This is a genomic window from Providencia sp. PROV003, assembly GCF_045040775.1.
Lineage (GTDB): Bacteria > Pseudomonadota > Gammaproteobacteria > Enterobacterales > Enterobacteriaceae > Providencia > Providencia huashanensis.
The window spans coordinates 2306860-2422202 of record NZ_CP096369.1 but is presented as its reverse complement, the minus strand read 5'-3'; the positions used below and the strand labels follow the sequence as shown (position 1 = coordinate 2422202).

At 40.0% G+C, this 115343-nt stretch carries 101 protein-coding genes, 1 other RNA gene and 3 pseudogenes (2 of these 105 only partly in view); 54 read left to right on the top strand and 51 right to left on the bottom strand.

Going from position 1 to position 115343, the window contains the following annotated elements; all coding sequences use genetic code 11:
* The 4 genes from M1F14_RS10980 to M1F14_RS10965 all read left to right on the top strand — a co-directional run.
* Window positions 1–434, top strand: partial view of a tagaturonate reductase gene (locus M1F14_RS10980; RefSeq protein ID WP_048607853.1) — the 3' end only. Its footprint begins 1021 nt before the window's first position; the window shows 434 of its 1455 coding nt (coding positions 1022–1455); its start codon lies beyond the left edge, outside the window; it ends in the stop codon at window positions 432–434.
* A 31-nt stretch (window positions 435–465) separates the two neighbouring features.
* A complete protein-coding gene (locus M1F14_RS10975; protein ID WP_071548209.1) occupies window positions 466–1470 on the top strand; it encodes a C4-dicarboxylate TRAP transporter substrate-binding protein in 1005 nt (334 codons plus the stop codon).
* Window positions 1471–1546: 76 nt separating this feature from the next.
* Window positions 1547–2026 (top strand): TRAP transporter small permease, encoded by a 480-nt coding sequence (locus M1F14_RS10970; RefSeq protein ID WP_048607855.1) that lies wholly within the window; start codon window positions 1547–1549, stop codon window positions 2024–2026.
* A complete protein-coding gene (locus M1F14_RS10965; protein ID WP_042844653.1) occupies window positions 2017–3294 on the top strand; it encodes a TRAP transporter large permease in 1278 nt (425 codons plus the stop codon). Before M1F14_RS10970 ends, M1F14_RS10965 begins: the two co-directional genes overlap by 10 nt.
* A 153-nt stretch (window positions 3295–3447) precedes the next feature.
* Here M1F14_RS10965 and M1F14_RS10960 read toward each other — a convergent pair whose 3' ends face one another.
* Both M1F14_RS10960 and glyA read right to left on the bottom strand, forming a co-directional pair.
* Entirely contained in the window at window positions 3448–4599 is a 1152-nt protein-coding gene (locus M1F14_RS10960) for a 3-phenylpropionate MFS transporter (RefSeq protein WP_042844654.1), read from the bottom strand.
* Window positions 4600–4680: 81 nt separating this feature from the next.
* A complete protein-coding gene (glyA, locus tag M1F14_RS10955) occupies window positions 4681–5934 on the bottom strand; it encodes a serine hydroxymethyltransferase (protein WP_105881182.1) in 1254 nt (417 codons plus the stop codon).
* Window positions 5935–6397: 463 nt separating this feature from the next.
* On the opposite strand from glyA, the gene hmpA reads away from it, so the two are divergent.
* Window positions 6398–7597, top strand: a complete 1200-nt coding sequence (hmpA, locus tag M1F14_RS10950; RefSeq protein WP_042844659.1) for an NO-inducible flavohemoprotein — start codon at window positions 6398–6400, stop codon at window positions 7595–7597.
* A 194-nt stretch (window positions 7598–7791) separates the two neighbouring features.
* Here hmpA and glnB read toward each other — a convergent pair whose 3' ends face one another.
* The 5 genes from glnB to M1F14_RS10925 form a co-directional block, all read right to left on the bottom strand.
* Window positions 7792–8130 carry a nitrogen regulatory protein P-II gene (gene glnB / locus M1F14_RS10945; RefSeq protein WP_004912721.1) on the bottom strand — a complete coding sequence of 113 codons (339 nt, stop codon included), beginning with the start codon at window positions 8128–8130 and terminating at the stop codon, window positions 7792–7794.
* Between the two features lie 12 nt (window positions 8131–8142).
* The gene (locus tag M1F14_RS10940) at window positions 8143–9765 is read right to left on the bottom strand and encodes an NAD+ synthase (protein WP_181468614.1); all 1623 of its coding nucleotides are present in this window, start codon (window positions 9763–9765) and stop codon (window positions 8143–8145) included.
* Between the two features lie 88 nt (window positions 9766–9853).
* Complete coding sequence (gene glrR, locus M1F14_RS10935; RefSeq protein WP_042844663.1) at window positions 9854–11194, bottom strand: two-component system response regulator GlrR; 1341 nt, start codon at window positions 11192–11194, stop codon at window positions 9854–9856.
* Window positions 11181–11936 carry a two-component system QseEF-associated lipoprotein QseG gene (gene qseG / locus M1F14_RS10930; RefSeq protein ID WP_071548855.1) on the bottom strand — a complete coding sequence of 252 codons (756 nt, stop codon included), beginning with the start codon at window positions 11934–11936 and terminating at the stop codon, window positions 11181–11183. The genes glrR and qseG overlap by 14 nt, the downstream gene beginning before the upstream one ends.
* Window positions 11937–12019: 83 nt before the next feature.
* Window positions 12020–13459: a HAMP domain-containing sensor histidine kinase gene (locus M1F14_RS10925; RefSeq protein ID WP_042844664.1), complete on the bottom strand. Its 1440-nt coding sequence runs from the start codon at window positions 13457–13459 to the stop codon at window positions 12020–12022.
* 1056 nt (window positions 13460–14515) lie between these two features.
* Here M1F14_RS10925 and M1F14_RS10920 point away from each other — a divergent pair.
* From M1F14_RS10920 to fbpC, 7 genes are all read left to right on the top strand, one after another.
* A complete protein-coding gene (locus tag M1F14_RS10920; protein WP_042844666.1) occupies window positions 14516–15547 on the top strand; it encodes a methyltransferase in 1032 nt (343 codons plus the stop codon).
* Between the two features lie 222 nt (window positions 15548–15769).
* Complete coding sequence (locus tag M1F14_RS10915; protein ID WP_042844669.1) at window positions 15770–16396, top strand: response regulator transcription factor; 627 nt, start codon at window positions 15770–15772, stop codon at window positions 16394–16396.
* A gap of 6 nt (window positions 16397–16402) precedes the next feature.
* Complete coding sequence (locus M1F14_RS10910; protein WP_181469342.1) at window positions 16403–17929, top strand: MASE1 domain-containing protein; 1527 nt, start codon at window positions 16403–16405, stop codon at window positions 17927–17929.
* A gap of 105 nt (window positions 17930–18034) precedes the next feature.
* Window positions 18035–19360 (top strand): MFS transporter family glucose-6-phosphate receptor UhpC, encoded by a 1326-nt coding sequence (gene uhpC, locus M1F14_RS10905; RefSeq protein ID WP_181468615.1) that lies wholly within the window; start codon window positions 18035–18037, stop codon window positions 19358–19360.
* Between the two features lie 14 nt (window positions 19361–19374).
* Window positions 19375–20400, top strand: a complete 1026-nt coding sequence (locus M1F14_RS10900; protein WP_181468616.1) for an ABC transporter substrate-binding protein — start codon at window positions 19375–19377, stop codon at window positions 20398–20400.
* 137 nt (window positions 20401–20537) lie between these two features.
* A complete protein-coding gene (locus tag M1F14_RS10895) occupies window positions 20538–22616 on the top strand; it encodes an iron ABC transporter permease (RefSeq protein ID WP_042844677.1) in 2079 nt (692 codons plus the stop codon).
* 16 nt (window positions 22617–22632) lie between these two features.
* On the top strand, window positions 22633–23673 hold the full coding sequence (fbpC, locus tag M1F14_RS10890) for a ferric ABC transporter ATP-binding protein (protein ID WP_042844680.1): 1041 nt from the start codon (window positions 22633–22635) through the stop codon (window positions 23671–23673).
* A gap of 232 nt (window positions 23674–23905) precedes the next feature.
* On the opposite strand, the gene M1F14_RS10885 is transcribed toward fbpC, so the two are convergent.
* The 6 genes from M1F14_RS10885 to ulaR form a co-directional block, all read right to left on the bottom strand.
* Window positions 23906–24778 (bottom strand): DMT family transporter, encoded by an 873-nt coding sequence (locus M1F14_RS10885; protein WP_181468617.1) that lies wholly within the window; start codon window positions 24776–24778, stop codon window positions 23906–23908.
* A complete protein-coding gene (locus tag M1F14_RS10880) occupies window positions 24765–25436 on the bottom strand; it encodes a 2OG-Fe(II) oxygenase family protein (RefSeq protein WP_048607861.1) in 672 nt (223 codons plus the stop codon). Before M1F14_RS10880 ends, M1F14_RS10885 begins: the two co-directional genes overlap by 14 nt.
* Entirely contained in the window at window positions 25423–26166 is a 744-nt protein-coding gene (locus tag M1F14_RS10875; RefSeq protein ID WP_225832970.1) for a ThiF family adenylyltransferase, read from the bottom strand. The genes M1F14_RS10880 and M1F14_RS10875 overlap by 14 nt, the downstream gene beginning before the upstream one ends.
* 3 nt (window positions 26167–26169) lie before the next feature.
* Window positions 26170–26274, bottom strand: coding sequence for a pantocin A family RiPP (locus tag M1F14_RS10870; protein ID WP_071548218.1), 105 nt, complete (start codon window positions 26272–26274; stop codon window positions 26170–26172).
* Between the two features lie 236 nt (window positions 26275–26510).
* Complete coding sequence (ulaG, locus tag M1F14_RS10865; RefSeq protein WP_181468618.1) at window positions 26511–27578, bottom strand: L-ascorbate 6-phosphate lactonase; 1068 nt, start codon at window positions 27576–27578, stop codon at window positions 26511–26513.
* 113 nt (window positions 27579–27691) lie between these two features.
* Complete coding sequence (gene ulaR, locus M1F14_RS10860; RefSeq protein WP_042844690.1) at window positions 27692–28447, bottom strand: HTH-type transcriptional regulator UlaR; 756 nt, start codon at window positions 28445–28447, stop codon at window positions 27692–27694.
* A 391-nt stretch (window positions 28448–28838) separates the two neighbouring features.
* On the opposite strand from ulaR, the gene M1F14_RS10855 reads away from it, so the two are divergent.
* From M1F14_RS10855 to M1F14_RS10840, 4 genes are read left to right on the top strand one after another with little or no spacing between them, the layout of a single operon-like run.
* Window positions 28839–30599, top strand: a complete 1761-nt coding sequence (locus M1F14_RS10855) for a PTS ascorbate-specific subunit IIBC (protein WP_042844692.1) — start codon at window positions 28839–28841, stop codon at window positions 30597–30599.
* A 56-nt stretch (window positions 30600–30655) separates the two neighbouring features.
* Window positions 30656–31123 carry a PTS sugar transporter subunit IIA gene (locus tag M1F14_RS10850; protein ID WP_042844695.1) on the top strand — a complete coding sequence of 156 codons (468 nt, stop codon included), beginning with the start codon at window positions 30656–30658 and terminating at the stop codon, window positions 31121–31123.
* 50 nt (window positions 31124–31173) lie between these two features.
* Window positions 31174–32004 carry a Cof-type HAD-IIB family hydrolase gene (locus M1F14_RS10845; protein ID WP_048607865.1) on the top strand — a complete coding sequence of 277 codons (831 nt, stop codon included), beginning with the start codon at window positions 31174–31176 and terminating at the stop codon, window positions 32002–32004.
* Window positions 32001–32648 carry a 3-keto-L-gulonate-6-phosphate decarboxylase UlaD gene (locus M1F14_RS10840; RefSeq protein ID WP_048607868.1) on the top strand — a complete coding sequence of 216 codons (648 nt, stop codon included), beginning with the start codon at window positions 32001–32003 and terminating at the stop codon, window positions 32646–32648. Before M1F14_RS10845 ends, M1F14_RS10840 begins: the two co-directional genes overlap by 4 nt.
* A 76-nt stretch (window positions 32649–32724) precedes the next feature.
* Here M1F14_RS10840 and purL read toward each other — a convergent pair whose 3' ends face one another.
* Window positions 32725–36612 (bottom strand): phosphoribosylformylglycinamidine synthase, encoded by a 3888-nt coding sequence (gene purL / locus M1F14_RS10835; RefSeq protein WP_048607870.1) that lies wholly within the window; start codon window positions 36610–36612, stop codon window positions 32725–32727.
* A 270-nt stretch (window positions 36613–36882) separates the two neighbouring features.
* Between purL and mltF the strand changes: the two genes are divergently transcribed.
* The gene (gene mltF, locus M1F14_RS10830) at window positions 36883–38547 is read left to right on the top strand and encodes a membrane-bound lytic murein transglycosylase MltF (protein WP_072065756.1); all 1665 of its coding nucleotides are present in this window, start codon (window positions 36883–36885) and stop codon (window positions 38545–38547) included.
* Between the two features lie 41 nt (window positions 38548–38588).
* Here the strand turns inward: mltF and tadA are convergent, their stop codons facing one another.
* From tadA to M1F14_RS10815, 3 genes are all read right to left on the bottom strand, one after another.
* Window positions 38589–39080: a tRNA adenosine(34) deaminase TadA gene (tadA, locus tag M1F14_RS10825; protein WP_042844704.1), complete on the bottom strand. Its 492-nt coding sequence runs from the start codon at window positions 39078–39080 to the stop codon at window positions 38589–38591.
* Between the two features lie 93 nt (window positions 39081–39173).
* Window positions 39174–39821, bottom strand: coding sequence for a leucine efflux protein LeuE (gene leuE, locus M1F14_RS10820; protein WP_042844705.1), 648 nt, complete (start codon window positions 39819–39821; stop codon window positions 39174–39176).
* A 315-nt stretch (window positions 39822–40136) separates the two neighbouring features.
* On the bottom strand, window positions 40137–40484 hold the full coding sequence (locus tag M1F14_RS10815; RefSeq protein ID WP_042844706.1) for a hypothetical protein: 348 nt from the start codon (window positions 40482–40484) through the stop codon (window positions 40137–40139).
* Between the two features lie 177 nt (window positions 40485–40661).
* Here M1F14_RS10815 and M1F14_RS10810 point away from each other — a divergent pair, with 177 nt between their 5' ends.
* The gene (locus M1F14_RS10810; protein ID WP_042844707.1) at window positions 40662–40940 is read left to right on the top strand and encodes a hypothetical protein; all 279 of its coding nucleotides are present in this window, start codon (window positions 40662–40664) and stop codon (window positions 40938–40940) included.
* 633 nt (window positions 40941–41573) lie between these two features.
* Complete coding sequence (locus M1F14_RS10805; protein WP_042844708.1) at window positions 41574–41834, top strand: YfhL family 4Fe-4S dicluster ferredoxin; 261 nt, start codon at window positions 41574–41576, stop codon at window positions 41832–41834.
* 83 nt (window positions 41835–41917) lie between these two features.
* Here M1F14_RS10805 and acpS read toward each other — a convergent pair whose 3' ends face one another.
* The 11 genes from acpS to rpoE all read right to left on the bottom strand — a co-directional run bounded on the left by acpS (window position 41918) and on the right by rpoE (window position 51814).
* Entirely contained in the window at window positions 41918–42304 is a 387-nt protein-coding gene (gene acpS, locus M1F14_RS10800) for a holo-ACP synthase (protein WP_042844709.1), read from the bottom strand.
* Complete coding sequence (pdxJ, locus tag M1F14_RS10795; protein ID WP_042844710.1) at window positions 42304–43035, bottom strand: pyridoxine 5'-phosphate synthase; 732 nt, start codon at window positions 43033–43035, stop codon at window positions 42304–42306. The genes acpS and pdxJ overlap by 1 nt, the downstream gene beginning before the upstream one ends.
* A 291-nt stretch (window positions 43036–43326) precedes the next feature.
* Window positions 43327–44055 carry a DNA repair protein RecO gene (gene recO / locus M1F14_RS10790; RefSeq protein ID WP_129466143.1) on the bottom strand — a complete coding sequence of 243 codons (729 nt, stop codon included), beginning with the start codon at window positions 44053–44055 and terminating at the stop codon, window positions 43327–43329.
* Window positions 44056–44066: 11 nt separating this feature from the next.
* The gene (gene era, locus M1F14_RS10785) at window positions 44067–44975 is read right to left on the bottom strand and encodes a GTPase Era (protein WP_042844713.1); all 909 of its coding nucleotides are present in this window, start codon (window positions 44973–44975) and stop codon (window positions 44067–44069) included.
* Window positions 44972–45652, bottom strand: coding sequence for a ribonuclease III (rnc, locus tag M1F14_RS10780; protein WP_042844714.1), 681 nt, complete (start codon window positions 45650–45652; stop codon window positions 44972–44974). Before rnc ends, era begins: the two co-directional genes overlap by 4 nt.
* 302 nt (window positions 45653–45954) lie before the next feature.
* Window positions 45955–46920 carry a signal peptidase I gene (gene lepB, locus M1F14_RS10775; RefSeq protein ID WP_042844715.1) on the bottom strand — a complete coding sequence of 322 codons (966 nt, stop codon included), beginning with the start codon at window positions 46918–46920 and terminating at the stop codon, window positions 45955–45957.
* Window positions 46921–46937: 17 nt separating this feature from the next.
* On the bottom strand, window positions 46938–48734 hold the full coding sequence (gene lepA, locus M1F14_RS10770) for a translation elongation factor 4 (protein ID WP_042845371.1): 1797 nt from the start codon (window positions 48732–48734) through the stop codon (window positions 46938–46940).
* 394 nt (window positions 48735–49128) lie between these two features.
* A complete protein-coding gene (gene rseC, locus M1F14_RS10765) occupies window positions 49129–49593 on the bottom strand; it encodes a SoxR-reducing system protein RseC (protein ID WP_042844716.1) in 465 nt (154 codons plus the stop codon).
* Between the two features lie 3 nt (window positions 49594–49596).
* Window positions 49597–50547, bottom strand: coding sequence for a sigma-E factor regulatory protein RseB (rseB, locus tag M1F14_RS10760; RefSeq protein ID WP_042844718.1), 951 nt, complete (start codon window positions 50545–50547; stop codon window positions 49597–49599).
* Window positions 50547–51176 carry an anti-sigma-E factor RseA gene (gene rseA / locus M1F14_RS10755; RefSeq protein ID WP_042844719.1) on the bottom strand — a complete coding sequence of 210 codons (630 nt, stop codon included), beginning with the start codon at window positions 51174–51176 and terminating at the stop codon, window positions 50547–50549. Before rseA ends, rseB begins: the two co-directional genes overlap by 1 nt.
* A 59-nt stretch (window positions 51177–51235) precedes the next feature.
* Complete coding sequence (rpoE, locus tag M1F14_RS10750; protein ID WP_042844720.1) at window positions 51236–51814, bottom strand: RNA polymerase sigma factor RpoE; 579 nt, start codon at window positions 51812–51814, stop codon at window positions 51236–51238.
* A gap of 395 nt (window positions 51815–52209) precedes the next feature.
* Between rpoE and nadB the strand changes: the two genes are divergently transcribed.
* Entirely contained in the window at window positions 52210–53805 is a 1596-nt protein-coding gene (gene nadB, locus M1F14_RS10745) for an L-aspartate oxidase (RefSeq protein WP_042844726.1), read from the top strand.
* Between the two features lie 59 nt (window positions 53806–53864).
* On the opposite strand, the gene M1F14_RS10740 is transcribed toward nadB, so the two are convergent.
* On the bottom strand, window positions 53865–54599 hold the full coding sequence (locus M1F14_RS10740) for a tRNA1(Val) (adenine(37)-N6)-methyltransferase (RefSeq protein WP_042844728.1): 735 nt from the start codon (window positions 54597–54599) through the stop codon (window positions 53865–53867).
* Between the two features lie 157 nt (window positions 54600–54756).
* Between M1F14_RS10740 and M1F14_RS10735 the strand changes: the two genes are divergently transcribed.
* The 4 genes from M1F14_RS10735 (at window position 54757) to srmB (ending at window position 59401) form a co-directional block, all read left to right on the top strand.
* On the top strand, window positions 54757–55488 hold the full coding sequence (locus M1F14_RS10735; RefSeq protein WP_042844731.1) for an IclR family transcriptional regulator: 732 nt from the start codon (window positions 54757–54759) through the stop codon (window positions 55486–55488).
* Between the two features lie 2 nt (window positions 55489–55490).
* Entirely contained in the window at window positions 55491–56408 is a 918-nt protein-coding gene (gene hutG / locus M1F14_RS10730) for a formimidoylglutamase (protein ID WP_042844733.1), read from the top strand.
* Window positions 56409–56680: 272 nt separating this feature from the next.
* Window positions 56681–57886, top strand: coding sequence for a sodium/glutamate symporter (gene gltS / locus M1F14_RS10725; protein ID WP_042844735.1), 1206 nt, complete (start codon window positions 56681–56683; stop codon window positions 57884–57886).
* 183 nt (window positions 57887–58069) lie between these two features.
* Window positions 58070–59401 (top strand): ATP-dependent RNA helicase SrmB, encoded by a 1332-nt coding sequence (srmB, locus tag M1F14_RS10720; protein WP_042844736.1) that lies wholly within the window; start codon window positions 58070–58072, stop codon window positions 59399–59401.
* A 29-nt stretch (window positions 59402–59430) separates the two neighbouring features.
* Here the strand turns inward: srmB and M1F14_RS10715 are convergent, their stop codons facing one another.
* Together M1F14_RS10715 and grcA are read right to left on the bottom strand one after the other, a co-directional pair.
* Complete coding sequence (locus tag M1F14_RS10715; RefSeq protein WP_042844738.1) at window positions 59431–60876, bottom strand: ankyrin repeat domain-containing protein; 1446 nt, start codon at window positions 60874–60876, stop codon at window positions 59431–59433.
* Between the two features lie 158 nt (window positions 60877–61034).
* Window positions 61035–61418 (bottom strand): autonomous glycyl radical cofactor GrcA, encoded by a 384-nt coding sequence (grcA, locus tag M1F14_RS10710; RefSeq protein ID WP_042844740.1) that lies wholly within the window; start codon window positions 61416–61418, stop codon window positions 61035–61037.
* A gap of 380 nt (window positions 61419–61798) precedes the next feature.
* On the opposite strand from grcA, the gene ung reads away from it, so the two are divergent.
* Window positions 61799–62479, top strand: a complete 681-nt coding sequence (gene ung, locus M1F14_RS10705; RefSeq protein WP_048607890.1) for a uracil-DNA glycosylase — start codon at window positions 61799–61801, stop codon at window positions 62477–62479.
* A gap of 119 nt (window positions 62480–62598) precedes the next feature.
* Here the strand turns inward: ung and grpE are convergent, their stop codons facing one another.
* A complete protein-coding gene (gene grpE / locus M1F14_RS10700) occupies window positions 62599–63192 on the bottom strand; it encodes a nucleotide exchange factor GrpE (protein ID WP_042844743.1) in 594 nt (197 codons plus the stop codon).
* A gap of 101 nt (window positions 63193–63293) precedes the next feature.
* On the opposite strand from grpE, the gene nadK reads away from it, so the two are divergent.
* The 3 genes from nadK (at window position 63294) to bamE (ending at window position 66445) form a co-directional block, all read left to right on the top strand.
* Window positions 63294–64193 (top strand): NAD(+) kinase, encoded by a 900-nt coding sequence (nadK, locus tag M1F14_RS10695; protein WP_042845373.1) that lies wholly within the window; start codon window positions 63294–63296, stop codon window positions 64191–64193.
* 85 nt (window positions 64194–64278) lie between these two features.
* Window positions 64279–65940, top strand: coding sequence for a DNA repair protein RecN (recN, locus tag M1F14_RS10690; RefSeq protein WP_181468619.1), 1662 nt, complete (start codon window positions 64279–64281; stop codon window positions 65938–65940).
* 112 nt (window positions 65941–66052) lie between these two features.
* Window positions 66053–66445: an outer membrane protein assembly factor BamE gene (bamE, locus tag M1F14_RS10685; protein ID WP_042844747.1), complete on the top strand. Its 393-nt coding sequence runs from the start codon at window positions 66053–66055 to the stop codon at window positions 66443–66445.
* Window positions 66446–66626: 181 nt separating this feature from the next.
* Here the strand turns inward: bamE and M1F14_RS10680 are convergent, their stop codons facing one another.
* Both M1F14_RS10680 and M1F14_RS10675 read right to left on the bottom strand, forming a co-directional pair.
* The gene (locus tag M1F14_RS10680) at window positions 66627–66932 is read right to left on the bottom strand and encodes an RnfH family protein (protein WP_208292020.1); all 306 of its coding nucleotides are present in this window, start codon (window positions 66930–66932) and stop codon (window positions 66627–66629) included.
* Complete coding sequence (locus tag M1F14_RS10675; protein WP_197679461.1) at window positions 66916–67350, bottom strand: type II toxin-antitoxin system RatA family toxin; 435 nt, start codon at window positions 67348–67350, stop codon at window positions 66916–66918. Before M1F14_RS10675 ends, M1F14_RS10680 begins: the two co-directional genes overlap by 17 nt.
* Before the next feature lie 153 nt (window positions 67351–67503).
* Here M1F14_RS10675 and smpB point away from each other — a divergent pair, with 153 nt between their 5' ends.
* The 4 genes from smpB to M1F14_RS10655 all read left to right on the top strand — a co-directional run bounded on the left by smpB (window position 67504) and on the right by M1F14_RS10655 (window position 71871).
* Window positions 67504–67986 (top strand): SsrA-binding protein SmpB, encoded by a 483-nt coding sequence (gene smpB / locus M1F14_RS10670; RefSeq protein WP_181468620.1) that lies wholly within the window; start codon window positions 67504–67506, stop codon window positions 67984–67986.
* 48 nt (window positions 67987–68034) lie between these two features.
* Window positions 68035–68398, top strand: a transfer-messenger RNA (tmRNA) gene (gene ssrA / locus M1F14_RS10665).
* Window positions 68399–68562: 164 nt separating this feature from the next.
* Window positions 68563–69771 (top strand): integrase domain-containing protein, encoded by a 1209-nt coding sequence (locus M1F14_RS10660; protein WP_181468621.1) that lies wholly within the window; start codon window positions 68563–68565, stop codon window positions 69769–69771.
* A gap of 45 nt (window positions 69772–69816) precedes the next feature.
* The gene (locus M1F14_RS10655) at window positions 69817–71871 is read left to right on the top strand and encodes a DUF4238 domain-containing protein (RefSeq protein ID WP_181468622.1); all 2055 of its coding nucleotides are present in this window, start codon (window positions 69817–69819) and stop codon (window positions 71869–71871) included.
* A 101-nt stretch (window positions 71872–71972) separates the two neighbouring features.
* On the opposite strand, the gene M1F14_RS10650 is transcribed toward M1F14_RS10655, so the two are convergent.
* The 9 genes from M1F14_RS10650 to M1F14_RS10610 form a co-directional block, all read right to left on the bottom strand.
* Window positions 71973–73598, bottom strand: coding sequence for a DUF927 domain-containing protein (locus M1F14_RS10650; RefSeq protein ID WP_181468623.1), 1626 nt, complete (start codon window positions 73596–73598; stop codon window positions 71973–71975).
* 176 nt (window positions 73599–73774) lie between these two features.
* Window positions 73775–74536 carry a hypothetical protein gene (locus tag M1F14_RS10645; protein WP_181468624.1) on the bottom strand — a complete coding sequence of 254 codons (762 nt, stop codon included), beginning with the start codon at window positions 74534–74536 and terminating at the stop codon, window positions 73775–73777.
* Between the two features lie 74 nt (window positions 74537–74610).
* The gene (locus M1F14_RS10640) at window positions 74611–74799 is read right to left on the bottom strand and encodes an AlpA family phage regulatory protein (RefSeq protein ID WP_181468625.1); all 189 of its coding nucleotides are present in this window, start codon (window positions 74797–74799) and stop codon (window positions 74611–74613) included.
* 99 nt (window positions 74800–74898) lie between these two features.
* On the bottom strand, window positions 74899–75576 hold the full coding sequence (locus M1F14_RS10635) for a hypothetical protein (protein WP_181468626.1): 678 nt from the start codon (window positions 75574–75576) through the stop codon (window positions 74899–74901).
* Window positions 75577–75678: 102 nt separating this feature from the next.
* The gene (locus tag M1F14_RS10630; RefSeq protein ID WP_181468627.1) at window positions 75679–76194 is read right to left on the bottom strand and encodes a hypothetical protein; all 516 of its coding nucleotides are present in this window, start codon (window positions 76192–76194) and stop codon (window positions 75679–75681) included.
* A 70-nt stretch (window positions 76195–76264) separates the two neighbouring features.
* Entirely contained in the window at window positions 76265–76699 is a 435-nt protein-coding gene (locus tag M1F14_RS10625) for a DUF2787 family protein (RefSeq protein WP_181468628.1), read from the bottom strand.
* 279 nt (window positions 76700–76978) lie between these two features.
* A complete protein-coding gene (locus tag M1F14_RS10620) occupies window positions 76979–77296 on the bottom strand; it encodes a hypothetical protein (RefSeq protein WP_181468629.1) in 318 nt (105 codons plus the stop codon).
* 9 nt (window positions 77297–77305) lie between these two features.
* Window positions 77306–77647, bottom strand: a complete 342-nt coding sequence (locus tag M1F14_RS10615; protein WP_181468630.1) for a hypothetical protein — start codon at window positions 77645–77647, stop codon at window positions 77306–77308.
* Between the two features lie 107 nt (window positions 77648–77754).
* Entirely contained in the window at window positions 77755–78030 is a 276-nt protein-coding gene (locus M1F14_RS10610) for a helix-turn-helix transcriptional regulator (RefSeq protein WP_181468631.1), read from the bottom strand.
* Between the two features lie 137 nt (window positions 78031–78167).
* On the opposite strand from M1F14_RS10610, the gene M1F14_RS10605 reads away from it, so the two are divergent.
* The 4 genes from M1F14_RS10605 (at window position 78168) to M1F14_RS10590 (ending at window position 81657) form a co-directional block, all read left to right on the top strand.
* Window positions 78168–78584, top strand: a complete 417-nt coding sequence (locus tag M1F14_RS10605) for a hypothetical protein (RefSeq protein ID WP_181468632.1) — start codon at window positions 78168–78170, stop codon at window positions 78582–78584.
* Between the two features lie 61 nt (window positions 78585–78645).
* Window positions 78646–79410 carry a DNA translocase FtsK gene (locus tag M1F14_RS10600; RefSeq protein ID WP_232370489.1) on the top strand — a complete coding sequence of 255 codons (765 nt, stop codon included), beginning with the start codon at window positions 78646–78648 and terminating at the stop codon, window positions 79408–79410.
* A gap of 154 nt (window positions 79411–79564) precedes the next feature.
* Complete coding sequence (locus M1F14_RS10595) at window positions 79565–80482, top strand: hypothetical protein (protein WP_181468633.1); 918 nt, start codon at window positions 79565–79567, stop codon at window positions 80480–80482.
* A gap of 17 nt (window positions 80483–80499) precedes the next feature.
* A complete protein-coding gene (locus M1F14_RS10590) occupies window positions 80500–81657 on the top strand; it encodes a DUF3800 domain-containing protein (protein ID WP_181468634.1) in 1158 nt (385 codons plus the stop codon).
* Window positions 81658–81765: 108 nt separating this feature from the next.
* On the opposite strand, the gene M1F14_RS10585 is transcribed toward M1F14_RS10590, so the two are convergent.
* Both M1F14_RS10585 and M1F14_RS10580 read right to left on the bottom strand, forming a co-directional pair.
* Window positions 81766–83142, bottom strand: a complete 1377-nt coding sequence (locus M1F14_RS10585) for a UvrD-helicase domain-containing protein (protein ID WP_181468635.1) — start codon at window positions 83140–83142, stop codon at window positions 81766–81768.
* Window positions 83139–84839: an ATP-dependent endonuclease gene (locus M1F14_RS10580; protein ID WP_181468636.1), complete on the bottom strand. Its 1701-nt coding sequence runs from the start codon at window positions 84837–84839 to the stop codon at window positions 83139–83141. Before M1F14_RS10580 ends, M1F14_RS10585 begins: the two co-directional genes overlap by 4 nt.
* A gap of 351 nt (window positions 84840–85190) precedes the next feature.
* Here M1F14_RS10580 and M1F14_RS10575 point away from each other — a divergent pair.
* The 3 genes and pseudogenes from M1F14_RS10575 to M1F14_RS10565 form a co-directional block, all read left to right on the top strand.
* Window positions 85191–85682, top strand: a pseudogene (locus tag M1F14_RS10575) (integrase arm-type DNA-binding domain-containing protein); the annotation flags it as partial.
* A gap of 219 nt (window positions 85683–85901) precedes the next feature.
* The gene (locus M1F14_RS10570; RefSeq protein ID WP_181468637.1) at window positions 85902–89516 is read left to right on the top strand and encodes a DEAD/DEAH box helicase; all 3615 of its coding nucleotides are present in this window, start codon (window positions 85902–85904) and stop codon (window positions 89514–89516) included.
* A gap of 256 nt (window positions 89517–89772) precedes the next feature.
* Window positions 89773–90390, top strand: coding sequence for a DUF1963 domain-containing protein (locus M1F14_RS10565; protein WP_181468638.1), 618 nt, complete (start codon window positions 89773–89775; stop codon window positions 90388–90390).
* Window positions 90391–90425: 35 nt separating this feature from the next.
* Here M1F14_RS10565 and M1F14_RS10560 read toward each other — a convergent pair whose 3' ends face one another.
* Complete coding sequence (locus tag M1F14_RS10560; protein ID WP_232370490.1) at window positions 90426–90668, bottom strand: hypothetical protein; 243 nt, start codon at window positions 90666–90668, stop codon at window positions 90426–90428.
* A gap of 513 nt (window positions 90669–91181) precedes the next feature.
* Here M1F14_RS10560 and M1F14_RS10555 point away from each other — a divergent pair.
* Window positions 91182–91361, top strand: a complete 180-nt coding sequence (locus M1F14_RS10555; protein WP_232370491.1) for a hypothetical protein — start codon at window positions 91182–91184, stop codon at window positions 91359–91361.
* Between the two features lie 405 nt (window positions 91362–91766).
* On the opposite strand, the gene M1F14_RS10550 is transcribed toward M1F14_RS10555, so the two are convergent.
* A complete protein-coding gene (locus tag M1F14_RS10550; protein ID WP_181468639.1) occupies window positions 91767–91964 on the bottom strand; it encodes a hypothetical protein in 198 nt (65 codons plus the stop codon).
* A gap of 61 nt (window positions 91965–92025) precedes the next feature.
* Here M1F14_RS10550 and M1F14_RS10545 point away from each other — a divergent pair, with 61 nt between their 5' ends.
* Window positions 92026–92514, top strand: a complete 489-nt coding sequence (locus tag M1F14_RS10545) for an inovirus Gp2 family protein (protein WP_181469344.1) — start codon at window positions 92026–92028, stop codon at window positions 92512–92514.
* Between the two features lie 49 nt (window positions 92515–92563).
* Here the strand turns inward: M1F14_RS10545 and M1F14_RS10540 are convergent, their stop codons facing one another.
* Both M1F14_RS10540 and M1F14_RS10535 read right to left on the bottom strand, forming a co-directional pair.
* Complete coding sequence (locus M1F14_RS10540; RefSeq protein WP_232370540.1) at window positions 92564–93994, bottom strand: DNA translocase FtsK; 1431 nt, start codon at window positions 93992–93994, stop codon at window positions 92564–92566.
* A gap of 45 nt (window positions 93995–94039) precedes the next feature.
* Window positions 94040–94972: a hypothetical protein gene (locus M1F14_RS10535; RefSeq protein ID WP_181468641.1), complete on the bottom strand. Its 933-nt coding sequence runs from the start codon at window positions 94970–94972 to the stop codon at window positions 94040–94042.
* A 615-nt stretch (window positions 94973–95587) separates the two neighbouring features.
* Between M1F14_RS10535 and M1F14_RS10530 the strand changes: the two genes are divergently transcribed.
* The 9 genes from M1F14_RS10530 to M1F14_RS10490 all read left to right on the top strand — a co-directional run bounded on the left by M1F14_RS10530 (window position 95588) and on the right by M1F14_RS10490 (window position 111115).
* Window positions 95588–97228 carry a ShlB/FhaC/HecB family hemolysin secretion/activation protein gene (locus M1F14_RS10530; RefSeq protein ID WP_232370541.1) on the top strand — a complete coding sequence of 547 codons (1641 nt, stop codon included), beginning with the start codon at window positions 95588–95590 and terminating at the stop codon, window positions 97226–97228.
* A 78-nt stretch (window positions 97229–97306) separates the two neighbouring features.
* A complete protein-coding gene (locus M1F14_RS10525) occupies window positions 97307–104644 on the top strand; it encodes a filamentous hemagglutinin N-terminal domain-containing protein (protein ID WP_181468643.1) in 7338 nt (2445 codons plus the stop codon).
* Window positions 104577–106964, top strand: a complete 2388-nt coding sequence (locus M1F14_RS10520; RefSeq protein ID WP_232370492.1) for a hemagglutinin repeat-containing protein — start codon at window positions 104577–104579, stop codon at window positions 106962–106964. The genes M1F14_RS10525 and M1F14_RS10520 overlap by 68 nt, the downstream gene beginning before the upstream one ends.
* Complete coding sequence (locus M1F14_RS10515) at window positions 106964–107413, top strand: hypothetical protein (protein ID WP_042844927.1); 450 nt, start codon at window positions 106964–106966, stop codon at window positions 107411–107413. The genes M1F14_RS10520 and M1F14_RS10515 overlap by 1 nt, the downstream gene beginning before the upstream one ends.
* Window positions 107414–107663: 250 nt before the next feature.
* Window positions 107664–108149, top strand: a complete 486-nt coding sequence (locus M1F14_RS10510; protein ID WP_164561162.1) for a hypothetical protein — start codon at window positions 107664–107666, stop codon at window positions 108147–108149.
* A gap of 167 nt (window positions 108150–108316) precedes the next feature.
* On the top strand, window positions 108317–109363 hold the full coding sequence (locus M1F14_RS10505; RefSeq protein ID WP_232370493.1) for an EndoU domain-containing protein: 1047 nt from the start codon (window positions 108317–108319) through the stop codon (window positions 109361–109363).
* Window positions 109360–109854 carry a hypothetical protein gene (locus tag M1F14_RS10500; RefSeq protein ID WP_181468645.1) on the top strand — a complete coding sequence of 165 codons (495 nt, stop codon included), beginning with the start codon at window positions 109360–109362 and terminating at the stop codon, window positions 109852–109854. The genes M1F14_RS10505 and M1F14_RS10500 overlap by 4 nt, the downstream gene beginning before the upstream one ends.
* A gap of 238 nt (window positions 109855–110092) precedes the next feature.
* The gene (locus M1F14_RS10495; RefSeq protein WP_181468646.1) at window positions 110093–110839 is read left to right on the top strand and encodes a hypothetical protein; all 747 of its coding nucleotides are present in this window, start codon (window positions 110093–110095) and stop codon (window positions 110837–110839) included.
* Window positions 110840–110857: 18 nt separating this feature from the next.
* Entirely contained in the window at window positions 110858–111115 is a 258-nt protein-coding gene (locus M1F14_RS10490) for a MafI family immunity protein (protein ID WP_004248486.1), read from the top strand.
* Between the two features lie 17 nt (window positions 111116–111132).
* Here the strand turns inward: M1F14_RS10490 and M1F14_RS10485 are convergent, their stop codons facing one another.
* Window positions 111133–111228 (bottom strand): hypothetical protein, encoded by a 96-nt coding sequence (locus M1F14_RS10485; RefSeq protein WP_229597616.1) that lies wholly within the window; start codon window positions 111226–111228, stop codon window positions 111133–111135.
* Between the two features lie 154 nt (window positions 111229–111382).
* Here M1F14_RS10485 and M1F14_RS10480 point away from each other — a divergent pair, with 154 nt between their 5' ends.
* Complete coding sequence (locus M1F14_RS10480) at window positions 111383–112693, top strand: VENN motif pre-toxin domain-containing protein (RefSeq protein WP_181468647.1); 1311 nt, start codon at window positions 111383–111385, stop codon at window positions 112691–112693.
* Window positions 112690–113169, top strand: coding sequence for a hypothetical protein (locus M1F14_RS10475; RefSeq protein WP_042844886.1), 480 nt, complete (start codon window positions 112690–112692; stop codon window positions 113167–113169). Before M1F14_RS10480 ends, M1F14_RS10475 begins: the two co-directional genes overlap by 4 nt.
* Window positions 113170–113474: 305 nt before the next feature.
* Here M1F14_RS10475 and M1F14_RS10470 read toward each other — a convergent pair.
* Window positions 113475–113588, bottom strand: a pseudogene (locus M1F14_RS10470) (RstR family transcriptional regulator); the annotation flags it as partial.
* Window positions 113589–113720: 132 nt separating this feature from the next.
* Here M1F14_RS10470 and M1F14_RS10465 point away from each other — a divergent pair.
* Window positions 113721–115007, top strand: coding sequence for a hypothetical protein (locus tag M1F14_RS10465; protein WP_181468648.1), 1287 nt, complete (start codon window positions 113721–113723; stop codon window positions 115005–115007).
* Between the two features lie 112 nt (window positions 115008–115119).
* Window positions 115120–115343 (top strand): annotated as a pseudogene (locus M1F14_RS10460) (GTPase family protein) (it continues 694 nt past the right edge of the window).

Sequence of the window (115343 nt, the reverse complement as noted above, 5' to 3'; positions counted from 1 at the left end):
CCGCAGTTATCGACCGTTTTAACAACCCATTTATAGAGCATGAATTACTCTCTATCGCTCTTAATTCATTAACCAAGTTTAAAACTCGGCTATTACCTCAATTAATCTCTTATTCTAACCAATACAATCAAATCCCTTATTGCATTGCATTCTCACTCGCGGCATTGATTGTTTTTTATCGCGGGCAGTTTAATCAATTATCAATCCCATTGAATGATGATGATTATTTGCTCAAACGTTTTAAAGAATGGGATAGCCTCTATGATTCGGATACAAGGCAGTTAACCCAAAATGTCTTAGCAATGTCTGATTTATGGGGCTTAAATCTCAATGAAATTCCACAATTACAGGAAGATGTTTGCCAAAAAATAAATGCTATTCTGCATAATGGCACTGAATCCACTTTACGTGAAAGATATAAAAAAACTATTTAAAACAATAAATCCCCCTACAGGAGATACTTTTATGAAACTGAGCACATTGAACGGGAAGAAAATTCTTAGCTTAACACTCAGCACTATGATTTTAATGGGCAGTATGGCTGGTTCAGCTTTTGCTGATGCTAAATATAAATTAAAAGTTGCCTACGAAAATAATCCAGGCGAACCTTTTGACTTAGCAATCCATGAATGGGCAAAAAAATTCAATGAAAAAACAAATGGTGAAGGTGAATTAATCCCTTACCCAAGTTCACAATTAGGTTCTAAGAAAGATGTCATAGAACAAATGAAATTAGGTAGCCCATTAATTACTCTCGCTGATGGCGCTTTCTTCTCTGACTATGTCCCTGACTACGGTATTATGTTTGGTCCTTATTTAGGCCTTTCCTATCAAGATATTTTTAAATTAAATGCTTCACCTTGGTATGGCAATTTAGAACAGCAGTTGGATAAAAAAGGCCTGCATGTTGTATCTAAAGATTGGTTATATGGGTCACGTCATATTCTCGCGAATAAAATGATAAAAACGCCGGATGACTTAAAAGGTTTAAAAATCCGTGTACCAAATAATAAAATCCAAATTAAAGGCTTAGAAGCGATGGGAGCAACTCCAACACCATTACCTTTAGCTGAAGTTTATACCGCACTTAACCTTAAAATTATTGACGGTGCAGAAAACCCAATTCCTGTTTTATATGGCCAAAAACACCATGAAGCAGCGAAATTTCTTATCCTAACGGGCCATGTAGAAAACGTCACTAACTTAGTCATGGGAAGCAAAACCTACAGTAAATTACCTGAAAATATTCAACAAGCTTTGGTTGAATCAGGAAATGAAGCTGGCCAATATTTAACTGAATTAGTTCTAAAAGAAGAAAAAGAAATTATTGAAAAAATGAAGAATGAAGGGGTTACCGTCGTTGAAGTTGACCGTGAGCTTTTCAAAGAAAAATCTAAGCCATTCTATAATGAATTCCCAGAGTGGTCTGCAAATTTATACCAGCAAACACAAGATATTATTAATAATTAACCATCATGATTGGCGGTATATTCCGCCAGTCTTTTCACAATAATAAGGTTAGCTATTATTCTTGCAAGGATCTTCTATGTTTAAATTTCTGGGGAAATTAAGTGATATTGTATCATCACTCGCCGTCGCAGCGATTGTGATGATCACTATTCTTGCTGTGTTCATGCGTTGGCTTCTTAATGACCCTTTAATGTGGAGTGAAGAAGTTTTAATTATTTGCTACATCTGGCTTGTCATGATCGGTGCCGCTTCGGCCGCAGGTAAAAGAATGCATGTCAGTATTGATGCCATCACCTCTTTATTTCCTGAAAAAATACAGTTAGTTATCGCAGTATTCACCCATATTATGGCTATCATTGCTTTATCAATTTTCGGTTACCTTGGATACGAACTGTCTATTATTGCAGAAGATAAGATAACCCCAATTATTGGTGTTTCTTATTATTACATCGACCTCTCTGTTCCTATTGGTGCATCCATCATGGTGTTATTTTCAATTCAACATTTGTTGGAAGATATGAGCAAATTAATTAAAGGGGATAAACCATGTCAGTAGTTATCGCCTGTATTGTATTAATTTTCTGTTTTTTAATTAACGTCCCTATATTCTTAAGTGTATTAATCGCTTTACTCACTTATTTCTTTTCTGTTGGTGATATTTCTCCATTAATCGCCGTACAGAGAATTATTGGTGCAGGGGAAAACGTAACCTTACTAGCTATTCCTTTTTTTATTTTATTAGGAAATTTATTAAATTACACTGGAATAACCAGTCGAATGCTAAAATTCACTGGCACTTTATCCGGCCACTACCCTGGAGGTCTTGCTCAATCAAACGTATTGTTAAGCACCATGATGGGTGGGCTATCAGCATCTAACCTTGCAGACTGTGCAATGCTGTCTAAAATGCTAGTGCCTGAAATGACGAAATTAGGCTATGGAAGGAGTTTTTCTGCTGCTGTGACAGCCGCTGGTTCACTCATAACCCCAATTATTCCCCCTGGGATAGCCCTTATTATTTATGGGTTTGTTGCTGACGTTTCCATTGGCAAAATGTTTATGGCTGCAATTATTCCTGGCCTTATGTGCTGCCTTGCCTTAATGGTTACTATTTATTTGATTGCCAAGAGACGTGGCTATAAACCAGCAAGAGAAAAAGGACCAACTTGGTCAGAGGTATACCAAACCGGTAAAGGCGCAATGTCAGCTTTCTTGTTGGTTCTTGTGATCATTGGTGGAATTAGGTTTGGTATTTTTACCCCAACAGAAGCTGGTGCAATTGCTGTACTTTATGTCATCGTTATTGGTACCTTCTTTTATCGCGAAATGAAGTTAAAAGATATCGCCGCTTCGTTTCTCGAAACAGCTCGTTCAACCGCGAGTATTATGCTAATCATCATGACATGTTCCGCATTAGCATGGGTATTGACGAATGAGCAAGTAGCACAAGATGTCGCGCGAATGATGACCAATTTTTCTGACAATCCTTATGTATTTTTAATGATAGTCAATGCGGTTCTGTTAATTCTAGGCATGTTCATTGAAGGTAATGCCGCGATTATTGTGCTCGTTCCTCTATTAATGCCAACGGTGAAATTACTCGGTATCGACCCAATCCACTTTGGTATTGTGATGATATTGAATTTGGCTATTGGTTGTTTAACGCCACCAATGGGAACAGTGATGTTTGTCGCGACGTCTATCACAGGTGTGCGTATTGCTGACTTTATTCGTGAAGTATTACCGTTATTCTTCGCATTAATTGTTGTTTTATTACTAGTGACATTTATGCCTGTATTTACAACATTCTTACCAAGCTTATAAAAATAATACTAACTTTAGATGGCAAGTAGCTCAGAAAGCTACTTGCCCATTTTAATTAAGTGTTTTTATTTAAATTAATATAAATGAAATGCAGCAAGAATACGCATATTCACTTCACTACTTGACAACAGACTCCCTCGTAACTATTCACCATTACGGCTGAGCAACAATTTTGGGTCGAATAAATATGGCAGGAATAGCAAGAAGAGCCATTAAATAGAAAACCACACCATGATGGGCTGGAACGCGCTCATAAATATAACCAACAATAATTGTAAGCACAGCTAACCCACCACCGGTGGCTAGGGCAGAATACACCCCTTGTAACGGAATGATTTCATTTTCTTTACGCGCACTAATAAAACGCATCGCGGCTAAATGGCAAACCGTAAAGGTACCACTGTGCAGTATTTGTATAATGATTAATACTGGTAAACTGGTAAATGCCCCCATTAAGCCCCAGCGAATCACCCCACAAAATGCAGATAAGAGTAATAGATTACGAGCACTCCAACGCCTAAATAAACGGTGGCTCAACATAAAAACTATCACTTCTGCGACAACACCCAGTGACCACAAATTACCTATTACTAAATCTGAATAGCCCGCTTCTTTCCAAAATAGGGACGCAAACCCATAATAAGCTGCATGTGCACCTTGCAGCAGCGTTACGCAAACTAAAAACTTCACGATGTTCTTATCTGCAATTAATTGCTTAAAGGAAAGCTTATCATCGCCCTCTACTTTGGCAGCTCCAGTCGGCATGATAGCGGGTTTTAACATTGACCCTAGCAATAATGCTAAGCAACTTATAATCAAAGCAACCATAATGGACTGATGACCCCAGACTCCCGCCAAATAGCCCATTAAAGATGAGCCGATAATAAATGCGATAGAGCCCCAAACACGGATTTTGCCATAATCGAATGAAAATTGTTTTTGCCAAGTGCCAGCCAACGAATCCCCTAATGGAACCATTGGTGCAAAGAACAAGTTAAACCCTATCATCACAAATAATAACCATGCCCAATGGGAACCAAAAGCAAAACCAACAGAGAAAATTAATGAGAGACCTGCTAGCAGTCGTAGTGCCATGATGAGTTTTGAGGGCTCTTTAACGGAAGGAGTAATAAACATTGCACCTAGGAAGCGAGCTGTTAGCCCGACACCGAGTAAAACCCCTATCATTTCTGCATCAATACCCTCGCCCTGTAGCCACACAGACCAAAATGGTAAAAAAATACTATACGCAAAAAAATAGGTAAAATAGTCAATAGCTAACCAACGTGTTGATGGAATGACCATCACCCCTCCCTTTTTTCAATGCAAAAAACCCGCTCATACAAACATGTAGAAGCGGGTTTAGGTAATTAAATATTGTTTATATTATGCGTAAACCGGGTATTTTTTGCAGATTGTTAATACTTTTTGTTTCACGCTTTCAATGGTCGCTTCGTCATTGAGGTTGTCTAGAATATCACACATCCAGCCAGCTAGCTCACCTGCTTCCGCTTCTTTAAAACCACGACGTGTAATTGCTGGAGAACCAATACGTACACCAGACGTTACGAATGGGCTTTTCGGATCGTTTGGTACGCTGTTTTTGTTAACAGTGATATTAGCGCGGCCAAGAGCTGCATCAGCATCTTTACCAGTAATACCTTTATCAACTAAATCAACTAAGAATAAGTGGTTTTCAGTTCCACCAGACACAACTTTATAGCCACGTTTTTGGAAAACGTCGACCATGGCTTTCGCATTTTTCGCCACTTGCTGCTGGTAAACTTTGAACTCTGGCTCCATAGCTTCTTTCAACGCAACCGCTTTACCTGCAATCACATGCATTAAAGGGCCACCTTGAGAACCTGGGAATACCGCAGAGTTGATTTTTTTGTACATCTCTTCGTCGCCACCTTTAGCAAGGATCAAACCACCGCGAGGGCCTGCTAAAGTTTTATGGGTCGTTGTTGTGACAACATGAGCGTGAGGAACTGGGTTTGGATAAACACCAGCTGCAATAAGACCTGCAACGTGAGCCATATCAACAAACAGATAAGCACCAATGCTATCTGCAATTTCACGCATTTTAGCCCAATCAACCACACCTGAATATGCAGAGAAACCGCCGATAATCATTTTAGGTTGATGTTTTACTGCTTGTGCTTTGATATCGTCGTAGTCAATTTTACCGCTCTCATCAATACCATAAGGAACGATATTATATAACTTACCCGAGAAATTAACTGGCGAACCATGCGTCAAATGCCCACCGTGTGCAAGGTTCATACCTAACACTGTATCGCCCGGTTGTAATAAAGCCATGTAAACAGCAGCGTTTGCTTGTGAACCAGAATGCGGCTGTACGTTTGCGTAATCAGCGCCAAATAATTCTTTTGCACGGTCAATCGCTAATTGCTCAACGACGTCAACGTACTCACAACCGCCGTAATAGCGTTTACCTGGGTAGCCTTCTGCATATTTATTGGTTAGCTGAGAACCTTGAGCCTGCATGACTCGTGGACTGGTATAGTTTTCAGAAGCAATTAATTCAATGTGTTCTTCTTGACGTTGTACTTCTTGCTCCATTGCTTCCCATAGTTTTGGATCATAGTCTGCAATATTCATTTCACGCTTTAACATTCGCTTCTCCTGCCTCAGCAATTCAATAGGTTGAAAATCGATTCATCGCAATAACACACAGTGTAAACTCTTTTTCTCTGTTGAGATAGCCCTAAAGAAAAAATATACGCAAACGATTGCATTAATTTTTTTCACTTCATTTGCTTCTTAAGGCTTCACTATAAAATAGCCCAAATTTTATTTTTTGACGCAGAGATCGCTGAATTTGCAAGCCCCTTCTCATTATGTGTTTATTTCAGTCATATTTTCCACGTTTGAGTATTTACTTGTTACCTTAAATATTATAAGTTGTATTTAAAATACATGTTTATAAATAAACTTTGTGTCTCTCAAATAAAAGTACGTTTATTACGGTGAAATAACGCTATCTAAATGAAAATATGCAATATATTTTCAAGTAGCTGAAAAATACATCATCGCGATGAACACTAAGGGAACATGAAAATAATTCAGGAGCACCTGTATGTTAGATAGCCAAACCATTGCCATTGTTAAATCAACTATCCCTGCCATTGCTGAGACAGGCCCCAAACTTACCGCCCATTTTTATGACAGAATGTTTAAACAACATCCTGAACTAAAAGATATTTTCAATATGACTCACCAAATGAATGGTGACCAACGCGAAGCCCTATTCAATGCTATTTGCGCTTATGCCGTCCATATTGAAACACCTGAAGCACTGGTTTCTGCCGTGGAAAAAATCGCACAAAAACACGTGAGTTTAAATATCAAACCGGAGCACTACCCAATTGTTGGGGAAAACTTACTGGCAGCTATCGATGAATTACTTAACCCAGGTCAAGAAGTGCTTGATGCATGGGGAAGAGCTTATGGTGTATTAGCGGATATTTTCATTGGTCGTGAAGCCGCAATTTACCAAGAAAACTCAGATAAAACGGGGGGATGGGAAGGCCTACGGGAATTTAAACTAAAACAAAAACAGCCACAAAGTGATGTCATCACCAGTTTTGAATTTGTCCCTGTCGATGGCAAACCCGTCGCAAATTACCGCGCAGGGCAATATATTACAATCTATGTAAATAGTGATGATTTTGAAAACCAAGAAATTCGCCAATATTCATTAACTACTGCACCTAATGGTCATAGCTATCGTATCGCCGTAAAACGCGAAGACCAAGGCGCTGTTTCTAATTTCTTACACCAGCAATTAAATGAAGGTGATAGCGTATTATTGGCCCCTCCTTGTGGTGATTTCTTTATCGATGTTGATAACCAAACCCCTGTCACGTTAATTTCTGCGGGTGTAGGTTTAACCCCGATGTTGAGTATGCTTAACCACCTCACAGAACAAGGGCACGATGCACAAGTTAATTGGTTACATGCGGCTGAAAATGGGGCTGTTCATGCTTTTAGCCATGAAATACAACAACTGATGGCAAAACAAAAAGCGGGGCAATCTGCCATTTGGTTTAATCAACCTCGTACAACTGATCGGGCTGGCTTTGATTATCAATTCCAAGGTTTAATGGACTTAGAGCAAGTTCGTGAATGGATTGAGCAACCAAACATGCAGTTTTACTTCTGCGGCCCAGTCGGTTTTATGCAACATGTTGGTAAACAGTTAGTTTCAATGGGGGTTGATGCCAATGCTATTCACTATGAATGTTTTGGCCCACATAAGGTTCTGCCACTCAACTAATTGATAAAAAAATGCTCTTCTCGTGAGAAGAGCATTTCTTGAGATGCATTAACGCATTAAAATTGCTTTAATCACGTTTTAAAGCTCAAGCGGCTTAGTTTTCTCGCAATTTAGCGGTAACGGGTTCATCTAACAAATACACTGTTTTAATCCCATTCCTGTGTATTTTCCGTTACCGCTTTTTCCTTCTATGTTTAAATCGCTTCTTCGTCCTGTTCACCCGTACGGATGCGGATCACCCGGGCAACGTCATAAACAAAGATTTTACCATCACCAATTTTACCGGTTTGCGCGGTTTGCATAATGGTTTCGACACAGTTTTCGACTATATCGTCCGGAACTACAATTTCAATTTTTACTTTAGGGAGGAAATCGACCATATATTCTGCACCGCGATACAGCTCGGTATGCCCTTTTTGGCGACCAAAGCCTTTCACTTCAGTAACAGTCATCCCAGTTATTCCTACTTCAGCCAGAGCTTCACGAACATCATCAAGTTTAAATGGCTTTATAATTGCATCAATTTTTTTCATAAATAGTCCCTGTTATGACCAGTTTTTACGGCCAAAACCTGAGGTGATCGGATAACGGCGATCTTTCCCAAAATTACGCATGGTAATACGCGGCCCAATAGGAGCTTGACGGCGTTTATATTCGTTAATATCAACAAGGCGTACAACTTTACGCACCATGTCTTTATCAAAACCTAACTTAATTAAATCATTAACGGAGAGATCTTTTTCGACATAACCTTCAAGTATCGCATCCAAAACGTCATAAGGCGGTAGGCTGTCTTGGTCTAACTGGCCTGGAGCAAGTTCCGCAGAAGGAGGCCTATCAATGACACGTTGAGGGATAGCTGGCGATATTGTATTACGATATTTAGCTAACTCAAAGACGAGGGTTTTAGGCACATCTTTTAATACATCAAATCCCCCAGCCATATCGCCATATAATGTTGAATAGCCCACGGCCGATTCACTTTTGTTACTTGTGGTCAACACTAAACGACGGCGTTTATTAGAGATTGCCATTAGAATAACAGCTCGGCAACGTGCTTGTAGGTTTTCTTCTGTTGTATCAGCTGCTGTACCTTCAAACATAGGTGCTAATTGTGCCATGAATGCATCAAACATTGGCTCAATAGAAACAATATCAAATTCAACTCCGAGCAGCTCAGCTTGTTCTTTGGCATCATGGATGCTCATTTCAGAAGTATAGCGGAAAGGCATCATCACTGCCTGTACATGCTCTTTACCTATTGCATCTACGGCAATAGCAACAGTCAGCCCTGAGTCTATCCCCCCAGACAACCCTAAAATGGCACCGTTAAAGCCATTTTTAGTGATGTAATCACGTGTTGCCAATACCAACGCTTGGTAAACTTGAGCCACTGAGTTCGTTTCTTCTTGAGCCCCACCATCAGTCACCAATACCAAATCTTCAAAATGGACTGTCGCTACTTGTTCTTCAAACTCAGCCAACTGGTATACTTGTTTACCTTTATTCGCCAATACCTTAGAACCGCCATCGAATACTAGTTCATCTTGACCACCGACTTGATTGAGATAGACGATAGGCATATTAGTACGTTGGCAATGATCGACCAGCAAGTCACTACGAATATGTTCTTTGTGAATATCATAAGGTGAAGCATTTATCGTGAGTAATAACTCAGCACCGGCGCCTTTAACGGCATCCACTGGCTCGTCATACCAAATATCTTCACAAATCAATAACCCAATGCGATAACCTTTAAACTCGACTACGCAGGTTTTTTCATCAGCCGTGAAATAACGAGGCTCATCAAATACACCATAATTTGGCAGTTCTTGTTTAAAATAACGTGCGTGTAATTTGCCTTGGTAAAAAAATGATAACGCATTATAGATTTCATCGTTTTCATACCATGGGTGACCGACGATAATTGCTGTAGCAGAACTGGCTTTTTGTAGGCGTTCAAGTTGTGCGAGGCAACGGTCTTCAAAATCACCACGGAAAATCAAATCCTCCGGAGGATACCCAGTCAGTGATAACTCTGAAAACATAACGATATCAGTGTGACCTGCTTGTTCTTTTACAACTTGCAGCATGCGTTCACAATTGCCTTCAATATCACCGACTAGCCAGTTAAGTTGTGCTAGCGAAATGTTAAGCTTACGGCTCATAAGGTGTTTTTTCTCCCGAAGCATGAATATGGATTGCTCTATTGCACATAATTTGTTCGATAAAATTCATGCGGTCAATAATTTTCATTTATTCTTTAAAATCATTGGCTTCTAAATCATGACGACCAAGTAATTTATAAAATTCTGTACGATTTCTCCCTGCCATTCTAGCAGCTTGAGTCACATTCCCCTTCGTCATTTGTAATAACTTACGCAAGTAATTTAGTTCAAACTGATTACGCGCTTCAACAAAAGTCGGGAGGGCCGTATTTTCCCCTTGCAGAGCCTGACTGACAAGCGCTTCACTAATAACAGGAGACGTGGTGAGTGCAACACATTGTTCAATGACGTTGACTAGCTGACGCACATTTCCTGGCCAACTCGCGGTAATAAGGCATTTCATCGCATCACTGGAAAAACTGCGTACAAACGGTTTATGGCGAGATGCTGACTCACGTAATAAATGATTAGCTAATAATGGGATATCTTCAGAGCGTTCATTCAACGCAGGAATACGTAGATTAACTACATTCAAGCGGTAATAAAGGTCTTCTCTAAACTCATTTTTTTCCATCGCTTTCGGTAAGTCACGATGAGTGGCAGATAAAATTCGTACATCAATATCTAAATCACGGTTACTTCCTAAGGGGCGTACTTTGCGCTCTTGCAACACTCGCAATAATTTGACTTGCAATGGCATTGGCATATCACCAATTTCATCCAAAAATAAGGTCCCACCACTAGCAGCGAAAAATAACCCCTCACGATTACTCACCGCGCCTGTAAATGCACCTTTAGCATGGCCAAAAAGTTCAGACTCTAATAATTGCTCAGGTAATGCGCCACAGTTAATCGCAATAAATGGCTTACGAGCACGAGGGCTTGCTTTATGGATTGCTTGAGCCAATACTTCTTTACCTGTACCACTTTGCCCATTAATTAATACGCTTACATCTGACTGAGCAACCATATGGGCTTGCTCTAGTAAACGGATCATTAAAGGGCTGCGAGTCACAATACCAGAGCTCCATTCCTCATCACTTATTGGGGTTGATGAAAGCGCAAGAGCTTCGTCGATGGCTTTATATAGTGCATCTTTATCAACGGGTTTAGTTAAGAAACTAAATACCCCTCGTTGTGTAGCCGCAACAGCATCAGGAATAGAGCCGTGTGCCGTTAATATAATAACGGGCATATTCGGATGGGCTTTTTGAATTTCATCAAATAACGCCATGCCATCCATTTCATCCATTCGTAAATCGCTGATCACTAAATCTAATTTTTCTTTTTGTAATATTTTTAGTGCTTCAGGCCCGCTTTCTGCCGTAATGACTTTAAAACCTTCACTACTTAAACGCATTCCGAGTAGTTTAAGTAGACTTGGGTCGTCATCCACTAACAGTAAATTTGCCGATTTACGGTTTGTCATTAGGTTCATTCTCCGATGAAGGCTGTTCTACAGATGAGCCCGATGTGTTACTTGGCTGCTGGCTCTCTGAAGATGTAGGTTTTTCCCCTTCTACTGCATTCTCGACTTCTTTTTCTGTTTCATTAGTACTTTTTTTGCGTGAAGAAAGTTGGCGTTCAATATCCGTTAAGTTTTCTAATTTTCGCGCAGTCGTGTTCAACTCAAAAGCCAGCTTGGCATTGTCTTCCTTTAGGCGGTCGAGTTTACTGTCCATTTCTTGCTGCAAACGCTTATAACGCGAACCTGCATCAGAAAGGTTAATAATTTGCACTTGTTGTTCACGCCATAGCTGCAATAAGGGGCGTACCCCTGTTGGAAAACTCAAACTATAGGTATTAATGCTATCAAGCATTTTTCGCCTTTCAGCAATGCTGGGGTCTGCTGAATTTAATAAGATATTTTGTTGAAATGCCGTCGACCAATCCGTCACCGTTATTTGATTAGCATCAGTTCGAGCCTGAGTCATATCAACCCTATCAGCACAATCCATCATACGTAACCAAAACAAGGCGTTTTCACGAGCTGCTAGCTGGTCATTATCCCAAATAGTTTCACAAGATGCATAGCGATAGTCAGTCACTTTAACTTCAGGTACAACAACTTGTGACAGTGTTTCAAGGGGGGATTGCCCATCTTTCGTAACACAACCTGTTAAAAAAAGGCCAAATAAAACCACCCCAATATGTGTAGTTGTACGTCTCATCACGTAACTAACCACCTGCTTTTGTTTATTAAACGCGACTTTATTACAAAGTACGGTTAAAAGTTCTGTAGACCGATTTACCATTATTCATTCTCTGCTGTTAGAGGCAGTTCAATTCTAAAACAAACATCTGCTGATTTATGAGGCACCAAGGAGAGCTCTCCCCCCATTTGTTTGATGCAATCCTGTGCAATACTTAGCCCTAATCCACTTCCTTTAACAGCACCTTTTCTTTGTAATGAACCTTGATAAAAAGGCTCAAATATCATGCTTTTTTCAGAATCTGGGATTGGAGTACCTGTATTAGCAACTTCAATCAGAAGTTTATTGTCTATCCTACGACTAGAAACCCAAATATTACCTGATTCGCTGCCATAGTGCACCGCATTGGAGTAGATATTATCGATTACACGCCCAAGAAGTGTCGGTTCTGCTAAGCAACTTTCAACTTTTAGACGCACGTCCGTTTTAATATTTTTCGCTCTCGCCGGTAAATTATGTGCATTTACAATATCGTCAATCAGCTTTTGCAAATCGACTAATTGTGCTTCAGGTGGGTTATCTACCAATTTGCGATTATAATCAAGAAGTTGTTCAATAAGTTGCTGAAGGTGCTTACTGCTATGATCTAAGATTTCGACAACTTCCCTTTGGGAGACCGTTAATGGCCCAGCAACCTCATCCGCAAGAAGTTCTGTTCCCTCACGCATACTGGCTAAAGGCGTTTTTAATTCATGTGAAATATGACGCAAAAATTCATGGCGTTGAGATTCAAGCCATGCCAAACGTTCGCTCAACCAGATGATCCGCTGAGCAATAGTACGCAGCTCTCGAGGGCCTTTAAAGCGTTCTATATTGCTCGCCAAGGTTCGACCAGTACCGAGGCGGTTAATCATTCGCTCAATAACCTTCACCGGACCAATAATCATCCTTGTGAATAAAGTGACCAGTAATGCGCTCAATAAAAAGAGGATTAAACTTTGCCAACCAAATAATTGCCCTTTATTGGCAATTGCTTTTTGTAATTGCTCTCCACGACTAAAAATCACATTTCTTGTTTCTTGAATTAAAAGTGCATTTTCAGCGGAAAATTGTTCCAATGCTTGAACAACTTTCTGGGTTGGTTCGTTATTTTCACAAGTAACTGCTTTAAGTTGCCCTAATATTTTAGACAGGTTAGAGGTATCTGAGTCTTTCGGTAAAATCGTCTTTTGGCGCTCAAGCATCTGTTCATAGTCAACAAATTGCTTTTGATACTGTGTCTGTAGTGTCGCATCTTGTAAAACACAATATTGCCGATAACTACGCTCCATTTCCAAGGCGAGACTACTCATGACCTCACTGCGCCTTGCGTCAAGCAATGTGGTCTTATTGATATCGGCTGCTTGATTACTCAGTTGCTCTAAGCTTTGGTAAGCCTGATAAGCTAACACTAAGAGTGGTAATAATACCAACCAGAATGCCATAACAACCAATTGGCGCAAGGAGCGCGGGAAAAAACGCCATTTACTCAATGCATTCATCTCATACTCATTAAACGTTTTTTAATGGTAACAGAACTCTTTGTAGGACGGGTAGTTGAATCACAATTCTGTATACCGCAATGTTGAAATCAGACTAAGTGTATAATGTGATAGCAATCAACATGCCAACCTCTCTAAATAAAGGTCGAGGCTTTTTAGCCACGCATATCTATTGATAAATAAATAGCAAAAGCGCATTTCAACAACCAATCACTTAAGATGATCTTTGGGGAAACTACACTGAGATAGCAACGCAGCGGTTCGAAAGATTGGGGGAGATAAACAGGAAGGCGGGATAGAGTATTGGACTCTACCCCGCCAGCGATGGATTACTTCTTTTATATGACTATGTCTTTACAATAAAGATAATCATATAGGTGGTGCCTCACTCAACGTGTCGCCCTGTGTTTGATAAGGCCCGAAGGCGAGTATCTGTGCTGTTGGACGGTAGGCACCTTACTTTGGCGTCATTCTTGCTTTATGTGGTATGTACCCAACTAATTATGGACCTACATAATAAATTGAATGAGCAACTGAGTATTATTATGCACAAGCCATGCCAACTTTTCAAGAAAACACTCATCACTTTGAATAATAACAAAAAATATATTCAATCATTCTTTTGCGGGATTTAAGTACACAAAAATAGTGTTCTCCATTCATCGTATTGTCGCTAATTTAAGACACTCTAGCACCAAAAATAAAATAACCTTAAATATCAAGAAGATAAATGTCTCCATTTGGCGACAGCGGCAATACTGGTTTGTCGTTAATTTTACACACCCCGTATTAGAGGGGGAAAAACCTAGTTAACCCTATTGATATTTCAGTTAAGTTACATTAAATATATTTATATTTTATGTGTGAAATAAAATATTAACTCTAATTTGACAATCCATAACAAAGCAGATAATCAAAAAAATAATTACTTATAATACATTAAGATAAGAAATTCTCGCATTTTCTTTTTATATGGTTTGCTTTTTCCGCAAAGTAATACAATACTTAAAAAGAACAAATCAATTGACCTTTTTTTAAACAATAATAGGATGTCAAATGAAAGACTCTTCAACGGTAACTAACAAACCAGATGACCTCAGTGCTGGCGTATACGTTTTACAGCAAACAATTGGTTTCATGTTTCAAGCTGCATTACGTGCAGCTGCAAAACTTAATTTAGCTGAACACTTAGAGAGTGGCCCCAAAACGTCAGAGCAGCTAGCACAAGAACTCGGTTGCAGAGAAAGAACAATTCGCCAAATACTGCGCCTGCTTGCCAGCCACCGGATTTTTACCTCTCTAGGTGACTCGCGTTTTGCCTTAAACCCTGAAGCCGAATTTCTAAAGGCTGATCATCCATTTTCATTACGCCAAGCGATACTCATGGTAACAGACCAAACATTTTGGATGCCGTCTTATCAATTAAGTGATATCGCATTAAAAAAACCGGTATTTGAAGATTTATTTGGCGGTAGTTTCTTTGAATATTGGGAAAAAAATGCCAACTTACCCGACAACTTCCATAATGGTATGTCATCATTTTCAGCGATAGAAAATAACTCTGTAGTTAGGCATTATGATTTCAATGAAAATATTGTTGTAGCTGATATTGCGGGTGGCTTTGGTGGTTTACTTCTCGAAGTACTGAAAAACAACCCAACAGTTCAAGGTATTCTATTTGATAGGGAACATGTTTTAGAAAATAATATCTTACACTTATTAGAAGATGACTCTCGTTGGGAAACTTGCCCCGGTTCTTTCTTTGAAAAATGCCCAGAAGCCGATATATTTTTACTTAAGTATATCAGCCATGACTGGCCAGATGACAAAGTTGTTGAGATCCTAAAAACTATCCGCCGTGCCATGAAGCAATCATCTAAATTACTCTTGATCGATTGTGTTATTGGTGATGATGACAAACCCTATTTTGGCAAAGAATTGGATTTACTCTGTATCAACCTTTCCGCGGATGGCGGCGGGCATACAAAAGCAGAGTTTGAAGCGCTATTTGCCAAGTCTGGGTTAAAACTTAACCGAATCATCGACACGGATACCCACGTTTATATCATTGAAGTATTGCCTGTTTAATCATCTAAGTAAGGGCTAACTCTTCAGGTAATAAAGCATTAAGCCTTAGTTTTATTACCTTGTACGATTAAGTCATTGCCTATTGTGGGCTCGCCTTCCCTACTCCTTTTATACTCTGCTTTTCTGATGAATATCAGAATTCTAAATGATGTTTATAGATTATCCTTTCCCATCTTGATATAAGACTGAGTAACACACTACACATTAAAATAATAAAGCCAAATGATAAAAATCGCCTTAATTGATGACCATATTGTTGTACGGTCTGGGTTCGCTCAATTGCTTACCTTAGAAAGTGATATTTCAGTGGTTGGGCAATATGCAAATGCCCAAGAAGCTTGGCCAAACCTAATTAACCTTGATATAGATGTGGCCATTATGGACATTTCTATGCCTGATGAAAACGGCTTGCAATTACTCACGCGTCTACGCCAGAAAAAGCCCGACTTCCGTACAATTATTTTAAGTATTTATGACACGCCGGCTTTTGTTCAAAGTGCGTTAGATGCGGGGGCTAGCGCTTATTTAACGAAACGCTGCGGACCAGAAGAATTAGTCCAAGCTGTTCGTTCTGTCCATCAGGGAGGTTGCTACCTATGTTCAGATGCCATGAGAGCTTTACGCCATTCACCGCAGCAACAAAAAGGAATTCAAGAGCTTACCCCTCGTGAACGCGAAGTATTTGATTTATTAGTATCAGGGTTAAGCGTTAAGGTCATAGCTGAACAACTCGAATTGAGCCATAAAACTGTTCATGTGCACCGTGCTAATGTACTCGGTAAATTACAGTGTGAAAATACCATCGATCTGGTTCATTATGCATTAGAACACAACCTGATTTCTCGATAATTTATGATGAATAAAAGCCTGCGATTAACACTGCAATCCACATTTCTACTTTTTACCTATTCATTATTGTGGGTTGGGTTGTGGATCATCGGTTTTTATTTGAGCCAAAATAGTTTTCAAGCAACATTATTTCTTCCTCAAGGGTTAAGACTCGCTTTAATGATCATCCTTTGGCGACGCTATTGGCCAACACTGCTACTCAGTGAAGGAATACTCAATCTTTGGCTATCAGAAGAACAATTACTGTTTCAACCTATTTTATTACTCTCTCCATTGCTCAGCCTTGGAGTCGCTTTTATTATTCAAGATATCTGGTGGCGATACACTTTATATTGGCAACGTTTATTACTGTTGCTCGCCGGTGTGGCTGCAAATAGCATTCTGCATGCGTTATTATTTGGTTGGTTATCCCCCTATTCCGTTAGCCAGTTATTTTTAACGTCATTTACTGGCGGAATTTTGCTATCCCCATTTGTTTACCTAATTTATGAATATCTACACGAACAGCACTACCAAATGTTACTTGACTATGGGACTCCTGATAAGCAATTACGTACTTCATTGATTGTCTGGTGCTTTTTGTTTTGTGTTGTCGGTTTAAGCGCTCAAGTCTTTTTTGCGCCTGAAATAGAGCGTTTAATTGTCCTACTGGTATTTATTCCTAATGTTTTTATGGCCTATCGCTATGGCTGGCAAGGTGGAGTACTTTCCGCTCTATTAGGGAGTTTAATTATTACTTTTGCTCGGCAATTCCACGGTGCCTTCGCTGATTTAGAAGAACTAGAGATGTTCTTAAGTACCCAAGCCCTTATTGGTATTGGATTAGGGATTGCCATTAGCCGTCAAAAACAACTTGCTAGCAATTTACAACGTTACCGCCAACGTTTAGAACAAGAGCTAAAAGCTCGTCGTGATTTAATGCGCCAATTAGTCCATACCGAAGAAGATATTAAAAAAGCGATTGCCCGTGAGTTACACGATGAAATTGGCCAAAATATTACCGCCATCCAAATTCAATCAATGTTAGTCAAAAAAACTGCCGCTGATCCACTTGGGCAGCAAGCAGCGAGCCAAATTAATGAACTCGCGCAGCAAATTCACCAGTCTACACGGCAATTGTTGCGCCAGTTACGCCCGCCCGTGCTAGAAGAAATGTCCTTGGAAAAAGCGCTTAAACACTTAATTGCTGAGTTTTCCTTCCCTGAAAGGAATATTCAATGCCATTTTCATTACGGTTTACAAGAAACACCAATAAACGAAACGGTTTTATTTACACTATATCGGCTAGTCCAAGAGTTACTTAACAATATCAGTAAGCATGCGAAAGCCACTCAAATCCATATATCACTTGAACAAGTAAATGACCAGATCCAGCTTATTGTTGATGATAATGGCGTTGGTATTCCTTTTAGTAAACGAACCAGCGGCTTTGGTTTACGTGGTATTGAAGAACGAGTCAGAGCCTTAGGCGGTGATTGGACGTTAACTACCCAAAATGGAACGAAAATAAGTGTTAACTTGCCCACATTTTGAGATAAAACATCGCAAAACTAGGAATTATTCCTACCCCTCTAATACCTTCTCTCATCCTTTTTGTTAAAAACTTGATTACATTTGCCAAACAAGAGAAACAACACCATGACAGGTAATGACACGTTGAGTCTGGATAACACTTATCATTTTTGGCGTCGCCGCTTAATGCTATCAATGATTATTGGTTATGCCACTTTTTACCTTACACGAAAAAGCTTTAATTTCGTGATGCCAGTTATGCAAAGTGAATTGTTTCTCGATAAAAGCGATATCGGCTGGATAGCCACTGCGTTTTACCTTACCTACGGTATTTCAAAGTTTTTATCGGGTATTTTTCACGATATTACAGGATATCGCTGGTTTATGGGGGCAGGCCTAGTGATGACTGGGTTGCTAAATATCGTATTCGCCTATTGCTTATCGTTCCCTGCTTTATTAGTGGTGTGGACATTAAATGGTTTTTTCCAAGGTTGGGGATGGCCTCCTTGCGCACGTATCTTAACCCATTGGTATTCACGCAATGAACGTGGCTTTTGGTGGGGGTTATGGAATATCTCGATTAACCTTGGTGGAATGCTGCTGCCTTTATTGACAGCGCTATTAGCCACCCAATATAGCTGGCAGATGGCTTTAATTGTTCCTGGGGTAATTGGCGTGGTTGTTGGTTTATGGCTATGTAGTCAGTTACGAGGAACACCACAAGAAGAGCATCTTCCTAGCGTGGGCCAATGGCGAAAAGATGTGCTGGAATTACGCCAAGAGCGTTTGTCTCCGCCAATGCCAATGCTCTTGATTTTAAAAGAGAGCATCGTTTTTAACCGCATGATTTGGTTATTAGGTTTCTCTTATATCTTAGTTTATTTGATCCGTATGGCAATAAATGATTGGGGAAACCTATGGTTAACGGAAACACACGGTACCAACTTACTGAGTGCTAACGCAACATTATCGTTATTTGAATTAGGTGGCTTATTAGGGGCACTTTGTTCTGGCTGGGGTTCAGACCTTTTGTTTCGCGGCCAACGCGCCCCCATGATTTTACTGTTTTCATTGGGCCTGTGTGTTTCAGTCAGCGCCTTATGGTTAACGCCAATTCATCATTATGCATTATTGGCTGTATGTTTTTTTGCTATCGGCTTTTTTGTTTTTGGACCACAAATGTTAATCGGTCTAGCTGCAACAGAATATTGTCATAAAAAAGCAGCTGGAGCGGTAACAGGCTATCTTGGCTTGTACGCCTATTTAGGTGCCGCAATTGCTGGATGGCCACTCTCTCAGGTCATTGCACGTTATGGTTGGTCAGGGATGTTTACCTTGCTCGCCAGTGCAGCGGCTCTGATGGGGCTACTGCTAATGCCTCTTTTGATTGCCAATGTCAGCAAACGGGAGCACTTAGCAGGCACTGTTTCACCCTCTGATAATAAAACCTGAAAAAAGGACTGACAATGAAACTGAAAACTCTCTCTACGCTTATCGCTGCGGGTTTGTCACTTGCAGCAATCACTGCAAATGCCGCAGGCCGTCTGGTGGTTTACTGTAGCGCAACTAATGCCATGTGCGAAACAGAAACCCAAGCTTTCGCGAAAAAATACGATGTCAAAACCACATTTGTTCGTAACGGTTCTGGCAGTACTTTAGCTAAAATTGAAGCAGAAAAACGCAATCCACAAGCTGATGTATGGTATGGCGGTACATTAGACCCTCATTCACAGGCGGGGGAAATGGATTTACTCGAACCCTATAAATCGCCAAAATTATCTGAAATCATGCCTCAGTTCCAAGACCCTGCGAAACGTAAAGGGAACTATTCTTCCGCGGTTTACATTGGTATTTTAGGCTTTGGCGTAAATAAAGACCGCTTAAAAGAAAAAGGTTTACCTATCCCAACTTGCTGGAAAGACCTGACTAAACCTGAATATAAAGGCGAAATTCAAATTGCTGACCCACAAAGCTCAGGGACAGCTTATACCGCACTGGCCACTTTTGACCAGCTATGGGGAAATGAACAAGCTTTTGATTATCTGAAAAAACTGAATGCGAATATTTCACAATACACCAAGTCAGGGATTGCACCGGCACGTAATGCGGCTCGAGGTGAGTCTGCTATTGGTATCGGGTTCTTACATGATTATTCATTAGAAGTCGAAAATGGCGCACCATTAGAGCTTATTGCACCTTGTGAAGGTACAGGCTATGAAATTGGCGGTATCAGTATCCTTAAAAATGCGCGCAATATGGATAACGCCAAACTATTCGTTGATTTTGTCCTCTCTAAAGAAGCGCAAGAACTTAGTTGGAAAGAAGGTAAATCTTACCAGATTTTAACCAATACCACTGCGGAGTCTTCCCCAATTTCATTAAAACTCAATGACTTAAACCTAATTAACTATGATATGGATAAATACGGGGATGCAGATGTCCGTAAAAATCTGATCAATAAATGGGTTACTGAAGTAAAAATGAGCAAATAACAATTTGGTGCGGCGTTAATACGCCGCATTGAGCACTTACTTAACTAAAATAAAAATTAATTTAATTAAGCTCAAAATAGTTTGTGTCATGGCTAAACACCCTGCTTACACAAAATATAATGAGCTTAGGGGGATCTATGTCTCAAACCCTAACACTGACACCGCCTAAAAAGCGAGATAGCACCTTTTTCTGGTTGTTATTAGCTTGGATTGGTTTTGCTTTGCTACCTTCTTGGAGCCTTGATTATGGCTTACTTGATTCTACGCAAGATGAAATCCTTGCCGCGTATGGTTGGAGCAGCTTAAACATTAGTTGGCTTTGGTATTTATTGCCTTCTATTTTATTTATTCGCCCGTTAACACCTGCGGATCGCTATCATAAAACTCGCCATTATTTGGATATTGGCATTGCAGTAGCAACGGTTGCTGTAGTCATTTTGACCTCTTATCTTGAAGGAAAAGGCTTAGGCTACTCTTCGATAGTGTTATTTATCGCCCTTGGCATGGTGATGACTCTCGCACTAACACGCCTTGAATGGCTTGGTGGCGACCAGTTTGTTATTGGTTCACTCATCACTGTTGTCACCCTGATTGCGCTGTTTATTGTTTTTCCGAGCGTGGCTATTTTTATTCCCATGTTCACCGATGGTAATGGCGATTTTGCTCCCTTTGCGTTTGTAGCGATTTTGACACAATCACATATTGTTCAAGTCATTATTAACTCAATCTTTTTATCATTGGCGGTTGGTGCTGGCTGTACCTTCTTTGGTTTAATTTTAGCTATTTACACCACTCGTATTGCGAAACGCTCCGCAATTATTGGCCGTATTTTCTCAATATTACCCATCGTAACTCCGCCATTCGTTGTCGGTTTGGGTGTTACGTTGATGATGGGGCGTTCTGGGTATATCACCGAATTTCTCGCGGCCTATATGGGGTTAGAAAATACCAACTGGTTATACGGTTTTACTGGTATTTGGCTAGCTCAAGTCCTCGCCTTTACCCCTATGTCATTTATGATTTTGGATGGGGCAATTAAAACTATTCATCCATCATTAGAAGAAGCTTCGTATACCTTACGAGCTAACCGCTACCAAACCTTTTTTAATGTGTTTATGCCATTACTGAAACCTGCACTGGCTAACGCATTCTTAATTGTCATCGTTCAGTCATTAGCCGATTTTAGTAACCCATTAGTGTTAGGCGGTAACTTCGATGTTCTAGCAACACAAATTTATTTTTATATCACAGGTTCTCAGCTCGATTATCAAGCAGCAAGTACCTTGGGTGCATCACTATTAGTTTTCTCACTATTAGTGTTCTGCGTTCAATATATGTGGATAGGTAAGCGTTCCTATGTCACTGTTTCGGGCAAATCGTATCGCGGTGATGTACAACCATTACCTGTGTCATTAATTGCTACTGTAACTACCTTCTTAGCTATTTGGGTTGCCTTTAACGTATTGTTATACGGTAGTATTTTCTATGGTAGCTTCACGGTAAACTGGGGCGTTGATTACACATTAACCTTCGATAACTTTATTAAGTTATTCGGTCAAGGTATGAGTGACGGCGCATGGCCATCCTTATTAGATACTCTTCTGTACGCGGGTATTGCTGCACCAATCACCGCCATACTCGGCTTGTTAATTGCTTATATCGTCGTTCGCCAAGATTTTCGTGGTAAAAAAACCATCGAATTTACCACCATGCTGTGCTTTGCCGTACCGGGAACAGTGGCTGGTGTGTCATACATTTTAGCCTTTAATGACTCGCCATTTTACTTAACTGGTACCGCAGCTATCGTCATTATATCGATGACCATGCGTAATGTTCCGGTCGGTATCCGTGCCGGTATTGCGGGCTTAGGGCAAATTGATAAATCGTTAGATGAAGCCTCACTCAGCTTACGGGCAGGCTCCATGCGCACCATTTTCTTTATCCTGTTGCCATTACTGCGCCCTGCGATTTTATCGGCTTTGATTTATAGCTTCGTGCGAGCGATCACGACAGTAAGTGCCATTGTATTCTTGGTAACCCCCGATACTCGCGTAGCAACTGCCTACATTCTTAATCGTGTTGAGGATGGTGAATACGGCGTGGCAATTGCTTATGGTTCAATACTGATTGTCGTCATGTTGGCCATTATTTTCTTATTTGACTATTTAATTGGCGAAGCCCGTGTTTCACGTTCCAAAGCCAAAAATGCACAGTAATCATGGAGTAACTGACATGACACAACATAATTTTGTTGAATTAAAAAATGTGACTAAACGCTTTGGTACCAATACGGTCATCGACGATTTAAGTCTTTCTATTCCACAAGGTAGTATGGTGACCTTATTAGGTCCCTCTGGCTGTGGTAAAACCACGGTATTACGTTTAGTCGCAGGGTTAGAAAAACCCACAGAAGGACGGATGTTTATAGATGGTGAGGATGTTACCGATCGTTCAATCCAACAACGTGATATTTGTATGGTTTTCCAATCATATGCCCTATTCCCTCATATGTCGTTAGGGGACAACGTCGGTTATGGTTTGAAAATGTTAGGCTTACCTAAAGCTGAAATCAGAAAACGTGTTGACGAAGCACTAGAATTGGTTGATTTAGCTGGCTTTGCTGACCGTTTTGTTGACCAAATTTCTGGTGGCCAGCAACAGCGTGTTGCTTTAGCTCGTGCATTGATCCTCAAACCTAAAGTGTTGTTATTTGATGAGCCATTAAGTAACTTAGATGCCAATTTACGCCGTAGCATGCGTGAAAAAATCCGTGAATTACAGCAACAGTTTAACATCACCTCGTTATACGTGACCCATGACCAAAGTGAAGCCTTCGCCGTTTCCGATATGGTTTTGGTGATGAACAAAGGGAAAATCATGCAATTAGGTTCTCCACAAGAACTATACCGTCAGCCTGCCTCAAGGTTTATGGCCAGCTTTATGGGAGATGCGAATATTTTCCCTGCCACACTGACTCATGATTCAGTAAATATTTTTAATTATCACTTACCTCGCCCAGCACAACTAGCAACGGATAATACGGAAATCACTGTCGGTGTACGCCCTGAAGCTATCACGCTTAGCTTACAAGGTGACGATAGCCAACGCTGTACTGTCACTCATGTGGCTTATATGGGGCCTCAATATGAGGTCACTGTTGATTGGCATGGTCAATCCATGTTGTTGCAAATTAATGCCACACAATTGCAGCCAACAGTAGGGGAAAACCTTTATTTACAGATCCACCCCTATGGCATGTTTATTCTTGAGTAATGTTCCACTCTTTAAATAATGCTTAATGTGGTTAGGCAACAGGTAAGTGAAATACCAGAGTAAAGTACAAGGAAGTAACCACGTTAAGGAGCATTAAAGACTAGCTTAGCTAACAACAGAATAACTTGGCATTTGTGAATAACTCGTCGCCCCTCCGCCCTTTAGGGTGGAGGAGTACGCAGCACCGATAGGAAGTTTAATCACTAAAAGCATGTAAGCCGTTATTTGAATATCAAACTTTATTTTTTTCTAAAAAAATAATTAACATACTTAAAAGAATAAATAACATACCGATTATCATTGAAATTGTCATAGACTCATCTAAAAGATAAGATGAGATCATGACACTAATGATTGGTGAAATAAGAATTGAGTATGATGACAGTTTAACACCGCCGTGCCCTATCATGTAATACCAAAGAATATAAACAATCACCCCATTAGCCAGCCCCATATAGATAATTGGAATATATACAGTCCAAAGAAATTCAGGATGTATATTACTCAATATGTTTACATCAACATCTAAAAATGGCATTAACAATACAAGAAAAATCAATGAGACTATATTTTGGTAAAATACTTTTGAAGTTAGGTTTATTTTTAAGACGATTTTTTCAGATAAAATGGTTCCTATCGCCCACATGAGTGCACTTAATAGAGTTATCGCTTCGCCAATGCTTATGCCAGATGGCGCTATAAATATAAAAATACCACTAATACATAATAAAGACACAATTATTGAACGAAATTCAATATGTTTATTCATTATGCCCAGCAAGAGTGTTGCCATTACTGGCATTGTATAAACAAGTACAGACGCCTTTACCGCTTCAGTATGCTTTAACGCCAAACTATTTAATATAGGAACCAAAAAAACATTCAAAAAACCAAGTGGGATACTTTTTAAAAAGCATTGAATATTAAACCGATATCGACCAATAATGAAAAATACAAAACACAAAAAAACAACTGAAATAACTAATGAATAGATTCTAAAACCCCAAACACCTACTTGGTCAATTGCCAGTTTTGATATTGGAAATGCACTCCCCCATATTAATGACATTAAAGTAGCACAAAGAAGCACTTTAATCTTTTTCATTATACCTCACAACTAATGCCATTCTTTTGCTTATTTTATTAGATGTTACTGTAGAAACAAAATGTGGGATTTTTCTTTTTTTTGTGTCAAAAATTAAAATGTTTAGATATGATGGGATAAATGTTTCTAAAATTTCTTTTTTTTCGTTATCTAATATCATCGTTAACCCTCCATAGTTCGCTTCCCATTCCTTTGTTAAGTTAATCACGATGCCTATACCATCATCGGAGTCACAATGTGTAGTTAAAAAATCATTTTTATCAAACTTGCTTAAATATATGTTTGATATCATGTTTACTTTCTTTCCAGTTATACTCCATAAAAAATCTTTAAATTTAACATCATCAACAACCGCAATTAAATCAACTAAAATTATTTTAATTTCATCAAAGCATATTCTTCTAAATGAAAATGAAAACTCGCCATTATCTCTATCCTCAAATGCTATTGTTTTTTCATAATTGATACTCTCTATATCAGTGTCAGAAAGATAAAAATCGCTTACCCCTCGCCTATTTTTTATAATAAAACTCCATTTATCCTCTTCAATATTATTAATTAAATTTAAATTAACTTCAAATTCAGGAAAAAAATCTTTTATTGAAAAACTAGTATACCCATTACTTAAAAATTCTTTGTTATGCTTACTTATCCCCATTAAACAGATTCTCCTCTGAAAAACTCAAGTCCCTAAGTGAGATTGTAACTTTCCTTCCTTCCAATGAGATAGCATCATATTTAGTAATAACTTTAATTACTTGGTCAACCACTAACCCTGACATTACAGCTAGTGATGGTGAGCTTTGCCAAGCATTAACAGTTCTCACCCCATTTAAAAACTGTTGCTTCATTCTTGCTTCTTGAAACTCTTTCACTGTCGGGTCATCACTATAGAATGTTTTTTTAATTTGATGTTTAACATCAAAGTATGTTTTCCCTATTTGATTATTTAAATAAATAGGTCCTATGGATATTTCATGTGGGTCCCCACCAAGTTCAATGATAGGTATCGATTTATCAATAGCAACTTTGTGTATTACCTCCTCTACCGTATTTTTTTTGTAGTAGCCTAAACTTGCCCATGCAAGTAAAATCATATCAACATTATTAAGTAAATCATTAATTCTATTTTCATTTGGCGTTAAAAATTCAAAAAACTTTTCTATTTTAGTGTGTTTATTATGCTTATATATCCCATTTTCAGCTGAGTCAACTTTTCTTTTTCCGATATCCTCCTCTGTATATAAGACTTGTCTATTTAGGTTTGATAATTCGACAATATCACCATCAACAATCCTTAACGTTCCAACCCCCATTAATGCAAGTTGTAATGAGCACCATGTTCCCCATCCACCCATTCCCAGCACTAAAACTCTGCTTTTTTTCAATCTTTACGACTCTAATATAACTTCTTCATCTTCATTATACATCGCAATTTCTTCGCTAATTGAAGATATACGCTCAGTTAAATCATGTAATATTATTTCATTTTCCATATTTTCACCTAGAATAAATGTAATTTTAATTAAATATTATCCACATTGATAACATTAAGATTAAAAATGATTAAATTAAGACAGTCAATATCAATAGAGAAACAAAAAAACTAACCATATAACAATAAAAAATACTGATAATTCATATTATTTAAATATATGCATGCTATTTTAAACCTCATAAAAAAACCAGCGATTAAGTCTCCTTAAACGCTGGTTTTTAATAGCAGGATTAATTATAAGAATGCTTTATATGGCAGTTCAGGTTCATTTTTAAAAATATCATTAAAGCCACGGAAATGCTGATAATGCATGCGGTCTTTATCTGTTGGGTAAGTATACTTGCCACCTACCTGCCAGAAAAACGGCGCAAATTTGTATTGTAAACGCTCTTTTTTCATATTCCATAAAACTTCTATTTCACGTGGGTCATTTTGGAAGTTGGCCCAAATATCATGGTGGAATGGAATAACTCGCTCGCAATCAAGTGACTCCGCAGCACGCAAAATATCAGATGAAGTCATTTTGTCCGTGACTCCACGGGGGTTCTCTCCAAAAGAAAGCAATGCCACGTCAATATTATAACGGTTACCATGTGCTGCGTAATAATTTGAATAGTGAGAATCACCTGAGTGATAAATAGAACCACCTGTTGTTTCAATTAAATAATTCACCGCACGGTAATCCATACCATCTAGGATTTCTTTATCATAAGAAGACACGCCTTGCGGTAGCGTAACCAGTGCTGTACGGTCGAAAGAATCGAGTACACGAATTTTCATGTCTCCGACTTCAATCACATCCCCCACCTTTGCCACAACACAACGCTCTGTAGGAACGCCCCATTTGGTCCATAAATCAACACAAGCTTGCGGGCCAATAAATTTAACGTGTTCACCGCAATTTTGTAATACTGCGGCTGCGACATTGACATCAATATGGTCGGCATGGTCATGGGAGGCTAATACCGCATCAATTTGTTTAATTGCAAATGGGTCGAGAGGAAAAATAGAGGTTCTTAGGTTAGGCTGTAATGCTTCTACCCCTCCCATGCGCATCATTTGGTGTTGCTTATTCATCAACGGATTTTTCTGCGTTTTTTTACCTGTCCCACACCAAAAATCGATAGAAATATTGGTATTACCTGCACTTTTCAGCCAAATTCCTGTACAGCCTAACCACCACATTGAGAATGTATTTGGCTCAACAACCGTTTTTTCAATTTCTTCATTCAACCAAGTTCCCCACTCAGGAAACGTACTTAAAATCCAAGATTCACGTGTGATTTCATTTACTTTACTCATAGTATTAATACCTTTTTCCAGAATTTTGAATGTAGGGAGCTTGGCGCCTTAATAGAGCATTAAGGCACTTAGCAAGATAGGATTAAATTCAATAAACCAAATATATGAAGGAATTAGACCAGTATGACCCGTGTTCCCTGTGCTTCAATGGCTTTAATAACTTCAGGGTTAGCGTTTTTTCCAGTAATTAAAACATCAATTTTATTTGCTGGGCAAAAGAGCATTCCTGTTCGATGCCCCACCTTAGAACTGTCAACCACCACCACGAGCTTATCGATTTGGTCAAGCATCTGTTGTTCAGCCACCGCCGTTAACATATCCGCTTTATACAAGCCAGCCTCTGTTAAGCCTTTGCCCGATGTAAACATCCAGTTACCTGCATAACCCATTAAGCTGTTCAGAGCTGGGTTTAAAAAAATATTTTGTGCCTTGTTGTACTGGCCACCAATTAAAATAACATCGTCGTGGTCTTGGTCTATTAAATAGCTTGCTAGCGGAAAATAATTGGTCACTATCTGTACGTTTTTCCCGCACAATTGCTGCCCAAGAAGGAACGCTGTTGAACCGCAGTTAATTACCGCGCTCTCACCGGGTAAACAGATTTCTGCCGCCTTAACCGCTATTTGTGATTTTTCCTCGTAGTGGTCGGTACTGTTAATATTTAACGGTGTCCACTTACGCTTTTTATTTTCAATTCTTTCTGCACCATTACGGACTTTTCGTAACTTACCTTGCTCATCTAACTTAGAAATATCGCGACGAGCCGTTGCAGGAGACACATTAAAGTGATCGGTAATATGAGAAACGTTGATCACCCTATTTGTTTCTAATAAAGACAATATTTCATTGTGTCTTTGCACTTCATTCATAACTATCGTCCTGTTAATAAGTAATCACCCTATGATTAAGCTTGATTACTTGTGATTGGTTTTGATTCTATTTATCTCGCTATTAGTTGTCAACCTTTGTCGCAACAAAAAACAAATATTTACCATGAATAAAAAAAGAACACTGATTTTATTGATATTTTTAAATTTTACGTGATCAAGTCGCCATTTATTTATTTTTTTGCTGGTAAAAAAACAGACAAATGCAAACAATCATAAAAGATCAGACGGTGATTACATATGATTACTTTTGGTTTTTTAACGACATTTTATAGGTTTAAAATGATTATATCGCAAGAACACCAGATACGATCAATATGATTAATCTCTACCCCATATAAATTACAAAAACAATTTGATTAGAGGTAAAAATATGGATTTTTTATACGACGCTTTCTATATTTTTTACAGCCAGGTAATGACAAAAGCGCCTCTATTATTAGGCTTAGTCACTTTTATTGGTTACTGGCTTTTGAAGCGTGACGGTACCACAATTCTTAAAGGAACAATCAAAACCATTGTCGGCTTTATGTTAGTCAGTGTTGGTGCCAGTACTCTGGTCTCCAGCTTCAAACCCGTGATTGAAAAAATGTCTGAATATCATGGCCTCACCGGTTCAGTCATTGACCCTTATACCTCCATGATGGCCACTATGGAAACCATGGGGGATGACTATTCATGGGTGGGTTATACGGTATTGTTAGCACTTGCACTTAACATCCTGCTGGTACTCTTTCGCCGTATTACCGGTATCCGCACCATCATGCTGACGGGACATATCATGTTCCAGCAAGCAGGGTTGATTGCTGTTTTCTATTTTGTACTTGGCGCAAGTATGTGGGAAACCATTATCTACTCTGCAGTTTTAATGGCGTTATATTGGGGGATTTCCTCCAATATTATGTTTAAACCTACGCAGGAAGTCACTGGTGGGGCTGGTTTCTCAATTGGCCACCAGCAACAATTTGCCTCATGGATAGCCACTAAAGTCGCACCAAAATTAGGAGATAAAAAAGACAGCGTAGATAATTTAAACTTACCAAAATGGTTACACATCTTCCACGATAGTATTTCTGCAACAGCGATTGTGATGACCTTATTCTTTGGGGTTATCCTGATTTCCTTCGGCATTCCAAATTTACAGTCAATGGCAGGCACGACACACTGGACCATCTATATTATTGAGACTGGGCTAAAATTTGCGGTAGCCATTCAAATTATTGTAACCGGCGTACGTATGTTTGTGGCTGAATTATCGGAAGCTTTTAAAGGTATTTCAGAACGAGTGATCCCAAATGCAGTGCTCGCGATTGACTGTGCGGCTATCTACGCCTTTTCACCAAATGCAATGGTATTTGGCTTTATGTGGGGGGCAATTGGCCAATTTGTTGCCGTACTCGGTATGCTGGCATTTAGCTCCCCTATTATGATTATCCCAGGCTTTATCCCGATGTTTTTCTCAAACGCCACTATCGGTATTTTCGCTAACCACTTTGGGGGCTGGAAAGCCGTGATGAAAGTATGTTTTGTCATGGGAGTCATAGAAATATTAGGCTCGGCATGGGCGATTGATTTGATTAACCGCCAAGGCACTGATTTCAGCGGCTGGATGGGTATGGCCGACTGGGCATTAGCCTTCCCTGTTATTATGCAAGGGTTATCATTTTCAAAAATGTTTTTCTTTGTTGTCGTGGCGTTAGCCGTTGTCTATATGTATTTTGCGGCTAAAAAACTACGCGCAGAGGAAGATGCACAAGCCGCTTTAGGGCCTATTACTGAGCTAGAAGAAACTGAAGAACCACCCGAAGCTACATTTGAAAACCCCAGTGTTAAACCCGTTAGGATTTTAGCCGTTTGCGGTAATGGACAAGGTTCATCAATGATGATGAAAATGAAAATTGGTCAATACCTTGAGAAAAAAGGCATTCCCCATGTAATGGACTCCTGCGCAGTATCTGACTATAAGTCAAAATTAACGGCAACAGATATTATCGTTTCTTCAAAACACCTAAGTGCTGAGATGGACCCAGGTGAAGGCAAGTTTGTTTTAGGCGTACAAAATATGCTCAATCCACATTCGTTTGGTGATGAACTGCTCAGTATTATTCATACTAATTTTCTAGCAAATAAATAGCATCACTGAGGAATTATGACCTTAAATGTTCATTTAATATTAAAAGGAAGACAATGATGGGGTTTAAACAGTCATTAATTGATAATAATTCAATCCAGCTACAAGCATCCGCAACCAACTGGCGTGATGCCATTAAAATCGGTACGGATATGCTGGTCGCTTCTGGCGCAATCAAACCCGCCTACCATGATGCGATTATCAGTAGCGTCGAAAAACTCGGTCCTTACATTTGTATCGCGCCCAATCTCGCACTTCCCCATGCTAGGCCTGAAGATGGTGTGATCCGCACGGCTTTTGCCCTTGTCACATTAGAAAGCCCCATTATTTTTGATGGGGAAGAGGAACCCGTCGATGTGCTGATCACTCTTGCTGGCAGTTCATCAGATGAACACATGGAAGGCTTAATGGAAGTCACTCGCGTTCTTGATGATGAAGACAGTGAAACAGGCGTTGACCTCAATAAATTGCGCCGCTGTCGAACGATTGATGATGTTTATCAGGTTATTGATCAAGCATTATGCTAATTTAATGATAACAAAAGAAAATCACTAATTAGCTATAGAGGTAATCCACTATGTATAAAGTATTAGCACTTGATTTGGATGGCACCGTACTCACTCAGGATCACACAATTCACCCTGAAGTCAGACAAGCCATTCAGGCAGCAACAAAGCAATGTCACGTTATGATTGTAACGGGACGCCATCATACCGCTGCTCGCCCTTATTATGATGAGCTAGGGCTAACCACGCCTATTATTTGTTGCAATGGTACTTATATCTATGATTACCAAAACGAAAAAGTTATCACGCACAATGCACTCACCAAACAAAATGCACTCACTTTTATCGAACTCGCGCAACAAGACAAGCTGAAAATGGTGATGTATATCACTGATGCCATGGTGTATTCAAAAGTCGATCCTATCGATTACATGAATGCAATGGAGCAATGGGCTAACGACCCAACAATGGCCCATCCACCCAAAATTTATCGTATTGATTCATTTGAAGAACAAGTCCAGCACGCTGACTATATTTGGAAGTTTGTTGTCGAAGGTGAACCCGCTACATTACAACGTTTCTTGAATTCCCCTTGGATAAAACAAACTTTTAATGCAGAAAAGTCATGGTCAAACCGTTTCGATTTCGCCGCTAAAGGCAATAATAAAGGAATACGTTTAGCTGAACACCTTAACTCTCTGGGGTATCAACCAAACCAAGTTATCGCTGTCGGCGATAATCACAACGATATCTCCATGATTGAGCTAGCGGGCTTAGGAGTTGCAATGAAGAATGCCGATGATACCGTGAAATCCCACGCAGATGTCGTTTGTGCTACAGATAACAATGGTGATGGCCTTGCGCGTTTGATACGTGAAAATATTCTAGGACAATCACAATGACCAAACCTTTGATCCAAATTGCATTAGACCAAACTGACTTACAATCCGCTTTAAACGTCGCTGAAAATGTGCACTCCTTTGTCGATATTATTGAAGTAGGAACAATTTTAGCCTTTGCGGAAGGAATGAATGCCGTTGCCACGTTACGCAAACAATACCCAAACCATATTATTGTTTGTGATATGAAAACTACCGATGGCGGTGCCATTCTTTCCCGTATGGCCTTTGAGGCTGGTGCAGATTGGATCACCGTTTCCGCGGCTGCTCATATCGCCACTATCGCCGCCTGTAAAAAAGTCGCCGATGAATTTAACCGGGAAATCCAAATCGAAATCTATGGTAATTGGACATTTGAAGATGCTAAAAACTGGGTTGAACTTGGTATCTCACAAGCCATATACCACCGGTCTCGTGATGCTGAACTCGCTGGTATTGGTTGGACTAACGAAGATATTGAAAAAATGCGTCAGCTTTCTGACCTTGGGCTAGAACTGTCTATCACTGGCGGTATCGTTCCTGAGGATATCCACTTATTCAATGGCATCAAAGCGAAAGCGTTTATCGCTGGGAGAGCCTTAGTTGGTGAAACAGGGAAGCAGACCGCAGAAGCATTGCGTGAACAAATCAATCGCTTTTGGAAATAGTGTTTTCGCCCCCACTCGCTAAAAAAACAGGCCAGAAGAAAAATCAACTGGCCTGATAAACAACCTTAATTAACTATTAACCTAATTGTTTACGTGCATTACGGAAAATTCGCATCCATGGGCTATCTTCTCCCCAGTTTTCAGGGTGCCATGAGTTACTCACCGTACGGAAAACACGCTCTGGGTGAGGCATCATAATAGTGGCTCGCCCATCTTTTGTGGTAACCGAAGTGATCCCATTAACTGACCCATTCGGGTTAGCTGGATACTGCTCAGTCACTTGACCATAATTATTCACAAAACGCATGGCTACTAGCCCATTGTCTTCTAACTGCTGTAAATGTGCCGCACCACGAGCCTCTACCTGCCCCTCGCCATGAGAAACCGCTATCGCCATGCGAGAGCCAGCCATATTTTGCAGCAATAATGACGGGCTATTCGCAATTTCAACTAAACTAAAGCGGGCTTCAAAACGTTCTGAACGGTTACGAACAAAACGTGGCCAGTACTCTGCTCCTGGGATCAGCTCATGTAAGTTTGACATCATTTGGCAACCATTACAGACCCCTAAGGATAAGGTATCAGGACGATTAAAGAATGCCGCAAACTCATCACGAACTTTATTATTGAACAAAATTGATTTTGCCCAACCTTCCCCCGCCCCTAATACATCACCATAAGAGAAGCCGCCACAAGCTACCAGTGTTTGGAATTGACTCAGGGATAAATTCCCCGCTAACAAGTCACTCATATGAACATCAACCGCATCAAAACCTGCACGGTCAAAAGCGGCTGCCATTTCAACATGAGAGTTAACACCTTGTTCGCGCAATACCGCCACTTTTGGACGTACACCTGATAAAATATATGGCGCGGCGACGTCATCTTCAATATCAAAAGTCAGATGAGCATGTAAACCAGGGTCTTGGTCATCTTGTTTCATCGCGTGCTCTTCATCAGCACACACTTCGTTATCACGCAGACGTTGCATTTGCCATGTTGTTTCAGCCCACCATTGGCGCAGTTGGCTACGAGAGCCATGATAAACCACCGTATCGCGACTATTAATTATCACCGCATCATCTTGCGTCGCCGTCCCCAAATAATGAACACAAGAGGCCAAGCCAGCCTGAGCAAAGCATTCTTCTACATAAGATTTATCCGCGCCATTAATTTGGATCACAGCTCCAAGTTCTTCATTGAATAACGCGGCAAGAGTGTCTTCATCGAATGAGCTAATATCAACATTGATCCCACAGTGCCCTGCAAAAGCCATTTCCGCTAATGTGACAAACAAACCGCCATCTGAACGGTCGTGATAAGCGAGTAATTTTTGCTCTGATAATAATTTCTGCACAGTATTAAAGAAGCCGAGCAGCAACTCAGGGCTGCGTACATCAGGGGCTTTGTTGCCTAATTGGCGATAAACCTGTGCGAGTGCAGAACCACCTAATGCATTGTGGCCTTGACCAAGGTCAATCAATAATAATGCGTTATCTGTCGATGTTTTTAATTCAGGAGTCACTGTTAAACGCACATCTTCTACACGCCCAAATGCAGTGATCACCAATGAGAGTGGTGACGTCATTTCACGTTCCTCACCCTCATGCTGCCAACGTGTTTTCATTGACATTGAGTCTTTACCAACAGGGATGGTTAACCCTAATGCGGGGCAAAGCTCTTCACCGACGGCTTTAACCGCTTCATATAACCCAGCATCTTCCCCTGGATGCCCTGCTGCCGCCATCCAGTTTGCTGACAATTTGACGCGTTTTAAATCTTGAACGTAAGAACAGGCGATATTTGTTAACGCTTCACCGACAGCCATACGTGCAGAGGCCGCGAAATCTAATAGTGCTACCGGCGTTCTTTCGCCGATAGACATCGACTCACCATAGTAGCTATCTAAGCTTGCTGTTGTTACTGCGCAATCTGCAACAGGGATCTGCCATGGCCCGACCATTTGGTCGCGAGCGACCATCCCGGTAACGGTACGGTCACCAATCGTAATTAAGAACGTTTTCTCAGCCACCGCAGGTAAATGAAGTACACGTTTAACCGCTTCATTTAGGTTAATCGTTGTTCTATCTAATGCATCGGCTTCTGCTTTCAGGGTTTTCACATCCCTAAGCATTTTCGGCGTTTTACCCAGTAGCACATCCAACGGCATATCAATAGGTTGATTATTAAAATGCTGGTCATTTAGCGTTAAATGGCGTTCTTCTGTTGCTTCACCAATCACTGCAAATGGCGCACGCTCACGCTCACAAATTGCCGTAAATACAGGAAGCTGTTCTGGTGAAACCGCCATAACATAGCGTTCTTGTGACTCATTACACCACACTTCTAATGGGCTCATTCCCGGCTCATCATTGAGGATTTTACGCAGTTCAAAGCGACCTCCACGGCCCCCATCACTGACTAGCTCAGGCATAGCATTTGACAGACCACCAGCGCCCACATCATGAATAAATAAGATTGGGTTATCATCACCAAGCTGCCAACACCTATCGATAACCTCTTGGCAGCGACGCTCCATCTCTGCATTATCACGTTGCACGGAGGCAAAATCTAAATCAGCATCGGATTGACCTGACGCCATAGATGATGCAGCACCTCCCCCTAAACCAATATTCATGGAAGGGCCGCCAAGTACTACTAATTTAGCACCTACGGTGATCTCACCTTTTTGAACATGGTCCGCTCGGATATTACCAATACCGCCCGCTAGCATAATTGGTTTGTGGTAGCCTCGTAATTCTTCACCATTATGGCTGTTAACTTTTTCTTCATAGGTACGGAAGTAACCCAATAACGCAGGACGGCCAAACTCATTATTAAATGCCGCCCCCCCAAGAGGCCCTTCCATCATAATGTCCAGCGCAGTAACAATCCGCTCAGGTTTACCGAAATCCTCTTCCCATGGCTGTTCAAAGCCCGGAATTCGTAAGTTAGAAACAGAAAAACCAACTAAGCCTGCTTTTGGTTTTGCACCACGACCTGTAGCCCCTTCATCACGAATTTCACCACCAGACCCTGTTGCAGCACCAGGCCACGGAGAGATTGCCGTTGGGTGGTTGTGTGTCTCTACTTTCATTAAAATATGTGCATCTTCTTGATGATAACGATAAGTGCGCCCTTCTGGATCAGGGAAGAAGCGGCCAACTGATGAGCCTTCCATTACCGCAGCATTATCTTTATATGCAGATAAAACGTGATCAGGTGTTTTCTCAAAGGTATTTTTAATCATTTTAAACAGCGATTTCGGCTGTTCTTCACCGTCAATAACCCAATCTGCGTTAAAAATTTTATGGCGGCAGTGTTCTGAGTTTGCTTGTGCAAACATATATAATTCAACGTCTGTTGGGTTACGCTTCAAGCCTGTAAAAGCATTTAGCAGATAATCTATTTCATCATCAGCCAATGCTAACCCCATTTCTTTATTTGCTGTTTCTAATGCAAGGCGTCCACCAGCAATAATATCAACCACTTTCATGGGAGCTGGTTGTTGCTGCGCAAACAACGCACTGGCTTGTTCAAAAGAAGAAAAAATAGTTTCCATCATGCGGTCATGCAAAATAGTGATTACATCATGCCATTGTTCTTGGGTTAAGTTGTCCCCTTGAACATAGTAAGCAATTCCGCGTTCAATACGTTTCACTTGAGTAAGACCGCAGTTATGCGCGATATCCGTTGCTTTAGAAGACCATGGAGAAATCGTCCCCGGACGTGGGGTCACTAGAATCAGCTTACCGAATGGGTCATGCTCCGCCAGAGAAGGACCATACTTTAACAAACTGCTCAGTTTGCCTTGCTCACTTTCACTTAACGGCGCTGACAGCTCAGCAAAGTGCATATATTCAGCATAAATATCCGTAACAGGGAGCTGTTTTTCTGCGAACAGCGCCAAAAGGCGGGTAATACGAAATGCTGATAGAGCAGGTGAACCACGCAAAATTTCCATAGTCTTAATTTCTCTCTTTTAAACGCCAGCCCTGAACATGAAAGCAGGGAAACCGAAGGACATTATAGAGCAATGTTCATCAATACGAAACCGTTTGCGTGATTAAAAATGAAGCGGTTAGTTAAATATTATTATGTGCTAAATACGATAATATAGGTTGCACCGATCTTGATTGTTGAGCAAAATAGCCAACCACTGGAATTATAACCATTACTTAGCCATACTCTTTTTAGGTATACCAGCACCAGTTAATGCACGAGAAACTATTATTTGAATAACTTAAAAGTTAACTATCTAATCATCCTAGTTATCACGCTACTGGCTACAATGGTCATTGGTTTTAACGTCCGTTGGCCAAATACACAAGATTCACAAATTAATAGAATTATATCTCAAGGTGAATTACGTATTAGTGCTGTTAGCTCACCACTTATCTATATAGATGAGCAAAAACAGTTGCGCGGATTTGACTATGAACTCGCCCAAGGGTTTGCCTCATATCTTGGTGTTAAACTAAAAATCACCATTCGCCCAAATTTTGAGCAGATTTTTGATGATCTTGAAAATGGGGATGCAGATATCGCTGTCGCTGGGCTACTTTATAATAAAGAAAGGTTAGCAAAAACTAAAACTGGGCCAAGTTACCTTAATGTCACCCAGCAACTCGTATATAGAAAGGGAACCACGAGGCCAAAATCTTTCAATGATATTGATGGCAAACTACTGGTCACCTCTGGTACCGCCCATGCTAGCACGCTAAAGGAGCTTGCTAAGGAATACCCAAATCTAAAATGGGAAGAAACATCTCAATATACTACAAATCAAATACTTGAGATGCTAGCTGATGGTGAAATCGATTATACACTAGAAGATTCTATCGCCATCGCTTTACAGCAGCGCATCCATCCTCAAATTGCTGTCGCTTTTGACCTATTAGATGACCATGCTGTTACCTGGTATATGCGACGTAGTCAAGAAAATAGCTTAGATGCCGCATTACTGGACTTTTTCAATCTCAGCAATGAAAGTGAATTATTAGCACGGTTAAATGAAAAGTATTTTAGCCACGTAGAGTCATTCGATTACTTTGATACCATGGCATTTATTAAAGCTATCGATAATAAACTACCTGACTACCAACCTTTATTTGAAAAATATGCCCAACAGATAGATTGGAAACTACTCGCAGCAATTGCATGGCAAGAATCTCACTGGGACCCCCTTGCAACTTCTCCTACCGGGGTCCGTGGCTTAATGATGTTAACAAAACCAACGGCAGCAACGATGGGAATTGCCGATAGGTTAGACGCAGAAGAAAGTATTAAAGGCGGTGCTGCTTATATTGCTTATATAATGGACCGGTTACCCGAAACCATCGCAGAAGATGACCGAATTTGGTTCGCTCTTTCAGCTTATAATATGGGATATGGCCATATGCAGGATGTGCGTAAACTAACGGAAATGCTAGGTGGGGACCCAAATCGGTGGTTTGATGTTAAAGCACGGTTACCATTACTGACCCAAAAGAAATATTATTCACAGCTAACCTATGGCTATGCTCGTGGGCATGAGGCTTATCGCTATGTTGAAAATATTCGTCGATATCATCAAAGCCTAGTCGGTTATTTGCAAAGCCGAGAAAGAAAACAACATACGCTTGATATTGCTCAAAAGTCATTAACTTACTTGATTTCGCCTGATAACTTAAAAACCACAGGGGCTAACCCAACTGAAAATCAGTCACCTATTACAGAAAAAGTTAGCATTAAAAACCTGGGGGCGATGAGCTCCTCTAACCAAACACCTAAAATCCATAACATGGAAAAGCTATCCTTAGGCCATTATTTGATTTCGCCTTATTCATTACAAGATGAAACAGAGACTGATAACCCAGTGCCAGTTCCACCACTTAAATCCCCAGATAACCCGCTTTAAACCTACGAATTAATAGCAAATCGGATAGTGAAATAACACCGTTAACTCTGTTGACGCTTTTGTGCTTTTTTCTGCTCTCTGCGCATTTTAAAAAAAGCACTAAGCATTGAAGAACACTTTTCGGCTAAGACTCCGCCAGTCACATCCACATAATGATTTAACCCAGCTTGCCCCATAATATTAATATAAGAACCACAAGCCCCTGTTTTAAAATCTTTAGCGCCATACACGACACGACCAATTCGGCTGTGAATTATCGCTCCTGCACACATGATGCAAGGCTCTAATGTGACATATAATGTGGTATCTAATAAACGGTAGTTGCTCAGAGCTTGCCCTGCTTGTTGCAAAGCAATAATTTCAGCATGGGCTGTCGGGTTGTGGTCAATAATGGAACGATTCCAGCCTGAAGCAATTAGTTGATTATCTTTAACAAGTAACGCCCCCACCGGGATTTCGCCTATCTCTTGCGCTTTCAACGCTAGCTCTAGGGCTTGTTGCATCCAAAACTCATCAATTTCTATTTGCGTCACTCTTACCTCTGTTCAATACATTTTATGTATTGATTATCCCGAAATGTTAGAGTGACTGCAATTTGAAATAGTCGACACCCGTATCATCTTCAGCTAATTGCTAAAAATAGCTAATTTTGCGGCAAACCCCATGAAGAACGCCCCAACCGTACAGTTTCCTAACTTCGCCAGCACTTGTTTTTCACGTAAAAAACGCGCAATTAAGTAACCACTAAAAATCAGTAAGCTCAGATATAAAAAGCTAACAGCTTCCAAAATGGTGGCTAATACCAAGTAAGGTACCCATGCATGAGAATAATTAAAATCTATAAACTGAATAAAAAATGAAATATAAAATAAAATGGCCTTAGGGTTAGTTAAACTGAGTACTAAAGCCCGAGTGAAATATTTCTCAGCTTTAATTTCTATCGTACTTTGTTCAGAAGACATTGATTTCTTTTGTAAAAAAGTGGCATACAAAATTTTGCAGCCTAAATACAATAAATAAGCAGCCCCTAAGTAACGAACAATGGTGAATAGAGTCGGTGATGCTTTAATCAGTGATGCGACACCAATAAAAGAAAGGAAAATCAGGATTGCATCCCCAGTAAATACCCCTATTGCAGCGCGGTACCCTGCTCGAGTACCATGTGATGTACTTGTTTTTAATACATAAAGCGAGTTTGGCCCCGGTACAATGATAATTAATATTAACCCTGCCAAATACGTCCAAAAATTCAATACACCTAGGTTTTCAAACATAGCCATACCCTAATAATTTTTTATTATTACTACCATAACTTTTGTTATCTGAAAATATTTATTCAAGTGAATGTTATCGGTAAATATTAATCACTTAATTTTCTTTTACATTCAAGGTTAATAATTCAACTCAATTTTTATCAGCAATTTAATTGGCGATATATCAATAACTACTTCATGCATAACAAGTTATTTAGGGGAGGTCGTTCCTCATAATTAATAACTTTAGCCACTTCGTCAGATAAAGGAGCATAGATTATGAGTAAGCAGTCCCTCAAATTTGAGTGAAATACCTGACAACAGGTAAGGGCTAAATTACTTGTACATTGCTTCATTTATAGTACCGGACACATTGTCCAGATCAATACAATTGAATGTTAGTGTTCTATCCTCCATCAACACCCTAATAGAATATAACTTCTCCATTGAAGCCCCTATTTTCTGTGGATACACAGCATAAGGTATTAATTGTTCTTTTTGCCACTCTTTGCAAGATTTAAAATCACCTAGCCCTTTAACTTTTATGAGTTGCTTATAAGGGCTTACTACTTCTGGCTTTTTATTGTTATCTAACATCGCCTGTAGTTCATCCAAGCTGTAGGTAGTCGCCATTACAGACGATTGAAAACATATGAACAACACAACTGCTAGTATCCTTTTCATCTCACACCATCCCATTAATTAATTTCAGTGATGTTAGCGTAGAGGAAATGCAAATTGAAGCAAACCTGCCGAGTTTCGCTAGACACACTTAAACTAACTACCTTTACATAACTTGTAACCCATTTAACCTTCATTTGATAGCATCCCGTTTTATACATCACAATGGAGTGTTTTTTTATGCGCAAATATATTGCACCTTTAGCTGTAATTTCAGTCACACTATCTACGTTCGCTATGGCCAATTCCATACAAACTTCATCTGAATCGGTAGAAGTCAAAGAGGGTGTTATCAATGCTCCTGAAATCACTATCAAATTAAACGGGAAGCAATCTAGCAATGAACCACAGGAAAAAATTATTGTAGAAGCTGATTCTATCGAAATTGTCGATGGAGAACTTCGAGCTAAAGGCGCTAAGTTATATGAGCAGGATAAGAAAATAGAATCGAATAAATAATTTATTGCCCAAGCTAGCTAGATCATCTATGGCTTGGGCAACAAAAACCTGCCAAAGCAGGTTCACTTTATCTTTTAGTCTTGCCAGCATTATTCTGATTAGTTTTGTTTTTTCTCACACAATTGACAGAGACTCGCCTAACTTACTACCTTTTAAATTCATCTGTTTCAGAAGCTCCGCATATATAGTAACCTTACCTGCTTCACTGAAATCAATGCATAGATAGTGTGATTCTTCGTATTTAGATCGACGTAGCTTGTTAAGATGATTTAAAATGATTTTAGCGGCAGTAATACAAACCTCATGTGTGTACTTGTATAAGTGGGCTTGCATGGCTCCTAGCGCAGTAAAGCACCTAAATATTCATCAACTGATGGTGATTTTAAGTTTTGTGTTGCTTTATCCGACATTACTGACATTGAAATGCCCCTATATAACAAAGCACTCTACTTTAAGTGCACTCACTAGGTATTTTCTAAGCTATAAAAAGGGATGCGTTGAGTTTTGTGTTACGAATTTAGATTTTTCAATATGAAATATACTGTATAAAATCACAAATACCAGACGAAAGTAACGAATAAGTGCAAGGTATAAGTTGCTAATTATTAACTTATTTAAGTGTAAATTATTGATATGTCATTATTAATTACTAAAAAATGTATCAACTGCGATATGTGTGAGCCAGAATGCCCAAATGATGCAATTTTTATGGGCGATGAAATTTATGAAATTGACTCCAGCCTGTGTACTGAATGCGTAGGCCATTATGACAAACCTACGTGTCAATCTGTCTGCCCGATAACAAACACAATCATCACCGACCCTCAACATATTGAAACTGAAGAACAGTTATGGGACAAATTTGTTGCAATTCACCACGCTGATAAAATTTAACCCCAATTAACCTCCCCTCGCTATTGAGCTTTAATGCTTAGAAAGCTGCCAGTAGATTTTCTGGCAGCTAGGCATAGCATTATTTAAAGATTACTTTCAATAATGACTGTAGCAGCGGCATAGTGGCGTTCGTCTGTAATCGAAACATGGAAATGTGTTGCTTTTAAGCTACCTGCAAGTTCCAGCGCAGCGCCATTTAAATTAAGTAATGGCTTACCCAATTTATCATTTGTCACTTCGAATTGGGTAAATGCTAAACCATTGCGTATTCCTGTGCCTAATGCTTTTGCAGCAGCCTCTTTGACTGCAAAACGTTTTGCCAAAAAACGCGCTGGCTTTGATTGTTTTTGGTATTGAACGAACTCGCTTTCTGTCAGTATCCTGTTCGCTAGGCTGTCACCTGTGCGTTCAATTGCAGACTCAATGCGTGCTATTTCAACAATATCTGTACCTAACCCTACAATCGCCATTATTTACGCGCTTCTAATAATATTTTTTTCATATCAGCAACGGCTTGTGCTAACCCGCTAAATAAAGCACGACCAATGATTGCATGACCAATATTTAGCTCATAAATTTCCGGTAATTGGGCAATACGCTGAACATTATGGTAAGTCAACCCGTGACCTGCATTCACTTTAATACCTTTACCTGCGGCATATACCACACCATCACGAATACGACGAAATTCTAACTCTTGCTCTTGTTCTGTTTTCGCATCTGCATAAGCCCCAGTATGGATCTCAATAAATGGTGCCCCACACTCTTGTGCCGCATCGATTTGCTCGTGATCTGCATCAATAAATAATGAAACTAAAATACCCGCTTCAGAAAGGCGCTTAACGGCATCAGCTATTTTTTGTTTTTGACCTGCGACATCCAAGCCACCTTCAGTGGTGACTTCTTCACGTTTTTCAGGGACTAAGCAACAAAATGCAGGTTTAATACGGCAGGCTATCTCAACCATTTCATCCGTTACTGCCATTTCAAGATTCATTCGAGTTTGAATGGTTTCATTTAAAAGGGCGACATCTCTATCGGTAATATGGCGACGATCTTCACGTAAATGCACCGTGATGCCATCAGCCCCTGCTTGCTCAGCGACAAAAGCAGCTTGTACAGGGTCGGGATATTGAGTGCCTCTTGCATTCCTAACAGTTGCAATATGGTCAATATTTACACCTAACAAAAGCTCAGCCATTTTTTTCTCCCAATAAATAAACGATAACAAACAACTCTCCCTTCTATCCTACTGTAATTTGCCGTCTTGAGGGAATAAATCTCTCATCATTCGAGGTGAATTCCAGCTTAATTGCCCTATTTCAATGGTTACACTTTTATTTTGCGAAGCGCTTCGTAGAATTTTATTGAAATGATAAATTCACGTTGTTCAAAGCGAAGACTTTCAGTAAAAATAATAAAAAAGGGGCGAATAACCATAATCAATATATTTAATATATGGGGTCATTCAATCATTAAAATAGCAATATATTTAATTGGGCTTATTCTGCACTTTAGGCGAGTAGGTAAATTGGCGAAATAGCTCGCGGCTTTTTAAGGGCTTTCCACCTAAGTAGGGTTTAAGGGCAATGCGAGTGAAGCGTTTGGCTGCTTTCAATGTGTCAGCATCTGGGAATTCTCTACTAGCCAGTGCTTTAAGTTGCTTACCTGTGAAACTGAGCTGGTCAATAATTAAACTACCAATAAAACCTTTTTCTTCACGGTAACGGTAAGTCATAGTATCGGAAACTGGCTCTCCACTGCCTGCACAGTGTAGAAAATCCACCCCATAACCAAGGTAGGAAAGCAGTGCCAATTCAAATTGGCGTAAAGCAAATTCTGGGGTCTGTTCACTTGCTGCGAGTATTTGCAAACAGGAAAGGTAATCAAAAAATAAGGCTGAATAAGGTGTGCCAAATTCTAATACTCGAGCGGTTAATTCATTAAGGTATAAACCGCTATATAAAACCGTCCCCGTTAAAGGTAAAGCCAAGGAAACAGGGTCAGCATTAATGAGTGTTTTGATTTCACCTTTGCCTCCCCAACGGATCAGCAAAGGTGTGAAAGGCTGTAAACAGCCTCTTAATGGTGAGCGGTTACGGCGAGCACCTTTCGCAAGCAAGCGAATTTTCCCTTCACCTTCAGTGAAAAAATCAAGTAATAAGCTTGTCTCACTGTAAGGCCTTGAATGGAGTACAAACGCACGTTGCCAACCACTCATTCTGCCACCAATTATTTGAGGTCGTCGACATAACCAAGGCTGCGCAATGCTCTTTCGTCATCAGCCCAACCAGATTTAACTTTAACCCAAAGCTCAAGGTGTACTTTATTATCAAACATTCTTTCCATATCAATACGTGCTTCAGTACCAATGGTTTTCAGTTTGCTACCTTTGTTACCAATCACCATTTTCTTCTGGCCTTCTCGCTCAACCAGAATCAACCCATTGATATGATATATACCCGAATCCGTCACTTTAAATTGTTCAATTTCTACAGTCACTGAGTATGGCAATTCATCCCCAAGAAAACGCATTAGCTTTTCACGGATGATTTCCGATGCCATAAAACGCTGGGAACGGTCGGTGATATAGTCCTCAGGGAAATGGTGAGTCGCTTCAGGTATATGTTGCTTCACAATCTTAGCAATTGTATCTACACCCGTGCCTTTCTCCGCACTGATAGGAACAACATCCAAAAAGTTCATTTTCTGGCTAATCATACCGATATGCGGCAACAATATCGTTTTATCGACCACATTATCAATTTTATTGATCGCTAAAATAACAGGGCAACGTAAGCTAGATAGCTTAGTCAATACCATTTCATCATCAGGCGTCCAATTAGTGCCTTCAACCACAAAAATAACTAATTCCACGTCACCAATTGAGCTCGATGCGGCTCGATTCATTAAACGGTTAATAGCTCGTTTTTCTTCAATATGTAACCCTGGAGTATCTACATAAATAATTTGGTAATTATCTTCTGTATGGATCCCCATAATACGATGGCGAGTCGTCTGAGGCTTTCTCGATGTAATCGAAACTTTTTGCCCCAGTAATTGATTTAATAATGTTGATTTACCAACATTTGGCCGCCCAACTATAGCCACAAAGCCACAGTGGGATTGTAATTCACTCATTCAAGCTCCAAAATTTTCAATGCTTGCTCTGCGGCGGCTTGCTCTGCTTTACGGCGACTTGACCCAACCCCATTAATAGGCTGTTCAATACCGCTGACTTGACAGTGGATCGTAAATTCTTGATCGTGAGCTTCACCTTTTACCTGAACAACTAGATAGTTAGGTAATGGTAAATGACGCCCTTGCAGATATTCTTGTAACCTTGTTTTCGGGTCTTTTTGTTTATCACCCGGACTGATTTCATCCAGTCTACTTTGATACCAATCTAAAATAATTCTTTCGATCGTTTGAATATCACTATCTAAAAAAATACCACCGATCAGTGCTTCAACAGTATCAGCAAGGATAGATTCGCGACGAAACCCACCGCTTTTTAATTCCCCCGGCCCTAAACGCAAGCATTCACCGAGTTCAAATTCACGGGCAATTTCCGCTAATGTATTTCCACGCACAAGTGTTGCTCGCATTCGGCTCATATCACCTTCATCCACTTTAGGGAAACGATGATATAAGTCATTTGCAATAACAAAACTTAATATTGAGTCCCCTAGAAATTCTAGGCGCTCATTGTGTTTGCTGCTTGCGCTTCTATGTGTTAAGGCTTGGATTAATAACTCATTTTGATTGAATTGATAACCAAGCTTACGCTGTAATCTTTCTAGTAAAGAGGGGTTCATGTGCGCCCAACCATTTTTATTTGATAAAAAAGCACACGCAACAGACCTGTAAAATAAGCCATTTTACAAAACTGTTGCGTTTGCACTGACTCCCGAGTCAACCCACATTTTATACAGCTCAGTAGAACTAATTATAAAATACCATTAGTTACCATGCATTATAAAGGAGGGTTAATAATTGGAGAGCCAATAATATTAATTAAACTATATTGTACACTGGGTAAAATAATAATGCTTCGGATTATGCGGATTTTCAAATGAAAACCCGCACAACCACCGTTTGGCAGATCCAATTAATAAGATTATAGTGGACCAATTCGGCTAAAGCGAATACCTGTAGGCCATTCGTTTTCTTGTTTATCCAAACTTAACCAAATAAACACAGCTCGACCAACTAGGTTTTCTTCAGGAACAAAGCCCCACATACGGCTATCTGAACTGTTGTCCCTATTGTCACCCATCATAAAATAATGCTTTTCAGGCACAATCCATTCATTCTTTGGCATACCCGGTTGCAAATACCTTGCTTCAGTAATAGCTTGGCGAATAATTAGGATTTGATGTTCAACGGTGCCTAATTTTTCGCTACGCTCATACTGGCGCAGTGCATTTCTAGGTAATGCTTCGTCCAATGGGATTTCATAATTACCCTTTTGGCTGTCAACAACAGAATCAACATCAAAAAACATCGTCCATTCACTCGGTGCCAATGGACCATAAGTAATAGGGAGTTTTTCCGTGCACTTGTTATCAGCACAATTTGGGTAAATAGTCAGTTCTTTCGCATCTGGGTTATAAACGATTTTATCCCCAGGCATACCAATCACACGTTTTACAAAATCAACATTTGGATCTTTCGGGTATTTAAATACCGCAATATCACCACGTTTAGGTTTACCAGTTTCGATTAATGTCGTCTGCGTAATTGGGTCTTTTAGCCCATAAGCAAATTTCTCAACCAACATAAAGTCGCCAACTAATAAAGTTGGCATCATTGACCCTGAAGGTATTTGGAATGGCTCATAAATAAATGAGCGGACAACCAGCACAATAGCTAACACAGGGAAAATAGATGACCCTGTTTCAAGCCATGAAGGACGGCGAACTGCATTCGCAACATCCGCTTCACTCACTGCACCGTTAGTCGCATCCTGTAATTGCTTTAGCTTCGCTTTACGAGCAGGTGCAAATTTAAACTTGTCTAAACACCATATAATCCCTGTGATTAATGTTGCCAGTGTTAGGATCAAGGCAAAGGTGTTAGCCATTGAGTCTCCTTGTAAACTTAGTTGTCTTTACCAACATGCAATATAGCAAGAAACGCTTCTTGTGGTAATTCAACATTACCTACTTGTTTCATCCGCTTCTTACCATCCTTTTGCTTCTGTAACAGTTTCTTCTTACGGCTAACGTCACCGCCATAACACTTGGCAAGCACGTTTTTACGTAGTTGTTTAACTGTAGAACGAGCAATAATATGGTTACCAATCGCCGCCTGAATCGCAATATCAAATTGTTGGCGAGGTATTAGTTCTTTCATTTTTTCGACAAGTTCACGCCCACGATGTTGTGAATTTCCGCGGTGAGTAATCAAGGCGAGGGCATCAACACGTTCGTTGTTAATAAGAACATCGACCCGCACCATATCCGATGGTTGGAAACGTTTAAATGCGTAATCCAACGATGCATAACCACGAGAGGTTGATTTCAAACGATCGAAGAAGTCCAGAACAACTTCAGACATTGGAATATCATAAGTAAGCGATACTTGATTACCATGATAGACCATATTGGTCTGAACACCACGTTTCTCAACACACAATGTAATCACATTACCTAAATACTCTTTAGGCATCAGCATGTGACATTCTGCAATTGGCTCACGCAGTTCTTCAATATTATTCAATGCAGGTAGCTTCGAAGGGCTATCTACATACACAATTTCACCGTTGGTTTGTTTTACTTCATACACTACCGTTGGTGCAGTAGTAATCAGGTCAAGGTCGTATTCACGCTCTAAACGCTCTTGGATGATTTCCATGTGTAATAAGCCAAGGAAACCACAACGGAAACCAAAACCGAGTGCCGTAGACGTTTCTGGCTCATAGAATAATGATGCATCATTCAGGCTAAGTTTACCAAGGGCGTCACGGAAAGCTTCATAGTCATCAGAGCTTACAGGGAATAAACCTGCATAAACCTGTGGTTTTACTTTTTTAAAGCCAGGCAGCGCTTTTTCAGCAGGATTACGAGCACCTGTTAAAGTATCACCTACTGGTGCCCCAGTGATATCCTTAATCGCACATACTAACCAGCCTACTTCACCACAATTTAATACATCGCGGTCAATTCGCTTCGGTGTAAAAATACCAAGGCGGTCAGCGTTATACACTTGACCTGTACTCATGACTTTGATTTTATCGCCTTTTTTCAAGGAGCCGTTTTTAATACGGATCAATGAAACAACACCTAAATAGTTATCAAACCATGAGTCAATGATTAAGGCTTGTAAAGGCGCATCCGCATCACCTTCTGGTGGGGGGATCTCTTTAACCAGACGCTCAATCACATCTTGAACGCCAATCCCTGTTTTTGCTGAACAGCGAACAGCATCATGTGCATCGAGCCCCACGATATCTTCTATTTCATCCGCAACACGCTCAGGGTCTGCCGCAGGCAAGTCGATTTTGTTCAAAACAGGAACAACTTCTAGGTCCATCTCAATAGCGGTATAACAGTTTGCAAGTGTTTGAGCTTCAACCCCCTGCCCTGCATCAACCACTAACAGGGCACCTTCACATGCTGCTAATGAGCGTGATACTTCATAAGAGAAGTCAACGTGGCCAGGTGTGTCAATGAAATTTAATTGGTATGTTTCACCATCCGCAGCGGTATAATCGAGTGTAACACTCTGTGCTTTAATGGTGATCCCACGCTCACGTTCTAAATCCATTGAGTCTAAAACCTGCGCCGCCATTTCACGATCTGTTAAACCACCACAAATCTGAATAATACGATCTGATAAGGTAGACTTACCATGGTCGATATGAGCAATGATAGAAAAGTTTCTTATGTTATTGATTTTCAAGGTAATATCTTCTTTTAAATTGCCTTACAAAATCAGCTTTGTGCAAATATCGCGACAAAACTAAAATGCTATGATTATCACAAGATTGTTAATTAGCAGCATTTTACATACAAGAACCCACTAACACAAAGATTCAATGTAAAACAACTGTAAACCTGTATAAGGTTAATAAGTTAGTTATCGTAATTTATCGCTAACTCCCCTGTAAAATATACTGTTTTATACCACCGTGCTTATACTATTTTCATTCCTGCTCGAAATAATCTAAAAAGCCAATGAATTGCTAATCATCCATTTATTAATAAGCTTTAAACCGCAAAAGGGAAACTACATGTTTCCCTTTTTAGTGATAGTACCAATTTATATTTCGAATACAACCCATTGAAATTTAGCAATTAACTTGTATCGAAAGCTCTGTCGGAGGTAACCCAATTTGTAAAACCACAGGTTGAAAAGCTTCGTCATCACGCCATTTTGACGCCAACTTACGTGCTATAAAAAAGCCAATTACACCACCAGCCACACCAGACATAGCTATCCAAAACTGTTCTAAGCTAAATGATTGCGCTAGACCTGCAAAAATAAATAACCCTAAAATAGGCGTTAAATAAACTAATAGTGCAGAGCGTATCAGGCTACCTTCTGGAATACCGACCTCAATCTTTTGCCCTACCACCAGTGGCTGTTCAATCGCAATTTCTAATTCATGTTCCGTATTTGGCCCTATTTTACTTAATGCGTAAGAACCACAGGTTTTACGAGCACCGCAACTTCCACAGCCAGATGAAGAACCATAGCGCAATAACGCCCTACCGTTTTGCCAACGGACTACTGTTGCCCACTCTTTTACCATAACTTACTCCCGGAACTGAATACTACCCGCCACGACTTGTGCGGTTGCCAACGGTAATTCACCGATGATAGTGACCACATGTTGTTTTTGCGCCATCGTATAAATTGTCCGACGCCCATTTTGTAAGGGTTGATCTAACAACGGGCCTTTTGCAGATTTTGTCACATTAACAGAAAAGGTAAATAGACCATCACTAAACATCGCCGTTTCGACTATATCGTCTTCAGCTAATTTACGTGAAGAGCGCGATATTTCTTCGAAGCCTGGTGGCAACATACCGATTTGCCACTTAAATGAGGGATTGCCATTTTTGGGCGAAATCAATAAAGGCGGCATATTTACCTTGCTCAAGGTAAGCAACGAATCTTTCACTGTTTTGCTATCGAGTACCGTTGAGATCACACGAAATTGTTCAAGTGTTTGACTATTATTATCGAGAAGATCGATACGTAATGGTAATTTCGTTTCTTCATCGATCAATACTACATAGTTAAAACGTGAATTGTCTTTCGATATTATGCGGATCACTAATGCAGGTCGGTCACCAATATGAGTACGCCCTGCATCAATAAAATTATAATACGGTTTAATTTGTTGATAATTAGCAAAAATTACCGAAGGTAAGTTATCAACAATATTTTTGCCATTTAAGCTAAATGCATCAAACCCTGGCTCAAAATAGCTAATGCTGTCACCTTTTTGCACAATTTCACGTCGTGACGAATCCATCTGGATCATCTGAGAAACAGGCTTACCATCAATAATAGTATGGCGATAACGTACAGGAGTAATTGATTGAGGGTTAAATGTCACAAATGACATTTCATAAGAGAGAGCTTGGGCAGCATTTCCCATTTCTTTAAAAAGAACATCGGCATCTTGTTCAGATGCCGAAGCTTGATTAGAAACAATCAGGCTGCCCGTCAGGCAGATGACGGATAACCATTTATTCATTATTGCAATTTAACTCCTGCTGAAGACGCAGCTTGTGCAGGTTCTTGATATTGCTGATTCTGATTCAACATTGAGCGTCTTTCAATTTCATACTGCTGCAACATTGCATTAATACGTTGATTTTGCTGCTCAACTTGTTGCAGTTGTTGCTCGTTACCAAACAGTTGATTATCAGATATATTTAAGCTTACTGGCGCACCACTTCCTACTGGAATTGTGTTAAACATAGGCTCATCAACTGGTGAATCAACAGCATCACTTTGATTATATTGTTGAACACCAACAATCACAGCCAATGAAACACAAGCTGCCACACCAATTTGGGTTAATTGGCTCGCCCAAGGACGAATTTTGCCCCAGAATGGGAAGCTTCCCCAAGTCGCAGGTTCAGGCTGCGATTCAACAACTACCTGAGGATTAATACGCACAGCTTCATTCTCTAGTGCTGCCGCAACTTTACTAGCAATATCAAAATGCATGACCTCGCTAGTTTCGTTACGTAGAGTATCACGAATAAGATGATAGCTCTCCCAACGTTGCTTTAACGTTGAATCACGTGAAATGGCGTTTACTAGTTCTAAATCTAGAACTTCGCCATCCATCATTGCGGAAAGTTTCTCTCTTTGCATGCCCAATTACCTTCAGTTAATTGCATCACAATTATAGTTAATTGACTGATTTAACAATACTAATACTGTTGAATCAGAGGTTGTACTTTATTATCAATCGCTTCTCTTGCTCTAAAAATACGCGAACGTACAGTGCCAACAGGACAATCCATAATTTCTGCGATTTCTTCATAGCTCAAACCATCTAGTTCGCGAAGCGTAATTGCCATTCTTAAATCTTCTGGCAATGATTCGATGGTTTTAAAAACGACTTTCTTTAATTCATCAGACAACATTAAGTTCTCTGGGTTCGAAATTTCTTTTAAAGCACCAGCGGTTTCAAAGTTTTCTGCATCACTCGCTTCGAGATCTGACGCGGGTGGACGCCTATCTTGAGCAACTAAATAATTTTTAGCCGTATTAACCGCAATACGATAAAGCCAAGTGTAAAATGCGCTATCACCACGAAATGACCCGATGGCACGATACGCTTTTATAAATGACTCCTGAGCCACGTCAGGGACGTCGGCCTGCGGCACATAGCGAGAGACTAGACTTGCAACTTTATGCTGATATTTTATTACCAGTAAGTTGAAAGCTTGTTGATCGCCTTTTTGCACCTTCTCAACCAATATCTGGTCAGTTAATTGCTCGCTCATTCCAGGAAGTATCTCCCGAATTCAGGCTGATAATATGTTAACTTGATCATGTTCTCCCTTCCTAAAGCAAGCACTACTTTGAGTAGTAGAACTAGTTGAAGTTCAATTAAATCTAAAAAAATAGTCAATAATTTACAAAACGGCCAACGTTGCTGTTTCGATGATCCTAAAAGATCTTCATTAAAACAACTGTATATAACATTTCCGTCTCTCATGAATACAGCATACGAATTTTGTAAATAAATACTATTACCACCACACGAAACCAATTTGAATATGTAAATAGACTTAGGTCAATACATGTTTACTAAACAGCAATCCATCAATAGCAATAGACAATCCAATAGGCTAACATAAAAAACTCAATACATACTATTATATACACGCAAACACTTATGAACGCATCCACACAGCATTACACTGATATCTTAATCATTGGGAGTGGTGTCGCAGGACTTTCAGCTGCCTTACGGCTCGCCCCCTTTCATCAAGTGACTATTCTCAGCAAAAGCAACCTCAGTGAAGGGGCTTCCTACTACGCACAAGGTGGTATTGCCGCCGTTTTTGATGATACCGACAGTATTGAATCTCATGTTGAAGATACCCTCATCGCTGGTGCGGGTATTTGCCAAAAAGAAGCGGTTGAATTTATTGCCTCAAACGCTAAGCATTGTGTTCAGTGGCTGATCGACCAAGGTGTTTTATTTGACACCGAAATCACCGAAAGCGGCGAAACACAATATCATTTAACCCGTGAAGGGGGTCATAGCCATCGGCGGATCTTACATCATGCGGATGCCACAGGTAAGGAAGTTGAAACAACTTTAGTCGATCTTGCCATTGCCCACCCTAATATACACATTAAAGAACGCTATAACGCCGTTGACCTTATCCTTTCTAATCCAGCCAACTCTTCTCGTATTTTAGGTGCCTACGTCTGGAACCGCCAAAAAGAACAAGTCGAAACAATCCGAGCAAAAACAGTTGTGTTAGCAACGGGAGGTGCTGCTAAAGTTTATCAATACACGACAAACCCTGATATTTCTTCTGGCGATGGCATCGCAATGGCATGGAGAGCCGGCTGCCGTGTTGCTAACCTTGAATTTAACCAGTTCCACCCAACCTGTTTATTCCACCCGCAAGCACGTAATTTTTTACTAACAGAAGCATTGCGCGGAGAAGGGGCTTATTTAAAACGCCCTGATGGTAGTCGTTTTATGCCAGATTATGACGAGCGATGCGAACTTGCTCCTCGTGATATTGTTGCTCGGGCAATTGACCATGAAATGAAGCGCCTTGGTGCTGATTGCATGTATTTGGATATCAGCCATAAGCCTGATGATTTCATAAAAAACCACTTCCCAACCATTTATGCGAAACTAATGACTCTAGGGTTAGATCTCACAAAAGAGCCAATCCCAATTGTGCCTGCGGCTCATTATACTTGTGGTGGCGTCATTGTGGACAAAATGGGTATGACCGATATCACCAACTTATATGCTATAGGGGAAGTGAGTTACACCGGTTTACACGGTGCAAACCGTATGGCCTCAAATTCACTCTTAGAATGCCTTGTATATGGCTGGTCAGCAGCAGAAAACATCAATAAAACCATAAAACAGATCGATGAGATCCCTTATTTGCCTGAATGGGATGAAAGCCGAGTGCATAATTCGGATGAACAGGTTGTAATCCAACATAACTGGCATGAATTACGCCTATTTATGTGGGATTATATGGGGATCGTTAGAACCACCAAACGCCTTGAGCGCGCCTTACGTCGTATTCATCTATTACAGCAAGAAATCCATGATTACTATGCGAATTTCCGTATTTCAAATAATTTACTGGAATTACGAAACCTCGTTCAAGTTGCTGAATTAATGGTACGTTGCGCGCTAGAGCGCAAAGAAAGCCGTGGGTTACACTATACACTTGATTATCCAGACCCATCACCCAATTCAGGGCCTACCGTTTTAATACCTGAATAGAGGGCCACAAAGCCGGCACTGGTGTCGGCTTTTCTTTAGCTAGCTTCACGGTATATAGCTTAATACTTTAAATAAAATGGCTGAATAAGTTTACGAAATGCTTCGGTATATTCATTATTTTCATTTTTTAGCGCTAAAGATGTTTGTTGTACCGATGCTTCCTGTAATTGAATACCCAGCAGCATACGGTGATAACCAGTTTTAGGTTTATCGCTAATATCGACGCGAAAAGCTGTAAACCAGCCAGATTTCCCTGCCATATCCTGCAATCTCTCCCCAACTTCGTATGGTAAGACTAAACAAAACAGCCCATGGGGAGCAAGACAGGACTTCGCACTTTTTAGCAATACATCATGGGTTAAAGCACATGTATACCTTGCTTGGTCTCGTTTTTTATCACGGCATGCGACCGCAGGTTCAAAATAAGGCGGGTTACTCACAATCAAGTCATACTGAGTCTGCGAATGCTGACTATAAGTAATAATATCTTGGTTAATTATATGTAAGCGTTCCGCCCAAGGTGATTCATTAAAGTTTTCTTGTGCTTGCGCCGCTGCCTCATGGTCTAATTCGACGGCATCAACACGCAATGTTGGGTTTCTTTGGGCTAACATCAGGGCTATCAAGCCACTACCACTGCCAATATCTAAAGCTGCTCTAACCCCTTTTACGGGTGCCCAAGCCCCCAGCAACACGCCATCAGTCCCCACTTTCATTGCACATCGGTCATGTGCGACAAAAAACTGTTTAAAAGTAAACCCACCTTTGCGGTAATTTTGTTTTAGTTCACACATGCAAACACTCTAATTGGACAATATTTATTCTATCGTACTCATTTTGAGCAAATAAAAATGATAATTTAACCTATTCGCTACAATATTATTCTTATATTATGAGAATAATATTTGAGACGAATTTTTTTTACTGCTAAGTTCAAAAAAAGGAGATGCAATGAATAGTATAAATCGAACCCTAGATATCTTGTCATATATCACAACCAGTGCATCTCCGGTGACGCCTCAGGCTATCTCATCTGCATTAGGCATCCCATTATCGACAGTTTATCGGTTGCTGGCAATTCTCATAAATTGGGAATTTGTCTCTTATGCAAAACAATATGGCACTTATTGTGTCGGTTCGCAGAGTATCAAAAACCAAGAAAAATACTATCACCACAGTTTATTGATGGGAGCTTCTAAACAAGAGCTACAAAAGCTAGCGAAAAAAACGCAAGAAACCGTGGCGATAATTACTTCAAACTTACGGGAAACTATTTGTGTAGACATGATTGAAAGTGAACAGGCCTTACGCTGCTCTTTTATTATTGGTCGTGGTAATACCTTAATAAAAGGAGCAAGTGCAAAAACGTTACTGGCCTTTCGTCATGAACAATACCAAACCCATGTATTTGAAACACATGCGAAACAATTAGCACATGAGCAAAGTAAATTTAAATTACAACAAGACCTACTGCAGATACAAAAACAAGGCTATGGCGTGTCTATCAGTGAAATTGACGAGGGCGTATTGGGGGTTTCTGCCCCTATTTTCAAAGGAAATGATGTTTTAGCTGTAATTTCAGTTATGGCGCCTGAATTCCGTTCCACTCATCGCGTCGATGAATTTATTACGCATACTTGCCAAACAGCCCATAACATTACTAAATTAATTAACCTGGAGTAACTATGACACAAGCTTTCCAATGGCAAGGGCGCACAGATGGTGAAACACAAGAACATTTGCGCATCCATCAGGTCATTAACCAACACGCTCCTGCTAAATTTGCCTTAATTGGTTTTGCGTCCGATGAAGGCGTTAGACGTAATAAAGGCCGTCAGGGGGCCAAAGCGGGTCCAAATGCTATTCGCAGCCAACTTGCAGGGTTGCCAATTCATCAACCACTTGCCATCAAAGATAACGGGACAATTAGCTGTGATGACGGTGATCTCGAAGCCGCACAACGCCGTCTATCTGATGAATTAGTAGCTATATTATCTGCTAACCAAAAACCTATCGTCCTAGGTGGTGGTCACGAAGTGGCATTTGCCAGCTTCCAAGGCCTGTTTGACTATGTTGAACAATATCAAGCGGGTAAAACAATTGGTATTATTAACTTTGATGCGCATTTCGATTTACGCGAAGCCCCTATTGCCACTTCCGGCACGCCATTTTTGCAATCTGCCATGTTATGTCAGCAATACCAACGTCCTTTCAAATACTTATGCTTAGGCATCGCAGATCATGGCAATACAAAAGTCCTATTCGATACCGCTGATACGTTAGGTTGCCAATATATCCGCGATAAAGAATTAGCTTATACCAAGCTACCTCAAGCAATTGAAAAAATTAAAAAATTCATTGACGATGTAGACTATTTATATGTCACCGTCGATTTAGATGTATTTTCTGCTGCCATTGCGCCAGGCGTTAGTGCACCAGCACCGAAAGGTATTTCTACTGAAATTTTTGATGAACTATTTTCCATTATCAAAAGTAGCCAAAAAATTGCCGTTTTTGATATCGCAGAATGTAACCCTGAGTTTGATATTGATAACCATACCGCCAAACTCGCAGCTTATTTGATTTACCAATATTTATTCTAATAAAACAACACAACAATTCGACTGATAAATACACTGTTTCTCACGCTGTTAAGATAACTTACTTTCGAGCACCACAATAAAAATAGCTTTGAAATTGATTATCAAATTAGCTGTAGCGCAATATCTTAATGGTTTTTAACTATTGAATTTCGCGTTACAGCTAGGCGGCAAGTGACGTTATCCCTAGGAGCATACAAAAGTATGTGACTAGGGTAGCGGAGCGCGGCTAACAACTCTGTAGCGTGAAAGACAACAGTTAAAAAGGGAAAAATATGATTCTACACCTCGACACGCTCTCCACCCTATTTCTAACAGTAATCTGCCTATTGATGGGGATCCACTTAAAAAAACGTATTGATTGGCTACAACGTTTTTGTATTCCCTCCCCTGTTATTGGCGGTTTTCTGGTTAGTTTGATTATCTGGGGACTTAAATCATTCAATCTAGCCGAGATTAATTTTGATACCAGCTTACAAACCTTTTTAATGGTTGCCTTCTTTACCACTATTGGGATTGACGGTAGCTTCCGTATTTTGAAAAGTGGCGGTCGGTTACTATTTATCTATCTTTTCATCTGCTGGTTTGTGGTTATCTTCCAAGACACTTTCGGTGCAGGGCTTGCCCATTTATTAGGTGTTGAACCTGTTATCGGCATTATGGCTGGCGGTGTTTCTCTAACAGGAGGGCACGGTGGTGCGGCTGCTTTTGGTGGTATGGCAGAAAGCTTAGGGGTGCAATCAGCGACAGTCGCCGCTATTGCCGCCGCAACTTTCGGTTTAATAACGGGAAGTCTACTCGGTGGGCCAGTCGCTTCATTTTTGATCAAGAAATTTAACGTTCGCATTCAAGCTGATGAAAATGTAGAACGAGTTCAAATACCTGAAACCATCGCAGGGAAAATCGAATCTATCGATGCCCATGCTTTTTTAAAAATGCTCGCGTTAGTACTGGGGATCATGGTAATTGGTCAATTCGCCTCAGCACAATTTACTAAGGCAACAGGCTTTTCATTACCGAGTTATGTAGGCGCAATGATCATCGCTATTGTTATCCGCAATATTAACGACCAAGTTGAATTATTCCGCATCAACCAAAAATCGGTTGACCTGATATCAGAAGTCTCCCTTGGCTTATTTTTAACAATGGCGATGATGTCATTAAAAATTTGGGAGTTGAAAACAGTTGCACTACCATTATTTACCATCCTATTAGCGCAAGTTATTATATTAACGTTATTAGTTGTCTTTGTTATTTTTAGGCTGCTAGGTAAGAATTACGATGCCGCCGTGATGTGTGCTGGTTTAATGGGCCACGGGCTGGGAGCTACGCCAAATGCAATGGCTAACATGTCTTCCGTTTGTGAGCGTTATAAACATGTTTCCATGAAAGCCTTTATGATTGTCCCATTGAGTGGTGCAGTACTCATTGATTTAGTCGGGATACCTTACCATACTTGGCTTATTAATATGTTTAGCTAATCATTTCGAAAGGGAGGTTCTCCTCCCTTTTCAATGGTGTTATCCAGCCTAAACCCTACCTACTTTCATTGATATATCACTCCCTGTCTACTTTAAAAACAGTTACAATTGAGGAAAGCTGATTTTTCAGGTGAACAATTTTGCTAACCTGTTTATAATCAGCGCCCCAAATAGAGGTATATCATGACTGCATCCACTTTTTCTGAACTTGAACTTGACGAAAGCCTAATTAATGCGCTTTCGGATAAAGGCTATCAACGCCCAACGGCTATTCAAGCCGCGGCTATTCCTGCTGCAATGGATGGCCGAGACGTTTTAGGTTCAGCCCCTACTGGAACAGGTAAAACCGCCGCATTTTTAATCCCTGCGATTCAACATTTACTTGATTTTCCAAGAAAAAAATCAGGGCCACCTCGAGTTCTGGTTGTTACACCAACTCGTGAATTAGCCATGCAAGTTGCTGAACAAGCAAAAGAATTATGCGCACATAATCACCTAGATATTGCAACGATTACTGGTGGTGTCGCTTATATGAACCATGCTGAGGTTTTCAGCGAAAATCAAGATATCGTTGTCGCCACAACAGGTCGCTTACTCCAATATATCAAAGAAGAAAACTTTGACTGCCGGGCCGTTGAAATTTTAATCCTTGATGAAGCAGACCGCATGTTAGATATGGGGTTTGCGAATGATATCGAAACCATTGCTGGTGAAACGCGCTGGCGCAAACAAACTATGCTCTTCTCTGCAACTCTGGAAGGCGAAGCAATCCGTGATTTTGCAGAAAGGTTATTAGAAGAACCCATTGAAATTGATGCAGACCCTTCTCGTCGCGAACGCAAAAAAATTCAACAATTTCATTACCGTGCCGACACACTAGAACATAAAACAGCTTTACTATGCCACTTGTTAAAACAAGAAGAGGTAACAAAAGCGATTGTGTTTGTTCGTAAACGCGAACGCTTACGTGAAGTCGTTCAATGGCTGCGTGAAGCAGGTATTGAACCATGTTACCTTGAAGGTGAAATGCCGCAAACTAAACGTAACGAAGCTGTTCGCCGTTTAGTTGATGGCCAAGTTAAAGTATTAGTTGCAACCGATGTAGCTTCCCGTGGTTTAGATATCGATAACGTCAGCCATGTGTTCAACTTTGACTTACCACGTACAGCTGATGTGTATTTACATCGAATTGGTCGTACGGGTCGCGCAGGCCGCAAAGGGGTTGCAATTTCCTTAGTTGAAGCTCACGACTTTCCACTGCTGGGTAAAATAACTCGCTATATTGAAGACCAAATTAAAATTCGTGTTGTTGACTCTTTGCGTCCGACCACGAAAGCCCCTTCAGAGGCAATGCTGAATAAGCCTAAACCGTCGAAGAAAGTCCTTGCAAAACGCAAGGAAAAGAAAAAAGAAGAACAAACTAAAAAGAAAGAAAAAGTACGCCATCGCGATAAGAAAAATATTGGGAAACGCCGTGCTCCAATTGCACCGACAACACCTGAGCAAACTAAGTAAATAAAAACGGGTTTCGACCCGTTTTTTTATTATTTCATCATATTAAACACTTTTTCACGCATAAATTTTCCCTCATGGGTTAACAATTCTGGTTTAATAATATGATTATTGAGAATGTCTTTGCAGTCTAAGCCTTGGTTGTTTTTAACTCGCCAATCAGCTCCACTTGCTAACAATAACTCTGCCACCTCAAGTGCATGACTATTCACTGCATCATGTAAGGGAGTATTGCCTAAACTATCCCTAATATTTACCGTTACACCATTCTTTAATAAGATTTGAGATTGCATGACTTGGCCGTTTTGTGCAGCTAAATGCAAAATACTTTTTTGTTCTTTTGATTGCATACTTTTAATTAATTGCCCATATTGAGATTCAATTAAAACTTGCATAAATTGCCCATTCATTGCACTAACTGATTGCCGAGCTAAAAAGTCAATATCGCTAGGTTTATGATGTCGAACTAAAATAGCTGAAAACTCATTAATATCCCCTGCTTTAATCGCTTTCTTACAACCTTCTTGCCAATTTAATACTTGTTGTTCTTCAGGGTTAGGGAATACAGTTAATGGTATTTCTTGGATTTTATTATATTCTCCAGTAAGGGCATTCCAATTATTCCACGGTTTATGCATGCACATCATTTTAATAATTTTAACCATTGTATGTGCAATAAAACTTCTTGTTAATAAACGGTGTGGTAGCCAATTTTTCCAAGAACTCTGTTCGCTATAAGGCATTTTAATACAATTTCCCAACGCAGAAGGGATTGGTAAAGAATTTTGTAATGAATCAAGCCAGTCATACTGCACAGTATAAAAACGTATTAGTCCTTCCTGAGCCACTTTTTCAGCCATGTGGTAATCTATGCCGACTTTATTAACAGTGCTCTTAGACAGCCCTGCTGGGCTAAATGCAATACAAGGGGAATTGCTTGCCAATGCTGCAATAGACGATAGCCCTCCACCTAATGAATGCCCTGTACAGATTGTATTTCCATTAACTGCATTTGATAAAACATTCATTAAACTCACGGCTTGAAAATATTGAGATTCATACAAACCAATTCCTTGGCGGATATTTGCATAAAAATCGCTGATATCATTGCTACCACTAAAACAAAGAATATATAAATCATGAAACCGACAAATATTAGCTTGGAACCCTGTCTGCTTATCACTTAATAATTCAGCACTTATTCCCAGTTTATTCAATTCACTATCATCTAATCTTTCAATCTCTTGTATTGTCTGCCAATTTTTATTGTAAGCCCCCTGTGAAAGCAACGCTAATATATAGTCTTTCGGCTGTGCATCCCGACCTAAAAAGTCATTTTTTAATATTTTTGGGGGCCACAAATTTCCCCCGCAAGACTGATTTTCTACATGCTGATGTTGTAAATATATATCTAAACTTTCTTGAGCAAGAGAAAGCTCATCTCTAGAGGATATCGTTTCTGGCGTTAAAAAAGGCATAAATTCCTCCTAACAAATATATTGTGTTGGAAGAATATTGGAATACAAATAGCCAAGGAGAGAAATAATCTACTTTATTAGTCGCAAATAAAAAGCCATTGATAACAATGGCTTTAGAATTTATTACACAGTATTTAACGTAGTTATACTAAATTTTATTATAAGCTTTCAGTAAAAGTACGGGTAATAACATCACGCTGTTGTTCAGGGGTTAATGAGTTAAAACGTACTGCATAACCTGATACACGGATGGTTAATTGTGGGTATTTTTCTGGGTTTTTAACCGCATCTTCTAATGTTTCACGGCTTAAAACATTCACATTTAAGTGCTGGCCACCTTCGACACGAACTGTTGGCTTCATCTCCAAAGGGACTTCACGATACTCAAAAGCACCTAATTCGTCTTTCGCGACGATTTGGCCTTCGTTATAATCCGCTTTTGCACAAACACAACGAGCCTCATTTTTCTCGTTATCAAGTAACCAGAAAGAATTTAATAATGCTGCATTATCTGTTTTAGTAATTTGAATACCAGTAATCATGTCGACCTCCACGTTCGAACTTGATTGCAATCGGTTTTTATTAACCGAAACTGCATTAACCATCAATCTTATAAAAACTAGCAATTGGATATTTGGTCTAACCAATGTATATAGTCATTTTATACCAGTTGAACCCCCGAGTTTCTTTGATATTTATCAATTATTTCGTGCAGTAACTAAACAGATCAGTTCAACTTTATGATTTAAATCAAAATTAATCCGTTTGTTTTTTTAATTTTTTTCATAAAATTTAAAAAATATTTTAAATACTATAATCAATATCAGGGCTTTATCTCTTGCCTATGAACCAGTAAGCTTAGGGTATCAACTGGTTCAGTTATAAATTGGACTGTCATAGATTCATTATTATGGAATACTTCATGTCAGAACCTATCACATGGCACGATGTCATTGGCCCAGAAAAATCCAAGCCTTACTTCAAGGAAACACTTGCTTACGTTGCTGATCAACGCAAAAAAGGTAAAGTTATCTATCCACCACAAGATGATGTTTTTAATGCTTTTCGTTATACAGAACTTGCCGACATCAAAGTGGTTATCTTAGGTCAAGACCCCTATCACGGACCTGGTCAAGCCCATGGCCTATCTTTTTCAGTACTCCCAGGGGTAAAACCGCCACCTTCTTTAGTTAATATGTATAAAGAACTGGAGAAAGATATCGCTGGTTTTCAACGGCCTGATCATGGCTATCTACTGAGTTGGGCTAAGCAAGGTGTCTTATTACTCAATACCGTACTGACGGTAGAGCAAGGTAATGCACATTCCCATGCACATCTAGGCTGGGAAACCTTTACAGATAAAGTTATTGAAGCTATTAATGAAAATACTCAGGGGGTCATTTTTCTATTATGGGGCGCCCACGCACAGAAAAAAGGCAAAATAATTAATACTAAGCGCCATCACGTCCTTAAAGCCCCACATCCATCGCCACTTTCAGCGCACCGTGGTTTTTTAGGTTGCGGACATTTTTCCCAAACAAATACCATCTTAGAACGGGAAGGCAAAACACCTATTGACTGGAACCCAGTCATCAACGAATAAAATACGATGTAATGGGCTAGAAAAGCAGAACAAGAAAACAATAAAATCAAACAATTGATTTTCAATAATACTAGTAATTAAATGGGATGCCTGTGCATCCCATTTAATTATCATTATCGTTATTTCGACACGATGACCATTGCTGGTCTTAATAGACGGTTATTTAACGTGTAGCCTTTTTGCATCACATCAATAACATGACCTGCTTGATGATCAGGCGATTCTATCATCGTCATTGCTTGATGAACCTCAGGGTTAAACGGTACATTCGCTTCGCCTACGGGTTCAATGCCAAATTTCGCCACTGCATCTAAGAATGTTTTCAGCGTTAAATCTAACCCTTCTACCATTGCTTTAGATTGTTCATTGTCACGGTCTGCCGCATCAATAGCACGCTCTAAATTATCAATAACTGGTAATAGTTCATTAGAAAATTTTTCAAGAGCAAATTTGTGCGCCTTTTCGATATCTTGTTCCGTCCGACGACGAATGTTTTCGATTTCAGCATGTGCGCGCAACATGGCTTCACGCTCAGTTTTTCTTGATGCTTCAAGCTGTTGCTCAAGCTCAGCAATACGCGCTGCTAACGCTTCTTCGTTTGCTTGCATTTCATCAGCTTGCTGAACTTCAGCTTCTTGCTCTTGTTGAACTTTTTGTGATTCATTTTGCTCAAAAGCTTGCTCATCATGCATGTTTTGGTCTTTACTACTCATGAATATCTCCGCGTATTTAGCATTAATCCCCTATATGAGAGTATTATGGGGATCTAATACAGGGATTCAAGGGAAGTCATACAATGAGAGGCCAAAAAAGTATGCGAAAGGGCAATAATACACCACAATCACAATTTAAAACGATAGGCATTGTCGGGCACCCAAGGCATCCGGAAGCATTGGCAACTCATGAATTAATTTATCATTGGCTAATTTCAAAAAATTACCATGCAATTATTGATAAACAAGTTGCCAAAGATCTGAAGCTGGCTAATGCCAATACAGGGTCATTAACCGATATTGGCCAACAAGCAGACCTCGTCGTCGTCGTTGGGGGTGATGGTAACATGCTGGGTGCTGCTCGCATTTTATCCCGCTATAATAATAAAGTTATCGGCGTAAACCGGGGTAACCTCGGTTTTTTAACTGACCTCGACCCTGATAATGCCTTACAGCAGCTTTCTCGGGTCCTTGAAGGTGAATATCGCGAAGAAAAACGTTTTCTATTAGAAGCTCAGGTTATCAAAAGTAATCAAAAATCACGGAAAAGTACTGCAATCAACGAAATTGTTCTGCACCCAGGTAAAGTCGCTCATATGATCGAATTTGAAGTCTATATTGATGAAAAGTTCGCATTCTCTCAGCGCTCTGATGGCTTAATCATTGCAACTCCAACTGGCTCTACCGCCTATTCACTTTCTGCGGGAGGCCCTATTTTAACACCTAATTTAGACGCCATTGTCTTAGTCCCTATGTTCCCTCATACCCTGTCATCACGGCCACTCGTTATTAGTAGTGATAGCAGTATCCGTTTAAAGTTTTTACGCACAAATATCGACTATGAAGTCAGTTGTGACAGCCAAATTATGCTGCCAATTCAAGATGGTGAAGAGGTTATAATTAAACGCAGTAATAAAAACCTTAACCTAGTTCACCCCCAAGACTATAACTATTTCAATACGTTAAGTTCAAAATTAGGATGGGCTAAAAAAACTTTTTAATTTTTTTGCGCTACCTCTTTACTGTATAAAAAAACAGTTTAAACTGTATGAAAACACAGGTGTGTATTTTTACAGGAGAGCGCAGATGCTTACTCAATTAACCATCAATAATTTTGCTATCGTTCGTGAATTAGAAATTGATTTTCGTAATGGCATGACCACCATCACAGGTGAAACAGGTGCGGGTAAATCTATCGCTATTGATGCGCTCGGCCTGTGTTTAGGGGAACGTGGTGAAGCCAATATGGTACGCTCTGGCACTCAACGTGCAGATTTGTGCGCCCGCTTCTCCCTTGCAGATGCAAAAATGGCCGCAAATTGGTTAGCTGAACATCAACTTGATAACCAAAATGAGTGCCTATTACGCCGTACAATATCTTCTGATGGCCGCTCCCGTGGCTTTATTAATGGCGTATCCGTACCTCTTTCGCAGCTTAGGGAACTCGGTGCTTTACTAATCCAAATCCATGGTCAGCACGCTCATCAATTATTACTTGATAATACTCACCAAAAATCACTACTAGATGCCTATGCAAATCAACAAGAACTACTCTCGCAAATGAAACAAGCTTGGCAGGTTTGGCATAACTCTTGCCAGCAATTGGCCATTTTTCAAAAACAAATGCAAGAATATGAAGCTCGTCAGCAGCTATTAGAATATCATTTGAAAGAATTAAATGAATTTATGCCCATCCAAGGGGAATTTGAAGAAATTGACCAAGAATATAAACAATTAGCAAATTATGGTCAGTTTTTAACGCTTGGGCAAACTGCGGCTCAAATATTATCAGACAATGATGAAGCCAACGTGATGGGCCTGTTGAGCATGGCAAAAAATGAGTTATCTGAATTAGTCACTCTCAATCCTAAGTTTTCAGGGTTACTGGATATGCTCGAAGAGGCTTCAATCCAAGTCAGTGAAGTCAGTGATGAAATAAAACATTATTGCGATCAGTACGAACTTGACCCCAATCGCTTGTTTGAACTTGAACAACGCATTTCTAAACAAATTAGCCTAGCGCGTAAACATCATGTTACTCCTGAAGCACTACCAGAACTATTTCAACAGTTACTAAAGGAGCAAGAACAAATTTCCAATCAAAATGAAGATTGTGAAGCATTAAATGCTCAAGTTATTAATGATCACCAAAAAGCATTAGCTTGCGCTAAGCGCTTACACCACATGCGCCTGCATTATGCCCAAGAGTTAAGTTCATTAATTACCAATAGCATGCACCAACTATCTATGCCCCACGGCCTGTTTACTATTGATGTAAAATTTGTTCCGGAACAGTTGCAAATCGACGGTGCTTGTAAGATTGAATTCAATGTTACGACTAACCCCGGTCAGCCTCATCAAGCTTTAAGTAAAGTTGCATCCGGCGGTGAATTATCACGCATAGCATTAGCTATCCAAGTTATTACCGCTAAAAAAATGGACACCCCAGCCTTAATTTTTGATGAAGTCGATGTCGGTATCAGTGGGCCAACAGCAGCGATTGTTGGTAAATTATTACGTGAATTAGGTGAGTCGACGCAGGTTATGTGTGTAACCCATCTACCGCAAGTTGCTGGTTGTGGTCATCATCATTTTTATGTCAGTAAAGAAACCAATGGCGTAGAAACTGAAACACATATGCAATTACTGGACAAAAAATCAAGGTTACAAGAACTTGCCCGACTTCTTGCCGGTTCAGAAGTCACAAAAAATACACTGGCAAATGCAAAAGAATTACTCGCAGCGTAATTTTTGACAACTTTTTTACGCTCATGTGGTCTTAGAGTCGATAAGGAAGGTTTTAAAATGTATCAATGTCGATTATCATTGATGTTCTGACTCCAAAAGGAATGAGATATCCATGCGTTATAAATTGTTAACTGCTGCTGCACTATCACTCGCATTAATGTCTACGGGCTGTTCAATGATGGAACGTCTTGTCTATCACCCTGACATTAACCAAGGTAATTACCTCACAGCGAAAGATGTTGCCAAGATCCAAAAAGGAATGACACAGCAACAGGTCGCTTACACTTTGGGCACACCAATGTTATCCGACCCGTTTGGTACTCAGACTTGGTATTATGTTTTCCGCCAAGAGCTCGGGCATGACCCAGTTCAGCAAGAGACTTTAACTCTAATTTTTGATCGCAATGGTATTTTAACTGATATCAAAAATGAGAAAAACCTTGCAGCCCAAGAGTCAATGGAAGCCGCTGAAACTAAAGCATCCGAGACCAAGTCAGCTGACTAATCATATAGTTAGGGCTTTATGAAACTATCTACCTGTATCATTAACTACATATTTGAACAGGTAGTTATTTTGAATGAACATTGTTATACCACTCTTATTTCCAAAGCAATTTGAAGATATTAAGTCTACATAACAAAAAAACCGAGCTATCGCTCGGTTCATCAAAATCATATTAGCTCTATCAACTATTTTTTGTTTCTTTAGATTTTTCAGCGCGCTTTCGACGTAATTCTTTCGGGTCTGCAATTAAAGGCCGGTAAATTTCAATCCGATCACCATCTTGCACTTTATCTGTCAACTTTGCAGGGCGGCTATAAATACCCACTTTATTTTTCTTTAAATCGATATCATCACGCAACGCAAGAATTCCAGAGGCAATTATTGCATCCTCAATTGTTGTACCATCAGCAACCTTCACTGATAACAAAAATTGTTTTTCCGGCAATGCATAGGTTACTTCGATACTAAGCTCAGACACTGTAAACATCCTTAGCTCTTAAAGTAAAGGCTTGAACCATGTTGTTCGCCAATTCCTTAAAAATTTTACCGAATGCTAACTCTATTAATTTATTAGTAAATTCAAAATCAAGATGAAATTCGATTTTGCATGCATCAGCACTTAAAGGAATAAATTTCCACCCTCCAGATAACTTGCTAAATGGCCCTTCGACCAACTGCATGTGAATACACTTGTTATCCTCAAGTACATTTTTAGTAATAAAGGTTTTGCTGATCCCCGCTTTTGACACTTCAACTGAAGCTGTCATTTCATCAGAACTGTGGCTAATAATTCGGCTACCTACACACCCAGGCAAAAAACTTGGGTATGAAATAACGTCATTGACGAGTTTATACATTTGTTCTGCGCTGAAAGGGACTAACGCAGAGCGACTAATCTGTGGCATATCAATTCCTATCCCCAAAAACTGAGCATATAATACCATCATTGACTGGTTAAACAAAAAACAAAACCCATACAGGGCAAGATTTGCACAATCAGAAAAATATCAGCTTAGAAAGATTTCTTTCAACTCAGCTTACAGTATAATGATTGCACTATGACAAAGAAAAAACCATATAAACCCGGTTCAGCAACAATTGCTATGAACAAGCGTGCTCGCCACGAATATTCTATCGAAGAGGAGTTCGAGGCGGGTTTGTCCCTACAAGGTTGGGAAGTTAAATCACTACGCGCTGGCAAAGCCAATATTGGTGATAGCTACGTGCTTTTACGTAACGGTGAAGCCTACTTATTTGGTGCAAACTTTACACCACTTACTGTTGCATCATCCCATGTAGTGTGTGATCCAACCCGTAGCCGAAAACTACTTCTGAATCAACGTGAATTAGACACACTTTACGGCAAAGTTAATCGTGAAGGGTATACCGTTATTGCACTTTCCCTCTATTGGAAAAATGCATGGTGTAAAGTCAAAATTGGTGTTGCAAGGGGTAAAAAAGCCCATGATAAACGTTCTGATATCAAAGATCGTGAATGGCAACTCGATAAAGCACGTATAATGAAACATTCTAATCGCTAAGTTCTAGCTTTATAGGATAATTTTCTGTTATACTGTGCTCAACAACTTGGGGCTGATTCTGGATTCGACGGGATTTGCGAAACCCAAGGTGCATGCCGAGGGGCGGTTGGCCTCGTAAAAAGCCGCAAAAAAATAGTCGCAAACGACGAAAACTACGCACTAGCAGCTTAATAACCTGCTTAGAGCCCTCTCTCCCTAGCCTCCGCTCTTAGGACGGGGATCAAGAGAGGTCAAACCCAAAAGAGATCGCGTGAATGCCTTGCCTGGGGTTGCAGCGTTAAACTTAATCAGGATAGTTTGTTAGTGGCGTGTCTGTCCGCAGCTGGCAAATGAATTTAAAGACTAGACTAAGCATGTAGTACCGAGGATGTAGAAATTTCGGACGCGGGTTCAACTCCCGCCAGCTCCACCAAATATAGTGTCATTGATGTTCAGTGATGATTAAAAAGCCTTCAATTTCATAGTTGAAGGCTTTTTTTATATGTATTAATGGTCAGTTATGTTCAGTGACAAGCAAAAATTTTAGTTATATCATTAGTTATATTCTCTATGTATAACTAAAAGGCGTATAACTACATGGCGCGTACAACAGTTCCACTCAGTGATACCAAGCTTAAATCAGCAAAACCCAAGGATAAAGATTATACGCTGCAAGATGGAAATGGCTTATATCTACTAATCAAAACAACTGGCTCAAAAATATGGCGCTTTAACTACTACCGCCCTATAACCAAGAAACGAGCGCTTATTAGCTTTGGTAGCTATCCTACAGTTAGTCTTTTAGATGCTCGGCTTAAACGTGAAAACGCACGGGAGCTTCTAGCTAAAAATATAGATCCACAAGAACACAAAAAAGCTGAAGAACAACGCCTATTTGAAGAAAAAAATAATACTTTTGAAAAAATAGCTCAGCAGTGGTTCGAAATCAAAAGTAAATCTAGCTTGCAAGAATCAACTTTGAAAGATATTTGGCGTTCTCTTGAGCTGCATGTACTTCCTCATGTTGGTGATATAGCAATAACTGATTTAAAAGCTCGCCATTTTATTAGCGCATTAGAACCCTTAAAAGCACAAGGCAAACTAGAATCAGTTAAACGAGTAGCGCAACGCATTAATGAAGTGATGTTTTATGCTGTGAATGTTGGCTTTCTTGATGCTAACCCTGCTGCAAAAATTACCGCTGCCTTTGAAAATCCAGTTGTAAAAAACTTACCTGCATTAAAACCTGATCAGCTTCCTGAATTGATGGCTGCAATCCAAGGAGTCAACATTGAGCGACAAACTTATTGTTTACTGCAATGGCAATTATTAACTATGACTCGCCCAGCCGAAGCAGCCGAAGCAGCATGGTGTGAGATCGATCTTGATAATAAGCTTTGGACTATCCCACCAGCAAGAATGAAGATGAAAAGAGAACATATCATTCCTCTCTCTCCTCAAGCATTGGCAATATTAGAAACTATGAAACCTATAAGCGGCCATAGGGAACACATTTTTCCTAGTATGAAATCACCACACACTAAACCAATGAATAGCCAAACAGTTAATGCGGCTATCAAGCGTGTTGGCTTTGCAGGTCGCCTTGTAGCACATGGATTCCGTTCAATTGCATCAACTGCATTAAATGAGCATGGATTTCAACCTGATGTGATTGAAGCAGCTTTAGCCCATATCGATAGCAATGAGGTACGACGTGCTTATAACCGAGCTATTTATCTCGAACAAAGGCGTGAAATGATGGATTGGTGGGGCGAGTTTGTTGATAAAGCAATAAAAAGAAATTAAGTAAATTTTATATGCCGCATTTATTATAAAGCATAGGAATAGATCATGTCAGGTAGAATGCAACATTATATACCCCAATCGTTTCTACGTGGGTTTTCACTAGATCAAAAATCTCAGCAAACATACGTTTATAATAAAAACAAAAGTTATATATCCAATATTAATCGCATTGCAGTACAGCGTGATTTTTATTCTATCCCCTCACTTAATGGTGAAGAAACTCTTGATGATAAAATTACTAACTATGAAAGTAATAGACTAGGTGTACTACTTGGTAATTTACGTCTATCTGAAGTAGGTTCTAGCATAGATCCATATATTGCAGCTGAAGTTATCGCACACCTATCACCAAGAAGTAAAAGTATCCGAAGTATGTTTGGAAATGCCACTAATCAATTGATTGTTGGAATATCTGATATATTTTCGAACAAAGAGGCGGTTCTATCTGTAATGGAATTAAATGATCCCTTACCGAATAAAACATGGAGAGATCGTTTTTCATCCCTGCTTAATGATGACCTAGAGCTAAAAAAATTAATTGACTTTGTTATGAGTAAAACAAACATTCCAAAAACTACATTAGAAAAAATTGGGTATATGCTTATAAAGGAGAATATTTTAGGTGATACATTGCCTGTTAATGAGTTAGCCAAATATGTTTTATCAATATTAATTAATAATATTGATAAAACCATAGAGAGTGCCCATAAAAAATTTCTTAATAGTGAAATAATTGTTGAACCACGTAAACAATCACTTGTTGAATTTACATGGTTCATTTCATCAGCACAAGGAGAAGGCGCTATAATGCCCGATTGTATAGCGATTGCGCTGGATGAAGAAGGAGTGTATTTACCTTACATAATGGCTTCTGGTACTTCAATTATTGTCATGCCTTTAACATCAGAGAAAATTCTCATAGGTTTAAAGTCTATTGACTCTATACCTGATCTATCTAATTTTAACAACGAAGCATCAGCATGTTGTTCTGAATTTTTCATTTCATCATCTTCAAATCATGCCTATTTATCTGAAAATATAGGTAACCGTTGGAAAACTAAATCTGATTTTATCGTTCATGATTCACTAAATGAACTATTGAATAAAAATCAAACCAAGAATGAAGTAATATCTGACCTTAATTCTATTCCATCTGTAAGCTTTCAATTAAACTTTACTAATTGGTCGACAGATTTTGATATTCAAAGCATCAACAAAGTGATTAAGACTATCATACATAGCATGTGTCATTCACTTAATCTCAATGTTTTAGATGCCATTACTTTCACCTCTAACTTTGAAAAATCATTATCAGAAATTGATAGAGGGTTTAAATTAAACGATATATATGAAGGAACTCCTGATTACATTGCGCAAGGAGTAGCTGCTCTACTAGTTATAAAAGATGGCAAACCTAAAGTGCACCTTGTTCTTCATCAAGAATATGCATTATCTTTAATTGAAGACAATTTTGATAATACAGAAATAGCTCTACACTTTCTTGTAGCAGGACTGGCTATAGTACATATAACTGACAAAATTGAAAAAATATTACCTAACTTATTAATGGAACCCTTCAAAACATTTAATCATTCAGCTGTACTACACTGCGCACTGCGTAAAGCAGTGAGGGCTTATCAATATTCATACATTAGTGCAAATTTTGGTTCAGCAGAAATAATTGAAGAAGAATATTATAATTACTTTATAACTACATTTGATGTTTCTCAGTCCAACATATTAAAAGCAAAAGAGGAATATAAGGTAGATAGAGATAGTAATAAATTTCTTTGCTCTTTGATTAATGATGTAGGTAATATTTTAACCTGTACAGCTAGAGTAGTTGGGCACCTACAAGGAGCTAAAGGAATTTTTATACCACCAGAAAAATCATTAATTGAAACTGTAATATTGTCACACCAATTAACTGGATGGGTGAACGCTTTTGCAAGTGATTTACATACTTTTTGGAATATTGAGTTGTGGTCTAAAGACGATTTCTATGCTCTAAATATTCATGTTGAGCGATTATTATGGCCTCATCATATATTTTTATTTCCTACTGACGACAACATAGATACAACTATTTTGTCTTTATAAGGTTTAATTCTTAAATGGCATAATTGTAACTTAAAATATTTAAAGGTCATCCTAAAGCACTCTGGATGACCTTTTTATAAAACAACTTGTTGCTTTAAAGGTTAGCTTACAACATCAACTTTCAAGCAATAACGACGACTTAATTTCACGCCATTAACCTTGCACTGGCGAGTGCTTTTGCCTTGGGCATCAGTAAGTAACTTTCCTTCTGAGACCAACTGGCGAATCACAGTTTTTTTATTCCCAATAATATTACCATCAAAAAATGATGATTTTACTGCGACACACTGTACCTCTTTGATTTGAACAACAATGGCATTTAAATTGTTTAGTTTGTCCTTATCTACGAGACTCTTTTTCGGTTTGCAGGGATTTTTCAATGCATCTAATAGCTTTTGATTGAAAACAACCTTTTTAATAGGGTTTTGATCTATAGCTTTCAGATAACAATGTGTAATTCCATCAAAAACCTCCTTCTCAGTAAAGGGGAGAACCTTAGTTTTAATACCGAGTATCCCACTTGCGTAAGCTAAAGCAAAACGAGTAGCTATACGTTTATCTAATCCATTAGAACCTACATTATTCATCTCCAAGAATTTAGTAATATAGTCGTTGAGCTTATTAGTAATATACTCTGGAGATTTTTTGCTAACCTGTGTCAGTATCTTCTGTAAGAACGCATCTCCAGCTGTGCCATAATAGTTATTGCAATTTTCTTTCAAATATTCTGCATATTCAGCAGATGACGATACACCTTCAGGTAATGAACTAAAAATACCCATATCATTATCACAATCAACAGGAACATCTATGAATCGAGCTATTTCACCATTCTTACGACTCATTAGACCAGAGCTGGCATGTTGGCTTAAAGCTTCTTCTCCGTTGCTTAAAGCGACTAATTGCCAACTTGCCGAACGTTCTTGATAGGTATGACTTCTTGACTTTCCAGTACCAGAACCTAGCATATACACAAATTTTTGCATTTTTTGGGCGGCAGTTTGACGATTGGAATCTATTAAAATAAGTTCGTCAGTCAATAGCAATCCATGATTACGAGACTCCGCTTGCTGCTCAAATGCAGCTTCAGTGATATTCCAATCAAGAATGTATGAGGAATCCCCAAATACAGAAGCTGCTGATTTTAACACTGTACTTTTCCCCGAAGAACTACCACCATAAATATGTTTTCCACCAGATTCTATCTCTGTAAAATAAATACACATGCCAGCAAAAGCTGAACATAAGCAAAGCATAACATAAGGACTATATTTAGCAGTTTCTGCGACCTTCTTTTTCCATTGTTCTAATGTGCCTTTAGCCTGACATGAGTAATTAAACGTTCTAGCATTAGGATTTGGAAATATCTTCAAGCCATTATGTCCACCTAATAATTCTCCTGAATTTTTAATATAGTAGAGTTCATTATCAACATAAAGAAAACCTGGTTTATTACACAGTACAATTCTTTCATCACAATCACCTAAAATAATATTAAAAACTCCATTAAAGTTTTCATGGATAACTTTAGGTTTAAATCCATTCTCTAATAGAAGGCTTTTAAGTTTATTAGGTACTGCAATTATTGACGCTGGAATTAATAAAAAAACATCCTTATTTTTATTTACATTGAAAAACTCAACTAAACGATAAGATTCTTGCCCTTCATCTTGATATGATAAAGCAACAAGCTTAATATATTTTGAATCTATTTTCTTTCTAGTCATAAAGGCCTCTTTGATAATCACTAAATCACCAAATCACCATTTACAACACCAATATGTATTAGTATTATACTAATATAGATACGTTAACCAGTGTTCATTCCAAAAACTATCAGACTAATCAATCTTCCATATCTACAGGCATACTGGTGCTGTCTAAACAGAGATCTAGAATTTAGTTACTGGAAATTACACTTAAAAAATATGTCACTGAATTTCAGTGTATCTAGCTTAACTAGTGAATCAGCAAACATACGACTATTTGATATACGGCGTTTACTGCTGTGCTTGAGCTTTCCCTCCTTATTAGTAAAAAATGCCATTTCGCACCACATGATTTTAGTTATATACTTGATAACCCCGCCAATATCATTAATTTCATCAACCACCATAGGTCTATTTTTAATGCCTTGCCGAGAGCTTAAATTCTTAGATGACTTCATGTAATCTCTAAGAGATTTGATTTTTTCACTTTCATTAGGAATTAATAAATGAAAATGAGGTTGATAATAACTAAAATTAATGCTCTCATATAAGTGGAGATCTAATTCTAGACTGCCAAAAATAAAGTTATTAAAACCAATAGATTTAAGCTTCTTTCTTAATTTATCCTTTAATAAATTAGGATTGAAATCTGGCAATTCATTTATTGTAATTTTATCTTTATAAAAAATAAGAGTGACAAAAACATATTTTTTATTTATATAATTACCGAATTGATTAACTATGTCTAGCTGCTTAACCTTAATGCATTGAGCACAAGCCAAACTATTGCAATTATATTCCTCTTCGCAATCTTGAATTTTCCTAGCTAATTTTTTATAACGTTTATTTTTTGTTTTCTTATAAATAAGATTCAGTATTTTAATTCTTTCGTTATTCTCCTTTTTTTCTTCACTGCTTCGTCTATTTATACTTATCCTATTGGCATAGATTTTCATAACATAATACTCTCTTCCAGATAATAAAGATAAAATTATCCATAATCTAATATTTAAACTATGTTAGTTATTAATTATTTTACAGTGCGAGTATTAAGCCATTCTTGAACAGCATTTAGATCATAGCCAATACGCCTGATCCCGATGCGAATTCGAGGAGGAAAACCAGCTTTACGCTCAAGATTGTATACTGAGTTCCGAGAACGGACATCAAGGATTAACATCACTTCTGCCATGCTACAAATTTTTATCATCTTACTCATGTGTAACCTCTTTTTGCTATACGTCTATTAGTTACTGAATGGGTTACAGCATACGAAGTAACACATGACTAAAAAAGGGGAGCATTTTTCATTGTTTTACTAACCTAGCTTTTTTATTTCATTCATGATATAGGTGTCGCCTCTTAAATATTTTTTCGCGGTATCAATACTGCTGGTCAACAACACCATTGAACACTCTGAGCAATGGCTACTTAAAGTCGCTTCCGCAACTTTTTCTTGTGTTATTTTTCCCCGAATGCCTCTACATTTTTCAGTGTGAAAGGTTAGTACGTGTTTGGCCTTGATTAAAAATTTTTCTTTCTCTTGTTCAAAGCGTTTTTTATTACCATGGGGTGCAATCTTTAAGTTTTTGAGTGACTTTTTTATTATTTTTAAATATTTATCCTCAACAGAAAGCTCATCTAATAGATTGGAATTAATGCAACTGCCATATAGTGGGTGAGTGAGTTCTAAAGAAGCTATTTCAATTTGTTTTGATGAATAAGGTTTTACTAATATTTCGGTAATCATTCCGTCTCTACTTTCAAGCCCATACTCGAGTATATGCAAAATATGATTTCTACTTGGGTAGACAATTTCATCGTAATTCTTTGTTCCTGTAGTATTGCTATACCCTTTTCCTCGCCAATCTAATACAAACTCGATATGATGATTTTTCCATATACCGATAATGCTATCCTCAGTACACGCAATACCTTCATTTTTCATTTTTTGTATAATATTTGGTATTGTATGTACAACAATATGATTGTTCATATCATTTAGCCCTTTCCATTCATTTATAACTCTTAATAATGAATATTAATAAGCTAATGTATGATTAGCAATCAGATAAAATTAATAAGGCGAATATGAAAACTAAGTGACTTCAACAAAATAAATAGATTCACTATACAACCGCCGTACCTTGTTACCCCTTAATCCATAACGAGTGCGGCTCACTCTCTCTTGCTGGTGGCTATCAAAGAAATAGAGATATTCACTGTCCATACGCTCCACCAGCGACCAATGCCACTGATCACCCAGAAGAATGAGCCGACGTGAGGTTGTATGTGCGCTCAAGAACACCTGACAAGCAGACAGTATTTTTTGTGTGGTCAGCCCATCTTTGTAACGAAATGGCGTAGTGACGTGTAGAGGGGCTTGTGATGGGTATTTTGAGGTTAGGCGCTTAATCAAGTAATCCATTTCAGGAATATCAATACCTTGGGTTAAACACTTGTACAGTGACCAGTATTCGCTGTATTCACGCAAAAGATAATTAAATAACGGGCGGGGCTTAATGCGGTCGCCATAGAACCATGTACTCATATTCACCAGACTGTAAATCCCACAGAGGCAATCTAAATCACCTTGCTTGGACGGTATCAACATCAACTTAAACCTTCTATTGATTGTACTGTACTTAATGGGATCACCAGCGCTGGTATTATTTTTTACTTAATTAGTGGGTTTCCCACTGAATACTGACTTCATAACATTTCATTTTGTGGTACTGAATAAAATTGCGTTGCCACAGTTCAAACAGTGCTCCGCCCTCTTCTTCATCAATATCCCCCATCATAAAATGATAGATATAACCCTGTGACCAACAAATATCGAGTTCCTTTTCAAGCTCAGGATAATAGCTTCCCATGTATGAAAAATTGGTCACATAATCAAACTGCCATTGCTCATGCTGCCGTAACAAACGTATTTCGACAGGATGAAAACCGCCTGTTTCAGCACTATACAATGGGTCTCGAAAATTCATTGTAACCGCCCGAACAAGGGTTAAATCAATCGCTGAGTTAATCACTGAATTATCCAGTTCATGTAATAACAATTGGCTAAAAGCTTGTGCGATAGGCAAGCGTAGCCCTGACTGATGAATAGTCATATAAAGTGGCCTTTAAATAAAAAAGTAGAAATAAACCGTTAAGCACAACCCAATCATATTAGGGTATAGTGCCATGCTAATATTTTACCATAAATATTAGCAAAAACAAGTTATTTATTGTTTATAATCAGGTAGTTACATGAGTTTAGCCATCATTGCTATTTTGATATACGTACTGTGATTTTTATTAATGGCGGGGAATATTGATGTGGAAAGTGAATGAAATAATGGAAGCGTCAAAGGGTAAAATGCCAGCCTAATAATAGGCTGGCATAGCAATTAACCGTTGAGTAACGTAACAACAAAACTTTTTTTATCATCCGTGAGCTGTACGGAATAAATTACGGTGACAGAGCCTGCTTTTCCCGTTGCTTCCGCAGCACAGAGATAAACGCCTCGTTCTGCATTTTGGCGTTGCGTTCGCACATTCTCAAGCTGCTCATACATCGCCCAACCGACATGTTGATTGACGACTTGTAATGCTAATGCCTTTGCGCCATCACTATTACAATTAACAGCGCTCTCATTACATCCCGTTAAACCAACCATCGCCGTTAATACGCATAATTTCATCCACTGGTTCAGTTTCATTTTCACATTTTCACCTTACAGCAGAAAATTCACGGTGATCCCTGCTAATATATCGAGTGCAATCACCACCAACGCCACGTAATACCAAGCACGACGATTCGGTATTTTCACGATAAAGTAAAAACAGCAAATATCCCAAATGAGTATCAGCGCTTCTACTTTATTCAATGTCACCTTTTTAGTGATAAAAAATTCAATAATATTTAAGAAAAAAATCGGTAAAAACCAAAATAGCCAAAAGGTTTTTGCTAACCCAAAGCCCCCGTTGAGCAAACGCTGTTTAAATAAAGCTGGATCATTTAATCCTTTCGCTTCGTTTTCTTCTCGGATTTTTTGCAATTTATTTTTGATAGACATGACTGTTCCTTCAATTAAATGAATTAAGGTTTTTTTCCATGGTGTTGACGTTAGAATGGGTGCAATGCCTTACCGATAAGCAAGGGTAAATATTTAGGCTATTTCAATTACCGTCCATGATTATTAGATGATGGCTTATTGATGTAACGACTCGGCCATATTGTTTCAGGAGCCGTGCCAATCACATCCGCAATAATCTGTTCAGCTCTTGGGTAAGCTCGCTCTAGCGCATTATTTAACGTCCGAGAAGAAAGACCGTGCTCACGAGACAATTGCGCTAGTGTGACCCCTTTTTTATGCAAAGCCGCCACAATATCCGCACGGTGCCAATCCGAGGCACTTCCTTTTCGGGGCTTTTTTTGAGATGCTACAGGGTTAGACATAGTAATAACTCCACTGTTTAATTCCTCGTCTATTAAAAACCAATTAAAGGGAATTATCAATAGGTATCTTTATGATTTTAACATCTTTCTAGTGCGGTTATTTTATCCTTTTGATATATATGAGATTTATAAAAATCATGACTGATAAAAAACAACTAACTGAAATGGATAATGCGCCCAAGCTCTGGTTTACCAGTGGGGAGCTTGCGGCTATAGGAAAAGAAAAAGCTGACGATCCAACACGTTACCCTGAATATAAAGAGATGGATATCCCTACCACTGCGAAAGGCGTTAGAGTCCGTCTAGAGTCAATCACAGCACTCTATCCCCACTTTCGCAAGAAGAACCCTAATAAGCGCGGCGACCTCTATCATATTGATGCATTTAAGGTGATCCTAAACACGGATGAAAAAGAGCTCATCAAGCAAAATACACTATCTTCTGAAAGTGCAGATCTTAACCTTTTACTTGAAATCTACAAATCACTGCCAGTTGAGAAAAGAAAAGCACTATTAAAAAATGCGCTCACCATGAAACAGGAAGAATTAGATTAGTATCTTTTAATACCTTTTGTTATTTTAATAACTGTATTTTCGTCACTGACTCAGAGGCACTATGCAGTTATCTCACCACAACACGCTAGACAGCAGCTATGACCCATTGACAGTTAAAGCCATTGATTATGTCATTCTCATTAACAGAGCCTCACCGAGACGTTTACAGCGCCATTTTCGGATAGGATTTCACCGTGCTGAGCGCATTATTCATCAACTTGAGTATCTCGGTGTTATCACCCCGTTAAATCAATATGATTATCGTGAAGTGCAAGGATCCCCAACTCACAGCCGATCTTTTGATGCTTCAGCCTTTACAGCACCTATTGAGACAGCACAAGCACCTTTATTCAATGAATCACCGCTGGATACGCAATCCCTAGAATACCGTTGTTTGATTCAAGCTATCGTCTGGCAGCGCATTGTGGTCTGGGTCGAAGAAATAGAAGTTGAAGGCGGTACAGCCAATATCTTGAAATCTGTTTCTCCATTTGAATACCTGATTGACACCCACAGCGATGACATTTATCAGGATACTCTTCGCAACAATGCCAGTTCTTACCGTTTCCTTGCCACGCTGCGTCCTGAAACTCCATTGGACGTGTTACGACAACATGGACGAATTAGCTATCAGCCGTGCTGGAAATTGGCCCGTATAGCACAGGAAGAATGGCAAGGTTTATGGGTGCCAAATGAAGCAGGATGGGAAAGCATAAGTGAAGAAAATATTCATCAGCCAAGAGGGATTGGTGAGTGGCCTGATTTACCCCATAGAAGCATGAAACCATTGGTGCACGGGCTAGAGGAGATTATCTACGATACTTGATTTATTGGAAAAATCAGTTTTGACCTACTATTACGAATCAGTAGTTTTATCTGTTCTTTCCATTTTTACTATTATTCTTATTTTAAATAATTCAACTTAAGAAAAATATATTGTATAATAAATGCTTCCTTACATAACATGGTACTGTATTAGAATGGCCCTAAGCGAATATAAGTTTGAACGATGGTCTTCAAGAGACAAAAATTCTCGACCTTGGAGTATTTATAAAAAATATAATAATGAACTACTTAAAATGTACCTAACATCAAAGTCATCTAAAAATTACTTATATAAAAAACTTAAAGAAGATCAAGCCGAAAAAACTGACTCACCTGATATTCATTTTGAGCATAATTTAAACATAGATCCTGAAAATTATAAATTAAAATTTAAAGATATAGAAAATTGGTCTAAATCATATAACCAATTAGATAACTGGATAAATTTAAGCACACTAACATCTCTTTTATCAAATTTAGAAACCTACATGGCCACTATAGTAAGACTAGCTTTAGAGTCAGATATAGGAATCATATATAACTGTTCAAAAAGAATTGATGGTATAGAATTAGTAAAAAATAATGCATCATTAAAAAAAATAAACGAAGTACAAAATAACATTGTGACTTCCTGTGTTAAAGGAACTTGGTTAGATAGAGCAAACAATTTTGTTAATATATTTGGTTCTGCACCTCCTATCCTTAAGAAAAACATATCAGATTTAGATAAGATGAGAGTTTTACGAAATAATTTTTCTCATGCTTTTGGGCGAGACATTGAAAGTTCCAGAATAACTAAAAACACGCAGCCAATACCAATTACTAAATTGAGTGATGAAAAACTAATTAAATATTATTTAATAATAAAAAAAACTGCTCGATCCATAGATAAACAATTATTGGCTAATCACATAGGGGAGTTTTCACGATTACTATATCTGCATAGTAATTATTCAAAGATTGAAAAAAAAGAAAATAAACACATATCACTTAGAAAATTATTTAGTTCAGACGGCGACTCTGTAGGGGGTGAGTTCTGCAAAGGCTTACTAAACTATTATGATAACTTTTAAAAATTTAGGATAAAAACATGAAATATGGTTATGTTATAAATGATGAAAAATATATCTTTTACTATGATGAGAGTAATAATATTCGAGTATTCTCAATTAAAAAAAATAATTTTAATGTCGATAACAATCCTCAAAACCCATATTCGCCAATTTTTATACTTGGAGGTATTGTAAAAAAAGAAAGTTACAGTGAAAGTGACATATCTCTTGATTTTTTTAAAAGACTACTGTCTCTCCCTGAAAATATTAATGAAATAAAATTGAAAAATATCGCAAAAGGTAATTTTTTAGAAGTCCTAAATAGTCCGAAAATATTCGAATTTTTAACATGGATGTACAATAGCAACTTCTATCTTCAATACTTTGCTGTAAATACAGTTTACTGGTCATTTGTTGACATCATAGATGATGCAATATATTACTTCATGAATAGTAAAGAAAATTATAATATTGATCGATTTTCTGTAGACCAATATAAAAATGCATTATATTTACTAATAAAAAAAGATAAAAAATCCTTCATAGAAATGATAAAAAAGTTTAATTATCCTAATATCAGTAAAGGTCAGGAGAGTTTTTTTTACCGTGAACTTCATAAGCTAGCAAGAAAAAATAACAATATTAATCTTCCAATAGAAAAACGAGAAAAAGATGAAATTAACAATAAAATTATTGGATTGACTTCATTTTTATCTAAATGTAAAAATATAAATAATGTTGATTTTACGTTTGATGATAAAACTGATATATTGATAGACTCTTTTTCAACTTTTTATATTACTCGCATAAATGGTTTTAAAAATTCAAAACATATTCTTGACAAAGAAAACACTATTGAACCGGAAATAACCAGTATCACTAAAAACTCTAATATAGGTAATGATGAAAACCCTTTCTTTGGTATTGATTTTAAATTTATTGATTCAAAAGAAAGTATCGAAATTCAAATATCCGATATCACATCAGGAATCATAAGATTATTGTTTAGTTTCATAGAAGAATCAAACCAAGAGAATATCCAAGCATTTCTAGATAGTGCAACGACCCAACAATTGAATAATTTAAAAATACTCTACAAAAATATTGAGAAATCTTATTCTGAGTGTGAAGGATTTATATTTAGAGTCCAAGTTCCTGATGATGAAATAAAAATGTCTAAATTATTTAATTCGTAAGTCATAAATGCATAAGACATAGATTGATAATCAATCTATGTCTTATATTTAAAATTAACATTTATAATTATTAATAATTAATCTTACATATTACAAGATACTACAACCTCAATAATGCTTAACAAAACCCAATTTCTCGATTGTTTTTTTTATTTTTTCCTGTTTATGCTTTATAAACAAATCATGATCTATAGCTAACACTAATCTTTTTTTAGCTCTAGTAAGGGCGACATAAATTTTTTTCCATTCTTTATTAAAAATTTCAGTTGACTTCAAATCAGTTTGAATTAAATACTTTAACAAATTAGGTGTCAATATAATCACACAAGTATCTGCGTCAAGGCCTTTTATAGAATCAATGCTTTTAACTTTAAATTGTGTATCATTCTTGTTACATGATAGACAAAAATCATATAATTGAGCAAAGTGAGTTTTCTGTAACTGAATTGAATGCCTAGAGACAAGCATATTTATGGCTTTTTTATCTCCATATTTTTGTATATCACTTATAAAATCACTAAAAGCTGCCTTTACAACTAATTCTTTATCTTTCTTATGATTAGAATCACGAATCATATCCTCAATATCTCTAGGAAATGAGTATTTTGGCTTGGTAGACGTAGAGTACTTATCTACTTTTTTATCAATACATACTATTTGATTAGTATTTATATATTGTTCAAGTAATATATAATACCTCTCATCTGTTGATTCTATATACATCAACTCACCAATAATTTCCGATAGGGATTCTTGTTGTTGTTTTTCATAACAAAATCGATTCGAAATATTCAATATTTCTTTTGGAACCCTTCTTGTTAAATTATTAATATCATGTATATGTACATATTTTTCTAACGATATTCGTTTAACAAATAAATCGAACTCTTGAGGATACTTTATCGCTTGCTTAGGATCTCCAATCATATAAATATCTATTTCATTACTACCTAATACCTCAAAAAAACGCAGAGCATCACCATCTAAATCTTGAACCTCATCAATAAATATTTTGTCAAAGCAATTTGTTAAAATATTTAAAAGTCGCCTAACTCTAGATTTTTTTACTTTAGTATTATGTTTACTTGTAGTCTCATCAACAATTTGCTTAGATATGTTATAGACTTTTTCTGCATGGATAATATTTCTTTCTTTCAATCGCTTTATTTGCCAATTTTTTAATTTAATGTCTGTAGGCAACAACATAATAGATGCATCATTGTATACATCTCCAAGCGTGAACGATGAAAATGGATACACTATTTCATTTAATAAAAAACTATGTACTGTCTGTATACAAAGGTTTGACGGAATAAAACCATATTGCTTGATTATTTCCTGCTCTATTTTTGATGTTGCAGAATTGGTGTATGTTAGTGCAAATATTTTTTTATGATTATTACATGCTTTAAAATGAGCAATCACTGATTTTGCTAATCCAAATGTTTTGCCTGCACCCGCCCCAGCAATTTGAATTTCAATCATAGTACTGCCTCAATTACCTCAGCTATATGTGCTGGTAATTTTATATCTAACGGTTTATCTTTAGCTACCATTGCATCACATACATCCAACATTCTCGCCGCTTTACCACTGATCATATAATCAGATACTTCTTTTATATTACCAGTCATACCAAACAGAGTATTTAGTAGTTCCAAGTTACCATCTGTTTCTACTAAATCAATTTCAAGCGTATAATTCCTTGTTGTCCTAACCGTAACGTTTGCATTACTCAAATCATAAGCATCATGTATTTCTTTAGCTGTATCTGAATTGTCATAATCACGAATAACGCCAATTTTCTTATTCATATTATCTTTGTTTAAAGCTAGCCATATATCTAGAAAATTAGTATATCCGCGTTGACCTATTGCAATAACTTCGACATCATTGAGTACGTTGGCTTCTTTCGACAAAAATGTGCTAATTAGCATCTCCTCTGTCGTACCTTCTACCAAAATAACCTTGTTTGCAAATAACAGTTTGAGAATGTCAAAATTTGGTCTTTTTCTTAAATAATCAACTAATTTTTCTGGTACTCCAGCTAAATTAATTGCTTTATTTCCTGTGAAAGCCAATACATTTGATATTTGTAATTTATTAATAATAGAGGGATTATGAGTAGAAATAATAGTTTGAACTAATGTACTACTATTACTAGAACTTTTCTCTATAAAATCTCTTACTAAGCGCAAGTTATTTACACTGAGGTGAGCCTCTGGCTCTTCAATACAACAAAGATTAAACGTATCACCACATGATTTATAATATGCAAAAAGAATTAGTATATAAATAAGGTTACGTTGCCCTAAACCTTTTTGATATAAAAATTCATTTCCATATCGAAGAGTGATATTTGATAATATATTTTTCAAATTAGGTAGGTTAGGTATACATTCTAGCTCCTCAACAATATCATTGTAATTATCAAAATCTGGATTATTACCAATAATTTTATCAAATGTATCTGTTTTTTCTATTGCAGTAAAAAATTCTGAATAGGCTGTATTGATCTCACTTTTGTCATCTTCACCTAACGTATTCATAAGTAATTTTGTAAAAATACTATTAGACTTCATTGAACTACTTTCAGAAAAATCATCTCTTTCAGCATTTATATTGTGAATACTAACATTTCTTAGATCACTAAAACCAATTACTTTCTCATTATTTACAGAAACAATTTGGTAGTCATATAGTTCTATTGGTAGGATGAACCAATTAACTTCATCAATAGTCTTTCCTACAAGTAGCTTTCGAGTTAGCTCAAGTATATCATTATCATTTTTAGGCTTGAACTCATATCTAATTCTATAACTCTCCTCATCTCCATCTGCTACAATCCATTTCGCTAAAAGTGCAGTTTCATAACTATTTTTAGGATCAGTAAACTCTATTGTCACTAATACTTTAGGGATCTTACTTAACTGCACTCCCTCGGATTCATCATCTATTATTGAAGCAAAAAATTCTAAAATAGAATCTTTGTTAAGATCAGAAATGTTTAAACGCTTTTGGTTAAAATCAATTTGATTACCACTAAGGGGTAACGATAACGCAGAGAAGAAATTTGTCTTGCCTGTATCGTTTTCTCCAATAACAATAGTGAGCTTCTGAAGTTGAGCTTCGAAAGAACGGAAATTGCGATAGTTACTGATCGTTACTTTTTTGATATACATAAAGTTTTCCTCAAAAGGATGCAAAACTATATATCATAACTGTACTACAAATATCCTCACGAATGTAAGCTTCCTAGCTTTGAAACATAATGGTATGACTATTTTGTTAGTAACCCATCATGTTTCATCGATTATACTCACCTATGAAAGCATGGGTTTGTGTGATAATAAATCCCATGCTACAAATCTTTTTTACAGCCAGTAACTAGCTCAGTGATGTATCAAAAATGTGATAGCTACTACTTATAGTTATACGTTTAGTTATACATAATTTCCATCAAAAACAAATTCAATTAAAATTCAATGAGTTATGCATTTAATTCAACTTACGCCAGCGCATGGAGATTTTTCATGGCAAGAAAAACTAAGCCATTAACCGATACCGAAATCAAAGCAGCTAAACCGCAGGACAAGGACTATCAGTTGTATGATGGTGATGGACTCACACTGCTAATCAAATCTAGCGGAAGCAAGTTATGGCAATTCCGTTACTACCGCCCTTATACAAAACAAAGGACCAAACAAAGTTTTGGGGCCTACCCTGCTGTCACACTTTCCGATGCTAGAAAACTTAGAGCAGAATCTCGCTCATTACTGGCGAAAGATATTGACCCTCAAGAATATCAGAAAGATCAAATAAGGAACTCTCAAGAGGCTAAAGCCAATACCTTCCAACTTGTCGCTGAACGTTGGTGGGAAGTGAAGAAATCCACCGTCACAGAAGACTACGGTAATGATATCTGGCGTTCACTTGAACGAGATGTGTTCTCTGCCATTGGTGACATCAGCGTTACTGATATCAAAGCGCATATATTGGTGCAAGCAATACAACCCGTTCAAGCTACCTGTCGATCTACTTTTTAATCAACGGGGTGCCGGTCAATTTCGGTAGTGATCTTTTGAGAACACAGATAAATGTCAACTTCCGCTATTCGCTCTAAGCGGACATCGTGTCTTCTGGTATAGCTCACTTAGGACCAACAAAGGAAGTTAACAGTTTTAGAAATCAATCTAATCAGTATAATATCTCTCAATTGATGAAATTTAGAGCAGAAGAAATAAATGACGACAAGAGAGTATTTGCAAAAATCAATTTTCGAGCTGGAAGCAATATTTGAACGGTCACACAACAACGCTAGTGAACTTGAACGACTGTTGAACGAGCTGACCTTTCGAAACACTGCTAAGGCGCGAACGCTGACGACTAAAGTCGAGCAGGTCCTAAACGCCATTAACGATTGCAGTGTAGTCTCCACGCCTGATTCCATCCCGCCAGCATTTCATTCCAATTCTGCATTCACGCAATCTTCCGAAGTTGTTGCCCACAATACACCCGAAACGACGGTACAACCAAAGCCTGAGCCTACTCCAGACACAGTAATAGGACAGCAATTCGGCAACGAGCAAATTGATCTAGGTTCATTCCCGTCTTTCACTCCGTCTGGTAAGGCGAATGATGCGCCCGCGATATTGGCTGCATGGACTGCACTCGAAGCACTGTCACCTCAAAGCTATAAGCGCCCAGAAGATATGGCATCTGGTGACCGTTCTAGGGTAGCCCTATTGGGTCAGGGTATTCCATGGGGACCAAATGCCCGCAGCAAGCCTAAACATAAGCTTTATTTCGAAGTCATCCTCGGCGCTATCGCACTCGACAAGGCGACAGACGAATTGGTCAAGGTTTTTGGTGAGGATGAGGAGCAATCAAGGCCGGATGGAAAGAAAGCAGCCATAGGCTCAATCTTGGTCGACAAGGAAGGCTTTGTACTTGAAAACAACGGCGTCGCCGTTTCCAGTTTTGCTTGGGCGCTCAAGCCAGCACTCGAGCTGAAACTTGGTAGCTTAGGGGCTTGGCCGAAAGTAGAGCGGCGCATTATCGAGCGTTTAGAGCAGATGGTTCGCCGCCATAACGAGGATGGAGAACCCATACCGGTCGATCTGGATACTATTATTAATGCTCATAGATGGCTTGTATCACAATTCAATGTGCCCGAGCATTTGGTTGAACCACCTTCATTTGTAATCAAAGTATTTCATTATTTCAAGAACAAAACACCACCTGAGCCTTCGTTGCTGAATTCTTTCTATCTCGAAGATCTTGGCGAAGCAGTAAAATTGATCGAAGCGGATAATGCAGGAATTGGTTTGCAGCGCTACATGGGAATAGGCAGACCTAACCAGAAAATCGATGTGTTGTCCCCCGTTTCCTCAGTCGAGCCGTTCGTCGCACCGTCTCTCATACCGCAGGCTCGTTGGCCTTCACAAGGTGGTCACCCATTGGTGTTGCTTCAACAGGCCGCTGTGAATGCGGCACGTGTTGAGCTGATTGATGCTCCGGGTATCATTGGTATAAATGGACCACCAGGCACAGGAAAGACAACTCTTCTTCGAGATATCGTTGTTGGTTGCATTCTTGATCGGGCCACAGCGATGGCCGCCTTCAATAAACCGCAGGACGCCTTTTCCACAACAGGAGAGAAACAAGCATTTGGCTCTAATGCTTTTCTGCACTTCTACAGGTTACATGAATCCTTGAAAGGCCATGAAATCGTCGTAGCATCCTCCAATAACAAAGCGGTCGAAAACGTCAGCAAAGAGCTTCCCCTTAAGGAAGCGAATGGACGCCATGAACAGATTGCCTACTTCCGCTCCATCAGTGACTTAATTGCAAACCCCAAACGCACAGGCTCCTTCGAGCCCGAGGATACGACTCTATCCGGTCCTATCGAGACTTGGGGATTGATTGCCGCCGCACTTGGCAATAGCAGCAATCGAGGTGCTTTCCAGCAAAATTTCTGGTGGAACGAGGATAACGGTTTTCTGACCTACTTGAAAGCTGCTCGCGGTATGAACGTCATGCGTGAAATCAAGGATGAACAAACTGATGAAATCATTGATCGAGTGATGCCTAGCGTAGTCATCAATGAGCAGCCCAGCACCAACGAAGCAGACGCCGCTGCTGCTTGGCGAAAAGCACGAACCATATTCCTTAAACTAAAGGAAACGATAGATACCGAAATCGCTAGTATCGAAAAAATGCGTCGAGATATTCAGGCACTCAAGGGGGCGACCACTGAACTTCAAAAACTGGAACAGCTTCGTCCTAGCCTAAATGAAGCCATCGAACAAACATACCAGATTGTTGAATCTGCCCATCGAGAACAGGAGAAGGCAAAGTCGCAGGCCGAATTGAACAAAACTTTGCTCGATAGCCATCTTGCTGGTCGCCCGGGTTTTCTCTCTCGCTTGTTCGGAACTGCATCCTGGAAGTCGTGGAAGTCGGTATTGCAAAATCTCTCGGCAACTTTACAGCAGTCAGCCTCACTGGAGCTGATTGTGAATGATGACCTTGAGCTTGCAAAAGCTAAGTGGAACAACGCTCAGTCCCAGTTACAGCAACTCGAACATGAAATTTCAAGTAAATGGCAAGTAGTCGAGGAATTGAAGGTAACAGCAACTCGGGCTCGAAATCTCATGGGCGACAGAGTCGTTGATGAGCAGTTCTTCGAGCGAGAGCACGAGGCTATCCACCTGACAGCGCCATGGCTTCCCGATGAAATTCATCGCCTGCGAGAGGATCTCTTCGCCGCCGCCTTGGCTGTGCATAAAGCATTCATCGATGCTTCGGCTAACCACTTACAACACAATCTTGGGTTATTGATGTCGGGCATGGTAGCTGGCGCATTTCAGTCTCCCGCTCACCGTGGACTTCTCCCTGACCTCTGGTCTAGCCTTTTCATGGTAGTACCTACAGTATCCACAACCTTTGCCTCCGTCCGGACGATGTTCGGAGATCTGCCTCCTGAAAGTATTGGCTGGCTTCTAGTCGATGAAGCGGGTCAAGCAGTTCCTCAGGCGGCAATTGGCGCTATCATGCGGGCAAAGCGTTCTATTGTGGTAGGCGATCCGTTGCAGATCCCGCCAGTGGTTTCTCTTCCCGAGAAGCTGAACGCTGCAATCTGCCAGTTCTTCGATATTGACCCGTTAGAATGGTCTGCCCCCACAGCATCTACGCAGACACTCGCGGATCAAGCATCGCGCTTCAAATCTACATTCATCACGGACGCCGGTGATCGAGAGGTTGGATTACCACTCCTTGTTCACAGGCGCTGTCAGAATCCAATGTTCGATGTCTCTAACGCTATCGCCTATTCTGGGCAGATGGTCCATGCCGTCAGGCCTAAAAAACCGGGTTCTATTGGCTCAACGTTAGGACAATCACGCTGGTTCGACGTCAATGGTGATGCCGAGACGAAATGGTGCGCCGACGAGGGAGACATGGTTGTGAAAATGCTTAAAAAATTAGCGGAATCGGGCATTACCAACCCAGATGTCTTTATCATCACACCATTCAAGATCGTAGAACAGCAAATGCGTCGGCGTCTCAACAGTGAGACAAGTCTGCTGAAGGCGTTAGGTGTAAAGTTGGATGAGTGGAGCCGTGATCGTGTAGGCACTATTCATACGTTCCAAGGCCGAGAAGCAGACACGGTTATCCTGCTGCTGGGTGCTCCGAAAGCCAGTCAGCAAAGGGCTCGTCAGTGGGCAGCTAGCCCGCCAAACATTATTAATGTAGCCGTCTCACGGGCTAAGCAAAACCTATATGTGGTTGGTTCAGCTGTTGCATGGGCTGGAGCAGGAACTAGCCTGCAAGTCCTGCAACGACAATTAGCATAATCAGCCTGACAATATACGAGTTAGTATTCAATAATGGATGCCAACTCGTAACTAATCTTCAACTTACGTCAGTAACGGGCTAAACGCTCTGTGTTAGAAGAGGCAATCCAGAAGTTCGTGCTTCTGTTAGGAAGTAATTACGAGATATAGTAAAAATAGCGCTATTTTAGAAACTAAAAAATATCTGCATACGCAAGGCTAATCCAAGAGTGAACTAGTTTTAGAAGAACTAAGATCTAAATTACGTCCTGCATCGGTGGCACAGGTAGGTGGTTTTCGCCCTACAGCAGACCCCATTACATCTTGGTTTTTGAAAGGGGTTGCTCTACCAGGTGAAGGATTACCAGCCTGGAAAGGACTGCCGATGTTTCCACTTCTTCAGATTCGTGTAGATGAGCTTCCCATGATCCCTGAACAATTGAAGGACATTGCACTTCTGGTGCTCTACCACAATATGGAAAGCCACCCATTTGATAAACCTCATGGAGAAGGTTGGCTAATACGAGAATATACCACCCTCGAGGGACTAGAGTTATTGCCTGCAATAGACACACCGTACCGTGCATTTCCGGTTCGATGGTTGCATGTCAATGATGATACTCCGGGATGGGAGGATGCCTGGGATATTGTTGACCTTTCCGACGTAAACGAGGATGAGGAAGCAAGTGACTGCTTCTTTGATGATTTTAACCGATATAGAGGAACCAAAGTCGGAGGCTATCCAATGGAGATACAACATGGTGCGGGAATTCAAGATTTTGTCTTTCAGGTGGGATCAGAGGAAAAAGTAAACTGGATGTGGGCAGATAATGGTATCGGTTACTTTCACAAGTCACCAGAGGGGGTCTGGACATTTTCATGTCAGTTTTATTAGAAGTACAACGTCAGATCTTTGCTCAAAACCTAAACTCACCAGAGCCAACATCGCTTAGATTTTTGCCAGCTTCCTTCCCAGAGGTCAAAACGCTTGAGTTGTTCAAGCTTGTGCAGAACGACATCCTCACCCACGGATGAGAGAGTTCTCTCCGGAATTGAAATACCAAAAAAGCCTTCAGCGATTGGAAAAATCTCACATTCTGATGTCAGTGATCCCAGCGTTTTTTCTATCTTCTTAAGATCTGCTTTTACTATTAGTTGGAATCCCATTAGCATTTAAACTCCATAATGGCTACATGTTCAAGTTCTTGTCTGACCTGAGCTTGGACTTGGTCAGAGATTGATTGTCCTCTGATGTCATAAATGATCCGGCAAGTTCGAATGTGCGGTGGGAGCTGCGTGAGTCCCCAGGATATTCTAGCAAGATTGTACGCAATACTAAGCTTTATCGATTCCGGGGATGCCAAGCTGTGGTTGGCGACAAGGATAAACTCGCCGAGCTCTTCATTTATAAATTCTGGGGTAAACATCACACCTCCCTTTTCTTATCTTCATCGATTTATATCAATTGAATACTATCATTACAATTAGTTTTCATAGCAACAATCTTGATCGAGCAACTATGTACACACATCGCTCTCGGCGGTTTCTGATTTAATAAACTGGCCCTCTTTATGAAACGAACGTAAGTAACATCATTTCAAATGGTTGCCTATCTTTTGAATTGTTTACAGTAACAAGTGATTGTGTAAAATCAAGGCAAAAACCAACTGTATAGAGGGCTGTTTGATGAGTTGCAAACAATGCCAAGAACTCTGTGTTAAATATGTAATACGCGAACCTGAACAAGTACGTTCTGCAATCCGGATTGCAGAGCGTACACTAAATGAAGAAATTCTGGTTGAAACTAAATCAGCTGATGATTGGAATCAATATAGCTTCCGTGAATGTGTCGAAAAGATGATATAGGGTGATATCGTTAATTATCATTTTATATGTAAGCATTGCGGAACTCAATTCGTATTAGCCGCTGAAGCCTATCATGGCAGTGGTGGTTATTGGTCGCCCGAGAATGAAAAGCCATCGTCTATAATTGACTAATTTTCATTCTATATAGTACAAAGCTAATCGGTGTTATATCTAAGTAAGTTTATTTATAGAATGCTGTTTTGAAGTCAATATGTTTACTATTATCTTCAAGTTATCACCAGTTCAATAAGATGCAGTAATACAATGAAAAATAGGATAATAAATGCAGGACCTAACAGAATTAATTGATCAACAGAGATCTGGATGGCATTTTGTGGAGCATTTAGATTCAATGAATTGCCATAATTCTTCAGCTATTTCATCTACAGCTTCTTGACGACTTTTTCAGAACTTACCTTCCGACATATGTTTATCGAGTAACCGGATAGATTCCATTCGGAAAATTTTAGTTAGTTTAGCAATCGCATCTCCCCCTTTGGATGAAATTCTCTTGCGTTTTGTACGATTTATTCTTTCCACCTTCACAAGATCACGATAGATATTGATTGAATTAACCCCTGAAAGAAGACGGATGGCACTCATAAAAGCATCAATAGATATCTTTGTATCTGTTTTCCAAAAGTGATTAGCACAAGCTGCATAAATACCAATAACCCAACGTTTCCCTTATTTAGATGGAAGTCCTATATCCCGATTTACTGATTCCTTAAAGGCTAAACTTAAGCACGATCAACACCGTAAAAAGCTTCAAGGTAAACGTACTTTTGAAAACAACATGCGTTATATGTGGGTAAAAGAAATTGCAACCGCGACACTCCCTCACTACCATGTATTTTTAGTCTTCAATAAAGACGCATACTACCACTTAGGGGACTACAATTTGTTCGAGCCTAGTTTACGGACCATGATCACCACAGCTTGGTACAATGCATTACAACTCGAATTCGATCCTTCTTTTGATACAGGCACATTAGTACACTACCCAGAAAACTGCCGATATTGCTTAAATAAACTTTCATCATCATTTTCTGACGATTACCAATTAGTCATGAAACGATTAAGTTATTTAGCAAAAGAATATTCCAAGCAGTACAGCCCTGTCCGTCGTAGTTTAGGGCGTAGTCAGTATTGATATTTGTGGTGACCTTAGGGCCACCTATACAACATATAGATATTAGTGACTACTCATACGGTGGAGCTAATACCTCACGATTACCATTGTGGTCTTGTTCACTAACTATGCCTTGTAATTCTAGCTGCTCTACAATCATTGCGGCTCTGTTATAACCGATCCGGAACTGCCGCTGGATCCCTGAAATAGAAACGCGCTGTTTTTCTACAACATACTCAGTTGCTTGATCAAATAATGGGTCAAGTTCTTCCTCTACCACATCTCCATTCTGGGCATCCCCATAAAAATTAAGATAACTCGCGCTTCCCCATCGTTTACAATAATCGACTGTATCCCTAATATCTGAATCACTCACATAAGTACCTTGAATCCTAGTCGGTTCAGATAAATTCGGTGATGCGAATAGCATATCCCCCAAACCAAATAGTGATTCTGCACCATACTGATCAAGGATTAAATTAGAGTCAGCTCTAGATGATACAGAAAGAGCAATACGCGTAGGGATATTAATTCGAAGCTGTGAACCGATACTGGTGGATAAAGGACTACGAGTCGTTAGTATTAGATGAATACCAACGGCATGACCTTGCTGGCTCAATAGAACCAACATTTCCCCTACTTGTTTATACTCACCAATAAGTTGAACGTAATCATCAACACAAACAACAATTTCAGGCTCATAACCTAAATAAGGATGCTCACTATAATTCTCATTTGGACGCCAGAATGGATCAGGTATAGGCCTACCTAACTCTTTCGCATTTGATATTACCTTATTGTATCCACTCAAATTACGTTGATTTAATGCTCCAAATAATTTTTGTCTACGCCTTGACTCATTAACCAAAAACGTTAATGGCTTTATTGATTCAACGGGATCAGAAGCGGAAGGAAATAATAAGTGGGGTATATCGTTGTATAAACTGAGTTCAAGCTGGCTTGTATCAAACATCACAAAGCGAACTTTATCCGGCGAGTTTCTGTATAAAATGCTCATTACCAAGGAATGCATTAACATTGACTTGCCTGAGCGCGTCACGCCTGCAATAAGTAAATGTGGCATTTGAGCTAGATCCCAGCCAACTGGGTCCCCTATAATATCTTCTCCTAACATGACGGAAAGGGAAGATAATCTATTGTTTCCGCTCCATAAATTAAAGCAGTCAACAAAAGGTACTACTCGACGATATGTGTTAGTGACTCGTAATCCGATGTAAGGTGTACCCGCTATAAAATCAATAACTTTTATATCAACGACACTCAAGGAACGACACAATTCTGACACTAACGCTGTCACTTGAGAGGCTTTTATACCTCTGCCCAGTTCGATTCTAAAGAGTGTAAATGTTGCACCTTCATCATAACCGACAACCTCACCTTTTATTTGGTATTGCAAAAAGCAAGATTCAATCGCTTGGGCCATTGAGTCTAATTCTTGAGGTGACCAGCAAAGTTCAGAGGTATAAATAAATGGTTGCATCACCGCTCTCTCCTAAACATGAAACAACCAGAAATACTAAAGGCGTTATTCACTTAGCTTTGTCAGTTGTTTTTCATTCGATACCCAAAATTTTAGATTTTTATAAATAAGATGACGCCAAGGTTCTCCTCTTGGGCACTTAGGTTTACCAATAATAATAAGCTCATCTCCCTCTTGTAAGTTATTAAAATAATCATCTGTATGTGCATTTAATGACGGTACATAATGTATTACTTGGTCTTCAGCCGAATGGACAATGTACTTGTCCCCTTTGACCGTATAAAAATTTGAGCTATCAGTATCTATGTGTTTGCTTGTTTCCTTCACGGTAAAAGCAATAGCGACGGGATGCTCAATTCCATCCCCTTTTTTATGCAAAATAGGATATCGACTTTCATCATAAAAAAAATTATTCCATTTAATTTTTTTGCCATTAAATTCGATAACGACAAGTTCAGATAACAGCTTTTTATCTGAACTCTCTTCTATTCTTTCCCAAATTTTTGCTATTCCTGCTGCTGAGTTAAAATAATTAGAAAGCCTTCTCTCGGATACTTTATACTCTCGACTTTTACGCTCCCGGATTTCACTATCACATTCATCTTCATACGCTTTTTTTGCTCGTTTGAAATCTGATTCAGCCTCTAACAATACATTCATCCGAAATGTGAATGTACCTTGATCTGAAAGAAAAATATCTTTGGTATCTTCAATATTTGTAGACTTTGCAACCAATACTTCTACCGCCGTTCTAACATTATTTTTGCATGAAGCAGAATGTTCTTGATTAGGGCCTAAGCGTAAATATGGCGATATCGTTCTACCTAAACGCACAAACGAGTCTACCCAAATCACATTCGCATCGCAATACTCGCAAATAAGCCCATCTTTACTGTCTTTTGTAATCGCAGAAATAGAAACCAATTGATCATCGTTTTTAGATTGCCTAGCAAAAAACATTTTTAAACCTTTTGCCATACCATCTCCCCAATCTGTTTATTGATAATAAGGTAAAAATATCCTTATCATCACACGTATACAGCAACAAAAATCAGATAAAAATAATGAGTTAATTATTTATGTCACAATAAAAAAGAGTTTATTATAAAATAATAAGTATTATTGTGTATGTCGAATAGTAAACACCCTACATTCATTAAATTTAAATTCTGTATAAACCGAAAATCCAGTTCTAATCACTAATAAATACCCATCACGGAATTAAAAGCTGATATTAAATTTTATTTACCAAAAAATGCGATTCCGTCTTATTGCCCTTCTTGTCAATTTATGTAAATGTTAACAGTAAATTTAACTTAAGATAACATTCTCAATGAAAGTAAGTTGTTCCCTTTATTCGGTACTTTAAGCTCACCTTTAATTAAATTAGCAACGGATTTGTGGACTCATTAGTAAGGATGCCCCTATATGCATTTCATCGCTGGCACCACCTTAATTCATTGAGTTAGATAACTACATGTATTGATTAATGAATTAGGCAAAAATATGCAGGAAAAAGCATCACCCTTTGCGCGTCATCATGTTGACGGGCAACACCGTTTCTTTAAATGGAGTTTGCTAAGCTTATGTTTTATGTCAGCCCCCTTATTGGCTGACCCCGTCAACCAAGCACTCTCTATCGATGCCCGTGAGCAGCAACGCCAGCAAGAACGTGAACGTATGCTACAGCAGCAAAACAACCCTGTTGTGGATACGCGTATTCAACAGCCTGATTTAACGCTGCCCGATTACCCGCAAAATGAGCAACCCTGCTTTACCATCACATCCATTCGTCTTGACGGTGAGTCCGCTGCCGATTTTCAATGGGCGCTAAAGGCCGTTAACGATGCCAAAGGTCAATGTTTAGGTAGCCAAGGGATTTTGTTAGTCCTCAATAAAGTCCAAAATGCCATTTTAGAAAAAGGGTATGTGACAACCCGTGTGATGGCACAAGAGCAAGATTTGAATCAAGGCGAATTAGTGCTCACGCTTCAGCCGGGGCGAATTAACGCCATCCGTTTTGATGAAGGAACCTCATGGCGTGGACGCTTGTGGAATGCCATTCCTGCTTCCCCAGGCGATATTCTGAATCTGCGTGATATTGAGCAAGGGCTGGAAAACTTTAAACGCGTGCCGAATGTGACTGCCGATATTCGTATCGAACCCGGCCCGGTTGATGGCACCAGTGACTTAGTCGTCAGTTGGCAAGAAAAACGCCCTGTACGATTAAGCTTGGGTTTGGATGATAGCGGGTCAAAAAGTACCGGGCGCTATTTAGGCTCTGCGACTCTCGCCATTGATGCGCCGTTTGCCCAAAACGATATGTTTTACGCCAATATCAGCAAAGATTTGTTTGATAAAGGCCCTTTCGGTAACCGCTCTTATACCCTGAACTACTTTATTCCCGTTGGCAATTGGGGCTTTGCCGCCAATTACAATGAATATAATTATCACCAAAATATTCCCAATGCCAACGAAGTGCTGCGTTATAGCGGCAAGAGCGATACTGCACAATTTACCGTGTCACGGCTCTTGTTTCGCGACCAAATCCACAAAACCACCCTTAATCTGCGGACTTATCGAAAAACTGCCAGTAACGCGGTCAATGACATTGATATTGAGCAGCAACGCCGCCGTACCGCGGGCTGGGAAGTCGGTGTTAATCAGCGCAGTTTCTTAGGCAATGCCACACTCGATGCCAATGTTAACTGGCGTCGCGGTACAGGCGCGTATGGAGCTCGCCGTGCGCCAGAAGAAGATACCCACAGCGGCAGTGCCCGCGTAGGGATTTTTCTTGGGGACATCAGTTTTAATCAACCATTCACGCTGGGTGAACAACCTTGGCGCTGGAATACCGCTTTACGGGGTCAATGGACTCAGCACGCCTTAACACCACAAGAACGCATGTCCATTGGCGGACGTTATACCGTCCGTGGTTTTGACGGTGAGCAAGTACTGTCAGGTGAAAAAGGCCTGTTATGGCGTAACGAACTGGCATGGAATGCTTTCTCTCAAGGGCAAGAACTGTATTTAGCCGCTGACTACGGGCGTGTTGAAGGCCAAAGTACCAAATACCTTGTAGGGCACCAGCTAGCGGGGACCGCATTAGGGCTGCGTGGGTCAATTTCATCACGTTTAAGCTACGACCTGTTTGTCGGCGTGCCGTTATATAAGCCGAAAAAATTTGAAACCTCTGGGGCAAGTGCAGGCTTTAGCCTCAACCTTGAAATTTAATCACATTTTATTGATTTGATAGTCGATAGACATTTTCAGTTTTACCCGTGTCTGCACTGTTTTTAAAGGAATACCATCATGAACAAGCATTGTTATCGTTTAATTTTCAGCCGCACTCACGGGGAGTTACGTGTTGTATCCGAGCTCGCTAAAAGCTGTAGCACCGAATCAGGCCAAACGCGTGGCTCAAACGGCGGTCGCCTGTGGGTCACTCTGCGTCGCACCTCGCTGCTGCTGTGGTTAGCCTTGTGGGGTGGCTCAGCCATGGCGAGCAGTATTATTGCCGATAACAATGCCCCTAAAAACCAGCGCCCTGATGTCATCAATACGCAAAACGGTATTCCGCAAGTCAATATTGCGGCACCAAATGGTTCGGGTATTTCCCATAACCAATATAAACAATTTGATGTCGATAACCGGGGCGCCATTCTCAATAATTCGGCAGTGATGACTTCAACACAAACCGCAGGGATGATCCAAGGTAACCCGAACCTTGACCCAAACAAAGCCCCTGCGCGCGTTATCCTAAATGAAGTCAACAGCAATAACCCGAGCCAAATTAAAGGCTTCCTCGAAGTGGCGGGCGGTAAAGCCCAAGTGATTGTCGCCAACCCATCGGGAATTATTTGTAATGGCTGCGGTACCATCAACGCAGGCCGCATGACTCTCACTACAGGGAAACCGCAATTTAATCAAGATGGTAGCCTTGCGGGGTATCAAGTGGAGCGCGGTGTTATCCGTGTTGAAGGCGGTGGCTTGAATGCCGATAGCCGCCACGATACCCAATATGTGGATTTGCTCGCCCGTGCCGTTGAAATCAACTCCGGCGTGTGGGCGAAAGAAAAAATTGCCGTCGTTGCGGGTAAAAATAAGGTCGATACTAATAATAAAGCCACTCCGATAGAGAGCCAAACTGCACAACCTGAATTTGCCATCGACATGGGCCAAATGGGCGGCATGTACAGCGGTTATATCCACATGGTTGGCACCGAAAAAGGTGTGGGCGTTCGCAACCAAGGCGGGCACATCCAAGCCGATAAAGCGTTAACAGTTAGCAGTAACGGTAAACTCAGTTGGGGCAGTGCATCACAACAAGCGACCACCCAAGCAGGCAGCGATATCACCCTAACCGCCAAAGACACCATCGACCACCAAGGCAAGTTGCACAGCGGCGGTAACTTAAACATTGAAAGCCAAACAGCTTCAGTGAGCAATACAGGCACACTGGCTGCGCTGAAAGATGTCAATATCAATGCCAAAGGAGATATCCGCAGCCAAGGCAACGTGCTCGCAGGCAGTGATAACAAAAGCAATATTATTAAAAATGCCAATATCACCTTAAACAGTGACGGTAAAATTGGCACCCGAGGCACCCTATTAAGTCAACAAAACGTTACTGCGACAGGTCAATCGCTCGATTTAAGCCAGACGCAAGTTGCGGCATCCAACTTAGCACTCACGGCAAAACAAGGGGATATCGCCCTTACCCAAGGCAAGATTGACGCCAACAACGTCAAACTCCACAGTGCGCGCGATATTCATGCGCAGCAAGTGCAAGTCAAAGCTGCACAATGGAACGTCAGCGCTAACAACGTGTTTAACCAAAAAGGCACGTGGGTACAAACGGGGCAAAATGAGAGCCAATTCGCCCTCACAGGACAACTGAATAACCAAGGCGGTGCGATTGAAGCCAACCGCCTCAAGCTCAATGCCGACTCACTGAATAACCAAAACGCTCGATTGGTTGCGTTAGGCAAGAGCCAACAAGATTGGCAGGTGAAAAATAGCGTTAATAATCAGCAAGGTGAAATCGGGGCGAATGGCGATTTAAGCCTAACAGCGAATACGATTGATAACCAATCGGGCACGATTAAAAGCCAAACCACACTAGCTTTGAATGCCAAAGAGCAGATTGATAATCGCGCGGGTAACCTTGTCGCAGGGAATGCTGTCAACCTGCAAGCAGGCAAATCGCTGAACAACCAATCGGGGACGATTAACAGCCAGCAAGTCACTGTCACCACTGACAATCTCAATAATACGTTGGGTAAACTGATCAGCCAGACGACCCTCGATATTGTCGCTCGCCAACAGATGAATAACGCCAACGGGTTTATCGGTTCGGGTGATAAATTAACCTTAACCGCTCAAGATGTGCTTAACCACCAACAAGGCACGCTGCAAAGTGATACTCAGCTCACGGTAGATGCACAACGTATTGATAACCAAAGCGGAAAAATTCTGTCCGGTGAGCAGCTTGTTCTTAATGCAACTGCTGACCTCGATAACCAGAGCGGAACACTTTACAGCAAAGATATTGCGCTGAATGCAAACAAGATTAAAAACCAGCAAGGTCAGATCGTTGGTGAAAATAGCGTTGATATCAAAGCAAAAAATACACTTGATAACACCAAAGGAAAAGTGATTGCCAATGAGACATTAACTGCGTCTATTGGGCAGCAACTCGCCAACCAAGCAGGTTTATTGCAAAGTGGCAATCAAGCGCTTATATCTGCCCTTTCATTGGATAACCGTGACGGGCAAGTGCTATCAGGTAAAGCCCTTGATATCACAACCAGCGCGCAAATTGATAATGCCAAAGGCGAAATCAGCAGCCAGAACGTCAACATCAATACCGCCCAACTGGATAACCAAACGGGGAAAGTGATTGCGACCCAAAATCTCGACCTCACCAGTCAAGGCGATGTGAATAATCAGTCTGGCTTATTGGAAGCAGGCAATCAATTAACCCTCAATACCCAAGGGGATATCAACAACCAAAAAGGCACGCTGCAAGCAGGACAACAGGCGAACCTCAGTGCACAAACTATTGATAACACCCAAGGCCAGTTGTTGTCGGGTAACCAGCTCATCATAAACACCCAAAATGACCTCAATAACCGCCAAGGCAAAGTCAGCGCCGGTAAAATATTGCAGTGGCAAGGTAACCACTTCAATAATACTGCCGGCTTGCTACAAAGTGGTGGCACATTAACGTTAACGGGCAACCAACTGAGTAATCAGCAAAAAGGCCAAATCCTCAGCCAAGATGCGCTATCCTTCACCCTCAGTGGCGATTTTAATAACCAAAGCGGTATTCTGACCAGCCAAGGTGATACGGCGATTAGCGCTAACCTTGTCAACAATGCCCAAGGCGCAATCAATGCCCTTGGTCGTTTAAATGTTCAGGTTGCACAGTTGATTGATAACCAAGATGGGCGCATTTTCAGCCAGCAAGCGCAAGCACTCAACGCACACACTATTCTCAACCAACAGGGTTGGATGGGTAGCTTAGATTCATGGCAGGCCACGACTCAGTTATTGAATAACCAAAACGGTGAAATCCAAAGCCAGAAAAATGTCGAACTCACGGCAAACACACTGGAAAACCAGCAAGGCACATTGCAAGCGGGTGGCTCTGCCTCACTGTTGGTTGCCAACGAAATTAATAATACCCAAGGCAAAATCAGTGCCAGTCAAAACCTGACCGCCACAGGACAATCCATCAATAACCTACAGGGACAATTACTCTCCGGTGGCACATTACAGCTCAGCGCATCGAGTGTCGACAACTCGCAAGGCGGTTTACTGTATAGCCAAAAACAACTGTTGTTATCCATTGAAAATGCACTCAATAACGCCCACGGTAAACTGCAAAGCGGCGAAAACCTCACCTTAACCAGCCAAGCGTTAGACAATACATCTGGCAAAATAGAAAGCCAGCAAACCCTGAATATCACAAGTACAGAGCGGATTGATAACACGTCAGGGTCAATCCTCAGCAATCAACAGCAGAAATTAGAAACTAAAAATTTTAATAACCAACAAGGTACTGTCAGTAGCCTCGGCGAGCTTGCGCTGAATGCAACAGAGCTTGATAACCGTGCTGGCACTATCATTAGCCAACAGGCGGGCACCTATAACATAACGCAGCTCAATAATACGCAAGGGAAAGTTCACAGTGGTGATGCCCTGACGTTAACCGCTTCCGACATCCAAAACCAACAAGGGCAACTGGTTTCCACCAAAGCGCTGAAACTGATTGCACTCACCTTGGATAATCGACATAACGGCATTCTCAGCAGCCAAGGTAGCCTCAACTTATTACTGAATGCCTTAGATAACCGTGAAAATGGGCTGGTTCACGGCAGTAAAGAAACCACGCTGACCGTTAAAAACATCGAAAATACCCAAGGCCGGCTGCAAAGCAATGAAAACTTAACGTTTTCAGGAGTGAATACCCTCAATAACCAATCCGGTCAGGTGTTAGCCAATGGCGATATTGCACTGAATACCGATGCGGCTTCCTCCTCGGCTAAGCTTGCCCTCTTAAACCAGCAAGGTACCCTGCAAAGTGGTTCGGTACTCGCCATCAACACCCAGTCTATTAACAATCAGGGTGGGACAATCAAAAGCCAGAAGGCGCTTTCACTGACCGCAGCGCAGGACTACACTCACCGCGCAGGCGATACGCTGACCAGTAACCAATCCGTTACACTGAAGCTTGCAGGTACATTGACCAACCTCACTGACTGGTTATTACCGGGCGATTTCACTCTTTCGAGCCTGAATTTCACCAACCAAGGCTCATTGGTCAGTAAAAACCTCGCCATCTCCACCGATAAATTAGATAACCTGAATCGGTTAGAAGCCGATAAGATGACGCTCGACGTCGACGCCTTAAATAATAGCGCCACCTTAATGGGTGATGAGATCCGCGTGAAAGCCAAAACGCTGGATAATCAGGGGAAAAAGGCCGTCATTGCCGCAGCAAAACACATTGACCTACAAACAGAAAAAACACTCACCAACCGCGACCAAGCACTGATTTACAGTGGTGATACCCTTGCACTCACCAGCGATGACTTAATTGAAAATAACGCCAGTTTTATTGAAGCGGAAGGTGACGTTTCCATTACCGCACGTCAACTGAATAACTTACGTGAAGGGTTAGATATTCAGCGCGAGGCTGAAGTCGAAAATTATAAAAAGCACCTGTATAACTTTTACTGGCGTTCATTTGAAACTCAGGCTCATAAAGATCCCAGTGCGATGGAGCCAACCACGCAGCAGTTGACCTTTCAAAACGATCAGGCCGCGTTGGATAACAAGTATGGCACTATCTTAGACATCGATGCCAAAAATAAACGCGCACAAATGAAGGTGAAACAGCAGGATGGTCAAGTCACCACCCTGTGGGTCAATTATTTGGCGCTCACCCCCAATAGCGATGGCAGTTATGCCATGACTTTTTATGAGTCACGTGGCGTACCGGGGCGTATTCAAAACCCGCCAACCCCTTACCATGGTGCGGTATGGCGTGTGCATAATCGATATCAATACGAAGTGTGGGACCCAAATCAACACATTGATGTGGCAACTGCAACCGGCATTGATGATTTTAGTTGGATACGCGAACGTTCGGTCACAGGCTCTGTCTCCCGTGACAAATTGATCTCCGAAGGAATTGGCGCGCGCATTTTGTCGGGCGGCAATATGACGCTCAATATCACGGATTTACTGAAAAATGATGCCAGTACCATTACCTCAACGGGTGATTTGGATATCAAAGGTAAGGGGCGCATTGAAAATACTGGCTATTCGGTGAATGAACGCCGCAAAGAGTTCTATGTTGACCATTATGATGTCAGCAAAAGCCACTGGTACCCGGAATCGAGCAGTGATAAAACCACAGCACTCACCACCATTGATGGCATTATTTCCGGTAATGGTAATGTCTCGATCACCAGTGCTAATATCACCAATACCACCGTCAATGCCGCGCAAATCACGGCGTTAGAAGCGGCGATGAATGCGGCCAAAGCGGAACGTGCTGAATGGGAACGTAATCCACTGGCATTTGATATTGATGGCGTGAATAAGCAAGACCTCAATACCGCCATCACTGAGCAGGGAAAATCAGATCTCAATCAAGCAGAGGGCACTTCGCCAATCGACCGCCCTCTGCTCCCTGCTGAACTCGCGTTAACCGAGAAACAACACATTGGTGATGTAGCAACCTCAATCCCAGATAATGGCTTATTCCGTCCAAATTTAACCCCGGACAGCCCATTCTTAGTGGTCACTGACCCACGTTTTACCGACAGAAACAAATTTATCAGCAGCGACTACCTGCTTGAACGGGTTGGCTACTCCCCTGCCGATGTGCATAAGCGCTTAGGGGATGGTTTCTATGAACAACGCCTGGTACGCGAGCAGGTATTAAAACTCACCGGTCGCCCTTCTCTGCGTGAAGAAGATGCCATGGCGCAGTACCAATACCTGATGAACAACGGCATTAAAGTGGCGGAAGAGTTCAACTTACGTCCCGGTGTTGCGTTAACCCCAGCGCAAATCGCTGCCCTTCAGCAAGACATTGTGTGGCTGGTCAGTGAAACCCTCGATACCCCACAAGGCCCACAAACGGTCTGGGTTCCGAAAGTCTATTTAGCTAACACGACACTTAGCCTGACACAGCAAGGGACGATGATCAGCGGTAAGACGCTGAACTTATCCGCTGACAGCATTGATAATGCTGGAAACCTGTTGGCTGAAAAAGGCCTTGAGGTCGATGCGAAACAATTTATGCACCGTGATGGCGATATCAAAGCCGATACCATCAACATCCAAGCAGATAGCCTCACGTTAAGCACCAACTTACAAGATGCACTACGCCAAGCGACAATGAGTGCCACCGATATCACCTTAAGTGGCCATGATGTGCAATTGCAAGGCGCGAAACTGGATGCAACAGGCGATATCAAGCTCAATGCACGTGACAATTTATCTATTACAGCGGTGAAAAGTACCCATACCGGCAGTATCGATGTGATTGCAGGGGCGATGGGTGAACGCGGTAATGAAGGCATGGATGCAACCGGTAGCCTTGCTCACATCGACGGAGAATGGCAGCTCGCACAAAGCAGCGAACTGAATGCGGGTGGCAATCTCAGCCTCAATGCCGGAAAAGATATCACCGTCAAAGGCAGCCAAGCCAAAGCGAGCGGCACGTTGGATATCAACGCGGGTGGCGATATCAATATCCTATCGGATAAAACCACCAATAAAAGCCAACTCGAGGCACAAGGCAACGGTTCTTCTGTCAGCAATACCCGTGAAGAAGACCGGTTGGTGCTCAGTACCCTCAGTGGTGACAAAGGCGTTTCACTGAATGCAGGCAACAACTTAGTCGCAGAAGGTGCCCAAGTCGATAGCCAAGCAGGTAAAATCAGCGTCTCAGCGCAAGACGTGACTATCACGGCGGCAACCCAAGACACCCACGCGCTAGACCAAGAGCAAACGCGCAATGGCAGCAGTAAAGGCTCCCGAGTCGATGAGACCTCATCCCATGAGGTGGTCGGCAGCACAGGATATCAACCTAGTCTCGGCCCAAAATACCGAGCAGACAAACAGTAAAAACAGCAGCAAAGGCAGCAGTATTGGGGTTGGTGTAGGCGTGGGTGCAGGCGGCTACGGGGTCAATGTCTCAGCCTCCGTCAACCAAGGCAAAGGCCATGAAAAAGGCAATGGCCTCACCCACACCGAAACCACGCTGGATGCAGGCAATAAACTCACCTTAAACAGTGGGCAAGATACCACCCTCAAAGGGGCACAAGTCAGTGGTGAACAGGTCACTGTCAATGTCGGTCGTGACCTCACCCTGCAAAGTGAGCAAGACAGTGACCGCTATGATGCGAAACAACAAGAGGTCAGCGTCGGTGGCGGCTACACGATAGGTGGCACGCCAAACATCAATATCAGTGCCAGCAAAGACAAGATACACAGTAACTACGACAGTGTGAAAGAACAAACCGGGATTTTTGCCGGCAAAGGCGGTTTTGATGTCAACGTCAAAGAGCACACTCAGCTTGACGGCGCGGTGATAGCCTCAACGGCGGACAAAGATAAAAACCGCCTTGATACCGGTACGCTGGGCTGGAAAGATATCGATAACAAAGCCGACTTTACCGCCGAGCACTCGGGCGGTTCGATTGGCACCGGTGGCCCGATAGGCAGCCAGCTGGTGACCAATGCCGCGGGCGGGTTACTCTCTAACGCCAATAATAGCGGCCATTCCGAAGGCACGACCAAATCAGCGGTTAGTGAAGGCACCGTCATTGTTCGCAATGAAGACAAACAAAAACAGGATGTTAATGAGCTCAACCGCGATACTGAGCACGCCAATGACGGCAGTATCAACCCGATATTCGATAAAGAGAAAGAGCAAAACCGCTTAAAACAATCCCAGTTAATTGGCGAAATCGGTAATCAGACCATGGATATCATCCGCACTGAAGGAGAAATTGCGGGCTACAAAGCCCAAAAAGACCCCGATGCGTTAGCGGTCGCTAAGCAACAACTGGAAGCAGCAGGAAAAACACCAACCGAGCAGGCCATAAAAGACCAAGCCTACAACAATGCCATGGCACAATATGGCACGGGTAGCGACTTCCAAAAAGCCGCTCAAGCGGTTACAGGGTTGCTGCAAGGGCTGGCAGGTGATAATTTAGCAGGTGCGTTAGCAAATGCCTCTTCTCCGTACTTGGCAACCAAGATTAAAGAATTAACAAAGGGAGATGATGCGGCTAATGCGATGGCGCATGCGGTATTAGGTGCTGTTGTTGCTGAGTTGAACAACCAATCTGCCGTTGCAGGTGGATTAGGCGCTGGTGGCGGTGAACTATCCGCTCATGTTATCTTGAACACCCTCTTCCCAGGCAAAGAAATTTGGGAGCTGAGTGAAAGTGAGAAACAGCAAGTCAGTGCACTAAGCCAATTGGCTTCAGGCCTTGCTGGCGGACTGACTACCGGTGATGTAGCTGGGGCAGTTACTGGCTCGCAAGCAGCGAAAAATGCGGTTGAGAATAACTCAATGGCACTTGGTGGAAACCTTGGGTTCTTATTTGCTGATATCCCAGATTGTGATGCGAGCTGTAAAGCAGACATAACTAAAGGCATTAATAATGGTAATTTAGTTGTGTCTGGAGCATCGATGGGCGTCGTTGCAGCTGGCTACTCATTAGTTATAGCACCAGAAATGATAGCAACTGTTCGAGCTGCTTTAACAGGCTGTAAAGCAGCACCTGTAATATGCTTAAATGAAGTGGGTATATTTACAGCAGAGGTAGTAACACCGGGAGGAACTGGTGCCGGCGGTGCATTGATTATTGGTAAAACAGCACAAGAAGTCTCGACAGTTAAACAAGTAATACAGTCAGAAGCCAAGGCTGGTAAGATTAACTTGAATCAGTTGACGAGTGCGGAGTCAACAGTAATAAACTCAGGTAAAGATATCCTTAAATTACCTAATGGAAAACAAGGGACAGTCATACAGAATGCATTAGAACCTCATGAATACCAGCAAGCATTAGATATTGTTAAATATAAGGGCGGTAATTTTAAAGGAGTTGAAAAAGAAAATTTCCAAGGAATAGATGGATGGCTAGATGGTGTTCCGGTCCAATTAAAATTAGTAGAAGGGCAGAGCATCAACGCTGTTAGGCGCAATATTGTGAGTGGTGCCAAAGATATGCAAAAAGCTGGCTATCAAGGGGATCTATATGTGGATGCATCTAAAACAGGTGTAAGCATGAAAGAAATGATTGACCACTTTAAATCTGGCTCTCCAGTTAGCAATATCACAAAAGAAGGCACGGTAAATAATATTTACATTAAAACCCAAGATGGCTGGCTTAATGTTACAAGTGGCTCAATTAGTACCAATGGAGGAAAATAATGTCTAACGAAATTTTATTTCCAATTAAAAAGCTTCCTCAATTTGAAGATATCCTCAATAGTATCGTCGATGGGTTTAATGACTTTTCTTTGTCTACACAACAATTAACTATAGGTATATCAGCTAAAAAAGGACTAAATTTACTTGATAAGTTTATCTATATACACGACCACCAATATGATTATTTTTGTTGGATAAGTTTTAACTTTATTGAAGAAAATCTACGTGATATAGATGATATAGAGTACCCATACATGGTAAGTGTCTCCACAAGAGGTGAGAGCAACTTAAAGTTTTCAGTTTTAATTTTGTATATAATATCTAGCTCATTGAATTCAAGAGTAATTTATGATGATGCTTATTTAATCCAAGCTAAAGAGCCTTATCCATCTTCTGAATTAAAACTATTTGTTGAGCGTTACATTCAAGATCTTTACTCTATTAATTAATGAGACGATCCCAGTTATCTGCTGGGATCGTCCTTAAATATCTTACTCGTTCTCAACCAGCTGGATAATCAACTGTCCGGCTTGGTGGGAGAGGCTGTAGTGACTCCCCATCTAAAATCCCATCTCTTTCAGCCACTTATCGCTTAAAGTGAGTTGTAGCTGGGGTTGGGTTTACCGCGGTTATCCTACCTGATAGCTCGAAACGTTTATCGACTGTCGAAGCTGGGGCTTTTAAATAAGAAGTGTAGTTATGAGCGAAAAAAATAAAAGTATTGAACGATTATTAACGGGTATAAATAATTATATAACATATGGTTACGTTGACTCCATGTCATTTAATGAAGCGTCAGATGACTTATTTGACTATTTGTCTGAGCTGACCTCATTAGATAGTAAAAAGGCTTTTTTTTATTATAAAAAAATATTAACTGATAAAAACATAAATGATGATTTTTTGAAGTCTCTATGTCTAAATCGGTTATTGTTATCCGAATTTGAATGGAGTTATGCATTTGAATTTTTAAATAAGAATGCGCATGAATTAAGTATTCCTTGCTTAGAAAAAGCCTTATTTTATTTCTATTGCGCAAAAAATGATCCCGCATCACATCCAATACCGGATAGGCTCATCGACAAACTAATAGCTAGATACCAAGAAGTAAAAAATGATCCTAATGCAGATTTTTATCATCTATCTGAATCATTTGATAATTTTTCTCGAGCTTATGGGGTTTAACGGTTGAGAATAATGCCCTTGCTAAGCATTTAGAAAAAGACGTTATAGATAAATTTACAACTCAAGGTATTGCAAAAAAAGAAGAGCTAGATGCCGCATCCTGTGCGTTACTAAAATGCTCTGCTGGATTTGCAGAAGGTACCCCTGAAAAGGCGTATTACGAAAAGTTGGAACAAATTGGTAATCAGCCAGAGTATGCTGAATTACGTGATAAGCTTGCGAATGAGCAATTTACAGTAAGTTATGTTGACCCAAACACTGGGGCAACAATTACGTATTCTATTCCATTATTTCAATATGATAATGCTAGAGCAATTATTGATGGGGCAACCTATATAGATGGAACCTATCAGCTCACAGAGCGAGGAATGGGATTAATTCAAGCTAGCGGTGGTGCTGTTGAAATCATCGCTGGTGGAGCAAGCTGTGTGGGGGTCGTGACTTGTGCTGCTGGAACCATCGTTGCTTCGTCTGGTTTTGATAATTTGTATGCTGGCTCGAATACCGTTGTAACAGGGAAATATACTAAAACTGTTGGTGCTGAATTACTGGAAACATTAGGCGTTCCGCCTGAATATTCAGAAGTTGTTTATTCAGGGGTGAATATTGCAGGCACTACAACATTAATATTTAAATCAGCTAAAACTGGTGAAGTTATTAGTGTCGGTGTTGGTAAAAATGGACAAATAAAACAAGAAAGCCTTGGCAAGGTTAATAGTGCTGGTGAGTATCTCGACGATTTTAAACCTTCATCAACCCCACTACAACTTGTACAACAACAAGCAGGAAAAGAATCGCCAACCGCATACATTAGGCTTGATCATATTCTTAACGGAGAGGTTAAGACATACAAAAATGGAACAAAAGTAGGATCTGGTGGGCACTACTTGCGTGATTCGAATGTAAAAGTTGATTCATGGTCAGGTTCCCCAGATATAAATGGTGTATCTACTGGCTATATATCTGTAAGAGACCAGACCACAGGCCAGTGGGTTAAAAAACAAGCTGAAACTACTTTTTTCCCTGAATATTGGTCAAAAAGACAAACTACACAAGAAATTGAAAGTGCATTTAAAAATTCAACCCCTAAAATAGGGGAACCTGAAAAATGGTCAGGAACCTCTTCAAGTGGAGTAAAAATTGAAGGTTACTATGGTAAGCCTGATGGAACAGGAGCAACAGCTTGGCCCGTATATCAAGGATCTAAAAAATGATTAATAAAAAAATATATTATTGGTGGTCTCCTGATAACAGTAGTTATTATCCATCAGGCAGAGGGCCAAATGAAAATATGAGATTTAAACCAAAGCAAGGATATGGAGTTTGTGAAATAGCTTCATGGTTATCAGCAGACTTGCCTACGGGTGTTAAATCTGTGGATACTTGGCTCAACAATTTAACCAACCTAGAATCTAGCCAAGCTCCTGATGGTTTTTTTGGTATAGGTAATGCCCATTGGGTAATGGTGACAAATAATCTAGTTTTTATTGCTTGTGAATACGTTAAAGAACAAAGAGTTATCCTAACAGTAGAACAACTGATTTATATTCTTGAGCAATATAAAGAATTCTTACAAGGAGATTTTAATAATCCAAACGTTCCTCCTGAGCCCATTGATGTAGAATACATAGCAGAAGGAGAAGAAGCGATGAATATTTATGCCTCTCTAGAAGGTTCTCATGGGGTGTATTATTTAGAGGAGTAATTTTCTTACTCTTGTTTTTTGTTGAGAATAACTACCTGAGCGACTCAGAGCACCGTCAGAAGACGTCATTGGAGCTAAAAGAGAAGCAACTGAAGTCGAGCAACAGAAACTCGCTGAGCTGTGAATTAAAGATACAGAAACAACACAAAGATTACTTGATGCCTGTGCAGGCGGTGTTTCATCTGAATGTACCGCTGCTAGAAAAGACGCATTCGAAACGATAGATACCTACGTCAGTTTGACGTATCAAAATCCAAAAACAGCGCAGGCTGGTTATCAAGAAATCGAACGGTTATTGAACTCGACTTCACCCGAAGCACAGCAGGCGTACAATCTATTGGAATCCTATACTGAAGCATTTAAAAACTTCGGTTATACCAATGAAGAAGCACGAACGCGTGCAGGTATGTATGTCGGGACGATTTACCTATTGGGTGGTATGTCAGCGATCGCAAACTCAGGCGCTTTAGTAAAACAGTTTGGAAAAGATGTTGCTAAGCCAAATGTGACGTCACCGAAAGGAAATAATGCAGGAGCTGGTAGCAACTGGACTGCGGATAAAAATGGTGCATTTAGTCCGAAGGATGATGGAACGGTTACGACTGTTGGGAAAAGTGATGGTAAGTATGATGGAAATTCACTACCTTATAAAGATACGATAGGTAAAATTGATCCTAAAAATTATGTAGATATACTATCACCTGAGGCTAAACAACATATACTATATGGTGAAAGTCCAACTCAAGGTGGTCATATTTTCCCAGGAAATCCGGGTAAAACAACATCACCAACTACACAGTGGTATGCTCAATCAGGTACTGGGGGCTTATATACAAAAGCCGGAAGACCTGCTAGGTGGGTTGCATGGGAAGTGCGAGATGGTGTTCGTATGAGAGTAATTTTTGAGCCAGCTAATGGAAAGGTAGTTACCGCTTTCCCTGATAATGTATCTAACTCGGGTTCGCTTAAACCAATAAAAAACTAATAGAGGTCAGCGATTGTTATGGATATTAATCAAGATATTAGACGTTTAGGTGAAAATCTGAAAGGGCGTTTGGCGCCTGATATTGTTGATTTTGACTTAGAATATATAGACCACTCAGAAAGTATTTTAGCTTTTGAAACGTTATGCGATCACATAGCTGACTATGATGTCGTAATAACCAGTGATGAGTATAAGCAGATCATTGGTATTGTAAATAAGCTAAATCTTGAGTTAGATGATAGATATTTATATATAAATCCAGATAATATTAAGTGAATTAGGATCTTTTGTATTTATCTCATCCCCTCAGCCAGCCGGATAATAATCTGTCCGACTTGGCGAGTGAGGGTATAGTGGCTACCCGCATCAAACCCCAACTCCTTCTTCAGCCACTTACCGCTAATAGTGAGTTGTGGGCTAGGGTTAGGTTCCCCCCCTGTTCGGTAAGTAACCCACTGTATAGTGTCTGGTTTTAACTCCGCTTTTATTTCCTTCTAAAACCCCACCGAGCAGGTCATTAAAGACCAAGCTTATAACAACGCCATGGCACAATACGGTACGGGCAGCGACTTCCAAAAAGCCGCCCAAGCCGTCACCGGGTTGCTCCAAGGGCTGGCAGGTGATAATTTAGCAGGTGCATTGGCAAATGCCTCTTCTCCTTACTTAGCTACGTTGATAAAACAGCAAGTGGGTGAAGATAATAAAGCCGCGAATGCCATGGCACATGCTGTGTTAGGCGCTGTAGTCGCTGAGCTGAATAACCAATCCGCCGCTGCTGGTGGTTTAGGTGCTGGTGGTGGTGAGCTATCGGCTCATGTTATCTTGAACACCCTCTTTCCGGGCAAAGAAATTTGGGAACTGAGTGAAAGTGAGAAACAGCAAGTCAGTGCACTAAGCCAATTGGCTTCAGGTCTTGCTGGCGGACTGACTACCGGTGATGTGGCTGGGGCAATTACTGGCTCGCAAGCAGCCAAGAATGCGGTTGAGAATAATGCGCTCAGTGATCTTGTTGAAGCTCAAGCAGCGGGGAAAACTCCTCAGAAAGTCGCTGAGGAACGGGTAAATGCAGAAATAGAGCGTTACAAGAAAGAAAACTGTGCAGGAATGAGCGCAGGTGCCTGCTCAGCTAAAATGGCAGAAGACCGAGACAAATTCTTCAGAGAAGCCGCCTCTTTAGGTATTGATTTTGTGCCTGTGGTCGGTGATTTCAAAAGTTTTGCTGAAGCAGATGATTGGATTGATTATACATTAGCTGCAGCGGGCACATTGCCATTTGCTAAAGTTTTCACAAAACCACTGAAGGAAGCCAAACTACTGTTAAAAGCCGGCGATCTTGATGGTGCTAATAAGCTTATAAAAGAAGCGAGTGATGCCATACCAACAAAATCGCCTTCTAACCCAACCTCACAATCATCAAGTGGAGCATGGAAACCAGATCATGGTGTAGAGGTAAATACTGGGGCAGGTAAACAAAAAGACTTAGAAAGTAGTTCTCAGCCACCACAAAATACAGGTAGTAATCATCAACGACCACCTCGAAATGCGGCTAACCTTGCAGGTGGTCCATTAGAGAGAGCTCAACAAGTAAGTGTAAGATTCCAAATTGAGAATGGACCTAAAAACGGTACAGTCTATCGAGCGGATAACCAAGGGAATATTACAAGTTATGCGACCTATGATTCTAATGGTATGATTTTAAAGAGAGTTGATGTTACTGGAGCTGCTCACGGAGGCATAGCAACTCCCCATGTTATAGAATATGGGCGTAATGTATTACCTAATGGGCAAGTAAGAGTTCAATCTCCATCGACTAAAGCGTTGCCCAGACCAGTGCGTGAGGATGAAATACCATGAAAAAAATCACGTTAATTCCAGAACCACATGATTTAACTCGTTATGAATTATGGAAAAGTAATTGGAGTTCTCCGAGTGATATGACAGTCAATGACTATATTAGTGATTGCTGTCATCCAGAAGATATACTTTGTAGTGTAAAATTATTGATACCTGAGTTTATTGATATTGATGGTTGTATATTATTAAGTGATAGGTATGAAGAAAATAATTTTAATGAGTGGAAAGAACAATTTGGCACGGATAGAGATGCAATAGAAAAAATACTAAATCATGTGCACTTATATGACCTGTTCACTGGTAATTTAGACGGTACATCGGATTCGGTTTTTTTGCAGTTATGCAAAGTAATGCAGTGTTCTTGGGAAATGTCGCTCAAAAAAGCATTTCCAACAAAAGAATTTGTAGTTGAGCTTCATAGCTCAGAATCTGATTACGGACCATCTTTGACGTTCTATCAAAAAAATAGATTTTAGGTTCTATTTGTCTCTAAAACCTATAATAACTAATGCATATCCACTGCTTCAGGCAACCGGATAATCAACAATCCGGTAAAAGCCTCATCACCAAAGGGCGCAAGACATAATGCTGATTGTGCGTGGTTGGGTTGTATCAACTGCACATAATCCCTCTGCATTATGTTGAATTGCCGGAGGCTATTTACCCTGCGGTGATGATAACCTTTTGATTCCTTTCTTAATAAAAATATAAAACTCCCCTAACGCTGTGCATTTGGCACAGCGTTATTAGTTTTTCCTTTTTTAGCCGTCAGTCCCCGTCGTTAACCGCGTTCGGTGATCTGTTTTGCCTGATACTTTAGTATCATTCCATCCAGCAATGCTTTAATGACACGTCGTTCATCATCAGGCATTCCGCTGACGGCTTCAAACTGTAGTGTATTGTACTAGTGGGAGCATAGTGATTAATGAAAGATAAAATGACCAATCAAGAAAACCGATCTAAGCGGGTTCATTATTTTACTGTTCAGAAATGTAAACGAGTTTTCTGGCATCCAGAGTATGGCGTCGTGCGATTTAATGAGATGATTGCAAACGCACCTGAGTATGGTTTTAAATCCACATATGTTGCTGGGATTTCAATTGAAAATTTACCCCTTCATTATCGCCGTTTCTTCACTAATAAAAGCGGGCTTTCAGCAACAGAATTTCTTTGCGATTTCTGGTCACGCAACTATTCAAACCAATATGTACAGGAAATAACTGGAAAACCCGATGTGCTGATTATTGACCGACGGCTTAGTGCATGCTTGGATGTTGCATTTTTCGACTGGCTGGAGAAAGAAGATATTGCATATCAATATTCCACCAAGGGAGATAAAAAATTCTCCTCAACAGTGAGGTATCATCAGAGTTACCCGCATATTTTTGCTTATAGGGAAGTGTTACCGAACCCAGTAGACGGAATGAGAGAGCGTTGGCCACTTTCGCTTGAAAGGCTGAATGCCCATAGCGAAAAACAGCACCTCCTTAGCGATAACTTGTCACCTGCAATCCGGGATATTGTTGCGAAATTGTATCCAATAGGATATCGACCTAAATGGCCATTAAACCCACCACTTCGTGATGATTTTCAGGTAAATGATGCTTACCTCAGTATGGCATCCTCTAACAATGTAGTACTGTACTCTGCTAGCTGGTTCCATGCCAAGCAAACGGATTATGGTTTTGAATACGGATATGCAATTAGTCACTCAGAGGTTCTAGAGGATAATACCTCAGTTCCTTGTCTCTGGCAGAAAGAAATACTGATCGCATTACGTTGCCTTGAGTCACAGTTTGACCGACTGGCTCGGGCTCTCACTCATCATTTTGATGGTAATCATTATTCTATTATTTTAAATCAAATTAAAAAAAATAAATACCGGGCACTATTGCCTCTAAACCATGCTGAACGGGATGTCCTCTTCAGGCTGGTGGGACTAGATACAGACGATCCGACAGGAAATACTGTTTATGACCTGTCGAAAACTAGTGTAGCCGATACAGTTTCATTATGGGAACATATTACCAATGGAGGCGATCAACGCCAGTCTTTTGAAATTAGACCGAAAAAAGGAAATGATGATCCTGCATACCGGCTATTTGCTGTTATTGGATACTGTGCTCGATATTACCTTGTATCTCACCGAACTAGCCGTTCTTGTCATGCTCTTGATAATGGTAATTGTATTAACTATGAATCTGGTCAATCTCTGAATGTTCGTAGCATGGATTACAGAAGGTTGCTGAATATGTCGCTGAAAGGAAAACCAGAGAAAATGGATTCTATATTAAATGAGTATATTGAATACTAATTTTTTATCGTTGATTCGATTCTGCATGAGGTTAAACTTACAGCATTATTAAAAAAATCACAGATATATATTATCGGCTTGAATAACCACTATTTTAATTCAAGGCGATAATATGGCTCAATACTCCAAATTAAGAACCGCTCTATCCACCTTACCTCACTCATTCCAAACCTCTTTTTTCAACCGACTAAACCACCTAATCAACTACTCCCCCACCATCGGCCAGATGGGTAAAGCAGGGGTTGGAAAATCCAGTCTTATCAATGCGCTGTTCCAGTCCCAACTATCTTTTGTGAGTAATGTTTCAGGTTGCACGCGCCAAGCCCAACGTTTCAG

Bases quoted from the DNA above. Each gene is read 5' to 3' on its own strand.
- acpS (WP_042844709.1), bottom strand. From the start codon at position 42,304: ATGGCGATTGTAGGGTTAGGTACAGATATTGTTGAAATAGCACGCATT.
- M1F14_RS10925 (WP_042844664.1), bottom strand. From the start codon at position 13,459: ATGAATGCATTGAGTAAATGGCGTTTTTTCCCGCGCTCCTTGCGCCAA.
- M1F14_RS10510 (WP_164561162.1), top strand. From the start codon at position 107,664: ATGAGCGAAAAAAATAAAAGTATTGAACGATTATTAACGGGTATAAAT.
- rseB (WP_042844718.1), bottom strand. From the start codon at position 50,547: ATGAATAAATGGTTATCCGTCATCTGCCTGACGGGCAGCCTGATTGTT.
- M1F14_RS10535 (WP_181468641.1), bottom strand. From the start codon at position 94,972: ATGGCAAAAGGTTTAAAAATGTTTTTTGCTAGGCAATCTAAAAACGAT.
- M1F14_RS10615 (WP_181468630.1), bottom strand. From the start codon at position 77,647: ATGTCTATCAAAAATAAATTGCAAAAAATCCGAGAAGAAAACGAAGCG.
- M1F14_RS10540 (WP_232370540.1), bottom strand. From the start codon at position 93,994: ATGCAACCATTTATTTATACCTCTGAACTTTGCTGGTCACCTCAAGAA.
- M1F14_RS10840 (WP_048607868.1), top strand. From the start codon at position 32,001: ATGACCAAACCTTTGATCCAAATTGCATTAGACCAAACTGACTTACAA.
- M1F14_RS10590 (WP_181468634.1), top strand. From the start codon at position 80,500: ATGAAATATGGTTATGTTATAAATGATGAAAAATATATCTTTTACTAT.
- hutG (WP_042844733.1), top strand. From the start codon at position 55,491: ATGACACAAGCTTTCCAATGGCAAGGGCGCACAGATGGTGAAACACAA.
- M1F14_RS10610 (WP_181468631.1), bottom strand. From the start codon at position 78,030: ATGTCTAACCCTGTAGCATCTCAAAAAAAGCCCCGAAAAGGAAGTGCC.
- M1F14_RS10515 (WP_042844927.1), top strand. From the start codon at position 106,964: ATGTCTAACGAAATTTTATTTCCAATTAAAAAGCTTCCTCAATTTGAA.
- M1F14_RS10650 (WP_181468623.1), bottom strand. From the start codon at position 73,598: ATGACTAGAAAGAAAATAGATTCAAAATATATTAAGCTTGTTGCTTTA.
- rpoE (WP_042844720.1), bottom strand. From the start codon at position 51,814: ATGAGCGAGCAATTAACTGACCAGATATTGGTTGAGAAGGTGCAAAAA.
- M1F14_RS10600 (WP_232370489.1), top strand. From the start codon at position 78,646: ATGCAGTTATCTCACCACAACACGCTAGACAGCAGCTATGACCCATTG.
- smpB (WP_181468620.1), top strand. From the start codon at position 67,504: ATGACAAAGAAAAAACCATATAAACCCGGTTCAGCAACAATTGCTATG.
- M1F14_RS10675 (WP_197679461.1), bottom strand. From the start codon at position 67,350: ATGCCACAGATTAGTCGCTCTGCGTTAGTCCCTTTCAGCGCAGAACAA.
- M1F14_RS10940 (WP_181468614.1), bottom strand. From the start codon at position 9,765: ATGAGCCGTAAGCTTAACATTTCGCTAGCACAACTTAACTGGCTAGTC.
- M1F14_RS10845 (WP_048607865.1), top strand. From the start codon at position 31,174: ATGTATAAAGTATTAGCACTTGATTTGGATGGCACCGTACTCACTCAG.
- M1F14_RS10605 (WP_181468632.1), top strand. From the start codon at position 78,168: ATGACTGATAAAAAACAACTAACTGAAATGGATAATGCGCCCAAGCTC.
- M1F14_RS10855 (WP_042844692.1), top strand. From the start codon at position 28,839: ATGGATTTTTTATACGACGCTTTCTATATTTTTTACAGCCAGGTAATG.
- bamE (WP_042844747.1), top strand. From the start codon at position 66,053: ATGCGTTATAAATTGTTAACTGCTGCTGCACTATCACTCGCATTAATG.
- glyA (WP_105881182.1), bottom strand. From the start codon at position 5,934: ATGTTAAAGCGTGAAATGAATATTGCAGACTATGATCCAAAACTATGG.
- M1F14_RS10975 (WP_071548209.1), top strand. From the start codon at position 466: ATGAAACTGAGCACATTGAACGGGAAGAAAATTCTTAGCTTAACACTC.
- uhpC (WP_181468615.1), top strand. From the start codon at position 18,035: ATGACAGGTAATGACACGTTGAGTCTGGATAACACTTATCATTTTTGG.
- nadK (WP_042845373.1), top strand. From the start codon at position 63,294: ATGCGAAAGGGCAATAATACACCACAATCACAATTTAAAACGATAGGC.
- gltS (WP_042844735.1), top strand. From the start codon at position 56,681: ATGATTCTACACCTCGACACGCTCTCCACCCTATTTCTAACAGTAATC.
- ulaG (WP_181468618.1), bottom strand. From the start codon at position 27,578: ATGAGTAAAGTAAATGAAATCACACGTGAATCTTGGATTTTAAGTACG.
- pdxJ (WP_042844710.1), bottom strand. From the start codon at position 43,035: ATGGCTGAGCTTTTGTTAGGTGTAAATATTGACCATATTGCAACTGTT.
- M1F14_RS10580 (WP_181468636.1), bottom strand. From the start codon at position 84,839: ATGTATATCAAAAAAGTAACGATCAGTAACTATCGCAATTTCCGTTCT.
- M1F14_RS10655 (WP_181468622.1), top strand. From the start codon at position 69,817: ATGTCAGGTAGAATGCAACATTATATACCCCAATCGTTTCTACGTGGG.
- M1F14_RS10805 (WP_042844708.1), top strand. From the start codon at position 41,574: ATGTCATTATTAATTACTAAAAAATGTATCAACTGCGATATGTGTGAG.
- M1F14_RS10810 (WP_042844707.1), top strand. From the start codon at position 40,662: ATGCGCAAATATATTGCACCTTTAGCTGTAATTTCAGTCACACTATCT.
- M1F14_RS10585 (WP_181468635.1), bottom strand. From the start codon at position 83,142: ATGATTGAAATTCAAATTGCTGGGGCGGGTGCAGGCAAAACATTTGGA.
- M1F14_RS10630 (WP_181468627.1), bottom strand. From the start codon at position 76,194: ATGTTGATACCGTCCAAGCAAGGTGATTTAGATTGCCTCTGTGGGATT.
- ung (WP_048607890.1), top strand. From the start codon at position 61,799: ATGTCAGAACCTATCACATGGCACGATGTCATTGGCCCAGAAAAATCC.
- glrR (WP_042844663.1), bottom strand. From the start codon at position 11,194: ATGACAAACCGTAAATCGGCAAATTTACTGTTAGTGGATGACGACCCA.
- M1F14_RS10645 (WP_181468624.1), bottom strand. From the start codon at position 74,536: ATGAAAATCTATGCCAATAGGATAAGTATAAATAGACGAAGCAGTGAA.
- M1F14_RS10560 (WP_232370490.1), bottom strand. From the start codon at position 90,668: ATGCTAATGGGATTCCAACTAATAGTAAAAGCAGATCTTAAGAAGATA.
- M1F14_RS10870 (WP_071548218.1), bottom strand. From the start codon at position 26,274: ATGGAAAATGAAATAATATTACATGATTTAACTGAGCGTATATCTTCA.
- M1F14_RS10740 (WP_042844728.1), bottom strand. From the start codon at position 54,599: ATGTGTGAACTAAAACAAAATTACCGCAAAGGTGGGTTTACTTTTAAA.
- M1F14_RS10500 (WP_181468645.1), top strand. From the start codon at position 109,360: ATGATTAATAAAAAAATATATTATTGGTGGTCTCCTGATAACAGTAGT.
- M1F14_RS10970 (WP_048607855.1), top strand. From the start codon at position 1,547: ATGTTTAAATTTCTGGGGAAATTAAGTGATATTGTATCATCACTCGCC.
- M1F14_RS10885 (WP_181468617.1), bottom strand. From the start codon at position 24,778: ATGAAAAAGATTAAAGTGCTTCTTTGTGCTACTTTAATGTCATTAATA.
- M1F14_RS10965 (WP_042844653.1), top strand. From the start codon at position 2,017: ATGTCAGTAGTTATCGCCTGTATTGTATTAATTTTCTGTTTTTTAATT.
- rseC (WP_042844716.1), bottom strand. From the start codon at position 49,593: ATGGTAAAAGAGTGGGCAACAGTAGTCCGTTGGCAAAACGGTAGGGCG.
- M1F14_RS10480 (WP_181468647.1), top strand. From the start codon at position 111,383: ATGGCACAATACGGTACGGGCAGCGACTTCCAAAAAGCCGCCCAAGCC.
- M1F14_RS10850 (WP_042844695.1), top strand. From the start codon at position 30,656: ATGGGGTTTAAACAGTCATTAATTGATAATAATTCAATCCAGCTACAA.
- fbpC (WP_042844680.1), top strand. From the start codon at position 22,633: ATGACACAACATAATTTTGTTGAATTAAAAAATGTGACTAAACGCTTT.
- M1F14_RS10550 (WP_181468639.1), bottom strand. From the start codon at position 91,964: ATGAGTGCCATCCGTCTTCTTTCAGGGGTTAATTCAATCAATATCTAT.
- M1F14_RS10660 (WP_181468621.1), top strand. From the start codon at position 68,563: ATGGCGCGTACAACAGTTCCACTCAGTGATACCAAGCTTAAATCAGCA.
- recO (WP_129466143.1), bottom strand. From the start codon at position 44,055: ATGAGTGGTTGGCAACGTGCGTTTGTACTCCATTCAAGGCCTTACAGT.
- srmB (WP_042844736.1), top strand. From the start codon at position 58,070: ATGACTGCATCCACTTTTTCTGAACTTGAACTTGACGAAAGCCTAATT.
- purL (WP_048607870.1), bottom strand. From the start codon at position 36,612: ATGGAAATTTTGCGTGGTTCACCTGCTCTATCAGCATTTCGTATTACC.
- M1F14_RS10530 (WP_232370541.1), top strand. From the start codon at position 95,588: ATGTCAGCCCCCTTATTGGCTGACCCCGTCAACCAAGCACTCTCTATC.
- M1F14_RS10635 (WP_181468626.1), bottom strand. From the start codon at position 75,576: ATGAACAATCATATTGTTGTACATACAATACCAAATATTATACAAAAA.
- M1F14_RS10555 (WP_232370491.1), top strand. From the start codon at position 91,182: ATGAGTTGCAAACAATGCCAAGAACTCTGTGTTAAATATGTAATACGC.
- M1F14_RS10520 (WP_232370492.1), top strand. From the start codon at position 104,577: ATGAGGTGGTCGGCAGCACAGGATATCAACCTAGTCTCGGCCCAAAAT.
- M1F14_RS10570 (WP_181468637.1), top strand. From the start codon at position 85,902: ATGACGACAAGAGAGTATTTGCAAAAATCAATTTTCGAGCTGGAAGCA.
- M1F14_RS10525 (WP_181468643.1), top strand. From the start codon at position 97,307: ATGAACAAGCATTGTTATCGTTTAATTTTCAGCCGCACTCACGGGGAG.
- leuE (WP_042844705.1), bottom strand. From the start codon at position 39,821: ATGTTTGAAAACCTAGGTGTATTGAATTTTTGGACGTATTTGGCAGGG.
- M1F14_RS10715 (WP_042844738.1), bottom strand. From the start codon at position 60,876: ATGCCTTTTTTAACGCCAGAAACGATATCCTCTAGAGATGAGCTTTCT.
- M1F14_RS10490 (WP_004248486.1), top strand. From the start codon at position 110,858: ATGGATATTAATCAAGATATTAGACGTTTAGGTGAAAATCTGAAAGGG.
- qseG (WP_071548855.1), bottom strand. From the start codon at position 11,936: ATGAGACGTACAACTACACATATTGGGGTGGTTTTATTTGGCCTTTTT.
- M1F14_RS10735 (WP_042844731.1), top strand. From the start codon at position 54,757: ATGAATAGTATAAATCGAACCCTAGATATCTTGTCATATATCACAACC.
- M1F14_RS10960 (WP_042844654.1), bottom strand. From the start codon at position 4,599: ATGGTCATTCCATCAACACGTTGGTTAGCTATTGACTATTTTACCTAT.
- nadB (WP_042844726.1), top strand. From the start codon at position 52,210: ATGAACGCATCCACACAGCATTACACTGATATCTTAATCATTGGGAGT.
- M1F14_RS10920 (WP_042844666.1), top strand. From the start codon at position 14,516: ATGAAAGACTCTTCAACGGTAACTAACAAACCAGATGACCTCAGTGCT.
- grcA (WP_042844740.1), bottom strand. From the start codon at position 61,418: ATGATTACTGGTATTCAAATTACTAAAACAGATAATGCAGCATTATTA.
- glnB (WP_004912721.1), bottom strand. From the start codon at position 8,130: ATGAAAAAAATTGATGCAATTATAAAGCCATTTAAACTTGATGATGTT.
- M1F14_RS10595 (WP_181468633.1), top strand. From the start codon at position 79,565: ATGGCCCTAAGCGAATATAAGTTTGAACGATGGTCTTCAAGAGACAAA.
- M1F14_RS10625 (WP_181468628.1), bottom strand. From the start codon at position 76,699: ATGACTATTCATCAGTCAGGGCTACGCTTGCCTATCGCACAAGCTTTT.
- recN (WP_181468619.1), top strand. From the start codon at position 64,279: ATGCTTACTCAATTAACCATCAATAATTTTGCTATCGTTCGTGAATTA.
- rseA (WP_042844719.1), bottom strand. From the start codon at position 51,176: ATGCAAAGAGAGAAACTTTCCGCAATGATGGATGGCGAAGTTCTAGAT.
- ulaR (WP_042844690.1), bottom strand. From the start codon at position 28,447: ATGAATGAAGTGCAAAGACACAATGAAATATTGTCTTTATTAGAAACA.
- M1F14_RS10895 (WP_042844677.1), top strand. From the start codon at position 20,538: ATGTCTCAAACCCTAACACTGACACCGCCTAAAAAGCGAGATAGCACC.
- M1F14_RS10900 (WP_181468616.1), top strand. From the start codon at position 19,375: ATGAAACTGAAAACTCTCTCTACGCTTATCGCTGCGGGTTTGTCACTT.
- grpE (WP_042844743.1), bottom strand. From the start codon at position 63,192: ATGAGTAGTAAAGACCAAAACATGCATGATGAGCAAGCTTTTGAGCAA.
- M1F14_RS10475 (WP_042844886.1), top strand. From the start codon at position 112,690: ATGAAAAAAATCACGTTAATTCCAGAACCACATGATTTAACTCGTTAT.
- M1F14_RS10815 (WP_042844706.1), bottom strand. From the start codon at position 40,484: ATGAAAAGGATACTAGCAGTTGTGTTGTTCATATGTTTTCAATCGTCT.
- hmpA (WP_042844659.1), top strand. From the start codon at position 6,398: ATGTTAGATAGCCAAACCATTGCCATTGTTAAATCAACTATCCCTGCC.
- M1F14_RS10880 (WP_048607861.1), bottom strand. From the start codon at position 25,436: ATGGGGATAAGTAAGCATAACAAAGAATTTTTAAGTAATGGGTATACT.
- lepB (WP_042844715.1), bottom strand. From the start codon at position 46,920: ATGGCTAACACCTTTGCCTTGATCCTAACACTGGCAACATTAATCACA.
- M1F14_RS10640 (WP_181468625.1), bottom strand. From the start codon at position 74,799: ATGAGTAAGATGATAAAAATTTGTAGCATGGCAGAAGTGATGTTAATC.
- era (WP_042844713.1), bottom strand. From the start codon at position 44,975: ATGAGTGAATTACAATCCCACTGTGGCTTTGTGGCTATAGTTGGGCGG.
- rnc (WP_042844714.1), bottom strand. From the start codon at position 45,652: ATGAACCCCTCTTTACTAGAAAGATTACAGCGTAAGCTTGGTTATCAA.
- M1F14_RS10915 (WP_042844669.1), top strand. From the start codon at position 15,770: ATGATAAAAATCGCCTTAATTGATGACCATATTGTTGTACGGTCTGGG.
- M1F14_RS10910 (WP_181469342.1), top strand. From the start codon at position 16,403: ATGAATAAAAGCCTGCGATTAACACTGCAATCCACATTTCTACTTTTT.
- M1F14_RS10680 (WP_208292020.1), bottom strand. From the start codon at position 66,932: ATGTTTACAGTGTCTGAGCTTAGTATCGAAGTAACCTATGCATTGCCG.